Raw genomic sequence first — 112655 nt, 5'->3', positions numbered from 1 at the left:
CTGGAGCTCGTTCGCAAAATCAAGGACGCGATCCCGAATGTCTCGCTTTCTACCGATATTATTGTTGGCTTCCCAGGCGAAACCGATGAGCAGTTTGAAGATACTATTTCGATGGTGGAAGAGGTTAAGTATGAATTTGCGTATACCTTCATTTACTCCCCACGTGAAGGTACACCGGCTGCTGTCATGGAAGACAACGTTCCAATGGAAGTGAAAAAAGCGCGCTTATATCGACTCAATGAAGTGTTGGCTCGCATCGCACTGGAGCAGAACAAAAAACTGCAGGATCAGGTTGTCGAGGTACTGGTGGAAGGCGAATCGAGGACGAATGCGGAAGTACTCGCGGGTCGTACGCGTACGAACAAGTTGGTCCATTTTACCGGCGACAATTCCTTGATCGGACAGTATGTGCACATAAAAATTACAGATGCGAAAACGTGGACACTCCACGGAGAACTCGTATCCAAAGTTGAGGTGTAGGTCATTATGGAACAAACAAACGTGTATACCCAGAAAGAAATTCTTGATAAAGCTCGCGAACTTGCAGCTATGATCACGCGTACGAATGAAGTCGATTTCTTCAAACGTGCCGAATTGCAAATCAAGCACAATGAACGTGTGCAAGATTTGATTGATACCTTGAAGCAGAAGCAAAAGCAAATGGTGATGTTTGAATCCATCAACAAGCCGGAACTGGTGAAAAAAGTGGAAGGCGAGTACAACCAATTGCATGAGGAGCTGGATTCCATTCCAATTGTTACGGAATTCAAGCAATCGCAGGTCGATGTGAACGATCTTTTGCAAATGGTCACAAACGTGATCACGAACACCGTCTCGGAGCGTATTATTTTGGATACAGGCGGAAACCCATTGACTGGAGAGACGGGTGGCGGGCCTGAAAAGAAAAAATCTGGCGGCTGCTGCTCCTAATTCTTGATAGAAAGCCTTCCCGGCGCTGTATTGATGAGTACCCAACAACTTTCCCAAATATAAGGTGGTTGTTTGCACGCTAGTCGAATGCCCTGCATACAAATGTACAGAAACGTTGTATGGAGGAGGTAACGAAATGTCGGGTATAGACAAAGATCTACAGTGCCGGGAACTTATCGCGAAAGCAGTCTGCGGCAAAGGCCATAAATTTTCTACTACAACCCACACCATCATACCGTCGCAAACTCCTTCGACGATCCTCGGATGCTGGATTATAAACACGAACTTCCAAGCAGAGAAAGTCGGAGATGCCGTTGAAGTATCTGGTATGTATGACGTCAACCTGTGGTTTTCGTTTGCTAATAACACGCAAACCGAAGTCAAGCGGGAAACTGTTAAGTTCTCCGTACTCGTACCGCTTACGTTCTTCGACAAGAACTGCAGAGGCGATCTGGAAATCGTTGCACGCGCCGTGGAGCAACCGAAGTGCATAAAAGCGGAGTTAAGTGGTGGTGGCACAATCACAGTCAGAGTTGAAAGTGAATATGCAGTAGAGGTCATTGGAGAAACAAAGGTGTGCGTTGTTGTCTGCAATAGTTGTGATGACAAAGAGTTCCATCTGGTTGACGACTTTGAAGATAACAGTGACGAGTTTGATGACTTTGATTCCGCTACGCTACTCGACGAGCTCGACTAAAGAGGAGAAATTATCTCCTCTTTTTTCTTTTTTTCGGATGCGTACCATCCACACTTTTTTCTGGGCGCAGTCATAAGATAACGAGAGAATAGCGGGGGAGTGTGGAAGGCATGATTCTACGCACAAAGGCGAGTCAGCGAGCTAACAAGCAGGAAACGCCAGTAACACAACCGATGACGGCTAACGCTAAAGAAGTCGTAGCGTATTTGCATCGTCCAGAAATCGGGCGCTGGTTGCTCCGGCAAGGGAGAATACCTGTAACGACAGGAAAAGCAGCGCGACCGGGCTGGCGGACATATAGGATCTGCCTTTACCAAGACCATGTATTGGATATCGCCAGGAGCGAGGAGCAATCACAATGGCTGCTGCACCGGATGCAGGAACCTGAGTGGCAATCCGTTTCCCTGCCTTCCACCGAAACGGAGGTACAGGTGGTGCAAGGGCTGGCTGCGCGCAGTTTGTATGCCGCTGGAGCCGATGCGGGTCAAGTGACGATCATGGCGGCTTCTCCCCATCGGCTTAAGGTCATCGAGGTGGAACCAAATTGGCCAGCCAAGGATGCTGACGAATATATGCAGCGGGCTCGAGATTGGTGGGAAGGTCGGATGCGCAAACAGCTGCAAAAGCTGCAAAGCATGGGGGCTGATCCCGAGTTTGCTTTACGCAAGCCCACAGGAGAGATGGCACTTGCTTCTGACTTCCTGAGTATTAATGGCACGGTTGGATGTGATACGACACGCTATCGGGAAGAATTAGGTCTCCATCAGCACCCGGTTGCAGAATTGAGACCTGCGCCCTCAGAGGACCCTGATCAATTATTTATGCATATCTACGATAATCTGGCACTCGCATACAAGAAAATAGGGAATTCGTCTATCGAATGGCTCGCTGGCGGAATGCCGTTTCAAGGTTATCCAATCGGCGGGCATATTCATTTTGGCGGGCTTACCCCTACTTTTTCTCTTCGGCGAAAATTGGATGCGTACTTGGCTCTTCCCCTTGTTCTGATTGAGGATGCAGGCTGTATGAGCCGCAGAGAGCGATATGGATTTTTGGGGGATGTAAGGGAGAAGGAATATGGATTCGAATATCGTACACTCCCCAGTTGGCTCGTTGATCCCCTTGTCACTCGAGGTATTCTTCATTTGGCCCATTTGGTTGCAACCAATCACGAGAAGCTACAAGCGACGCCTCATCTAAAGCTCCCGCTCATCAAAGCGTACTACCAGGGCGAAAAAGAAAAGCTCCTGCCGTACGTTGCCCAAGTCTGGCAAGAATTAAAGGAGCTACCAGGCTATACACTGTCACGAATTCATTTAGATCGATACTTTTCTTTTTTAATCGAAAGCCAATCGTGGAGAACGGATGAAGACCTTCGCAAGACATGGAAGCTAGCATAAACAGATCTACCATTGGATGCAGGGTCAACATTACCGTACAATCATGATATAATAGCGACGAGAATTCGTAGGCTAGGAGAAGAAAATCATGGCTCAATATACCCCGATGATTCAACAGTATCTGGCTATCAAAAAAGATTATCCGGATACTTTCTTATTTTTTCGCTTAGGCGATTTTTATGAACTGTTTTTTGATGACGCCATTCTTGCGTCCCGTGAGCTGGAAATTACACTGACGGGACGTGAGGGTGGTGGTTCTGAGCGCATACCAATGTGTGGAGTTCCACATCATGCGGCAGATGGCTATATTGCAGAGCTACTGAAAAAAGGACATAAAGTAGCCGTTTGTGAGCAAGTCGAAGATCCAAAAGAAGCCAAAGGGGTCGTTCGCCGGGAAGTTACACGCGTCATTACTCCTGGAACGATGATGGAAGGCAAATGGCTGACGGATAAGGAAAACAATTATATGGCAGCGTTGGCCCAAGTAGAAGGGCGAACGGGTGTTGCTGCGTGTGATATGAGTACAGGCGAGATGTACGTTACCTCTTTGGTGGGACAAGCAGAGGCTTTTCTGGATGAAGCCTTGCAATATCGCCCCAAGGAGCTCGTTTTTTTTGGCCTCGCTATTTTGCCGAAGACAGCATTGCCATCTACAGTCGTGGATGCAAACCAATTGGACGCATTTGCGGTGGATAGTCAATATGCGGAGCAGGCAAAAGGGCTGGATATGTCCATGCGAGCGGCGGTCAATACTCTCTTGTTCTACATAGGGACGACGCAAAAACGCAGTCTTGCCCATATGCGCCTGTTAAAACAGTACGATGCAAAGCAGTATCTGCAAATGGACGGCTTTTCCAGACGCAATTTGGAATTGACAGAGACCATTCGCGATAAGACGAAAAAAGGCTCTCTGTTGTGGCTGTTAGATCGGACTCAAACCGCAATGGGTGGTCGTCTTTTGCGCAGATGGATTGAGCGCCCATTGCTCAGTCGCGATCAGTTGGAGGCACGTTTGAGCGCTGTGGAAGCCTTGAAGGGTGACATGCTGCTTCGCTCCGATTTGCGGACTTGCTTGGATCGTGTCTATGATTTGGAGCGTCTGGCGGGTCGTATTTCCTACGGGAATGCGAATGCACGAGATCTCATACAGCTACGGATGTCTTTGGAAGCTGTTCCAGAGCTGAAGCAGTATATGATCCAAACGAATACGCCGGTATTGATGGAGCTTGCGCAAGGGATGGATGAGTGTACGGATATCGTCAACTATTTGGCTCATGCGCTTGTGGATGATCCCCCGATATCGGTTCGTGAAGGCGGAATGATTCGGACGGGATACGATGAATACCTGGACAAGCTCCATACGGCAAGTCGTGAAGGGAAGACGTGGATTGCCCAACTGGAGCAGGGAGAACGAGAAGCGACAGGGATTCGTTCACTCAAAGTAGGCTTCAATAAGGTGTTCGGCTATTACATCGAAATATCGAAGTCTAATATCGCCAACGTTCCGGCGGGGCGGTATGAGCGCAAGCAAACTTTGGCTAATGCAGAGCGGTACATCACACCAGAGTTGAAGGAACGCGAAGCGCTCATTCTTGAAGCGGAAGAAAAGATGATTGAGTTGGAATATCAACTGTTCGTGACGGTAAGAAGTGAGGTCGCGAAGCATATACCAAGACTGCAGAATCTCGCTGAGCGCATCGCATCTGTGGATGTTCTTCAGGCATTTGCTACGGTAAGTGACGAGCGCGGTTTTATACGTCCTGAGCTTGTGGAAAGCGGCGATTACGTCATTACAGAAGGGCGTCATCCAGTAGTGGAAGCCGTTCTGGAGCGCGAAAAATACGTGGCAAATGACGTGGAGATGGATCAGACGAATCGCCAAGTTTTGCTCATTACGGGTCCAAATATGGCAGGTAAGAGTACGTACATGCGACAGATCGCCTTGATTACGGTGATGGCGCAGATCGGTTGCTTCGTTCCGGCTAAACAGGCCAAGCTGGCGATCGTTGATCAGATCTTTACTCGAATCGGGGCAGCCGACGATTTGGTAGGTGGTCACAGTACGTTTATGGTGGAAATGCTGGAGACCAGACACGCCCTGCAAAAAGCGACAGCGAGGAGCTTGATCCTGCTTGATGAAATTGGCCGCGGGACTTCGACGTACGATGGAATGGCGCTTGCACAAGCAGTCATTGAGTACATTTGCCAAAAAATCGGTGCCAAAACACTCTTCTCGACGCACTACCATGAGTTGACCGGTTTAGCAGAGACGTTGAGTGGTGTCGTGAATGTCAACGCTCGATGCGAAGAACGGGAAGGAAAGCTCTTGTTCCTTCACAAAATTGAAGAAGGTCGAGCAGATAAAAGTTATGGAATCCATGTGGCTGAATTGGCTGAAATGCCGACCTGGGTCATTGAACGGGCGCGCAGTATCTTAACTGGGCTTGAAGCGAATGGAAATGCAGGGAATGGAAATGCAGCGAGTGACGTGCAAATGTCGCTCGAAACGCTATGGACGGCACCAGTTGCTGCGGTGCGTGAAGAACCGATGCAGTTTACGTCAGCGGAGGAAGAAGCGATTATGGCTGAACTGCGCGAGCTGGATTTGAATTCAACGACGCCAATGGACGCCATGATGAAGCTATATGCATGGAAACAGCAATTGAAAAAGCGATAGGGTTCGTCCGGAGGGGAGGCACTCATGGGAACCATTCAAGTTTTAGATGAGCATCTCGCCAATATGATTGCTGCAGGGGAAGTAGTGGAAAGACCGGCTTCGGTTGTCAAAGAGCTAGTCGAAAATGCAATTGATGCCAGTGCAACGACAATCGAGATTCACGTAGAGGAAGGCGGTCTGGAGATGATTCGGATCGTTGACAATGGGAAAGGGATGGATCGGGAAGATTGCCAGCTGGCTTTTGAGCGCCATGCCACCAGTAAAATCAGCAACGCTCGTGATTTGTTCCGCATTCGTACGCTGGGCTTTCGTGGCGAGGCCCTGCCGAGTATTGCTGCAGTCTCGCGCATGGAGCTGACGAGCAGTACGTCCAGTAGTGAGGTAGGTACTCATCTCTTGATTGAAGGTGGGCAGCTCGGAACGATTTCCGATAAAGCCGCTGTAAAAGGGACGGAAGTATGTGTACGTAGCTTGTTTTTTAACACACCTGCGCGCTTGAAATACATGAAGTCGATCGCTACGGAAGTCGGACATATTTCCGATTATGTGAATCGGCTTGCACTCACGCATCCGTCGATCTCCTTCCTGCTGACTCATAACGGTAAGACACTCTTGCAAACGTCTGGCGATGGAAAGCTGCTGCACGTCATGGCGGCTATCTACGGTGTGCAAGTAGCGAAGCTGTTGCTACCAATTGCAGGGGAGACCCTCGACTATAAGTGGTCTGGTTTTCTTTCGAAGACGGAAGTGACAAGGGCGAATCGCTCTTACCTTTCGACACTGGTAAACGGTCGGTACGTGCGCAGCTATTCGATCAACAATGCGATTATGCGCGGTTATCATACATTGTTACCCATCGGCCGTTATCCGATTGTCGCTTTGCAGATCGAGATGGATCCGTCACTGGTCGATGTGAACGTACATCCTGCCAAACTTGAGGCGAGATTCAGTAAAGAAGATGAATTGTGCAGTGCTATAGAACAATCGGTAAAAGAGACATTGCGACAAGGCTTAGGAATTGTCAGACCCATGGCTACGCAACCAAAAGCGAAGGTCGTCACCCAGGTCGTACAACCGCAGTTTGACCTGCAAATCAGCAAGCCTGAAACACCACAATCGCCACTGTTAGCAGCGAGTCCCCGACTCCAGGAATGGATGGGCAAGCAGGAAACAACCAGTAAGCAAGTGGATGTAGTGCCTCATATCGCACCATCCTTTGAGAGTGGCACGGTGAAGGAGTCGGCAGCCAACTATGAAAAGCTGGAGTTTGCAAAAGTAGAGGCTATCCCGCATGAAATCGTGCAGGCAACTATGTTGGATCAAACGGACACGAGAGAATCTTTCCAGCCTTATGAGACTAAGATTCCGGTACAATTGGACATTGCCCAGGCTCCATCCCTTGCTCCTCATTCAACTAATGAAATCAGCAGCGAGGACAATTCAGCCATAGCAGGTACCGATCAATCACAGCCACTCTTGGAAGCGACCAATGAACATGAGACGGATTCGCCTGTTCCCGTTATGTACCCAGTTGGTCAAGTACACGGCACCTACATCGTCGCGCAAAATGACGAAGGCATGTATTTAATCGATCAACATGCCGCGCAGGAGCGGATTTTTTACGAGTATTTCATGGACAAGCTTGCAGAAGAGGGCATTTCCAGCCAGATCATGCTATTTCCACATACGGTGGAGTATACGGCTGCAGAGGCAAGCAAGCTGGAGAAGCGACTGTCGCTTTTGCAATCGTTTGGATTGGAGATCGAGGCGTTTGGGGGACGGACCTTTATCGTTCGTGCTCATCCACATTGGTTCCCTGAAGGAGCTGAGCTGGAGGTCATTGAGGAGCTCATTCAGTTTGTACTGGAAACGGGCGAAAACGCCCAAGCCAATGTCGTGCTGATGCGCGAAAAAGCTGCCATCATGATGTCCTGCAAAGCTTCGATTAAAGCGAACCGCTTCCTGACACATGCTGAAATGGAAAGCTTGCTGAACCAGCTGCGCAAGACAAGCAGTCCGTATACGTGCCCACACGGCAGGCCGATTGTGATTCATTTTACTGGTTATGACTTAGAAAAAATGTTTAAGCGTGTGATGTAACAGACACCCCCTTCCCTGGGGGTGTTTCTTTGGGGTGGGGTTATTCAGAAAATTTAAAAATCAAGATTGATTTTAGACAAACACTGACATATGATTACTTGCAAAAACGAGGTGAAACGAAATGAGTTCATCACGCCAAATCGGGATGTTTATTTATCCGTGGGACATAGCCGAGAGTGGTATCGAAGCTGTGATACAAACATTGCAAGGTGCCAAATGTAATACAGCGGTGGTCAATAGCAGCTATCATCAGGGGAGATTTTTTCACCCGCAAAGCAAAACGTTTCGCAGGCTGCCGTTTTCAGGGGTGTCGTTTACGCCTGAATGGTCGAAGTATAATCGTTTGCGCCCGACCGTACACGAGCAAATCGCACAAGCAGGCGTTCTTGCCAAAATGAAAGAAGCTTGTGAGCAGGCAGGAATGGGGTTTCATACATGGTGGGTTGGCCTTCACAATTCTACGCTAGGTTTGGCTCATCCAGATCTTTGTGTGCAAAACATTTGGGGGGATACATACACGTACGCGTTATGTCCTTCGCAGCCTGAGGTTCAGCATTACGCCAAGGCACTATTTGCAGATACGTTAGAGCAAGTCAAGCCAGATCGGATTTTGATCGAAGCGACCGCCTTTTTGCCGATGAAGCATGGCGAGCATCATGAAGTATGCCTCCTACCGTTAGGAGAATCACTGCAATGGTTACTCTCGTTCTGTTTTTGCGGGGCATGTACGGAACGTGCCGAAGCGAAACGAATCGATGTAGGAGCCGTCCAACAGCTTGTATCAAGGCTGGTCAATCAGATAGTGGAAGCGGATTCCATCTCGCAAGTATCCGCAGAAACGAGAGAAGTCGCCTTTTTGCTGCTGGAATACCCGGAATTGTATCACTATCAGCAAGCTCGTCTGGAAGTGGTAGATGGGCTATGGAGGAGCCTGAAGGAAATCGCGCTGAGTAAGGGGACTGCATTGGATGGCTTTCCGTCCTCGACACCGTTTTATGTGAATCAGTCCTATTGGGAAGGGGTTTCATTACGAAAAGCTGCGGCTACTCTCGATCGTGTCGTCCCTCTCGCCTATGGAGACAGTGTTAATGAGGTGGCGTATACGTTTCATGCGATGAAGCTTGTCGCCCCAGAAGCTGCGTTGGGGGCTGCTTTTTCCCTGCATCATAGCCAAATCCAGTCAGCGTTTGATCTGGCAGCGAGGGTGAAAACTGCGGTGGACGCAGGCGCTCAATCGATTACGTATTACAATCTCGGTTTGTTAAATAACCGCAGGCTGAACTGGATCAGACAGGCAAACCTTACCATAGAGGAGTAGAAATGCTCGCAACAAAAAAAGACCCACGGAACTTCACGGGTCTTTTTTACATGAGTGAAATTGATGGACTGGAAAATCATACTACAGTCCGACGTGCTTTCATAAAAAATGGTATGATTGTCATAGTAAAGAGGAAAGCAGTTTGGTTCAGATTCTATTTGACCGGCAAATTAATCCTGCTTACAATAATATGATCGTTACCGTTTATGTAAAAACCGTCTAGTCGTTTTTCTAGAACAGCAGTTCTTGTCAAAAAGGGCGAAGACGTAAGGAAGGGAACAAAGGCGTGATTGTTACGACAGGACTTGAGCCTGGTGAAGAAACCTTGCGTCACGCAGCTGAATTGGCTAGTACATTGGGGCTACAGGTTGTGAATCGACGCGATTATTCATTGGGTCAAATGCGCAAGCGATATGGGGTAGAAGAAGTATTGGTGGTTTCCGCTCTTGGAGCACGTCTGGAAGTGCCGGGGAAAAAACCATTCTTTTTTCATCCGAATACATCTGCTTTTCGTATAAAGCGGCTCATGCGCGGCGATACTGATACTATGCTTGTTGCTTGCCAAATTCATCCAGGGGATGAAGTGCTTGACGCAACCTTGGGTTTGGGTGCTGACGCTATTGTATTTTCTCACGCGACTGGCGCAAAGGGGAAAGTCGTTGGCATCGAATCTGAGCGATTGTTAGCCATCTTGGTAGAAGATGGACTACGGCACTGGTCATCCAATGCGGAAGAACTGGAGCAAGCCATGCGTCGTATTGAGGTGCGATGTGGCAACCATCTAGAAGTACTAAGAGGACTGCCTGCACGTTCCTTCGACGTCGTTTATTTCGATCCTATGTTCGAGATAACTGTACAAAGCTCGTCGGGGATCGCCGGAGTCCGGGAGCTCGCCAATCCAGATGCTCTTTCAGAGGAGGCTGTTTTGGAAGCGCAGCGAGTTGCGAGAAAACGTGTGGTAATGAAAGAAGGAAAAGAAGGTAGGTTGTACGAGCGCTTCGGTTTTACACCGTTTCGCTCCCGCGGCCAGCAGGTCGTGTACAGCTACAAAGAGATAGGTGGAGGGGAGTGACCTTGCAACAGAGAGAAAAGCTAGTCGTGATTATTGGGCCAACATCGGTCGGCAAGACCCAGCTAAGTTTGGAGCTGGCCGAACAGTTTGACGGTGAGATCATTTCCGGAGATTCCATGCAAGTATACCGTGGAATGGATATTGGCACCGCAAAAGCAGAACCAGAGGAGCTTGCGCGTATACCGCATCACCTCATTGATATTAAAAATCCAGACGAAGAATACTCTGTCGCGATGTTTCAGGAAAGTGCCGCAACGTTGATTACTGACATCAACCAACGTGGTAAACTCCCGTTTATCGTCGGCGGGACAGGTCTGTACATAGAATCGGTTACCCATCGATTTCAGTTTTCCACTACTTCTCAAGACCCTGAGTTCCGTGATCGTCTGCAAAGATTGGCTGACAGCGAAGGCGTGGAAGCACTGCACGCCAGACTGGCCGATGTCGATCCGATTACAGCCGAACGCTTGCATCCTAATGATGTAAAGCGGGTGATTCGCGCATTGGAGATTTATGAAAGCAGCGGGTACAAAATGTCCGACTTTCAACTGCGGGCGCAGCATTCCCCTTATGATTTGGTGATGATCGGCCTCACGATGGACCGCGCAAAGCTGTATGAACGAATCAACCACCGGGTCGAACTCATGATCGAAGCGGGACTAGTTGAGGAAGTGAGGGGGCTCTTGGATGCTGGCTACGACGCGTCGCTGGTCTCTATGCAAGGCTTGGGGTACAAGGAGCTCATTCCTTATCTGTATGGAGAAATCACGCTAGAAAAGGCAGTGAACGACATACAGCAGCGAACGCGGCATTTTGCCAAACGCCAGCTGTCTTGGTTCCGTCGCATGGCAGAAATTCAATGGTTTGACATGACTGATCCGGCGGAACAGAGGAATAACGTGGAAACTATCAAGCGAATATTGGCAGGAAAGTTTCAACAATTGCCGAATATATAACATACAAGTCCTTTTAGGGGGTAGTGTACATGAAACAGACGATCAACATTCAAGATACGTTCTTGAATCATTTGCGGAAAGAAAACATCGCGGTTACCATTTACCTTGTGAACGGATTTCAATTGCGCGGGTATATTAAAGCATTCGATAATTTCACGATTGTGATTGATAGCGAAGGCAAGCAACAATTAGTATACAAGCATGCGATCTCCACTTTCACTCCGCAACGCCCTGTATCGCTTATGTCTCAGGAGAACAACCAACAGTAAGCGATGCAACACCAACAGCCAGGATACATGTGATCCTGGTTTTTTTTATTATCTGGCGCGATTGATGGAAATACCTTAAGCGCAAAAAGCAATAAAGAAGCCCTGTCGCCATAGAAGCGAACAGGGCTTTCACATTACTCCATGCAATGATTATTCGTGTAAATTTGGAACGTGATGCCGAACTTGTCCTTCACATTGCCGTATGCTGGGCTGAAGAACGTTTCTTGCAGTGGCATAATCACTTGTCCGCCTTCTTGCAGGGCATCAAAAATCTTATGAGATTGTTCTTTATCATCGGTCGAGATGCAGATGGTCACTTGATCACCAAGTTGATGAGGTTGTCCTGGAAAGGTATCGGAAAACATCAATTCCGTTTCGCCGACGCGAATAGTAGCATGTCCGATACGATTCTTGGCTTCTGCAGGTAATGGGAACTCCGGATTTTCCGGCATTTCACCGAAGGTTTGCTTGAACAGCACTTCAGCACCTAGCGCACCCTCATAAAAGCTAATCGCTTCACCCGCAGTACCATTCAAAACGATGTAAGGAATCAAACGCAATGCCATGTGTCAACATCTCCCTTGGTTTTCATATGACCAACTTGTCAAACCCACTTACTATTCTTGCCCATACTGTAATTGTAATGCACAGAACGTATGTTTGCAATAGGGGAATTGATCAGGACGCTGATGAATTCCGACGAACCATAACAATGTAGCAGACAATGGCACCGATCGTAGAAAGAGCAATGATGATCCCCATTGGTACTGAGGTATATTCGCCGCTGATTCCCACAAGTGGAGCGACAATTCCGCCGCTAATGAAGGAGAGTAGCCCCTGGAGAGCAGATGCGCTTCCTGCTGCCTTGCTTTGATTTTGCATGGCGAGAGAAAATCCAGTTGCGCCCACAATCCCTACACTGGATACGACAAAGAAAAGGGGAACGAGCACAGCAATAAGACCAGCTTGTAGGAGAATCATCGTCAGAAGGAGGATTCCACCGACTCCCGCAATGATAATCCCAGCAATGAACAAGGAAGTTTCTTTCACTTTACCTGCAAGCTTACCTGTGATTTGACTCGCAATAATAATGCCTACACCATTAATCGCGAAAATGAGACTAAACGTTTGGGGAGACACTTCAAATATTTTTTGAAAAACAAAGGGAGAACCGGCGATGTACGCAAACATGGCAGCTGTCACCAGGCCCTGCGCGATGGCGTACCCCATGAAAACGCGATCCTTCAGCAAGGTACCAAAGGTCGTCAGTGTATTGCCGATTCCCGCCTTGGAGCGGCGCTCTTGTGGCAATGTTTCTGGAAGAGCAAGCAGCACGACGAGAAACATGATAGCACCAATCAGGCCCAGTACGACAAACACGCCGTGCCAGGTAGTAAATTGGAGGATTTGTCCCCCTACGATAGGTGCCGCGATCGGAGCGATTCCGTTAATGAGCATCAAGAGGGCGAAAAACTTCGTCAGCTCTGTCCCAGAGTACAAATCGCGAACCGTAGCGCGAGCGATAACAATTCCAGCAGAACCAGCAAGACCTTGTACGAAGCGAAGCAAGACGAACGTATAAATAGAGGGAGCTACCGCACACAAAAAGGAAGAGACCGCATACAAAATGAGCCCGATAATTAAAGGGATTCTTCGACCACGTACGTCACTGATCGGCCCCGCGAACAATTGACCAATGGACAGGCCGAGCATGCATGCTGTCAAACTGAGTTGGGTCATGGAGGTGCTCGTCTGCAAATCATCGGCAAGCATAGGAAGTGCAGGTAAATACATATCTAGGGACAGTGGACCAAAAGCAGAAAGCGATCCTAGAATCGCTGCCATCCACAGCCGGCGTGATTTATTGCCGGTTAGGGACGTGGAATCAAGTTGTTTTGCTAGATTATTCACGGCAAGTTGTCAAACCTTTCTCATTATTATTCCAGGAAAGAAGCTATTTACACCTCAGAAGTCGGTTGCGTATTTTGCAAGTAAAAAGCTTGGAGGTTGCTGTGCATACGATCGAGCAAGCCCCGCAAAACATCTTTTTCTTCCTCTGAGAATCCGATGAAGCAGTTTTCCTCAATGACGCGTAATACTTCTTTGACATGCTTGGTAGCCATCCGACCTTTGTCGGTAAGATAAACACGGGAGATACGTTGGTCCCGTTCATCTGCTCTGCGCTCGACAAGTCCCGATTTGGCCATTCGATTAATCATGACGGTAAGCGTAGCGGGCTTTACTCCGATTTTTCGGGCCAATTCTCTTTGAATCATTCCATCTTTTTCAATCAAGCGCATCAACAGAATGGGTTGACCCGGATAGACGTCGTATTTTTGAATCAGAAATTCTACATTTTGCCGATGCATTTTCATTACATGCGATGCAGAATGGGTTAATGCGGTTGCATAACTGAACTCCACCAAAGTACCCCCAATTAATTAGTTTGCTAATGAATATTCTGTGAATGACGTCCGTAAGTTCATGCCTTGTCCTATTATACAAAAACGATTGGTCTTCGTCATGAAAATGATTTGCATTTACGAGTTTTGGAAGGATACGCTGCATTCTTTGGAGAAGTAAAGATGTCTTTGAAAATCGAATGAACAGGTTAGGTGAGATTAAGATGATCCTGAATGAAAAAATAAAAGCGGCAGTCGTACAATTAACAGGGGTAAACGGGGAAGATCTCGGAATCATCTCCACAAAAGAAGCGCTTCAAATGGCAAAAGAACAAGGAGTGGACCTGGTATGTCTTTCGTTGGCTTCGAGTCCGCCGCCTTGTCAGTTAGTGAATCGAACGAATTATAAGGAACAGGTCATTAAGGAAAACGCTAAAAACCGGAAAGCTGAAAAAGGCGTAAAAGTAAAAGAAATTCGTTTAAGTGCTTACATCGAAGACCATGATTACGATACGAAAAAAAGACAGGCAGAACGAATTCTTTCAACCGGGGATGCCGTCCAGTTGATTGTAAAATTGGAGAAAAAGGAAAGTCAGGAAGCCAAGCGATTAATTGAGCAGCTCATCAAAGATCTGGCTCATTGCGGAAAACAGGATAAAGGGATTCAAGTAAGCGGCAAGCAGGTAGTTGCCAATCTATTGCCACTCTAATGACGAAAAGGGAGTAAGCGCATGCCTTTTACTTTTGCTCATCCGGCTATTGTACTGCCGTTACGAAAATGCAAGTGGTTTTCGTTCTCTGCCCTCGTTTTTGGCAGTATGGCACCCGATTTTGAGTATTTCTTCCGGATGCAGCCATTCAGCGTATACAGTCACACCATGCTCGGATTGTGGTTGGTTGATTTGCCCATCGCGATCCTATTAGCGTTTTTGTACCAGTACGTGGTCAAAAAGCCATTGCTTGCACGTTTGCCAGAGTGGATTGAACGAGGACTGGGCTACACAGACATTGGTAGCAGAATGCCAGCGTGGCGAGCGGTAATTGTGTTTATATACTCAGCGTTACTCGGCAGTTTGAGCCATATCGCATGGGATGCCTTTACCCATGATGGTGGACGTATGGTAGACCACTTCTTGTTCTTGCAACAAACGATCTCAATCGCCCATTATAAGGTGCCTGTTTACAAGCTGCTACAGCACGGCAGTACCCTTTTCGGCGGATTGGCCATTTTGTATGTCATTGCGCGAAGTGCGCGGAAAAACAGACAGATCGTTATGAGACAAGTACCTGTCTTGGAAAAATGGATGTTCTGGTTCGGGGTGGGGTTGTTTGGTATCGTGACGGTCTTTTTTCACGCATTCCTGGTAAAAGGAATTTCGCCCTTTGTCCATCCTTTGCAGCAAGTGGTCCCGTTTCTTTCGGGATCTCTGCTTGGAATCGTAGTGCTCTGCTTCGCTTTGGACAGGCTCAGATTGAAAAAGTAAAATCCCTCAATAATGAGGGATTTTATTGTTTCTAAATTGAAAAATCCTCGGACTTCAGATTCATTAAATCATCACGAGTTGGGTCAGGAATTTTGAGCAATCTAACAGCTTGCACACGTATTGCCTTTTCAATATTATTTCGCACATATCGTGCATTACTGAAATTTACATGAAACGGATCGCTCGTTACTGTAAGCAGTCTTCTTCTCAGTTTTTCACTTGCTTCAGCAGAGATTCTATACTCCTTGTTCTTTGCCATTACATTTGCAATATCCATCAACTCATCCACCTCATAATCAGCAAAGTTGATGTGGACGGGAAAGCGTGAAGGCAGTCCCGGATTTAAGTCAAGGAATGTATCCATTTCATCATTGTACCCTGCAATTATACAGACGAAATCATTGCCAAAGTCCTCAAGGCATTTGGTAAGACAGTCTACAGCCTCTTTTCCAAAATCTTTTTCACCGCCACGAGCTAATGAGTAGGCCTCATCGATAAACAGTATTCCTCCCATGGCTTTCTTAACAAGATCACGGGTTTTTTGTGCCGTGTGTCCAATAAATTCACCAACGAGATCTGCACGTTCCACTTCGGTTAGATGGCCCTTAGTTAAAACACCCATTTCCTTAAAGATCTTTCCGAAAAGGCGTGCAATTGTTGTTTTCCCAGTACCGGGATTTCCCTTAAAAACCATATGGAAAACTTGCTTCTCAATTTTAAGCCCGTGTCGTTCCCTTGCTTTATTCATTTTGATGAGCGCATAAATTTCATAAATCGTTTTCTTGGCTTCATGTAAACCAATCAGGCTTTCTAATTCTTCAAAAACAGTCGTTAAATTTGAACTCGACGTGGTACGAACTATTTCAGGTAAAGTATTTAGCTGCTTAACACTTACTGGTCGATTGAATACAACTTGAATTCGATTATTACTACTTGAAGATTCGAGCACCTCAGTTTGAGGAATGGCTCCTGCTTGCTTCACATGTTTCACCTGCCTTGACCATCATACAGAAAGTATACTCAGGAACATCGGAAAACCTGCCAATTTTTACGCAAGAGATTGAAGTGGATCATTGGGCGATAGAAATGTGTTTATTATTAAAATAAGAAAGGCACCTGATAAACAAGTGCCTTGGGAAACTACTACTTGATTGCGTCAAGAAGATCGTCTTCATTAATGGAAGGAAGTGCTTCAGATTCCGAAATGCTTTCAAATTGACTATCAACCAGTTTCTTCGAATTCAAACCTTTTGAGCTGGCGGATTTATAGAGTTGGTGAGGTGAATTTGGGATCAAGATATGCTTCTGAAGGTCTTCATCGTAACTACCATGTAAGAACAAGAGATATTCACCCTGCTCTAATTCTTGAAATTTAGGTGCTACGATGTCAGCCATTTCTTTACCACCGCCCGTGTCGAAACCAATAACACGATAAACTTCGACAGTATCACCTTCTGAAATCTTTTGGTCAGTCTTGTTGCTATATACTTTATCTACTTTAACCTCATATACATAAAATACGATTTCAGAAACTTGTTCTTTTCTGTACTCATTCGGTAATTTTGCTTTGATAATCACGTTCGAGTTTTCAACCAACTCGTCAGTTGATTTATAAATTTTAGCCAAAGCATTGCTATGAGAGTCAACGTGTGATGTTTCTTTGATTTCTTTAAAAGCGAGCGCTGAACCTACTCCAACAACTAAAGCTGCCGTTGAAATCATTGTGATTAATTTTTTCATTAACTACACGCCCTTTCAATATTAGTCGGTATAGAGCATCAATGTCCCAGTCAAAAACATCATGATTATCCATTATTGAATCTTCACTCGTATCAGATGTATGTACTAAACCAAGTAAATGCCCGAATTCATGTGCCATTGTATTAATCCTGTCGTCTTCGCCTAGGCTATCGCACATACTGGCAGAAATTATTACCTCGGCAGAATCGTAAGGAGAACGACCTTCTCTGCCAAATTCATCATAAGGTACACCTTAACCATATATGAGAGTGTATTTCGTGCAATCTTCTGATTTTTATGAAGAGTGTTTTAAACTAACATAGCCAGTATATATATTTCTACTAATCGTAATAGCCTATGTTTGTGCAATACCATACTACTCTCTTTAAGCGCCCAAAATGGTATACTCAAGTGTTGGATGAAGTGTTTGGGTAGGAACTATTTATGTTTGAGCGTCACAAGAAACAAAATTAATATGCTTGCTATGCTGAAGATGTATGTTCTGGTTAATCGAAGTGGTGGTCTTATGCGCTAAAACGGGCAGGCGTTGTTGCGATTTCCAATATATGTTATGTTTGGTGTATTTTTAAAAATGTCTATGGAGGCATATATTATGAAATTGAAATATGCTGTGCTGAATTTAATGGTGGTTGGTTCAATGTCTATTTTGCCACTTTCTAGTGCAATCATTGCTGAAGGGAAAGAAAAGGAGAATTAAGTGCGTTATGTTACTCCTTTTAATGAAGATGAGTTCTGGGATAGGATGGAGACTCAGAAACGCATACCTGACCTAATCAAGTATTTAGAAAAAGAGTTTGATGATAACTATGCGGGTCTATATGTTGATCAAGAAAACGGAGGAATAGTTCATATTGGCTTCCATTCCATCGCTCAAAAAGAAGAGTTGAATAAAGTTGAAGACATATTGGGGGAAGATGTAGAGGTTGAATATGACGAAGTGAAATATTCCAATGAAGACTTAGATAAAGTTGTTGAAGAGATTTCGTTAAGCATTGATAAATCAGAGGAAAACATAGTAAACATCTCCTCTAGCTTTAAAGATCAGTCTGTAATCGTAGGATATACTGAAGATGAAAGTGAAGCAAAAGATAGTGTAGAAAAAAGTTTGAACAAAAAATCAATTAGAAAAATGGATCTGGAGGAGTCATTAATTAAGTTTGAACAAACAGAAAAAATTGAGCCTAAGATAGATAGAGCGCAAATAAAGGTTAGACCCGTTCCGGGAGCAGCTCAAATGAATTTTTCAGGAAGCGGTTTTTGCACAAATGGCTTCTCGGCAAAAGATTCAAATAGCTCTACTTACTTTTTAGTTTCAGCAGGGCACTGCGCCGAAAGTACGGGGCAGCAAGTTTTCCAAAGCTACGATAAAGACAATTTAATCGGTACCGTTCATACAAAGATATTTCACTGGGGTAGCTCAGTAGATGTATCCTTGGTTAAAGTTAAATCTGGGTTGACTACTCACAACATCTTAACTTCATCTGGAAGTAAATATGATGAAGCAGGATATCAAATTATTGGAGAACAAATCAGTGATTGGGAAGGTATGGGAGTGTGTACATCATTAGGTCAATCTGATACTCAAATGTGTGGATTTGTACAAGGAACAAATGAAAGTGTATATGCGTTTGGCGGTCATTTAAAAAACCAGAAAAAGGTTGGGCTAAAAGTTGTAAATGGAGACAGCGGATCACCAGTTGGAGCGCCTGATTCTAAAAACACAAAAAAGTTATATTTGTATGGAATCGTTTCTGCTGCTAAATCTAATGAGAGTGTTGCATATTTAACTTATATTGGTAACATAAAAGCAGAAACAGGTATCAAAACAATAACGGGCAAATAGTTTCGAAATACTAACACACGCCCAGTTAGGATTCGTTTGTGGGCGTGTGTTAGCAAGGAGGTAAATCCTATGAAGAAAGTAATAACATACTTGATGATATACTTGCTCTCTGGGACTTTCTTGTTTTTCGGAAAAGTATTTGTTTATATGCTAGGTGATGAACATGCATTTGGAAATTCCGCGCCTTTTTATTTTAGCTATTTCATATATTACATTGTGGTGCTCTATATCATTTATCTTGGTGTCAAAAGGTTGGGGTTAAATAATCGAAGTAAGACAAATAAAGCACTGGATATTACAATATTTATTATTTATGTTACTCTAGTATATTTGATTGCAATTGCGTTTATCTCAAAATACGTTGTCTACTTTGTGTAGACAGAAACGTCTTGCTCGAGTTGCAAAAACACCTTTAAAACAAAGACTGAATGAAAAGGTGATTTTAGAAGAAGCACTCATGATCGAGTGTTTGAGGAAGACTGAGTTACATTCACAACACGTAATAACTGGAATGTATAACATTTTTAAAGATGGAAAAGTAAATGGTATCTGGAATGATAAACTACAATTTATCTCTGATCCCCTTGATGAACTAGAGCAGGTGTGAGGAGCCAAAGGACTGTGACTTCTTTGTAGTCTTGTTTAGCTAAAAAGGGAAGAGAGTACTTCCTTCAATTCTCCAATTACAAATCCAAGGCAAAAAGAAACCTCAGAAATTAGGCCGTGTGCAATCAGTGAGGCTAAAAGCGAGTCAATTAACCAAAAAAGAATTGATGAAACCAAAACCAGGAGATTTCATATAAAAATCAGCCTCAAAAGATAAACGACCATTACTCCGTAAGCAAAGAGTGATGGTCCTTCTGTTTTCTTCAACGATTCCCGTTCGGAATTCCATAATATGACATAATCTTCCAGAATAAAGATCTTTAACAAACATGTGGAGGCACAAGATGGAGCAAAAGAAATATACGGACGTTGTACGTCTCGGCCATCAAACGACAGAGGGTGTATTCAACGTAGGGGATTTCATTATCATTCAAGAAAAGCTTGACGGAGCGAATGCAAGCTTTCGATACGATGAGGAAACGAACAGCATCCGAGCATTCTCTCGAAATATGGAATTGCATGAGGATGAGAATCTGCACGGCTTTTTTCAATGGACACATCTGCTCCCAAAAGAGGAACTTGTGGCTGGCATGGGTTATTTCGGAGAGTGGTTGAATCCTCATAAAATTAAATATCCTCAGTATGAAAAACAATTCTTTTTATTTGATATGTACGATACCGTTGCCTGCGAATATGTGGATTTCTCTATCGTGGAAAGGGAAGCGCAGCGACTTGGTTTGCAACTCGTACCGGTCTTTTATCAGGGGGATTACCAAGGGGAAGAGCATCTCAGATCGTTTGTCGGCAAAACAGCTCTAGGTGGCAAGCTCCGGGATGAAGAAATCGGTGAGGGCATCGTCGTGAAAAATGCCGATTACCGGGATCGTTTTGGACGACAGTTATTTGTCAAAATCGTCACGGACGTATTTAGTGAAGTCAAACGTCAAAAGCCATCGAAAGACCCGAATCAACCGAAGTCGGAAGAAGTATTGTTTGTAGAGCAGTATGTGACGCTCGCACGTGTGGAGAAGTTTCTCTACAAACTGATTGATGAAGGTGTACTGGAAGAGACATTTGGCGTAAAAGACATGGGGATTATCCTGAAAAATCTGAATCTACGCATACATGAAGATCTTCTCAAGGAAGAGGCGGATGCCCTACCTGATGGATATGATGAGAAAGAACTCCGCAAAGTGATTAGCAAAGTGATTCCGCTTTTCGTGAAGGAGATTTTCTCAGAGAAAGCGGCAGGTAACCCATGACACAAGGATTTCAGTTGGCGTGCCCTGCTGCCGTAACGTTTTGGGCAAAATGTGGTATGATAGTGCATGAAGGGGCGTGAATCGGTGAACGATCTGATCAAAACGAAAGAAACAGCCATACTGATTGGTTGCTATTTAGATAACCGGAATGAAGAAAGAACCCGTCTTTCCATGGAAGAATTGCATGAGCTGGCCGCTACTGCTGGTGTAGAAGTACTGGACGTCATCACGCAAAATCGGGACCGGGTTGATTCTGCCTGGTATTTGGGGACAGGAAAAATTGATGAAATCGCGCAGAGGGCTGAAGAGCTGGATGTGGACGTCATCATTTTCAACGATGAGTTGTCTCCGAGTCAGACTCGTAATTTGGATAAAGTTTTTGATTGCAAAGTGATTGACCGTACGCAGCTCATTTTGGATATTTTCGCAGGGCGTGCACAGTCGCGTGAAGGGAAAATCCAGGTAGAGCTGGCGCAGTACAACTACCTGCTGCCTCGGCTTGCCGGGCAAGGAAAGCAACTGTCTCGTCTCGGGGGCGGAATCGGTACGCGTGGTCCGGGTGAAACCAAGCTGGAAAGCGACCGTCGTCATATTCGCAAGCGGATTAGTGAACTCAAGCAGCAATTAGAGGATACAGTTCGGACGAGACAATTGCATCGGGAGCGTCGGAAGAAAAACAATGTGTTCCAGATTGCGTTGGTCGGCTATACGAATGCTGGGAAGTCGACGATCCTCAACAAGCTTACGAATGCAGACACGTTGCAGGAAGACAAACTGTTTGCCACTTTGGACCCGACGACCAGGCAATTGGAGTTGCCGAGCGGACTGGATGTCCTATTGACGGATACGGTTGGTTTTATTCAAGACTTGCCTACGAGTCTGGTCGCTGCATTCCGTTCGACGCTAGAAGGTGTGAAGGAAGCGGACCTCATCCTGCATGTGGTGGATAGTCATCACCCTGATTTCCAAGTACACATGGAAGTCGTAGACAAGATTTTGCGCGAGCTAAAAGCAGAAGAAATTCCGCAGTTTGTCGTTTTCAACAAGGCAGATATGCTCACAGAGGGCTCTTACTTGCCGCGTGCAGACGAATCGATTCTGATTTCTGCCATGCGGGAAAATGACCTGAAGCAACTGCTCACCCGGATTGAGTCATTTGCCCTGCAATCTTTCAATGAGATGAAGCTGCGCGTTCCAGTTGAGCGCGGAGACATTCTTTCTTTATTGCATCGGGATGGGGTAGAGATGGAACAAGAATTTAATGAAGAGGAAGCGGCCTACTTGATCACCGTTCGTGTGAACAAGGATAATCCGATATACGGCAGGATTGTTCCTTTCCTCCTGGATAAACCAGAGACTGTTGAAGAGAGTTGGTAAGTAACAGATGTTTTCATATTTTTCCCATGGAGAAAAGCTTCGCCCCCTCGTAATGGAGGTGGAAGCGACAATCTCAGAGAGACATCGTCAAATTTCCGCTTTGGTGGATACGAATCAACTGAAAGTATTGCGTTCCTTCCAAAAGCATGAAGTCAATGAATTTCATTTTTCAACATCCACAGGCTATGGCTACGATGATTCTGGACGTGCAACGCTGGAATCGATTTACGCCGAAGTGTTTGGTGGCGAGGCGGCATTGGTGCGTAACCATATTATCTCGGGTACACATGCGATTGCGATTTCATTGTTTGGCATTCTTCGTCCAGGCGATGATCTTCTCTATATTACGGGCAAGCCATACGATACGCTTGAAGAAGTAGTAGGTGTGCGCGGCGAAGGGCAAGGCTCACTCAAGGATTACGGCATCGGTTATAGCTACGTGCCTTTAACGCCAGAAGGTGAAATTGATTTTGTGGCAGTCGCACAAGCGATTACACCACAGACGAAGGTCATTGGGATTCAGCGTTCGCGAGGCTATGCAGATCGACCTTCTTTTACCATTGTGAAAATCAAAGAAATGATACGGGTTGTAAAAGAAATCAAGCCTGATCTGATTGTATTTGTAGACAACTGCTACGGAGAGTTCACGGAGGAGCAAGAGCCATTGCACGTAGGTGCAGATATCATGGCAGGCTCTCTCATCAAAAACCCGGGTGGCGGCTTGGTCAAGACAGGCGGTTATATAGTAGGACGCGAGGATTTGGTTCAGCTCGCATCGTATCGGATGGCAGCACCGGGAATTGGCGCAGAGGGTGGTGCATCGCTCTACTCGCTTCTGGAGATGTTCCAAGGCTTTTTCTTGGCCCCACACGTAGTGGGAGAAGCTTTAAAAGGAGCCGTATTCTCTTCGGCAATGCTGGAGCGTCTGGGCTTCAAAACAAATCCACTGTGGCATGAGCCGAGGACCGACCTGATTCAATCCGTGGAATTCGGTAGTGCAGAACGACTGATTACGTTTTGCCAAGGGATCCAAAAAGCAGCACCAGTCGATTCACACGTCACTCCGTATCCAAGTGAAATGCCTGGGTACGCTGATCCTGTGATTATGGCAGCAGGTACGTTTATTCAAGGGGCGAGCATCGAATTCTCGGCAGATGGCCCAATTCGTCCACCTTACTTGGGCTTCGTTCAAGGCGGGTTGACGTACTCGCACGTAAAAGTGGGGATTTTGACGGCGTTGAACGGGATGCTGGAAAAAGGCTTACTCGAAATTCCGGGTGAATAGGATAAAAGCGCATGGAACGGACGGCATTCTCTTGATGATGGAGGATGTCGTTTTTTTATGTGAAAAAACTGTACATAACTTTCTGTGTAATATTATCTAACATCTATTGACAGGGATTTTGTTATAAAATAGAATAAGACTAAGAAATACGAAACAGGAGGGACAAGTCATGAGTGATGACCTTCGCCGGAATATGGCCCTCTTTCCCATTGGGATCGTCATGAAGCTGACGGATCTCACTGCGAGGCAAATCCGTTATTACGAACAAAACGACCTGATTCAGCCCGCCCGCACAGAAGGGAAGCAGAGGCTCTTTTCTTTCAACGACGTAGATCGCTTGTTGGAGATCAAGGCTCTGATTGAAAAAGGACTGAATATTGCAGGGATCAAGCAAGTCCTGCAAATGCAAGAGCCTGCTATGGAACAAACAGAGATTACCACGACGTCCGAAGAGAAACGCAAGGACATGTCCGACAAAGAGCTGCATCAGCTCCTAAGGCAACAGATTATGTATCGCGATGCCTCTCGCCATGGCGAGGGTGCATTGATACGTGGAGAGCTTTCCCGCTTCTTCCACTAGATAGAAAGCCGATATAGAGACAGGAGGAGAGAAATGTGAGCAAGTTTACAAGAGAAGACATCATGCGCATGGCCCAAGAAGAGGACGTAAGGTACATCCGACTGCAGTTTACCGACCTGATGGGGATCATTAAAAACGTAGAAATCCCGCTGTCCCAATTGCCAAAAGCACTCGATGGCAAAATGATGTTTGATGGTTCTTCCATCGAAGGCTTCGTTCGTATCGAGGAATCCGACATGTACCTGGTACCTGATCTGGATACATGGGTTGTATTCCCGTGGGGCAATGAGTTTGGCAAAATTGCACGTCTGATCTGTGATATCCACATGCCAGATGGCTCTCCATTCGAAGGAGATCCGCGCTACATCCTGAAGCGTGCCCTGAAAGAAGCCGAAGAAATGGGCTTCACAGCATTCAACGTAGGTCCAGAGCCTGAGTTTTTCCTGTTCAAGCTGGACGCAAAAGGTGAGCCTACGCTGGATCTGAACGACCAAGGTGGATACTTCGACTTTGCTCCACTCGACTCCGGTGAAAACTGCCGTCGTGATATCGTATTGACGTTGGAAAAAATGGGCTTTGAAGTGGAAGCATCTCACCACGAGGTAGCTCCAGGTCAACACGAAATCGACTTCAAGTATGCAAATGCACTTCAAGCAGCTGACCAAATTTTGACGTTCAAACTGGTTGTTAAAACCATCGCGCAAAAACACGGTCTGCATGCGACCTTCATGCCAAAACCGCTGTACGGTGTAGCTGGTTCCGGTATGCACGCGAACCAATCGCTGTTCCGTGGTAAAGAAAATGCTTTTTATGACGAGTCCGATGTAATGGGACTGAGCCAAACAGCGAAGCATTACTTGGCAGGTATTTTGCAACATGCTCGTAGCTTTACTGCGATCACGAATCCGCTCGTAAACTCTTACAAGCGTTTGGTTCCTGGTTACGAGGCTCCTTGCTACGTAGCTTGGTCTGCGAAAAACCGTTCTCCATTGATCCGTATCCCTGCTTCTAGAGGCTTGAGCACGCGTATTGAAGTACGCAGCCCAGACCCTGCAACGAACCCATACTTGGCGTTGGCAGTTATGCTGAAAGCTGGTTTGGACGGAATCAAAAACAAGCTTACGCCACCACCTGCCATTGATCGCAACATCTACGTGATGACCGAGCAAGACCGCGAAGCAAACGGAATCGAGAACTTGCCTGCTACTTTGAAAGAAGCAATCGAGTGCCTGAAAGCAGATCCGGTGATTTGCGAAGCATTGGGCGAGCATGCATTGGTACACTTTATTGAAGCGAAAGAAATTGAGTGGGATATGTTCCGCACACGCGTTCACGATTGGGAGCGCGAGCAATACATGACTGCTTACTAATAAGCGAAACCCCTTGTGCCTGTAGGTGCGAGGGGTTTTTCTATTTGGTGGGCAAATTTGATTTTTTAAGAGGTTTAACATTTTTGCCCACGATTTGCCCACTATTTTTTTCTGAGTACACACTTTCCATGTAGCTTTCAAACTTGTCCATGTTATCTAATTCAATTTTCTTTGAGATGTGAGCATACACATCTGAAGTGATCTGGATACTGCCGTGTCCTAATCGTTCTTGGATGTATTTCATATCAGTTCCAGTTTCCAATAGTAGCACTGCGTGAGTGTGCCTGAGAGAGTGAATAGGGATTGAGGGAATGTCTAATCTTTTGAGAGTACGGGAGAAAGCATTAAAGAGTGACGATTTTGGGACATAATTACCATCGTCTCTAGTTAAAACGAGATTTAGATCGTGGTGGTAAAGTTCGTTTAAAGCCAGTTTTTTCTGGTTTTGATACTTCATATGTTGCTTTAGATCATCAGCTAACGTTTTGCTCATTCGAATGACTCTAGTTGAGTTATAAGTTTTTGTATCGCCAAATAGCTCACTTTTGTCTTTTGCTTGAAAGTCCATAGTTTTGTTAATACTAATCGTCATATTCTTAAAATCTATGTCCGACCACTGTAGAGCTCCTGCTTCCCCTTTACGCATACCAGTTTCAATTAGCACTTTAAAATACAGCCAATAAATATAGCCGTAAAGGTGTACTGCTTGTAAAAAACGGGGAATGTTACTTGTTTCCATGAATTTTATACCGGTCTTATTTTCTTCGCGCCCCTTGATGGTAACACCGTTGCAGGGGTTCTTTTCGATCTTATTAAGTGTTAATGCTTTTTCCATTGCATTGTTTAGAGTTGAGTGGATCAATTCAATAGTTCGCTTACTGTAGTCTTTATTTTCTGTAAGGTGATTAATAAATTTTTGATACATAATCGGTTTTAAATCTTGTAACATGATTTTTTTAAAATATGGAACAATATGATTTGTAATGTTCCTGCTGTGCAATTTAAAGGTATTTTTACGCACAGTGTCTTTTTTATACTCATCTAACCAAATCATAAGAAAATCTTGGAGTGGTAGATCCTTTTGCTCGTATCCCTCCAATAAACTGTTTTCAAATTCGTTGGCCGCAAGTTGTGCTTCTTTCTTAGTTGAGAAACCCCCTTTTGTTTTTTCTTTGTATTCCTGAGTGAAAGGATCAGTGTATTTTAGTCGATACTCCCATTTTTTTCCTCGCTTTCTGAAACTAGCCATAACATTTTCTCCTTACATTTTGAATGTAAAAAAAGCGCATCCGATTGGGTGCGTCTTTTTATTGATGCCTTTTTTGAAGCAAAGTAACAATGTAATTACTTAAGCTCCTGTTTTCATTTTTCGCTTCTTGTTCCAGCTTCTTTTTTAATTCTACAGGCATTGTTATAAGTGCTTTAGTAGTTTCTGATGACATGTTATTCACCTCCTATACAAAGTATAAACATTTTAATATAGTATTGCAATGATTTGTATCTATGTATATACTTTAGATATCTAATAGATATATAGGAGATATCCAAATGAATAAGAGCATGCTTTTAGAAATGCAGCCTTTTAGTTATTTTGCTTCAAAATGGGATCTAAGACAGTCTATCAACGAACGGGTAAGGAAATTAAGAAACAAGCTTACCCGATCAACTTTGTGTGTGTTAGATGTATTAAGGTTACGATCGATGAAAGTTTTAGGAGTCGCATACCTAAAAATCGAAACAATCATGGCTTTAACAAAAGTAAGCCGGGCAAGTGTGGAAAGGGCGATTAGGAAGTTGGAGCAGGAAGGGATTATAAAACGTATTTCTACTTCTAGAAAAACGGGACTCCAAGGTGCGAACATTTACTATTTTCTACCCTCAAATGACGGGGTTGAGATGATGGGGTTGGACAAGCCTAAAGCGCCTGAAATATCAAAGGTTGAGGCTCCCAATCAGGAAGCTAATACTGGGGTTTTTAATACTCCAAAAAGACCAAAAGAAACTAAGAAAAATAACGTAAAAGGAACGCGCCTCGTGAAAGACAGCTCTGTAATTTCTTCTTACATCCCGAAAGAATTCTTCAAGCTGATCCAGCAGGGCTTTGAGTGCGGTCACGTGATTAAGCAATTCTGGAACAAGGTGGTCCTGTTTAAGCGGGTGACCGGGTGGACTCGGAACGAAAACGTGTTGCCAGTTGCCGCCGATGCATGGGAGTACACCAAGAACGAATACAAGAGGGATAAAAAAGAGTGGGGGATTGATCGATTCCTGAAATGTTTCTACGGGACGATGAAGCGGATCGAAGAGAAGAGAGTTGAGGAGCACGCAGCGATTTGGACGTGATCCTAGAAAAAAAGTTGTATAAGCAATAATTTTTTATTAAGAAAAATGTTATACTAGCTGGGTGAATTTTACTTTTGTTAACAAGCAATCTAAAAACTGGTAAAAGCAAAAAGCCAACGGGATGTATACGGTTCGAAACTGTATACACTCTTTACCACCAAGATCTAGTATTGGCGGCGGGCCGACAAGTGAATATAGGAAACCTGTTGCCATCATTAGGAATGGATCTTTTTGCTTCTCAACGGGGAGAAGTGATTTGAATGGCTGTTCGAAATCGGGTAATTGCAGAGAGAGTCCAAGAAGCAATCGATTGCAGTGGAATGAAAAAACAGCATATTGCTGCGAATATAGGTGCCAATTATAAAGACTTTTGTCGATGGGTGGCTGGAGGAAGGCCATTTGAGATACATGCTCTTGTAGATGTTTCAGAAATGCTAGGGTTGCCAAAGGATCACTTTCTAAAGGACTTTTTGCGTGACTGCTGGGATGCCCCAAGAGACAAGCCTCAGAGGATTAAGGAATTTCTAATCTATACCAAAGTAGCAAAACTTAATGAGTACACCACTGAGATGATTGATCTTTTGCTAGAGAGTGGTAAACAGTTAGACATCTTGGTTGCTGCTGGAGTGCAATTAGAGGGGCGCGGTCTTCCTAATGATGCTCTATACTTTTACGAGACGGTGATTGATAATGAGCGAAACCGCCTGGCAGAGTGCCTTGCATTAAGCTATTATCGGCGTTTTATGATTGTTCGGGACTGGGACATGGACTATGCTTTTGAGGCAGCAACAAAGCTAGGTGAACATGTTAGGTCATTGCCTGACGATTTATTATTTGAAGCCTACGTGAATATCACAGCTGTTTTTTATGTATTAGATAAATGGGATCATCTAATAAAATATGGTAATGAAGTTTGTGGAATACTTGAAATGACAAAGAAGGAAAATGTCCGTCTGTATGCCAAATTTATGGCTCACTTAGGCTTTGCGTATAGGAAAAAAGGGCTCTATTCTAAGGCTACAGAAACTGAAGAAAAGTGCAGAGAACTGGGGGATAGTCAAATAAGCAGATGGGCTGATATGAACGCATGCTTAACTGCAATAGAAGCAGGAGAATATGATAAAACATACGAATTGATTGAGTTTATGAAAAAATACAGGGAAGATGCACCTAATAATCTTGACCATGTCCTAAAGGCGTTTCACGATCAAAAAAACTATCGCGAGATGGAATGGATATTATCATTATTCCCTCAAGAATTTAAATGTTTATTTGAAAAAAAAGATCCATATCATTCCAAGAAATCAATTCGGGTTAAATGTTATATCGCAGAACTATACTTTCATGAAAATAAATATACAGTAGCCATGGATCTCCTTTTAGAGAGTCTAGCTACGGCTAAAAAATTGCGACTCACAAATCAAGTCAATGAGTGTGCCGATATTATTTTTAAAAACAGCAAAATATTTACAACATTTGTTGATTAGTTGTGTGAATTTAAAAGATAAAAAAAGAAGGCGAAAAGGTATCGATAACCTTTGCCTTCTTTTTTATTGATGCGGTAAATCTTTACCATCCGCCTCCATTATCGAGTGTATAAATAATTGGAGATTGTGGTTTCAAGTTGCCTTTTTTTGTACCATAATGTTCCTTCGGAGACCATCCACCTCCATTGTCCGCTGATGCCCCTGTTGCTACCGAAAGAATAGATAAAATCATAGCTAGTGTAAGGAATGTACGTTTCATTTTTCCACCTCTTTTAAGTCATTATATATTAATCATATAGTACCACAATAAGGTTTAAATGTCGATAATTGTCGTTTTTTAGATTAAATACCCAAAATTGTTAATAAATTACTAATGGGTATTTTATGTATGATAGACTTGTGCCACTATATTTGAACATGTCTGATGAGCATTAGGAATTACCATCAGGATGACTTTTCGGGGGATGAGATAATGGTAGAACTTAATTCATCAAAAGAAAATCAAGGAACAGTTCAAATACTGCCTGAAGTAATAGAACTGTTTCGTGAAATAGCAAGAGACTGTAGCCTCGTAGAGATCAGAGAAATAATAGATACATACAAAAAAAGCCGCCAGGTCACTTAGACCGAGCGGCTTTTATACCGTTCTTGATAAACATCATGTGCTTTACAAAGTCTTCGCGTTCTTGTGCAGACAAAGTACCGTAGAAGTCGATCAGCTCTTGTAGATTCTCGTCCTCTTCCTGAGCTTTCTCTGACTCATCAATACCCAGCAAGTAATCTGTAGTCACTTTAAGTATTTCCGACAGGGAAGTCAATGTCTCAGGATCAGGCTTCCTTTTTTCGTTTTCGTATCGAGTAATTGTAGTCTCATTTACGCCCAACTTTTCAGCAAGGTCCTTTCTACTCATCTCCATAGCCAAACGAGCTTCTTTTATGCGCTGACCATACATTTTTATATCCCTCCGTACGATACGTGCCACTATGGAACGTATTATAGCAAAACACTCTAATGAAGTAAAACAAAAAATGCCAAAATGGAATTTTATTGTTGATTAATGCCGTATTGGCATTTTATACTATAAACGCATTCCAATTTGGCATTAGGTGGTGATAGAAAGTGGGACTAGACGAACTAGATTTAGAGAAGATAAAGCAAATTAGGCTCGACAAAAAAATCTCTATAGAAGAGTTATCACTCGCACTCGGATATGAGACGAGATATGGATACCAGCACGTTGAGAAGGGGAGACGGAAGTTGCCAGCATTCAAGATGCCTACACTATCTCGACTGTTAGGGACACCGATAGACGACTTATATAAGAAAAACTCCGAACTGACTGATATGGATAAATCATTCATATAGGGTGCTGCGAATTTAGTCTCCATATCAAATGCTAGAGGGGGAGAGAGCCTAGTGAACAAACTTGTCACAGTAAATATTGACGAACAAGAAGTAATGAACATGTGCCGTGAACGGGTTAATGAACTGGTGAAAGAGGTTGATGCAGAAAAGGTTTTTTGGGACACTACAGAGCTAAAAAAACGTACGTGCATGTGTTGGAACACCATACAGGATAAGGTTTTCTATGATCCAAGGTTCCCAAAATTTAAGGTAGGAGGAAAGTGGTATTTCCCAGCCAGAGAGACAAGAGAATTTTTGATTAAGTGGCTGTATGAACAGCCAAGGCATTGATAGATGGATAAAAAATGAAAGGAGACGAGAGAGGATGAGAAAATTTACCCCAATTTTTACGGAGCTGGAAATGGCAGTCACCAAAATACTCAATGAGCGAACTGCAATGGGCTTACAGGCTTCAATTTTGAGCGACACGACCATGAGTGCATCGGGAGATGTTTATTCTCGCCATGTGGTGATTGGAGACTCAGTAAGCTTGCATACGGTCCATCAGTTCTGCCATCAATCACCAATCGGTAAGATCGACGGGTTTGGTCTTATCGTTCATTGCGTAGGTATTTCAGATGTTAGAAAGTATACGCGGTATTTGGATGGTGAGGGGGTATGAGATACGACTTTGATTCTGCGATTAACCGAATAGCAGAGCTTTGGAGAATCTATCGTTCACTGCGAAATCAGCCAGCTGACGGAACCTGGGACTGGTGGATTGTGAATGAAGTAAACGAGCTGGAAAAGGAAATGGCCACTGCTCGTAACAGTGACCAATTCAACACTCAAACAAATTTGAATAGCACTATCCTACCACAGTTTCTTGAGAGTGGACAAGCTTTATGACACGCGCTGCTGCAGCCAGCGTCATCGAAGCGGATGAGCTGTGGTACACGCAATGATCGTGAATCTAACTGAAAATACAGGAGGAATAAGGATATGAAAGCAACTGGGGTTGTAAGAAAAATCGATAATTTGGGGCGAGTTGTTTTGCCAAAAGAGCTGCGTAACACCTTCGATCTTCCAGAAGGAACCCCGATGGAAGTCTTCGTGAACAATAACCAAATCATTCTCCAGAAGTATGTGCCTGGTTGCGCATTGTGTGGGAGTGTTGAGAACGTTCAAACTCATAAGAGCGGAAAGTTGGTTTGCAGGGCTTGTCTGTGAAACGAGGGCCTCGGCCCTGCATGCAGCTGGTATGAAATTGTCAGTTGCACGGAGGTTCGAACCTCCGAGTAATACATAGCGAGGTCATCGGGATCAGTCAGAGGAGCTGTACGGCTGGCAGAGAGGTTGGGCTGTTGGCAGCCTCGTAGATCGATGCGGGGAAGGGAGGTGAGTGAGGATGGATGAACAGCAGATCATGCTGAACTTTCAAGAGATCATCGAAGGTTTCAAATTGCACATCGATAAAGTGGGTGTTTATGACAACGAAACTGTTAAGGAGGCTCTTTGTGAGGACTTACAGCAATTAACCTATGTGGTTGCCGAAATAAAAGCCCGCTTGGAATCAAACGGGCCATAAACTACTTCATCTGGTAATCGATTTTAAAGCTTTCGATTTCTCGGATATGTTGAATACCCAATTTATTGCAGCTTTATCTTCTACCTTAAATCCGCATTTAAGCATTGCACCTTTGAAAGCGCCGTTTCCAACGTAATAACCGCCTGCTTTCTCAAAAATGTGCTTCAAGCCATAAGAAGTATGACGGGTATTGAAAGACTCAATGGGGTCAAGGTTAGCTTTGATCCAATCTGTTAATTGAATTTGTTGACCGAGAGTCAAATAGTCAAAAGCTTCTGGTTGGTTGTAAAGCTCTTTACCCGTTTCACTGGACAATTTAATTCGCTCCCTTCTTTAAAAATTGGTATGTCTGGATAACTTCCAATTTCGACAACGGGATAGAAAATCCTACAAAAAGTAAAAGACCCAGCGCGGGAACGCTGAGTCCAAAACAAAACACATTTGATTGCCACCATTGTATATCGATGGAGGCCCAAAAACAAGGAGGTAAACATGAACGTAACCATCACTATCAATGCTCCCGAGCTGGTCAGCGCTATTCAGACCTTGGCTCAAGCTTTCACGGGAAATCAATTGACTGCTGCGACAGCACCACAAGCTGTTCCAACATTCACGCCGCAAGCTGTTGGCGTGCCGCAGGCACCTGTAACACCGCAACCCGTTCAAGATTATTACCAGCAACAACCGCAAATTGTACCTCCGACGTACCAACCGGAGCAAGCTGTGCCAGTAACACCGCCAGTAGCCCCACCGCCTATTGCTGCACCGCCAGTAGTGCCGGGGGCAGTACCTACCGAAGCACCGACCTACACGATTGATCAATTAGCAGTAGCAGCTACACAGCTTGTGGATGCTGGTCGTCGGGAAGAACTTGTCCAATTGCTTGCTGCTTTCGGTGTACAAGCCCTGACAGCTCTCCCTAAAGAGCAATTCGGCGCGTTTGCAACTTACCTCCGAGCCATGGGGGCGAAGATATGAGCACTGTAGGGCATGAGGAGCGTTCACACGCGCTCCTCTCCGCCAGCAGCTCGCACAGGTGGCTTCACTGCACACCAAGCGCTAGGATTGAGGAAACTCTGCCTGACACGACATCAAGATCCGCAACGGAGGGAACGCTGGCACACGAGATCGGCGAGCTAAAGTTGAGGAAGTATTTCATTGAACCCATGGGAGCAAGAACATTCAATTCACGCTTGAAAAAGCTAAAAGAGAAACAGTTCAACGATGATCTGGTGTACGAGGATGAAATGCTTAGGCATACGGATACCTACCTTGAGTACGTGCAGGGAATCGTCCACGGGTTTAGCAGTCCGCCGTACATCGCAATTGAAAAACGGATTAACTACAGCATGTATGCGCCCGAAGGCTTTGGAACTGGCGACTGCATAATAATCGGCGGAAACACGCTTTATATCGTGGACTTCAAGTACGGCAAGGGTGTCGAGGTATCCGCAGTTGATAACCCGCAAATGAAGCTCTATGCGTTGGGCGCTTTCATCGAATATAGCTTTCTGTATCCGATTGAGAATGTTCATCTTGCGATCGTGCAACCTCGCTTGAGCAGCATTTCTGAATATCAATTGTCGATCACAGACCTGCTGGCCTGGGGTGAGAGCATCAAGCCAGTGGCGCAAATGGCTTTCAAAGGCGAGGGATCGTTTGCAACTGGTGACCATTGCAAATTCTGCCGTGCCAAAGCGGTTTGTCGGGCAAGGGTAGACGATCACATGGAGCTTGAGGAATTCAAGATGATGAAGCCGCCACTGATTTCTATTGAGGAAGTAGGGGTCATCCTTGAGAGGGCACGGAACCTAGCTTCATGGGTGAAACAATTGGACGAATACGCCTTGGCTGAATGTTTAAAAGGGAACGACGTTCCAGGTTGGAAAGCGGTTAATGGCCGTGGAGGAAGGGAATACACCGACATCGATGCGGCATTCGCTCACCTCGAAGCCAGCGGGATTGACGGGGCTATGTTGTTTGAACGTAAGCCGCTGACAGTTGCTCAACTGGAGAAGGTTCTCAAAACTAAGCAGTACAAAGAGCTCTTATTGGAAGCAGGACATGTCAAGACCATTACAGGTAAACCGACACTCGTACCGTTAAGCGATAACCGAGAAGCGATTAAGCGAATAAGCGCAAGCGATGACTTTAAATCTGAGGAGGAACCGAAAAATGAGTAACCAAGACCCTAAACGCGTTGTAACCGGAAAAGTAAGACTGAGCTACGTTCACTTGTTCACGCCACGAGCTGGCCTGAATGGTGGCGAGCCGAAATTCAGTGTTACGCTACTGATTCCAAAAACCGATGTGGCGACGAGACAACGCATCGATGCTGCTATTGCTGCGGCTATTCAGGAAGCTACAGGGACTAGGTGGAATGGTGTACGTCCTCCAATGGTTGCAACACCGATTCATGACGGGGATGGAGTAAAAGCTGACGGTACTCCATTTGGTGAAGAATGCCGAGGGCATTGGGTTATGACCGCATCTACTCAAGCAGATCGAAAGCCGGATGTCGTCGATATCAATTTGAACCCGATCATTAACCAATCAGAAGTCTATTCCGGAATTTATGCGCGCGTATCGATTCGATTCTTTGGATATCTCAGCCAGGGCAAGAAAGGGATCGGTTGCGGACTTGGCAACGTCCAGAAGCTTGAAGACGGACAACCGCTTGGTGGAGGAGGAGCTTCCGCTGCATCGGATTTCGGCAGCTTTGCTGATCACGCGCCATCTGTGCCAGCGTATCAACCGCCAACATATCCGCTACAAGGGTACGGAGCTCCACAGCAACCGCCGGTCTATAACCAACCGCCTGCATACGGCCAGCCGCAAGGCTATCCACAGCAAGGTTATGTGCCGCCTGCTGCACCTGCACAACAACCACAAGGATATCCGCCAATGCAACAGGGCTACGGTCAGCAACCTCCGGCAGCTCCACTAGCACAGTTTGACCCGATTACAGGGAAGCCGTTTAGTGGCGGCATCATGGGGCTCTAAGCCATGCGGCATTTATCAATCGACATTGAGACGTTCTCAAGTGTCAACATCAAGAAGGCGGGGCTGTACAAATATGTGCAGTCCCCCGATTTTCAAATCCTCTTATTTGCTTACTCTTGGGACGGCAGTCCGGTCCAGATTGTAGACCTTGCTCAAGGTGAATCCTTACCGATGGAAGTCATACACGCCTTATATGACCCGCAGGTTATCAAGCACGCTTACAATGCACCGTTTGAGTGGTACTGCATTAATAGTGTAAAGCACTCTCCGCTGGAACAATGGCGCTGCACGCAGCTTCATGGGCTGTATTGCGGGTACACTGCTGGACTTGCCGCAACGGCAGTAGCGCTAGGACTCCCAGAGGACAAGCGTAAAATGGGCATCGGTAACGCCCTAATCAAGCTGTTTTGCACACCAACGAAGCCGTCAAAAGCAAACGGCCAACGAACGCGAACACTTCCACACCACGAGCCTGACAAGTGGCGATTGTTCAAAGATTATTGCATCCAGGACGTTGTTACCGAAATGGAAGTAGATCGACGCTTGTCGGCGTTTCCGGTCCCGGTTCAAGAGCAAAAGCTATGGGAACTTGATCAGCGAATCAATGCCCACGGCGTGGCGGTTGACATGGGTGTTGTAGAAGGAGCTCTCACTATTGATGGGATCGTGACAGTAGAACTCATGAACGAAGCAATTCAGTTGTCTGGGCTTGATAATCCAAAAAGCGTTAAGCAGCTCATGGCTTGGCTAACTGAAGAGATCGGGGAAGAAGTGGACAACCTCCAGAAGGAAACAGTTAGTAAGCTGATCGATACGATTGACGAGGGGGACGCAAAACGGGTACTGGAGATCCGGCAGGAGCTTTCAAAAACATCGGTCAAAAAGTACCAAGCTATGCGCGAAGCTGTTTGCGTAGACGGACGTGTCAGAGGACTCCTGCAATTCTACGGAGCAAACAGAACGGGTCGTTGGGCTGGCCGTTTAGTGCAAGTACAGAACCTCCCGCGTAACTATCTGGATACCTTGTCACATGCTCGGGAGTGCGTCAAAGTAAAGAAAATAGATGCCTTGAAACTAGTCTATGGCAACGTGCCGGACACACTTTCCCAACTGATCCGCACGGCGTTCATACCGTCAACGGGCAATGTTCTGCTGGTATCTGACTTCTCTGCGATTGAGGCACGCGTAATCGCTTGGTTGTCTGGCGAACAATGGCGGCTGGATGTGTTTTCTACTCACGGCAAGATATATGAAGCCTCTGCCTCTCAAATGTTCGGCGTCCCTATCGAGCTGATCAAGAAGGGGAATCCAGAGTACGAGCTGCGGCAGAAAGGGAAGGTCGCTGAGTTGGCACTTGGATATCAAGGAGGTTCTGGAGCTTTAATATCGATGGGAGCACTTAACATGGGGCTTACAGGAGAGGAGCTCCCGGATATCGTGAGGCGCTGGAGAGGATCGAACAAGCGAATTGTTGACCTGTGGTACGGCTTAGAAAACGCAGCGTTAGAAGTCATGAGAACGGGGCAATCGGTCGGAATCAGAGGGTTGATTCTGTCCCGAGAAATTGACTCCTTCAACCAGCAGGATTTTCTGCTTATCACGCTGCCAAGTGGACGGAGATTGTTTTACGCTAGACCGTTTCTATCGAAGAACGATTTCGGAAAAGAAGCCTTGTACTATCACGGGGTTAACCAGAAAACACGTAAGTGGGAAGTCGTGCCGACGTATGGGGGCAAGCTTGTGGAGAATGTCACACAGGCGATTGCGAGGGATTGTTTAGCAGAGAGCCTTACTCGTCTTGACGCGTGCGGCTATCAAACAGTAATGCACATCCACGACGAGGCCGTTCTGGATGTTCCCTTGGAAATTGCAGACATCGATACGATTACGACAATCATGGGCCAGCCGATCAGATGGGCGCCAGGCTTACCGCTTCGGGCAGATGGGTTCATGACTGATTTTTACATGAAGGATTAATAAAGAAACCAGGAACGTCTGCGGCAACAGCATTCCTGGTGATTCTCTGAAAATCTTGGGAGGTTTTTATCTATGTTATCAGATGCTATCTCAAAATTGAAGACCGAAATGGAGAGCGATAATGAGCATCCATACATCAAATTAGTCGGTGATTTTCTTATCCGTCACCTCGAATCAAATCCAGATGATGCAGAGAAGATCATAGCTGCTGACAAGACTATTGCAAAAGGTCTGGCTGCTATGAAAGCCGAGGCGAAGAAAAATCAGTATGACGGTATGGGCATGCTCACGGATACTGAGGGATTCGCAATTGTCTTGAAGTATTTCGGTATCAAGGGTGCCCCAGTCACTGTACAAGCTCCAACACCAGTTCTTGCCCCAGTCGTAACAGAAGCAGCGCCGCGTAATAAATTTAACGTCAAACTGGACGATTTTCTATAAGGGGTGAGTGAAATTATGTCTGATAAACATAAAGAATTTCTGGCTCACTTTCCAGAGAAAATGGATAAAGAGTTCTATGACTATGTGGAAAATACGGTTCTACTCTCGAGTAGATACTTATTCCTTCGGCGAAAAGGAAAAGACCAATTCGGCTACTGCACTCACTGCCGAACGGAATCAAAGACACCGAGTCTGTACGGACACAATGAAACTCAGCGCTGCAAGAAATGCTACTCGGTTGTAACAACAAAGCACGCTGGAAAAGGTCGTAGTCGTCTCATTGACGATGCATACATCGTTTGGTACGGAAAATCGCTGATTAATCCGAATGTGCTCACTGCCCGAGGTGTCTACGTCAGACGAGATTATTCCGGAGACTTCCGTGAAGTAAGAACCGGTTTCATGGTCCAATCAGAGTATCTTTTTGAATGCGGTAACCCACGTGGAAAAGGTAAGGAGCGATTTGGTAAAGGTCGCATGATGCGAAGAGGGTGGCCGGACAGATTCTATGAGCCGATGAGTATTTACACCGAAATGGAGCATTCAATGCAGAATAAGCCGTTGTACTTGAATGAGGAAAATATCGCAACAGCAGTAGACGGGACTCCATTTCAATACTGCCAGTGGAGAGAATATTTTGCGATCCGCACTGAGACAGAAGATATCTGGCGAGGTTTTAACCAAACGACGCGCAGAGCTGGAGAAGCGAAAAGCGATCTAGTCAAATTCTTTGAGCTAGCGGCAAAGTATCCATGCATTGAGTATGCCACAAAGCTAGGTCTTGCGGACATCGTAAAAACAAAAATCGATGGCGGGAGTACACTCAACGTGATCAATTGGCGCGGAGCAACCTTGGAGAAAGTGCTCCGTTTATCCAAGAATGAAATAGATTTGCTACGTAGATCAAATCTTAAAATGACTCCGCTTGCGTTGCACAGCTACCATTATCACAAAAAACAGGGATTACAGTTAACTTTTCAACAGGCATATGACGTCAGAGATTTGACCTTTGAACACAACGAAAAAACTTTAGAAGAAATTGAGATCCCTAAAACTCAAGCAATCAAATACATCTTGAAACAATTGCGACGTCCTGGTTCTGCCGAGAGGTATTCGTCAGCAGGATCGGTCGTCTCAACTTGGCGCGATTATTTAAGAGAGTGCCACGAGCTTGAAATAGATACATCGAAAGAATCTGTTCTGTTCCCGAATAATTTGGATGCTGCTCATAAGAAGACAATAGAGAAAGTGAAAATTAAAGCCGATGAGTCTTTAAACATTCTCATTGCTGCAAGATTGACGAAATTAAATAAACTCTCCTTTGAACATGGTGACTTCTTTATTCGACCAGCTAAAGATTCAATCGAACTGTTTTGGGAAGGTAAAACACTTAAACATTGCGTCGGTGGCTATGCAAAAGCATATGCCGAAGGCAAAAGTAATATTTTCGTGATTCGCAAGTTGAGTGAACCTGATACACCGTTTTTCACAATCGAGGTAAAAGACAATCGGATCACTCAGGCTCACGGTTTATCCCATCGTCTTCCCACACCTGATGTACAAGCCTTTATTAATCTGTTTGTTTCCAAGAAGCTCCTAACCAAGAAGCAGACACGCATTGAAGTAACTGCAATCAATCAAAACATGCAGGAGGTAGCCGTATGAGTGTACTGGTAAGAAGCGCGGAGGTCATCGCGGCGGAAATCCGAAGCATCGATGCCCAGACTCGTGAAATCGTCCTACGCAGTGCCATTGAGATCGGTAATCGTCTGAATGAGGCAAAGGAGCTCGTTGCCCATGGAGAATGGGGGCCGTGGCTTGAATCAAATGTTCAGTATAGCCAATCTACTGCAAACAACTTCATGCGTATTGCGGAAGAATACGGATCAAATTACCAAGCGATTGAGAATTTGACCTATACGAAGGCGCTGGCTCTGTTGGGTGTGCCTTCCGACGAACGGGAGCAGTTCGCGCAGGATAACGATGTAGATAAAATGTCAGCTCGTGAGCTACAACAGACGATCAAGGAGAAGAAGCAGCTTGAGAAGGAGCTCAAGAAGATCCAACAGGAGGCGGAGAAGGAGCGAAAAGAGCGCGAGGATTTGGCTGAACAGGTCGCAAAGCTACAGACGGAACTAGCTGACGCTAAAATCCTTGGTGACGCAGATGAGGCGCAAAAACTACAAGACGCGCTGTCCGAGGCACAAGCAAAAGTGAAGCAGCTTGAAAAGGATCTGAAAGCGAAGCCGATCGACGTACCTGCTGTTGTCGAGAAGATACCGCCAGACATTGAAATGGAACAGGCTGAGCTCCGGAAAATAGCAGCTCAGCCAGTTAACGAGACGTTAGTAAAATTCAAAGTCCAATTTGAAGGACTGGGGGCTGGCTTCTGGGACTTGCTGGCCACGCTGGAGGTAATCCAGGCGGCCGAGCCAGAGACGTACGAAAAGTACAAAGGCGCGATGCTAGGACTGATTGGAAAGATGTCCGAGAGCCTACAACAATCGCCTTAGTAAACCAAAACACCAAATTTACCGTCACGTCCAATGAAAAACTCTACGAACTATAGATATTAAATTATTTAGAAGATAACAAAAGGCGACAACACAAAGTACCCCTACTATTCGGCCATAAGTGAGAAACAAATCACCCATCGGGGAGCAGAATAGAAGAACTAGACTCATCATAATAAACATGACAAAAGAAATTAGAGTACCTCTTAAATCTTTCTTTATCCCTTCCATTTCGGGAAAGATATTTTGAATGCTTCCACTGAAAATTTTACGTTGCTCATTTATGAACAACAGATAGTATGTCGCGAAGGTTGCAACGAGGGCGGCTAGTCCAACAGCGGCAGTGATAAAGAAAATAGCAATATCATTCAAAAAATCTCCCATTTCGTCATTTTTAAAATCTGCTATCCATAGTACGGATATTGAAAGGATGATAATGAACCAACTGAATATTGGTATCAAATAGCGATCTGCAAATAGTATAAGGGATCTTTTAGTTGTGTTGAGCCAAGACAAGGTCATCACCGTCCAGATAATTAATAATAATGCAACTAGTATGAGAAACACCTCCTAAACTTTAACAGTAATTCGGCATAGTTCAACATTTTCCTTCATTTTTCGTAGAGTGTAGAACTTGCTGAGTACGTTACCGATCAGGCAAAAGTGAGATTAATTACGAAAGGATGGCCGCCTTGTACTACGACCGACAACTTACGATATCCTCCGCTGGCAGCCGCAAGGCGACGCACTGGCCGGCGCAACAAATTTACTGGTCGGAGCTGGTGGAGCGACTGCGAGTTGCGGTCCGCGGCACCGAAACGCTTGCCGAATATATGCAGCTGTCAAAGAGCAAACAGGATGACCTCAAAGACGTCGGCGGCTTTGTAGCTGGAACGCTTGCAGGTAATCGCCGTAAAGCAAACGCCGTCATCAGCAGGGACATTATCACACTTGACCTCGACAACATCCCTGCTGGGGGCACAGCCGAAACGCTGCGCCGTCTGGAAGCGTTGGGGTGTGCTTACTCAGTTTACTCAACACGCAAGCATGAGGAAGCCAGGCCGCGACTCCGTGTGCTGGCTCCCTTCAACCGGACAGTCTCGGCGGACGAGTATGAACCGCTTGCGCGTAGACTCGGGTCAATCATCGGAATTGAGCTGTGCGACCCGACTACTTTCCAGGCTGTTCGGCTCATGTATTGGCCGAGCTGTTCAGCAGATAGTCAGTTCATCTCACAGTATGCGGACAAGCCCTTTCTCGACGCTGACGGGCTACTCGCGACATATGCAGACTGGCGGAACGTGGCGGAGTGGCCGCAGGTGCCGGGAGCGCAGCAAGCGCACATTCGTCTTGCAGCCAAACAGGGCGAGCCGACCGAGAAGCAGGGTGTCGTTGGTGCTTCTGCCGACAATATGACATCTATCGCGCCATTGAAACCTTCTTGCCCGGGATGTACATAGAGACGGATGACGGATCAGGGCGCCTCACCTTTTCAGGCGGAAGCACGACAGGTGGGGCGATCATTTACGACGATGGGGCATTCTTATACAGCCACCACGCGACAGACCCGTCAGGTGGTCGACTTGTTAACGCGTTCGATTTGGTCCGTCTTCACAGGTTCGGTGAAATGGATGATGACTCGGCACCAGGCACGCCGACAAATCGGCTTCCATCTTTCACGGCCATGTGTGGATTTGCTTTACAAGACGCTGGCGTTGCTACGTTGCTCAATCAAGAGCGATATGAAAAAGCAGTACAAGAGTTTGGCAATCTCCCAGCAACCGAAGAAGAGACGGCCAACTGGATCAGCAAACTACAGGTAAGCGCAACGACAGGGATGCCGGCAAAGACAACAGACAATGTTCTCATCATCATGGAGCATGATCCACTGTTAAAGGGTAAACTTGCTTTCGATGAATTCGCCAATAGGGGAGCCGTGCTGGGGCCGTTACCGTGGAACAGCAGTACAGAGCGGCGCGGATGGTCTGACGTAGACGACGCCGGGCTGCGACATTACCTGGAGCGTACATACGGCATTTCCGGAAAAGAACGGATATTTGACGCGGTTGCTTTGTACGCACATAGGCACACATTTAATGAGGTTCGCGATTGGCTGGTGAGTCTGAATTGGGATGGCGTGAAACGGTTGGATACGCTGCTGAGCGACTATCTTGGAGCCGCAGACTCGATCTATACCCGAGCAGTATCGAGAAAATCGTTGGTGGCCGCCGTAGCTCGTGCAATGAATCCAGGATGTAAATACGATCAGATGCCGATTCTGGCGGGACCGCAGGGATTGGGGAAAAGTACGTTTCTGCGATTACTGGGCAGGCGCTGGTACTCCGATAGCCTCCAGACGTTTGAAGGAAAAGAGGCGTCCGAAATGATTCAGGGCATTTGGATTAACGAGATTGGCGAGCTGACGGGGATGTCTAAGTCTGAATCGAATGCCGTCAAGCAGTTCCTGAGTCGGACAGAGGACATTTATCGGGAGCCGTTTGGTCGTCGTACAAAGGCGTTTCCCCGACAGTGTGTGTTCTTCGGAACAACCAATGACAGCGAGTTTTTGAAGGATAAAACGGGCAATAGACGATTTTGGCCAGTGGATGTGGGAGTACAACCGGCGACAAAAAGTGTTTTCATCCATCTGGAAGATGAGGTGCCGCAGATATACGCAGAAGCCTTTGCATATTGGCAAATGGGAGAGGCGCTGTATCTCACAGGGCAGGCGGAATTAGAGGCAAAACAACAGCAGGAAGCCCATCAGGAGAGTAATGCAAAGGAAGGCGTCATACGCGAATTCGTGGATAGGCGGTTGCCGATTGGCTGGGATAAACGGTCATTGGGTGAACGTCGACTTTATTGGTCCGGGGAGTTTGGCCGGAGCGACGAGGGCACTGTGGAACGGGATCGGATATGCGCTGCTGAGGTCTGGAGCGAATGCCTGGGCGGCGATATAAAGTTTATGAGACGATCCGACACCATGGAAATCAACGGGATATTGGGAGCAATTCAGGGGTGGAAACGGCATAACAGTACGGCACGTTTCGGGCCATACGGAATCCAGAAAGGCTTTGTAAAGCTGTAAACTTTCTCTGTAAACTTACTCGATTTTGTAAACTTTCTCTGTAAACGTTGTAAACCTTTCAAAAATAGAAAGTTTACGAGAAAGTTTACAGCCCGGAACCGCGCCACTAAAGGGATTATCATTACTTGTAAACCTTGTAAACTTTCTAATCTATATAAATAAGAAATAGAGAGATTAGAGGGTATATGTATGTGCCTAAACCGCCTAACGCGCCTAATTATATAAATATAAGGGAAAAACGCGTCGAAAGTTTACAACGTGAATTTGAACGGAGGATTGAACATGAGAGAAAGTGCCATTGAGAAGTATTTACGCGAACAGGTGAAGGCGGCAGGTGGGCGGGCTTATAAATTCGTTTCACCGGGAAACGCGGGCGTGCCAGACCGACTGGTGCTTTTTCCAGAAGAGCGAGCCTATTTCGTAGAGTTGAAAGCGCCTGGTAGAAAACCGACCCCTTTGCAAACGGTGCAAGGAGATAAGCTGAGAAAACTAGGATTCACCGTTGAAGTGATCGACAGCAAAAAAGGAGTCAACGAGTTTATCCGAAAACACGGAGTGGGTGCCCCGTGAAATATATCCCGCACTCCTATCAGAGATATTGTATCAACCGACTTTTGACAGACGAAGCGCTGGGCCTACTGCTTGATATGGGACTCGGAAAGACAGTTATCACACTTACGGCGGTAAACGATTTGAAATATAACCGCTTTGCAGTAGGGAAAGTATTGGTAATCGCGCCGAAGAAAGTAGCAGAAGGAACATGGAGCAGGGAAGCCGATAAATGGGACCACCTGAAACTCTTGAGAGTTGTCCCTGTATTGGGTTCTTTGCAGAAAAGGGTCAGAGCACTGAATACGCCTGCCGATATTTACGTGATCAATCGTGAAAACGTGCAATGGCTGGTGGAGTATTATCGCAACGCTTGGCCGTTCGATATGGTTGTGGTGGACGAGTTCAGCAGCTTCAAGAACCCTAAAGCCAAGCGCTTCAAGTCGCTGACATGGGTACGGAATCACATCCGCCGCATAGTCGGATTGACCGGAACGCCAGCCCCGAACGGATTGCTTGATTTATGGTCGCAAATTTTTCTTCTGGACGAAGGAAAGAGACTCGGACTGGAATACAACGGCTACCGCGAACGTTATTTCGAGCCTGATCAGCGCGACCGAGATCGAATTCACAGTTATGCACCGAAACCAGGCGCAGATGAAATCATCAGACAGCAAATCAGCGATATTTGCGTGAGCATGAAAGCAGAGGATTACCTGGAGCTGCCTGACTGCATTATCAACATCGTACCAGTTATTTTGGACCCGAAAGCACAGGCCGCCTATAAAGAACTTGAGAAGAAAAAAATTCTCGAACTGCTTGAAAGCTTCGGAGGAGAAAAGAAGGTTATTGACGCTGGATCAGCAGCAGTCCTGACAAATAAACTTTTGCAATTGTGCAACGGGGCTATCTATGACGAAGATCGGAATGTTTTCGAAGTCCACAAATGCAAAATTGAAGCATTCATGGAATTGATCGAGGGGTTAAACGGGAAACCAGCTTTAGTGTTTTACAACTTTCAACACGACTTGGCGCGAATCAAGAAGGCGCTGACGGGTTCGGGTTTGAGAGTGCGAGAATTGAAAGGGCCAAACGACGAAAATGACTGGAACAATCGACAGATAGACATTCTTCTCGCACACCCAGCAAGCGCTGCATACGGCTTGAACCTGCAACAAGGCGGAAATCACGTTATCTGGTTCGGGTTGAATTGGTCACTGGAGCTTTACCAGCAAGCAAACAAGCGTCTTCACCGTCAAGGCCAGACAGAGAAAGTAATCATACATCACCTGACTGTCGAGGGTGGAGTTGACGAGGATGTCATAGCAGCTTTGCAGGACAAAGGGAGTACACAGGATAGGCTGATGGATGCCTTGAAAGCAAGGATTGATCTAGTAGGCGCTTAACAAAATTCCAAGCGCTTGGTAATATCAACAGAGAGGGTGAACAAGTATGGCAGAGAAACAAGCACTAAGCCCTGAAATGATCGAAGAGATTACTCGTGCAGCTGTTCATGCCGCAATGGAGTTTCAAGAGAAAGCAAAGCAAAAGCAGAGAACTAAACGGGATCGACGATTGCGCAACATCAAACTACTTTTGAAAAATTACAGGAATTTCAAAAAGCATTGCAAAACATTGACTGCAGAATTAGATAATATGGACGATGCTTGGATGCTTAAAGAATTGGGCGCGGAAGAGTTAGCCCTAGATTCCATCAAACGTAGTAAGGTTCGAACCAGGGCAATGGTGAAGTTTATTGACAGAATGATTGCCGTTTACCGGATCATGTGCGATCAATCCGGCAGGGAAGAGGATAAGCGAGTCTACCAGTCAGTCCAACTCTTGTATCTCGGCGAGGAGAGAAGCACAGCAAAAGAAATTGCGAAATGTCACAAAACAGATACTCGGACCGTTTACAGAGATGTGGATAAAGCCTGCGAAGCCTTGGCATCATTGATTTTTGGAATCGATAGCATTCGATTTGTAGAATAGAAGTCATGTCAAAAAGAGTTCGTTTACAGTGTCAATTCACCCGTTGTAAAATGATAGCATGGAAAATTATATCAAGAGAAATAGAGGGCTGCCTGAGTGATTAGGCAGCCATAAATATGAATTTTTACAAAATAGTTTGGATATAAGAGATGGCTAACGAGAGATACAGGTGAATTGGTTAAGTTGGAATCAAAGTAAATGTATGGTAGTATTTTTTGTAGAAACGATAAGGATGGGACTGGACAAAATGGTGGTAGGAAGCTTAAAAAAATTTTTTCACAAACCGAAATCTTTAAGTGACATTAAAGATACTGCTTACATTGTTGTAGACACAAATGTGCTATTGGCTGCTTATCAATGGAAGGAAGTTACTCTTAACGAGGTTCTTGATACATTAAATTCACTTTCGATGGCAAACAGATTAAAAATTCCTGCACAAGTTTTTGAGGAGTTTATAGATCAAAGACCAAAAAAGGTTGTAGAAATTATACAAAAAATTGATAAAGAAATGAATTCTAAGTTACAGAGACCTTCGAGTCTCCTTTCAACAGTTCCGCTAATTGAAATGCTAGATGACTCTAATGATTATTTGGAACTTGAAAAACAATATTTTGAGAAATATGACTTGTATCGGAAAAAACTTGGAACCCTGACAAAAAAACTAGGTGACTTTTTAAATAGTGATCCAGTGTTAGATGGAATGCAAGAATTGTTAACAAATAGTTATTTTAAGCTGGATCTTGATAAGGTTAAGGATATTGAACAAGAGGCTAAGCAGCGAGCACAACAAAAACTACCTCCTCTTAGTGGTGGAGACTCATCAAAAAAAGAAAATGCTTTCGGTGATTACTATATATGGAGACATATACTATCGTTGGATAACGATGTAATATTTGTTACAGCCGATAAAAAAGATGATTGGGTACTTAAAGATCATCACGGTAATATTCTCTCTCCTAGAAGGGAACTAGTCGAGGAATTTTTTGAGGTGAGTAATGGAAAAACCTTTACTATAGTGTCACCAAAGGAATTTGTGGCATTATATAAACCTGATATGGATTCAACCGTTTCTAAGGATTTATTAAAAGTAAATATGGAGATCACTGGTACGGTTATTTTCTTTAGAAACCTTTTCAATAAATATGATCCAGCAGGGGTGTATAGTTTAACACTCTTGGAGGATGAATATGATAGTGAAATTGCAGATCTACTTGAGATTCTTCCTAAAGTGGATTCAGTGGATATGCTGGTTATAAAGTTGTATGACATTATTGTAAGTTACTTTGATGAAGGAACGGCTGGTTCTATTGACGTTTACATTGATATGGCAAAAGAAATATGGAAATTTAGAAAAATTGTATTGGGTTATACTGATAAACAACTGTCGTTTCTGTCTTAGGAGCACTTTCATTGTGCTTCTTTCTTTTTTGGGGATAGAGTTCAACTGATTTCATTTTCGTTTCAAAAAGTGTTCATTTTCCATTCAGTGAACCCGTGTTACTATGATAACATCGAAAAATTATGAACAGCGAAAATGTGTAAACCATCCGGTCTATCGGGTGGCTTATTCATTCTAAAAAGAAATTGGGGAAATATGGTTGAAAATTGTAAGGTAATGAAAGAAAATGGAAGAGAGTGATTATGATGACGGGAGTTGGGTAATTTGAAGATTTTTCTTAGTTGGTCTGGAGAAGTAAGTAAAAGGGTTGCACTAACATTCAGAGAGTGGCTCCCGTCAGTTATACAAGCAGTTGTTCCATACGTATCATCCGAGGATATTGACAAAGGAACTCGTTGGAGTACTGATATAGCAAAAGAATTGGAGGAGGCATCCTTTGGTATGCTGTGTATAACTCCAGAGAATCTCAGCGCACCTTGGATACACTTTGAAGCAGGTGCACTATCAAAAGCCATTGACAAGTCTTTCGTCTGTCCTTTTCTGCTTGGAGTAAAAAGGTCCGAAGTAAATGGACCGATTCTTCAATTCCAGTCAACAATTTTTGATAAAGAAGATGTTAAAAAGTTGGTATTTAGTATCAATGCAGCTTGTTTAGAGGATGCGCTTGAAGATGCTAGGCTAAATAGGGCTTTTGATGTTTGGTGGCCAACATTGGAAGCGGAATTAAAAGCCTTGGAAGGCGAATTGCATGGCCAATCTGAAAGTACAGACCAACCAGAACAATTTCCTTTAAAACTAAACGAAGAGATTACTGGCATACTTGAAGAGATACTGGATTTGACAAGAACACAGCAGAAAATATTACGGTCTCCAGAAGATTTAATACCGATAGATTATATGAACAAATTGATAAATAGAAGTCGTATGGCTCAATTTGAACATCCAGTTTTCTATGAATTGGAAAAAGCCGGTTTTAAACTAATAGAGCTTTTCCACAGAAGTGTTGTTGATAAAACAGTTTCATCGGAAGATATGAAAGAAGCGATAATGCAATTTGAAAAGCACCTTGGGTTTATTTTAAGCCGATCAAATGATAGTAGATACATGAGAAAGGTTAGAGTAGTAAACGAATAACTTAGCATAATATAGCACCATTAGGTGCTATTTTTTAATATCAACAAAGCTTTTGTTTTAGTAATTGGGTCCTTCCAGCATACCAGTTACCGTGCGGGTGAAGCGAGCCCCGAAATCGCGCTAGTTTTATTTTTGAAAAATTACTTTCGCTTTTGCTTAACCCGATCCCAGAGAAGACATTTTCAAATTTTCGCTTCATCTAATGACCTGAAAATCGGTACCCCTACAATACGACGTTAAAACGAAAGTGAGGTGGAAAAATTGGCGAACCCAAAGGCGAAACCAGAGACGCTACAAGACAAAGAAATACTGACGTCAGAATTGGCGGCAATTGTAGGGAAGACTCCCCAATGGATACGTCAATTGACGAGAGATAAAGTGCTAAAACAGGTAAGCAGAGGCAAGTATAATCTTGGAGAAGCTGTTCAAGCGTACTGTGAGCATGTGTCCGGTGGAAAGGAAGAAGAGCAGAAGCCGCGTCTAATCGATTTTAAAACTCGGTATGAGAAGACCAAGGCTGAGAAAGCGGAGCTGGAGCTGGAGCGAATAAAAGGGAACCTCCATGCAGCGGCAGATGTAGAATGGCTACTGTCGGATATGATCTTAACAACCAAAACCCGCCTGATGGGGGTACCTAGCAGGGTTTCTACGGAGTGCGAGAACGAATCCGCTGATGTTGTAGAGTCTGTGGTGCGCAGAGAAATTGAAACGGCCCTGTCTGCCATGGCAAAATACACCTCGGATCAGATAGGGGGCGACGCTTATCATGGTGGCCCAGAAGACAGTTGAGCTATTTGCACAAGCAAGCAAACAATGGGAGACGCGACGAAGACTCACTGTATCAGAATGGGCAGATCAGCACCGTGTATTGACGACTGTAAGCAGTGCAGAAACTGGACCATGGCGGACATCGAGAGCTGAGTACCAGCGTGAGATTATGGATTCTATTGAGAAATGGGAAGAAGTCGCGATCATGGCGTCCGCCCAGGTAGGGAAAACGGAATTCCTCCTGAATGTGACAGGATCGTACATTGATCAAGAGCCTTGTCCGATTTTGCACGTCCTGCCTAATGAGGATTTAATCCAGTCGTACTCCAAAAAAAGGCTTACACCCATGATCATCAATAGTGAAGTGCTGCGTAACAAGATTGGGGTTGCAAAGTCCCGGGACAGCAGTAACACGATTGAAGAAAAATCGTTCCCAGGCGGGTATGTAGCGATTGTGGGGGCAAATGCTCCTGCCGGACTGTCATCCAGACCTGTACAAATTATCTTATGTGACGAAGTAGACAGGTTCCCCATATCGTCAGGTAAAGACGGCGACCCCATCTCTCTTGCCATTGCCCGTACCAAAACTTTCCGTCACAAACGCAGACATATTTTTGTCTCAACTCCGGTCGAAAAAGAAACCTCACGGATCAATCAACTTTATGAGGACAGCACAATGGAGCAGTGGTGTTTGCCTTGTCCTCACTGTGAGGAGCTGCAACCACTCCGGTTTAAGGACGGGATTGTCTACGAGCACTATATTTCAGAGAGTGGCGAGATTGTCGTCACAAAAGCCGAGCACCGTTGCGCGTACTGTGGCATGCTTGGCTCGGAGAAGGATTGGAAACGTGGCGAAGGTAAGTGGATAGCTCGGAAACAGCATTCAACCCGTCGCGGTTTTCATATCAATCAGCTTTCCAGCCCGTGGTCAGATTGGCGCGAGGTTGCGAAGGCTTTTTTGGTTGCAAAAAGAGAAGGCGTCGACAAGCTGAAAGTTTTTGTGAACACAGTATTGGGAGAGCCATGGGAAACCAAAGAGAAAGGCGTGAATGAAAAGACGCTGGCGGCTCGCCGGGAAACATATGCCTACGATGTCCCAGCCGAAGTGAAGGTAATCACAGCGGCAGTTGATACCCAAGACGACCGTTTTGAGATCGAAGTCAAGGGCTGGGGCGCTGGAAAAGAGTCATGGGGGATCGAATATCACCGCATTTACGGCAATTTGGATAAGCCGGAAATCTGGAAGCAACTTGACGAGTTCCTGTGTCGCTCATGGCTTGGTGAAAACGGAAGAGAATACCGAATTATCGGCGCTTGTATTGACTCTGGCGGTCATTTCACGAAAGAAGTGTATGAGTTCACCCGAGCGCGTAACTACAGGCACATATACGCCATCAAAGGGCAAGGTATTAGCCCGAAGTCAGCAAAACAAGTTCCGTATATCTACAAAAAAAGCAAAACACAACTCGAAGGAGCTGTGCTCTGGCTGCTTGGTGTGGATGACGGCAAGGTGAAAGTGTTTGATAGCCTAAACGTTCAGGAGCCCGGGCCACTTTACTGTCATTTCCCTGGCGAGGATAAGGGATATACAGAAGAGTATTTCCTAGGGCTAACTGCAGAAGCTCCCGTATATCAGACCATTGGCGGACGTAAGTACAAGACTTGGAAGAAAATTCGTGATAGAAACGAACCTTTTGACCTTGCCGTTTACAACCGGGCAGTCATTGAAATTTTGCGCCCGAATCTCTCTCTGCCAATTGAGCGCCAGCCAAACGGTCCAAAGGTGATGCCTGGTGGAGTTATGGCAGGGAAGAAACGTCGAAAACAAGGTGTTTCGAGCAGCATCTAACTCATTTGAAGGGAGGTGAAAGGATAATGCCGAGAATGACACTTGAAGAGGCAAAAGAAATGTACAAGTTGTGGTCAAATGCGGAAAAAGCACTGGCATCTGCGCAGTCCTATACGATTGCTGGTAGATCATTAACCAGAACGGATATGGGAACTGTGCTGGAGCGAAAAAAATACTATGGGCGAATCATAGACGAATTAGCAACAGGTCGACGACGTTCAAAAGTGAGAAGCATTACTCCATTTGATCTATGAACAAGCTGGATCGTGCTATCGGGTTTGTCTTTCCTTCATGGGCCGAGCGGAGAGCAGCTGCACGAGCAGAAGCAGCTCGGCATGAAGCAGTTCAAAACGTACTTTCCGGTTATGGAAAAGGTTATGGCAGGCACGGTGCTAGTCAAACAAAGAAATCCATGGTCATGTGGCAAACGGATGCAGGTGACGCGGATGTGGATATCCATGATAATCTTCAGCGCTTGCGTGCTCGTGCGCGAGACTTGCACATGGGATCAGACATCGTGGCTGCTGCGCATAAAGGACTGCGCACAAACATAGTCGGAACTGGACTGAGGCTCAAACCAGCATTTGACTCAAAGTTTCTGAAGCTGAGCAAAAAGGAAGAAGAAAGGCTGCGAGACAGTATTTACAGGGAGTGGTCCATGTGGGCCGAAACAACCAAATGTGATGCTGCGGGGCTCAATGATTTTTATGAGTTGCAGTCGCTGGCTTTTCTCTCAACGCTCATGAGTGGTGATGTTTTTGCTTTACTGCCTATGTTGCCACGTAAGCATTCGGTATACGACCTGCGAATCAACCTCATTGAAGCTGATCGATGCGACACACCAGAGACTAAAGTACTTCTAAACCCCGAGCGGATTCAGTCTGGGGTAGAGGTTGACGATGATGGGATGGTGGTAGCATATCATTTTTCCAATCGTCACCCAGGGAGCAACCGAGTCGCTGTATCTCCGCAAGAATGGGTGAGAGTTGAGAAATACGGGGAGCTCACCGGACGGCTTAACGTCATTCACTTGTTTGAGGCTGAAAGGCCAGGACAGCGCCGAGGTATTCCGATTATTTCACCAATCATTGAGGCTCTCAAGCAACTTGATCAGTATACCGAAGCGGAGTTGATGGCAGCCGTTATTTCAGCCATGTACACCGTTTTTGTAAAGTCCCCTGCCGAGGATGACGACTACATGCACGGCATGGAGGAGCCTGAAACTGACAACCAGTACCAGGAACCAATACCGGGAACGGGCGGGAACAACATCAAGATGGGGCGCGGGGCCATCGTTTACCTTGATCCGGGAGAGGACGTCCAGTTTGCGAATCCTACACGCCCGAATCCCGACTATGTTGGCTTTGTGAACGCGTTGCTGCGGCAAATTGCGGCGGCGCTTGAACTCCCGTTCGAGATTCTAACCAAGCAATTCACATCTTCGTATTCCGCAAGTCGCGGTGCGCTGCTTGAGGCTTGGAAAATGTACAAAATGCGCAGGTCTTGGCTCGCGAAGTCGTTTTGTCAGCCGATCTATGAGGAATGGTTTGTTGAAGCAGTCACAAAAGGACGCATTGACGCGCCGGGTATCTTTGACGATCCGGCTATTTTTCATGCCTACACACGTGCAGAGTGGCATGGACCAAGCCAAGGCTTGCTTGACCCGACGAAAGAGGTTGGTGCTGCGGTTACACGCATCGAAAACAATTTCTCAACGGCTGAGCGGGAGACGGCTGAGTTGACAGGAGGATCATGGGAACAAAACATCGAGCAGCGAGCGTATGAAAAAACGCGCTTGGCAGATTTAGGTCTTTCCAGTAATGCCAGTGTGAAGCCACAACAGCGGGATGACGGAAATTCGGAAGATGACTCAGAAGATGATTCGGAAGGGGGTGAACAAGAAAATGCCAAAAAAACTCAAGCTTAACGGAACTGTCGTAGGGGATAGCGAAGCATGGATTTATGAATGGTTTGGGATACCTACCATCAGTCCAGGAGCAGTCGCTAAAGCACTAGAAGAAGCTGGCGAAGAGGACATTGAAGTTTCGATTAACTCGGGTGGCGGATCAGTATTTGCGGGCTCTGAGATTTACACGATGATTAAAGACCACCCGGCTACTATCACCGTTAAGATTACAGCCCTCGCTGCAAGTGCTGCTTCATTTATCGCGATGGCTGGGGATAGAGTTTTGATTTCCCCGACAGCACAGATCATGATTCATAACGCAGCTACGAGTGCCTGGGGCGACAAGGAAGTAATGGACAGAGGTCGCAGGATGCTCAATAGCACTGATGAGGCTATTGCGAACGCTTATGCACTAAAAACAGGTATGAGCATCGATGATCTGTTGTCCATGATGGGAAAAGAAACATGGCTCAACGCTCAAGAGGCGAAAAGGCTCGGGTTTGCAGATGAAATTATGTTTAGTGAGAGCGAGCCTGTTGTGACCAATAACCTATCGATGGGAGCTGTACTTCCTCCTGAAGTCATCGACAAAATTAGAAATGAACTTTTAAGAAGCAATGGCGTTGAGGGGATGCCAGTCCATGAAAACTTCGGACTTAATATCATGAACACTTCCCCTAGCTCACAATCAACTATCAAAAACAAGGAGGATGATAAACCTATGAATTTTAAAGAATTGCAAGAGAATCACCCCGTCCTGGTCAATGAAATTATGACGCAGGCTATTTCTGCTGAGCGCAATCGAATTTCTGCACTCAATGAGTTGGCAGATGCTCCAGGAGCTGCACCGTTTATCCAAGATGCTATTGCTAACGGAGAAACTGCTGGTGATGTGGCAATGAAAATTATTAAGGCCTCAGCTGAACGTGTAAAGCAAGAAGGTGAAAACCGCCAAAAGGACGCTGAGAATAGCAAAGTAACTGATGTTGCCACACAGCCACCAGTAAATCAGGCGAAGAATGAAGCCGAAGAAGAAGCTGCTGCAGTTGAGATCATGGTCCAATACGCAACAGAATTGATCAATAAAAAAGGGGGGCGTCTTTAATGCCAGCATACGAAAGTGTTAAATTTGATGATTTGTTCGCTGGTGGGGTTAAGCCTCCAACAGCAATTGCAATCGTTGTCAAAGCTGGATCGGGGGTAGTTACTCGAGGTACAGTTCTAGGAAAGCTCTCCCAACTAGCTGAGTCTGACCTTTACGCAGGTACACCTGTCTTGACTCCTGTTAACTCTACCAAGACTGATGGCTCGGAAACGCCTTATGCAGTATTGGCTGACGTGGAAGTTGATGCAACCTCTAAGGATGTTCGCGCAGTGGCATACACCGATGGTGAATTCAATCGCGCAGCTCTTAAGTTTGGCGGCACTGACACCATTGCGACGCATGAAACAGCGCTACGTAAGATCGGAATTATTACAAAACGAGTTGTCAAATAAGGAGGACCTACACAATGGCAAGAGATATTTACTCGTTCCCCTACTTGTTCCGTGTGGTTGAGGCATTCCCAAAGCCAAGCACATACATCCTAGATCAATTCTTTGCTGAAGGGGAAATTTTCGAAAAAGAAGAAATCGAAATTCAAACCAAAAAGGGACACAAACCTATTGCTCCCTATGTAAACGAGCTATTGCCGGGTAAAGTCATTTTACGTACAGGATTTACTGCTAAGCAATACAAGCCAGCGCTGGTAAAACCGATGCGCATTATTACAACAAATGACCTGAAAGTACGCCAAGCTGGTGAAAGCTTGTACAACCCTGATTCTCCTGAAGTCCGAGCACAGAAACTACTGACGGAAGACTTGGTTCATCTGAATGACTCAATCGTACAACGTATGGTGGAGATGGGTGCCAGCCTGATGTTTACAGGTAGGGTCACTCAAGTAGGGGAAGGTATTAGTCAAGAACTGGACTACGATTTGGAAAACATGTACACCTTGTCCGGCACTGACCTTTTTTCAAATGATGCTGCGGATGTTTTGGACATTCTTGCTGGAATCAAACGAGATGTTATGCAAAAAAGCGGACGAACTCCGCGCAAAATTCTCACGACCTTTGAAGTTGGTAAGAGAATCATGACCCATCCAAAAGTGTTGGAACTTGCAAAAATCAATAACAACTCAGTTATTACGGCTGGTAATCTGAACCAAGAAATGCAGCCGGATGGTGTTACTTATCACGGGTACTTACAGCAAGTTGATCTGCATGTATACAGCTTGATTGCCAGCTATACAAACGAAAATGGAATCGAAACCGATGTAGTCCCGGCAGGAACTTTGGCGATGCTACCTGATGGAAAACCTTTCGAATTTGCGTACGGCGCAAATCTAATCATGGGTGACAATGGAGCTTTCCAGTATGTTAGGGCCCGTATCACACCACAGTCGTGGACCACAAAAGAACCAGCTGCACGATATCTTCAAATGCTCTCTCGACCGTTCCCGATCCCTACGGACGTAAATGGTTGGGCTGTCGCTAAAGTACTTTAAAAAGGAGGAATAAAGACATGTCAGTTATCGTTACGAAAGGTACAGTACGACATAACGGGAAGGACTACAGAGTGGGCGAAGAGTTGCCGACTCTTAAAAAAGAAGAGGCTGAACGGCTGCTTGATCTTAAAGTGGTAGAAGAAAAGGGCAAGTCTAAAGGTAAGCCGATCCCAAATGAGGAGACAGAATGAGTCTCAAAGATGTCATCTTAGCGGATCTTGACGTTTTTCTCAACACAGACGAATTCGCAGATGAACACATTCTTGAGGGAAAGAAAATACGGCTCATCATTGCAGCCGATACGTTGAATGGCACCCCCTTACCGCATGCGGAGGGGGTTTCTCTTTGGAGAAAGGTCATTCATGTATCGTGCACTGGCCTAGGCTATCGACCGAATGAAGGCGGACTGATGGATCTGGACGACCAGATGTATGAGGTTGTCAATGTGGATGAACAGGATGGTTTTTATGTGATCACCCTGGAGGCGAACGTGATGTGAGGATACCAGAGCTGAGAAATGCTATTCGTCAATTGCGCCGAGTGCAGAGTGATTCGTCAAAGGCGCTGTCATCTGCACTGAACAGAACAATCCACGGTGTTGGCACTGAGGCAACCAAGAAGACGAAAGAGCGGTTTTTCGTGAAGACTGCGGATGTCAAAGGCACGATACGTATTCGCAACGCCGCCCCTGAGAACCTGGAAGCTACGATGACAGCTAAATCTACAAACCTGCCACTTATGAGGTTTAAGACGAATCCCGGAAAGGTCCCGATGCGCCGGCCGACAGCTACCAAGTCGGCAGTAAGACGTGCAGGCTTAGCACCAGTACACGGGGCATTTATTGCACGAATGCGCAGCGGGCACGTTGGTGTGTTTAAACGGATGCGATCCTGGCGCCATAAAAAGGTCACAAGAAACGGACGCACGTACTGGTCCGGGCTACCGATCCGCGAGTTGTACGGACCATCTGTTCCAGGTATGGTTGGCAGCCTAAAAGTGGTCGATCACGTCGAACAGGAAGCAAAACGACGTATGGAGACACGCTTGGACCATGAAATAAACCGATTGTTGAGGTGATGATATGACACCAGTATTGCTTATGCGCAGCTTGCAGACATTTTTGGAGAAAGTCGCCACCAATGTTGAGCTGACCAGTCCAAAGGGTGCGTCTGCACGGCCTCAAGTATTTTTGGAGGCACTTCCACAGAGAAAAGCCGACAGCCAAGAAGAGGATTACCCGTTTATCATCGTTCGCGCAGCAGGTGGCGAAGATCAAGCGGACGGATCAACATTCAGCATCACGTTGCTTGTTGGCACGCATTCGAAAGACGATGACGGCTTTATCGATGTATTGAACATCATCGAGGACGTGCGTCAGGCACTGTTGAAAAAACGGGTTGTCGGCCAATCCTTTCGGATGGAATTGCCGTTCAGATGGAAACTGTTTGACGAGCAGCCGTATCCGGGGTGGATCGGGGAAATGAATACGCTGTGGACGATTCCACAGGTACAAAAGGAGGTAATTTTCTGATGGCGGTAAGAAAAGAGGAAGGACAAGAAGTAACAAATCCGACAGGAGTTCAGGTACCAGATAAACGGCAAGAGAAAAGGGGAGCCAAACAACAACAGGATCAATTGATCTATGTTGGCCCAAATATTCCTGGTGGTCGATTGATGCAGTACACGGTTTTTCGAGGTGGTGTTCCCGAGCATCTGATTGACCTCTTTGAAAAACAAACAGCAATCCGCCAGTTGATTGTACCAGTGAATGACCTTGCTGCTGTTCAAGAGCGGATGCGTAAGCCCGGAACGCTTGAACACACACTATTTCAACATGTAAAGGACGGTGGTAAATAATGCGACACGGAGTATATGTACGGGAGGTTCCGACCTCTGTTTTGCCACCAGCCACGGCGTCGGCATCTCTGCCGGTCGTATTTGGCACAGCACCGATTCATCTGTCAAAGCGAGACAAAGCCCCCGTAAACGAACCTATCCTTTGCTATAGCTATGCTGAGGCGGTGGAAGCCCTTGGTTATAACGAAGATTGGAAGGCATACACGCTTTGCGAAATGATGTACAGCCACTTCCAATTGTTTCAGCAGGGGCCAGTAGTGTTTATCAACGTGCTTGACCCAGCGAAGCACAAGAAAGAAGTGTCCGACAGCTCGGTGTCGCTTGTGAAAGGAGCAGCAACGATCAATCAGGCAGGCGTGCTACTGCCGTCACTGGTTGTCAAGCTCACATCAGCAGGTCAGCCACTCGTGAAAGGCACTGATTACGTTGCAGCCTTTGATAATGACGGTTCCATTGTGATTAACCGTATCGATGGAGGCGCGATTACGGAGTCACAGACGACATTGACGGTATCGTATACACAGTTGGACCCGACATCAGTAACGTCAGCAGATGTCATCGGCGGGGTGGACGCATCATCTGGAAGTTTGACTGGTCTAGAGTTGGTTCAGCAAGTTTTTCCACGTTTCCGCCTTCTGCCTGGGCTTCTGCTTGCCCCGGGATGGTCACAAGATCCGGTCGTTGGGGCTGTAATGAAAGCCAAATCGACCAACATAAATGGCCATTTCCGTTGCATGGCCTTGCTTGATATCCCAACTGATACGGTCAAGAAGTATACGGATGCGCCTGCGTGGAAGGAACAGAACAACTACACAGCAGAGACACAGGCTGTCTGCTATCCAAAGCTGAAACTTGGTGACTACGTTTTCCATCAGTCCACGCAGCTTGCTGGCGTGATCAGCACTGTAGACGAAAAAAACGAGGGTGTTCCGTATGAGTCACCATCGAATAAACCATATCAGGCAACTGGCGCTGTTCTTGATGATGGAGCAGAGGTACTGTTGGGCATCGACCAAGCTAATTACCTAAACGGTCAAGGGATTGTGGCACCATTAAATTTTGTAGGTGGATGGAAATGCTGGGGGAACAGAACAGCAGCATATCCGGCGGTTACTGATCCGGTGAAGAGCTTCATTCCTGTCCGACGAATGTTCGACTGGATCGGAAATTCGCTCATCCTCACCTTTTGGCAGAAGGTTGACGATCCGACCAATAAACGTCTGGTGCAAACCGTTGTGGATAGCGTCAATATCTGGCTAAACGGGTTGCAAGCAGCTGGTTATATCTTGGGTGGTAGAGTTGAGTTTTTGAAATCAGAAAACCCAACAACAGATTTAATGAATGGAACCTTGCGATTCCACGTCTTTGTGACACCACCGTCTCCAGCAGAGGAGATTCAGTTCCCTCTGGAATACGATCCATCATATTTGGGCGGCCTGTTTGCCGCATAGAAAGGAGATGAATCAAAATGCCAAAACAAGTTTCTGAAAAGCTGATCAGTTATCGGGTATATAAAGATGGTAAAGACTTTTTAGGTACGGCTGATGTGACGCTGCCAAGCTTGGAATATCTGACGGAGACAGTAAAGGGGGCAGGGATCGCTGGAGAAGTGGACAGCCCTACGATCGGCAACTTTGGATCGATGGGCCTAACCCTGAACTGGCGAACAATCGAAGCAGATGCCATCCGGTTGGCTGCTCCACAGGCACATGCTTTGGACTTTTGGGGCGCACAACAGGTATTCGATCAATCTTCCGGAAAATATGACAGCGTGGCCGTGAAAGTATCAGTCCGCGCTATCCCCAAAAAGTTCGATATCGGCAAGTTTGAACCTGGAGCGACTACTGACAGCTCATCTGAGTTTGAGGTCATCTATCTGAAGTTGTCCCATAACGACAGAGTGTTGTTGGAAATCGATAAATACAACTACATCTGCGTGATAGACGGCGTAGATTACTTGGCAAAAGTTCGTAGCCAGTTGGGCTACTAAGGGAGGAAACAAGAATGTTGGAAAAAGAGAATAGGCAAGAAGTCGTGGTCGATGAGAAGTTGTACAAACTCAGTCGACCTTTTTCATTTGACGGAAAAGAGTACACAGAGTTGGATCTTGATCTGGACAGTATCACAGGGGAAGATCTGATGTCGTGTGAGCGTCAGCTGAATGCATCTACAAAAGATTTGGTATTTGTTAAAGAACTATCGAAGCCTTACCTAGCGCTGGTAGCCGCCAGAGCGGCAAAAGTCCCGGTTGAGCTCATTCATAAGCTCCCAGCAAAAGATTTCAGTAAAGTGACAATGTTGGTGCAGAATTTTTTGCTCGGCTAGGGTTGGCTGAAAAGGATGGAAGGCAACTGCTACGTCAAGCGGTTGCCTCTTTTTCGATGTCAACCACTACACCTGTTCCATACTGGCTGAGCTTGCCGATCAAGGAATTGAAAAACTGGGTTGAAGCTATTAAAGAGTTGGAGCCCAAGAAAGGTGGGTGAGGCTAGTGTCAAAAGTCTACAAAATTGCATTTGAGCTCGCGGGTAAATTAGAATCAAGCTTTTCTAGTTCGTTTACACAGGCTCTTAGTGATATGAACCGACTTGAACAACGAGCGAGAGAAATCGGTAATATTCGAATTTCAGGCAGTACATTCGAGCAAATTCGGGACTCTGCACGTGAGGCAGCTAACGAACTGCGGGATGTAGAAAGGGCCCTACAGACCATACGGGGAATACGCCTCACCGACCAAATGGGCCCTTTACGCGATGATCTTCGACGATCATCCGAAGATGTCCAAGAGTTGCAGCGTCGGCTTCGGGAATTGGAACGGACACGCGGACCGACCCTCGACCCAATGCCTGACGAAACAATAGAGGCAAGCAGGGGTGTTGACGGCCTGATTGGTAAATTTGCCAAAATGGCAGGCGTTGTCACTGCCGTAGGCACTGCTGTTGTTGGAGTATTTTCAGCTTTGTCCACTAGTGATGAGTACACGAAAGCCATGAACAAAATGCAGATGGCGACTGGTTCGACGGTTGAGCAAATGGGCGAAATGAAAGAGGTTGCCACCAACCTCTACAATATGAATCTCGGTGAGAGCTGGGACGACCTTTCCAAAAGCTTATCTGCTGTAAAGTCGGTTACCAAGCTCGGAGGCGCTGAGCTTGAGAACACCACACGGAATGCGATTTTGATGCGTGATGTATTCGAGTTTGATGTGAAAGAGTCAGTGAAAGCCGCAGATACGATGATGAAAAACTTCGGAATCTCATCAGATGAAGCATACAGTTTGCTTGCACAGGGCGCTCAAAACGGATTAGACAAGTCTGGCGAATTACTGGATACCGCCAACGAGTACAGTGGCTACTTTAGCAAACTCGGGTTTTCCGCAAATGATATGTTCAACATCTTTAGCGCGGGGTTGGAAGCAGGGGCTTTCAATCTTGATAAGGTCGGTGACGGCATAAAAGAATTTGGTATCCGTACAAAAGATGGTTCCAAAACGTCACTAGATGCCTATAAAGCCATCGGATTGAATGGTGCTGAAATGACAAAACAGTTCGCCACTGGCGGTAAAGTGGCGCAAGAGGCATTTCTCAAAACAGTGAAAGCTATTAATGAGGTAAAAGACCCTGTTGAACGAAATGCCGCGTCTGTCGCACTGTTTGGAACACAGGCAGAAGACCTGGAAGAACGTGTCATCAAGGCGTATGGCAACATCAAGCAGACATTTGATATGACCAAAGGTTCCATGGATGAAATGAGCAAAATCAAGTACAACTCGCTTGGTGAATTCTTCTCTGGGCTCGGACGTCGTATCGAAACAGGTTTGATTACCCCGTTGTCCGGCAAGTTGCTGCCTATTTTGCAAGATGCATTGTGGTGGGCAGAAGACATGGCTCCGGTATGGAAAGCAAATTTCGACGCGGTGGGAAATGAGGTCGTGAGCTTTGTTCAAGGCCTGAACTTGAGTGAAGCTTTTGCACCAATCATGCAGATTGCAAAAGAAGTCGGCCCAAAATATCTCGGATTCATGAAGAGTATCTGGAGCGCGACAAAAGCCACGTTTCCCATTTTCGCTGGTCTGGCTGGCATAATTGGCAATACTGCAAAATCAGTCATCAAGTATGTGGCTCCAGTGGCCACCTATTTCGGAAATAAGCTCTATCCAATCTTGCAAAGCGGATTTCAGTTCCTTGCCGATGATGTATTTCCGGCCATTTCATCTGCGATCCAACGATTTTCGCCACAGATTCAGGCTGTCGTTAACGGGCTTGGAAGAGCGTTTACAGCCGTTTGGGGAATCGTCAAGCCTGTTTTGGACGGCTTGTTTACTGCTTTCCAGGCAGGCTTTCCAGTGATTCAGCAAGTGGTTATGACGTCGATAAACATTATATCCGGTGTAATCAGCGGACTTCTTACTACGCTAAGTGGCGTTATCGACTTTGTTACGGGCGTTTTTACAGGTGACTGGGGCCTTGCATGGACGGGTGTCAAAAATGTGTTCACAGGAATCTTTGACACATTAGGAGCTGCACTTGCAGCACCAATCAACGCAGGAATCGATATGATCAACACGGCGCTCAAAGGAATCAACTCGATGAAGATCGATGTTCCTGAGTGGGTTCCTGGTATGGGCGGCCAAACATTCAGTTTCAATATCGCGGAGATTCCAAATGTTGGCGGCTACGCAAAGGGTGGAATCGTCAGTCGACCAGAGCTGGCTTGGGTCGGAGAAGGCGGCGACAAAGAGGTCATTGTGCCGATCAACAATTCGCAGAGATCGCTTGACTTGTGGACATCAGCGGGCCGGATGCTGGGTGTTGGAGGCGGCGGGCAGCAATCAGCAGGTGGTGGGTCTGGTATTGTAATTAATTACAACCCTTCAATAGTTGTGCAAGGCGGTGGAGACGTAGGAGGTCAAGTAGAGCGCGCACTGGTACGTGGAAATGACGATCTGGAAAAACGCTTGCTTGCTATTTTTGCTCAAAAGGAGAGGGTGTCATTTGAATAATTATGTGACTCTTCTTGGTGATACTTGGGACGCGATTTCCTTCAAGATATACGGTACTGAAGCGCACATGTCACTGTTGATGAATGCCAATCCCGCCTACATTAAAACGGTGGTTTTTTCAGCCAATGTACGCCTGATAATCCCTACTATTCCTGATCAAATTCCATCTACGCTGCCGCCATGGAAGAGGGGGGGTTAACATGGAAGCTCGTCGCACTGAGTTGTCACTGTTTTACGAGGATGTTGAGGTATCCACTCAAATAGCTGATTACCTTATTGATTTCACATACGGAGACAATGCACCAGGAACTACAGACGATCTCCAGATAACAATAGAGGACAGGGAGCAGCTTTGGCAAGGCGAGTGGATTCCGCACCAAGGGGACCAAATCAGAGCTGCAATAAGGGTTATAAATTGGGATGGATCAGGAACAAGTGAAACCCTTCCTTGTGGGACATTCGATGTCGATTCGATTGATTTTTCTGGCCCACCAGATACATTGTCAATTAAAGCTGTTTCGGTACCGATCGGCTCCAACATCCGACGTGAAAAAAGAACCAAAGCTTGGGAGAAGATGACCTTAAAAGGTATCGCAAATGAAATAGCAGCAAAGGCTAAGCTGTCCTTATTGTATGAGGTGGGTGACAATCCAAAATTTGAGCGGATCGACCAAACAGAACAGTCTGATCTTGCATTTCTACAGGAAATGGTTAAAAAAGAAGGAGCCGCGATGAAGATCTCTGGCGGGAAAATTGTTCTGTTCGATGAAGCAAAGTACGAGCAGCAGGCGCCAGTGCTTGAGATTAGACGAGGTGACGGTAAAGTCCTGTCGTTCTCATTCAGCTGGAGTGCAAACAATGCCGCCTATCGAGCATGTGAGTTTAACTATTACGACGCAGAGAAGAAGAAAGCCTACAAATACACCTTTGTTCCACCCGGCGCACCAGAAGATGGCCCTGTCCTGAAAGTAAATGAACAGGTAAAGTCACAAGCGGAAGCGATGAAGTTGGCAAAAACACGCTTGAGGGAGAAAAACAAAGAATTTGGAAAAGGGAGCTTCTCATTAGTCGGTAATGTGAGGATAGCTGCAGGGATTACAATCATAGTTCGCGGTTGGCATGATTTCGACGGGAAATACATTGTTGTGAGCGCAAAGCACAGCATTGGCAGCGGCGGTTATCGTACAGATATAGAAGTTAGGAAGGTATTGGGGTGGTAACAATGGATGTGCGAAATTTATCCCGAGTTGGGTTGGTATCATCCGTGAACCAAGAAAAAGGGACGATGCGAGCTGTTTTCCCGGATAAAGATAATCAAGTCTCTGGCGATCTACCGATTCTCAACGGAGTCACACTCTCGGTTGGAGAATCGGTTCTTTGTTTATTTCTTGGAAACGGCATGCAGACTGGCTTTTGTCTTGGTTTCTTCAAAACGGACGGTGACGGTGGATGATTGGATCTCTTGGAGATGTCATTTTCGTCGCAACTGCTGAAACCATCCGTACACTTGACGAGTTTGTACGTAAGAGTGCGGGGCGTTGGGCAAAGCATGATGTGCTCGGACGAAAGCCGCTCAGCCAGTGGATCGGACCCGGATTGGATACGGTCTCTTTCACCATGAGGTTCGATGTTTTTTATGGTGTGAATCCACGTAATGAGATGAACAAGCTGCTTGAGCTGGAGCGGAGTGGTAAATCACTTGATCTGATCATAGGCGGCAAAGCAGTTGGTATGGATCAATGGGTAATTACCTCCCTCGAACAAAAGTGGGAACGAATTGACAGCAAGGGCAACGTACTGGCGGGTACAGCAAGCCTCTCTCTTGAGGAGTATATGAGGAGGTAGAAACAAGCATGGAACATACAGTAATGTTGGATCAGCAGCCAATCAATTTCGGAGCGAAAGGCATCGAGGAGATTAAACAAAATATGAGGACGATCTTCTCCACTACCCAAGGTAGTGTTCCTTTAGATCGAGCATTTGGGATAGATACTACCGAAGTAGATGGCCCTATTCCAGTTGTAGAAGCTAGATACACAGCAAAAATCATGGCAGCAATCCGTTTGTACGAACCACGTGTCACGGTTACAGCGGTTACTTATCATCAGAATCATGAAATAGGTAAACTTATTCCACAGGTGAAATTTCAGGTGAAAAGTGAAAAGTGAAAAGTGAGGTGCTGTCATGAGTCTATACAATTTACCTGATATAAAATTTGTTGATGATGACCCCAAAAAAACTGAAAATAATGTGATTCAGCTTTATGAGGCGCTAACGGATAGGAAGTTGTTTCCTGGAGATCCGGTTCGCCTCTTTTTATTATCTCTAGCCCAAATCATTGTACAGCAGCGGGTGCTGATTAATCAGACTGGAAGGCAGAATTCCCTGCGCTATGCAACCGGCGATTATCTGGATCACAAGGGCGCCGATTCCCGAACAGAAAGGCTGGAGGCTATTTCGGCAAAGACCACGGTAAGGTTCGAGCTTTCTGCTGTCAGGCCATCTGTAGTGGCGATTAACCAAGGGACAAGGGTTTGCCCTACTGACAAAAAAGTCTACTTTTCTACGGTTGAATACGCGGAGATCGCACCTGGTCAGACACACGTTGATATACTATGCAGCTGCTTGGAGCCAGGCATGTACGGTAATGGCTTTTTGCCTGGACAAATCGACACCATCGTTGACCCGATTGGTTTTATTCAAAAGGTGTCGAACATGACCGAGAGTACAGGAGGCGCTGATCGAGAGTCAGATGACGCATATCGCGAGCGGATCTACAACGCTCCTGAGGCTTTTTCTGTGGCAGGACCTGAAGGGGCTTATCAATATTGGGCGAAAACAGCGAGCCCTCTAATTACAGACGTGGCTGTCGATTCTCCAGCAGCTGGCGAGATTAAGATAATTCCACTCCTAACTGGAGGGGAGATCCCCACGGCAGACCTATTGAATGCGGTGGCTGACATATGCAATGCAAGAAATATCCGGCCACTTACGGATCATGTGACAGTTGTAACGCCTACAACCCAGGATTACATGGTTAATTTCACCTATTGGATCAGCAGGGATCGTGCAACCGAGGCTGCAGCCATCCAAGCAGCTGTTCAGCAGGCAACTGATCAGTATGTCTTATGGCAGAAATCCAAGCTTGGGCGTGATCGAAACCCTTCTGAGCTGATACGTCGAGTGATGGCAGCTGGAGCCTATCGAGTCGATGTTGCGAGTCCGTCTTTTGCGGCTGTAGCCTGGGAAGAAATCGCGGTGGCCTCTAACGTGACTATAACATTTGGGGGGCTTGTTGATGATTGATTTGACACAGGTGAAGCTCGCTGACATCATACCGCAGAACATCCGCAACGATCCGAACGTGGCAGCCATAGCTGCTGCGCTGGATCAGGAACTACAAGCTATTACGAGCGCGATTGAATTGCTGACACCCTATGTCCATATCGATCAACTCACATCGGAGCAGGTAGATGAACTGGCTTGGGAGTCGCATGTTGATTTTTATGATACGTCCTTGACCATAGAGCAGAAGCGTGGACTGGTAAGGGAGTCGTCCCAGTGGCACAGACGTAAGGGTACGCCATGGGCAGTGGAGCAAGTGGTTTCAATCATCTTCCCAGGAGCGAAGGTGGCGGAGTGGTACGAGTATGGTGGCGATCCGTACCACTTCCGTGTGGAGACAGAGCAGGCAATGACGGAAGAAACTGACCTGGATCGATTATTTCGTATTATTAATGCAACCAAACGTAAAAGTACCTGGCTTGAGAATGTAACGATAAAACGAAACATCGAGGCCAATCTCTATTTTGGCGGGATTATTTCTGAGTACAAGCGGATAGAAATTCACCCCGTAGCTTTCAAAATGGAGGATGTGAGCAGCACCATTTCAATGGGCGGCGTTACATCGATATTGGCAAATACAACAATTTACCCGGAGGTGAGATGACTTGTCACAGTTTACTGGAATGATACTGACGAAAAAAGGTCGAGAACTACAAGCAAAAGCAGAAGCTGGTGCTCTACTCAAGTTTACAAAGGCGAAGATCGGTGACGGTCAGATCGGATCAGGCCAGTCGCTTGAGGATCTAGCAGACCTGGTTCATCCGTTGAGGGTGCTTGATATTAGCAGTGTCCAAGCGGAGGGCGGGCTTTGCCGTATCCGATCAAGCATTACGAACAAGGGGATTACACAGGGTTTTTACGTGAAGGAGCTTGGGATGTTTGCGCAGGATCCTGATGTGGGAGAAATCCTCTATGCTATCACAACAGCATCAGCTGCTGATTATTTGCCGCCAGAGGGTGGGGCAACGACAATCAACAATCAATTCGACATTATCGTAATCATCGGGAATGCCAGTCAGATATCAGCTACGATTACGCCTGGCGGATTAGTGGATCAGGAACAATTGGCAAAGCTGCAGGGCCAGGTCGACAGCTTGGCAAAAAGCGTGATCGGGAGTGGCGTAGTCACAGGCTTATCCTTCACGCATAGCGGACTAACCGCCTCATATACAGCGGGATCTGCTTATGTGTCTGGTGTCAAATTTGATTTATCTGCTGGAACCATCCAGTTGAATGCGAATCAAGGCCAATATATCTACCTGGATATAGATGGGAAGGTGAAGAGCACGACAGATCAGGCAGCAGCACAAGCAAAATGCCTGCTGTGGTATTTCTCCACAAATGCGACCAATGTTATTGTTTCAACTGATCGGCGCACCGTCATAGATAGCACCCAGTTTGTTAAGCAATCGGAAGTATCAGCAGGTGGAGCAAGCAAAATCCCACGTCTTGATGCTCAAGGTAAAGGAGCTTTCAGCATTACGGGCGAGGCAGCAGGTACTCAAGCAAAGTTGGATGCACATACGTCATCAGCTGATCCGCACACGCAGTATGCAAAAAAATCAGGAGAAACATTCACTGGAGTCGTTAATATGGACGGCGGAGGGCAGTTATTTAACCTAAAGCCCGGCGAAGTAGACCATGTGTATATGGCGTTTTACTCTGACTCAAAAGCACCGACTAAGCGTTCTGGGTATTTTGGATACCCGAGCCAAGCAAACACCACCCTAACAATCGGCAACGAAATGGAGAATGGCGATGTATCTCTAGTGCCCAAAGGTTCCGGCAGAATACTTGCGAATGACAAGTCCATGGCAGGAGTAAAAGAACTTAATTTTACAAGTGGAACTAAAATTTCTGAAACAACCGGACAAAGAACGGCGATAAATGCCGAGTCAGATCGCCTTGACGTAATTTCGGAAGACGGGAATAGATTCATCCTTCGTGTCGAAGAAGGAATAGCGGCAATACAATTTATGAACTTCGACATGTTAGGAATCAACAAGACTGTTCGCAGCCTTAAAGACGCAAACGGGAAGTTTCGTCAGGTGGATCATTTTAGGATCGACGGAACAACGCTTTTCATGAGAACAACCCTAAACGGAACGCCGGACGCAAACGGAAACTACCCATCGATGACGATCAAGCGATACAAGAATGACGGAGTGACAGAGGCCCTTTCCGTGATAATGCCACTCGCTTACGATGGGGATGGGGATTACACATCATTCGGATAGGAAGGAGGATACGTAATGAATATTGCTAATTTACTAGCATCACACGGAATCGGTAGTGGTGGATTTCAAAAAAACAGCTTCATCCCTTTGGAAAGTGCAGGATTTGTGTCGGAAATGATCACCACTTTTTCTAGTGGCGCATCTTCTCTCGACGGCGGTTTGGCGATGGATAACGCAGGGAATATTTACACCATCGATCAACAGAGGACGTTGAGGAAGCACAACAAAACAGGCTCTATGATCACTTCTATTACGCTACCATCTGACATGAGCGTATCAACAGAGATTTACATGGAGTACGTACCGTCATTAGACAGAATCATTTGTTTCAATCGCACTAGGCTAATGGTTTTGGATACCTTGTTAAACATCCTTTACAACCATTTGTTTCCAGAACAACCTAATAGGCTTGGTTCGGGTATATTCGCAGTTCGAGGGAAGTATTTCTACCACATTATGTCGAACAACCAAGGCCCTGGGTGCAGGATGCAAAAGTTCAATTTAGAAACATTGGCTTTTGAGTTCGATAATTACAATCCCGTGAGCCTTCTGATGGCTGTGTATTCCACACTCGAAGTTGATAGCAACGATAATTTTTACGGAGTCGGAGGCAGCCAACTGCATAAGTATGACAAGTTAGGCAATAAAGTGTGGTCGACAGGTTTAGGTGACGCCATCCCGTACCTCTATTGTGATAAAACGGATGGAAAACTGTACATCCTCACGTCAAGAATGAGGGCTGGTACGGTCGACCTGACTACGGGAGTCATCACCTATCAAAACACAGAAAACAATGCATTCGTCAGTCAAGCATCGGGATTGAGGAGCGGAGGTAGTGCAGATAGCAACGGAACTAGATTGATAAAATACGCAGTAGGTTCTTATTTCCCTACGGTGTTTCCTGTAAACAAAAACGGCGGAATGTTAGCATCGACAAACGTAGCGCATCTCGCTAGTTTCAACCAAGCACAAAACTTACATTCTGTCGTATCGAGAAAAGGTATTGCAGCAGCCGTTTTTCAGAGTAGTAATCAAATCTATTTATACAGAACAGGAGTGAAGATACTATGATTTATGTACTGTACACGCAAGAAACAGGCAAAACAGTCGTGGACACTGACAGAATCGCTTACAACGACGATGTTTTCGCGGAAATGACTTATGATGGTGATTTTATCAAAGTCAGATCTATCCCCACGCCGGATGACATCCCGCAAAAGAACGCCGTCCTAAAGGTCGACACCCAAGCAAAAACACTTGTATACGAGTACGTAGACCGACCTATGACGCAGGACGAGAAAATCGCTCTACTTGAAGCCAAACTAAAAGCCACTCAGGATGCGCTTGACGCTATCTTACTTGCACAGTAGAACAAAACATGGAGGGGATATTTATGACAAGCAAACTGTACAACTATTGTCTGATGCGCTGGGAAGACGGAGCGTGGACAGCAGCTGAATTGACAATCGCTGTCACCAAGAAACACATCACGGAACCAGAAAAAACGGAGATCATGACACAACCACAAAAAAGCGCATAGAGCGCCTTTTCCAAAATGGAGAGGGCGTTTTTTCATGGGGAGCTGCTACAGCGGCTCCTTTTACTTTTGCCCCCAGGGGGTGAGGAGGGTGCAGGTATGGACTTTGCAACATGGACACCTTTCATTACAGCGATAGCCGCAATTAGCGGAATTCTGCTTGGGTGGGCAGGTCGTTCCAGATCAATCCGACAGGACGTTGAACGTCGAGCAAGTGCAGACGCTCAACAGCGTGCAGACGTTGAGTATATCAAGCGCGGGGTAGACGACATCCGATTCGAACAGAAAGCACAAGGGAAACGAATTGATGAGCTAAGCGATCGTGTAACTCGTGTAGAAGAATCCGCCAAGCAAGCTCACAAACGTCTTGATCGTATCGATGACGAGAACTAATTTTTGAAAGGTGGATGAACAGTATGAAAGAAACAGACCTGTTGGTATTAGCGAACCAGTACCTATTGGACGAAGCGTTGATTGTTGTAGTTGCGCTCCTGGTGATTGGAGCAACGCTCAAGAAAACGCCGCACATTGCTGACTGGCTAATTCCTTGGCTACTTACAGGAATCGGGGTTGGACTAGCCTGGGGCGTGATGGGAGTCATTAGCGTGCAAGCGACGATTCAGGGTATCTTGGCAGCCGGGATCGCAACGCTGGGGCATCAGCTTTGGAAGCAGACATTCCAAAAACGGGAAGGTGATCAGTAATGACCCAACTAGAATTTATTGCAAAGATTGCACCTGCAGCTGTGGCAGATATGAAAATGACTCGAGTACCAGCCTCGCTGACCATTGCACAGGCAATCCTGGAGAGCAATTGGGGAAAGAGCGGGTTGACACAAAAGGCAAACAATCTGTTCGGCATCAAAGGTACAGGAACAGCGGGACATGTAACAATGCCAACTAAAGAGTTTTTGGCTGGGAAATGGATTATGATCGAATCCAACTTTAGAGCCTACAACAGTTGGGCTGAATCCATCGCTGACCACTCCAGGTTGATCCTGAATGGCACAAGAGACAAGCCTAATCGTTATCATGGAGTCTTGGGTGCTGACTACAAATCCGCATGCTACGCTATTTGGAAAGGTGGCTATGCGACAGATCCTGACTACCCTGGAAAGCTGGTCAGCCTGATCGAGAAGTACGAGCTACACGAGTACGATGTTGATAAGTCTGACAACTCTGTGGATAAAGAACAGCCAGAATTAAAGCTGGAACAGTGGGAACGGGAAGCAGGCTTGAAGGCGATTGACAGTCTTGCGGCCAAGGGACTGCTGAATGAACCCGATAAATGGAAGCAACGATTGACTGACGATCCGGTGGGCGTGCTACACGAATTGCCCTGGCTCATGTTTACGATGCTGGATCGAGTAACAGAAAAAGCGACAAAGTAAAGCGAAAGCCCTCCTTCGGAATAACAATTCCGGGGGAGGGCTTTTTTTAATGTTTTTCAAATTCGTTAACTATCTTTTTGATGGCTTCCTTGGTAAATAATTCATCAATACAGTTAATGATTGAGTAAGGATCGAACTCATTAATGAACCTATCTGCGTTCGTTGTAACAGGAAGAGCCGGATCAAAAAACAGGTCGTCATATTCAGCTGTAATAAATCCTAGATCTGTTCTTTTTATGTATTGATCGACAAGATCAGAACGGATGTAATCATCCTTTGTAATTTCTAAATAGACTTTTCCATAAGTTTGATAAACTCTAACTGAACTAATTTCCGAAATAATCCAGTCGTTATATTTCTCTTTTAAATTCCCGAGTATTTCAACAGCTTCGTATGTCGTGTTTTTTTGAGAAGTGCTATTACTTGATAAATCTTGTAGTAACTTGATTACATCGTTTAATGGATAGCGAAAAAACTCTCGATTCTGACTAACTCTAAAATCAGATAGTTTTTCATGCAGCTCTCGTTCGAGTTTAACACAATCCTGCGCATATAAGTCGTAAGCCACTATAAAGGGCGCTGGAACACCGGTAGAATTTGATAATTGTTTTGCTCGTTCTTGAGAGCTGATCTGGGTACGCCCAATTTTGACCAGCCCGTGCATTGAATTATTAATAAGAATATAAACAAAACCAGCGCTCATAAGTTTTATCTCCTTCTATGCTATAGTGTGCCATTACATATTTTACTAAAAGGCCTAATGCCTTACGAGATCATAATTGCACGTGCGTATGTTGTTCACATATAATACAGAACAAACGTTCTTGTTTGAGGTGATTGAGCGATGGAAAAAATAAACACAGTAATTGATGTCCGACTCCAAGCTATTCCGGTTATGACCCAAAGCATCTCAAGGCAATAAGCAAAATCCATACTGGTGTTAGCCCCGGATGTGCCCCTGACATTCTCCGTGATTTGATAGAGGCTGGACTGGTACGGGAGGCGACAGATGAGTACGTTATCTGATCGTAGCTGCCAGAAGGCTATTACTCCGTTACCACCAGCTGATCCGGACGCGCTGGCTGGAATGCTTGTGGTAATCTATGACTCAGTGAGCCGAGATTTTGCGATTGTGGTCAGTTGGTTTCATAAGCGCATCCGTCGAGAATGGTGAGTAGTCAAAGACATCGACCGTGATGAGCACAAGATCAAGCTTGTTCGGGTTGATGGTGTATGGTGGGTACCCATTGAAAAAATGCTGCAGGTTGAGCGGGTGTATTAGACAATGATTCAACCTGACCAATGGCGAGAGATACTACACGAAACGATATTGTATGGCATGCTTTTTAAGGCGCTAGCGATGGATGCAGAAAGTCTTAATCAGGATCAGCTCAAAATGTCATACCGCCCAATGATGGATACCATTTCTATGTGGGCTGAGAGGCAGCACCATGAATACAGAAGCCAGTTCGGGCGGATTGGGGGCAAGATACACTCGCAACAGTCACCTGATGGTTTTTTATACCGTGTCATGGTGACCATTCGTGGTCGCCAGGAAGAGTGCGTCTACAATGTGGTACATCTAAAGGCCGAATGCCAGGTGAGGCTTAACGATTTTCTTTACAGTGCCAAGCAGCATGCGAACGGGCGTGCATAGTATGTACCGAGGGATACAGCAGCAAACCCCCCGCCTGGCGTAATATCTAGGCGGGGGTTTGTGCTACACTGACCGATGAAGATATTCAGTAGATTAACATGGATCACAAACGGCTGTAGGAGCGGATTGAGGATAGGCTTTATGCGAAGGGCACTACACCAAAAAGACCAACTAGGGCTGGATTTTGGGGAATCATCTCTAGGAAAAAATATGCCTTAGAATGCCGGTTGTGATATCTCCTTTATTCAACTGTCGCCCCCTTTTTAATATTTACTCTACTTGTGATTTAACAAATTGTTTCATACTTGTTATTAGATCTCTTCGAAATTGAACATGAGGAAAATCTTTGTTCAATTGATTCATATTATGTAATATCATTCCGTCAGTATATTTCACAGTCATAGGATATAAGACTTCTCCCCTAATCGGATCCATAAAACTAGCGACTAAATGAAAGATGATAAATGGGTTTCCAGATGGTCCTGTTTCATCAGTTCGAATTTCTACATCAAAGGTAAAATACGCCATTACTACAGCTCCTATTGTTTTTTTAAGATTATAGTAACATTGTATGCCATATTTAGCCTATAGGAGTTAAATTTAACAGGCCGATAGTTTAGCGTTTTGGACTGACGAATTAATTACCAAAAAGTTCATGACATTAGTACAGTTATAGGTGATGCTACTAGAATAGGTAGATAAGTCGTTATTGGATGCCAGGTATGTCTTCAAAGATTCTCCTGTTTTTTACAAAAGGATGATATTAAACTTAGATTAGGGCAAGTAGAGTAGAGTGAGGGAGAATAAAAGGGGCAGGTGTAATAAAGTATGCAACGAAAATTACCACAAGTACCTCATACAACTAAGATTGGATACTCTGCATCTGAGTTACTTATTAGTGTCCTTGGAATGTTCTCCAATGTCGTCCCTATCCCAACTGAAAAAGATCTTGGTATTGATATGCGAGCTGAACTTTTGAGTGGCTCTATTCCTGTGGGTATGCATTACAATATCCAGTGTAAGGGTACAGAGGATGTAATAATCGACGAGAAAAATATTGCAGTTATAATAAATGTTACGACAATAAACTACTGGTTACAACAAAAGGAACCCACATTCCTTGTTGTAGTTGATAGAATTACACAGAAATTCTACTGGACTTATCCTTTTCACCAAGTTGAATCTAGAATTGAGGATATTCAATCTCAAGAAACAGTAACTATTCATGTGTCTAAAACCTCGTTTTTTGAGTACAACATAAAAATGCTGCCACCCGAGATGATGGATATTATTCATCAGTATGAATATAAAATTCTGGAGAAACTTACTAAGGTACTCAGCAAGAATCCCATTGATTCACAAAAGCTTGGTGAATCATCTTATGAAGAAGCAATTAGTATAAATAATGTCATAAAAGAAAGAACTGTCGAAGATATTGATATCGACGATGATAAAAAGAAAATCATTACAGAGATATTCATGCTTGAAAATGAATATGGCCAGACTGATTTATTTAAACATCCCTCTGAAACTGATAATTTTGACCTATCAAAAACGAGGGTACTTATTAATGAGTTATTGGTAGATTTTTATGATATCAGTAGCGCATTAAGCAGAGCAGGTATTACAAGCTTCAAGGGATTTGGATTACCTTCCGACGAAACGGAACCTCCGACCAAATTAGTTCTTAGCTTTGGCATGGGAGTACAGATAAGATTACTACAAAAGATCATTCAAATCTTGTCAGATTACCAATTAGAATACATAGATTTTGTTGATTACAGGCAAGAAGACTACGATGAGTACCTTTTTACAGTAGCGATCGGTACAGACTCATATAATGATACAAATTTAAGTTTAATAAAAATTGATACTGAGCTATTAGAAAAGTTGCTAGATCCTCTGATATCGGCAAATAATTTCTATGCATTTTTAATCCAAGATGTCGAAGATCCATGTATAGATTGGTAGTCATAATACGTTTTTGATGACATAGAGCACGCCTAGAAAGGCGGGCTTTTTTGTGTTTTGTACATTTGTGTATGATTGTTTCATTTTTTGGAAAATAGGGAAATGAATATGCTGAAAGAACTGTTTTTGAAAGGGGACTTTACTTTTGGCACGAAGAAGGAAAAAGGGAGAAGACCCGATAAGCCAGTTAGTCGGATTACTTTCTTTAATTGCATTTGGCGGGGCATATTACTATACAAATTCAATTATCATCGGTGGAATTGCTTTTACTGCTGTAATGGGTGCTGCTCTTTGGATTGCTATTGCTCAAAGTGCAAAGAGAGAAGAGAGATTAAGGAAATCAGGAATACGTGAAATAGACAAATTGGATGGCCTGCAATTCGAGCAATACCTTGGGCTATTATTCAAGTCTCAAGGTTATAAAGCAGAAGTAACACGTGCCTCAGGAGACTTCGGAGCTGATCTGATATTGCAAAAGAATGGCACTAAAACAGTTGTCCAAGCCAAGCGCTACTCTAAAAACGTTGGGATCGATGCAGTTCAGCAAGTCGTAGGGGCAATGAAACACTACGGCGCATCGGGATCGTGGGTAGTAACTAATAAAGATTTCACAGATGCTGCTTATAAGCTGGCTGCCTCTAACGGGGTAAAATTGATCAATCGCGAAGCACTCATTGAAATGATAATCCAGATGAATCCTTCAGCAAAACCAGATCCCAAAAAAGTTATAACTCAGTTTCCAACTGAAAAAAGGCTTTGTGAAAAATGTGGTAGCCAAATGGTTTTAAGAAAAGGAACAAAAGGGGAATTTTACGGATGCAGTAGTTACCCAAAGTGCAGGAATACAAAAGCGGTTTAAGTCTGCATGAGGGTTAAGGCGGAACTAGACGAATAGCAGCATGCTGCGATCACCAATATTTGCTGATTTCATTCTGACTGCTTAGAGCTGGTATACCAAGTAGTCATTCGGCTATGATTGTTCTAAGAGGTGATAGTATGTGCGGACGCTTTACGCTAGTGACCAACCTTGAGTTATGGAATGCAAGGTTCCAAATTGAGGTTATACCTTTTGATATGCAGCCACGATACAATATCGCACCGGGTCAATTAATCCCTGCTATTATTTCCGATCAAGGTAAGCGTCGACTCGGACAGTTAAAATGGGGATTAGTTCCGTCTTGGGCCCAGGATGAGAAGAGCGGGTACAAGATGATAAATGCGCGGGCTGAGACGCTCACTGAAAAGCCAGCGTTTCGCCGGCTGTTTGAGAGAAAACGGTGCATTGTACCAGCAGATGGATTTTATGAGTGGCAGCAGCGCGAGTCAGGCAAACAACCGATGCGAATCATGATGAAAAACGGAGACCCTTTCTCGTTCGCGGGCTTGTTTGATACCTGGATGAATCCAGCAGGCGAGAAGTTGCATACCTGTACGATCATTACAACACGCCCAAACGAGATTGTAGGGCCAATTCATGACCGGATGCCTGTGATACTGAGACAGGAAGACGAGGGAATATGGTTAGATCGTGAGAAGTTTGATTCTGACTTGCTCCAAACATTGCTAGTACCATATGATTACGAAAAGATGAAAGCCTACCCTGTTCCAGCAATGGTTGGCAGTCCCAAAAACGACATGCCAGAATGTATTCAAGAAATAGCAAACCCGTCCCTATTTTGAGGAGACGGGTTTTGTCTATTCGTATGCGGAATTTGCGGGTACACGAAACAAATACTTTATTTGACCACGAGGTACAATTCGTAACCAGCTATTTGCTACTTCTGATTATCTTCAGGAAGTAGCGAATATTCTAAACCCATGAAACTAGCTACAGAGAGCTTTTCTTCGTTGCTGACCTGAAATCGGTAATTAGCAGGAGACAATAGCGCCTGTTCATCATCTTCCGTCAAATTTTCTTTTAGCTTTAGTTGTTGCGAAATCGTATACCGATTCTCTTTACTGTTGAACTCAATTTGAACGTGTGAAGGAGTCTCAGCAAGCAAATTTTTAATGGTCTCGTTGCCTGGCATATCTGCAAACGTAAAGTAAATGGGTTTTTCCGTATGCATCATTTTTTCTCTTAAATCGTCCGAAATTAAGATTCGTAACGTGAGTTCTGCCGAATTACCGTTTTTTGTTATTTGAAGCACGGATGTTTTTAGATTCTCCCCTGTAATTTCTTCGAAATAATCGTAGACAGTTACGTATGACTTCTCTTTAGGGACTGTTACTGCCTCGCTACAGCCACTAAGAAGAACTATGAACAGAAGGAGAAGTATATGGAGAGGTCGGATCATAGATCTTTTGATTTTTTACTAGAATACTCTTTGTACGAGTATTTGACGTTAACGTAGTTAGAATCTACTACTCTGCCTTGAAAATATTCGTTTAAGCTTCCAGTTGTTTTTACGGCTTTTGATCCGTATTCAACGGTTGTAATAGTACGCTTTGGTATGACCCAACTGTGAGTTGTTTCTACAATGTCTTCATCTCCAAATGAAACTTCTGCATTAATTCCTACTTTCCCCTCTATTATCCTCCAGTTGACTTTCGTTTCGGCTTCCACACCTATTTTTCCGGTTAGAAATGTTTTTCTTGTAACCTTCCTTGAAAAGGTATCGTTTTCGCTACTATCGTTCTCAATATCAGCTTCATAAGATTTTGATTTGTATAGGTCCTTCTTAGACATTTCATACACTTTGCCAGTCATATCATTGCCCATGGGAGCAATCTTAGATGAATCATTCTTTGTAAGGGCTGTTGTAAAATCATACTCTACTGGGTTTTCATATACACGTTCAACAATCTTCAGGTTACCTATTTTAATAGGCTCACTTTGAGATACTGCGAAGGCAGAACCAGCTCCAGATACTACTAAACTGCTAAGTAAGACAGTTGCGATAGAAAGCTTCTTAAAATTCATTTTTTTCCCTCCAGTATATTTAACGCAATTTTCAATGCGGAATTATTATAACATATATTTACAATTAACATATATAAATGGTAATTTTTATGCCGGAGAGCTGGACCCGACCATTAAAAATGGGATTGTTCATTTTTTCGCGAATGGGGGCTTGAATAATCTTTAGATCCCTTGTCTAAACTGCGGATAAGGTCAGTTAAATAATTTTAAAAGGTGAATATAATTGAACAAATCCGTAGATATTCTCGAAGTAATAGTTCAGCAACTATTAGAGGATGATAGGCTGGTAAAGATGTTGATACCGAGATTACTAGAAAGGATGGAGACGAGAGGCGAGCTTACGATTGAAAAGTGGTTAACTGTTAATGAAGCAGCCAAATACCTGAATATTTCTTCTTACACGATCTACATTATGGTACGTGAAGGTACATTACCAGCATCTCGACTCGGATCATTAAGTTCACGAAAACCAGCACTTCGGTTTCAACTCAGTAAATTAAATGATTGGATGGAAGCTGGAGGGGTTCGCGATCCTGTTTACAAACAAGCATGAAGGAAAGAAATTATTCCATATAGCAAAGCGCACCCAGGAGTTTGATGCCTCACGGGTGCGCTTTTTTTAAAAAGAATAGTTCTTTCGAATTTTGCCCACTTAGTTGCCCACTTTTTGCCCACGAAAATTTGAAAGGCTTTGATGTCATTTGAAACAACAGTAGGTGAAATTGTTGATTTTATGCGGTTTCTAGACGGTATTAAAACCGATTGAAAGCCAAGGATATGTTCCGCACACGCGTTCACGATTGGGAGCGCGAGCAATACATGACTGCTTACTAATAAGCAAACCCCTTGTGCCTGTAAGTGCGAGGGGTTTTTCTATCCATAAGCTTTTTTCAAATTCGCCACAAAATCAACTTCCTTATTCGAATTCAAAAAAAGCGCATCCGGTTGGGTGTGTTTTATTTGTTGTCAGGAACATGTTCGATGATGTCTTCAATACGGCAGTCTAGGTGATTACAGAGCTTGTCCAACACGTCTAGGGATACATACTCAAAAGTACTAGCGGAAGTATGGGAGCGGGACAAATGGGCGATGTATTGTGTGTGGGAAAGATTCGTTCCAGGTCTGGACATTGGAGGGACACCATATTGTGTTCCGAAGCCAAGGAGGTACTGGAGACTCATGGAATGTAGCCTTGGCGTGCGGGATCTGCTTCGACTGAACAAGTGCAAACGGAATAAAGCGTTCTGATAAGACCCTAACCAGTGCGTTTGCCTCACTCCAAGAAACGATGTAATAAAACGATCTCTCTATATGGCGACAACATTCCTTTTTCTAGGAGCGTATCGCGAGAGGTTGGGACAAAAAAGACGGGTACACAAGCTCAAATATGTTAAAGAGCCATCAATCGTTTCGTACAGTGAAAATAACCCAATCCACCCCAATAAAAGTTGGTTTTATGCAGATTCCGTCAAAATGCCAAATATCCTGTGCTCCGAGGCGTGGACCAGTTACGGACCAATTTCGACCAAGCTTACATGTTGTAAGCAATGCTTCTAAGACCACGTGAGCAAGGTCTGTCTGATTTAAGGGTGAAGTAAAAATGAGTGAATACTTGTACTCCCCTTGGTTCCGAGAGACATTTCAAGCTCTGAGAATACCTTCATTTGTTAAATGACTAAGAAGCCATAAGGGCAGTGTAATAATAAACAAACCATACAAGTATGACAGAACCAAGCAAAAGCCTAAGTTTATAATCTTCGCCTTTTACAATTTTCCTAATAATCGTTGTAAAGTTCACAAAAAAACAAATGGCAAAGAGTGAATTAACTAAAAGAATAAAAGCATCCATATTATCACCTCATTTAAATAATAAATTTGGGAGGATGTATTTACAAATTGTGTAAGGAGGAAGATTACTTTCGTCTTCGAGATTTATCGTTAAAACAGAAGGCTAGTAATTGAGGAGCAAGCCATAAGACAGCGGAAATAATTACGAGTCCCCTGACGCTAAATGGCTTAAAGAAATATTGATAATCAAGTAGTTTAGCTGAAGCTAGCCAATAGCTCCAAATAGTTGAAAGTAGATTTGAGACTAGTAAGGTGAGTAAGGAACGTTGGAGAAACGCTAGAATTGTGACAAAGGAAAGTACGAGAAAATAACCGTAGATGGTCTTAGTCTGCCAGTCCATAAGCATCCCCAGATATGTAAATGGAACTAGCGATATGGTTAAAAATATGATGATTTTCCTCATAAATACTCACCTCATTCACCATTTACAAGTATTAGATGCTATTTAATAAAAACAAGTAAGTACCAACATTTATTGGTACCGTTCTGTTGTCAGTTAATCAAATTAACATATTAGTTATTTGGTCAAGAGGGCGCAATAAAAAAAGCCTGTACAGCGTACAGGCAAGTTATTGGTTCAACAATGCGAAGATGAATAAAACGATTCCACCGATAGCCATACCGCCAAAAGCAACGTAGGCAAACCATCTTATTGGTGCTGGCATGCTAGTTAAATCGGCTTGTTTGCTTGGAAGGCCTTCAATATTGTTCATGTGACTAATTGCACTATTAAAAGCTTGATTATCGTTGGACGTAATCATGCTGTTCACCTCCAAACATAGTATAGCAAATGTAAAGTGCTTGCGGAAGAAAGGATACTTAACAAATCGGTAAAAATGAAAAGAAGCCCAAAAATATGGGCGACTATCGAGCAGTTATCATTAAATAAAGACCACTCAAGCAGATTACAATTGAAACTATTTTGTGCAAAGTTATTTTTTTCATAATACACACCTATATACAGTATTTTACAAAAAATGTATCACGAAATTTATTTATTTACAAATTGCTCAGGGAGATAAGGAGGGGCTTAATTTGATGAATGACTCAGATAAAGAGCTTTTTATATGCAGAATAAAAAGTCTAATGGATGATGACGCACTCATTAAAGAGACGAAGCAAACGAAAATTGGCAGAGAGTTATGGACTTATCAGAGGAGTTAAGCATTTTTAGGAAGAATGCGTGTTGCGATTTGGAAGTAGTTCAATTTAACAGGATGTGTAATAAGTAAGATCTCTTAATAGAAAAAGCTCTACACTTATGAAAAAGCGTAGAGCGAAAGTTACTATTATTGGGAGTAAACGCTGATTTGACCAGATACCCCAATTATATTACGATTCGGGTCTTTAGTGTCATTTTTAACGTACACGTAATACGAACCGGTGCTTGGAATATCTACAATCTCGTAAAGTCTTGGGGAAAAAGTAGATTGTGTCACATTTACTTTCCCTACAATTGTAATAGTACCATCGTTGTTTAATTTGCGAAGCTGGTATCTAACATCTGAGGAATAATTGTCATCATGTGCAACCTGGTTATCAACTAATAGATATGCTTTTCCTGCATTTAGATTAAAGACTGGGCTATAAACATAGTTTGCATTTGGAATAGAGTATGAAAAGTTAGAAAGGTTCGTAGCTGGAACATTCTGTTGGTTTAATACTGGAGCTTTCTCTGCTGATGCGGAAGCAGCCCCAGAGAGGATTAGTCCCATTGATAACAGAGGAACTGTAATGATTTTCCTGACTTTACCAAAATCCAATTTACAACACTCCCTATTCTTTATTTGAAATACAATTACCATTATACAGATTAATCATTGCTTTTTACAATATTTGGATAATAAAAGTGTTCAAACTGGTGAGCAGTAATTAGAGCCGATAGGCTTTGGTAATAACGGCAAGTCATTCATGTAGAGGACAAAGAAAAAACAACGTACGACTGGGAATAGTTTTATCACAATTAGTTAGGGAGGTTAGCGGAATGAAATGGACAGCCGGCAGAAGCGGACGAACAGCTCTAAACGTGTTTGGCGAAGATGACAGATGGATCGCAACAGTATACATGGATACACCGGACCAAACATTTCGAACTATCCTAAAGGCACCCGAAATGCTCGAGTTACTGAAAGTGTCAAATGATCCTGAGTCAAAGAAACTCGTGGAGTACATCCAGAGTGGCAGACTTTAACACATCGGTAAAAATGGAAAGAAACCCGTCCTTGATCGACGGGGAAAGTATAGGGTAGTTTCTTATACTTCCAAGCCTAATTTTTCTACGAGAAAGTCTCCATTTTCTATTGTCAGTACGCGTTTTTCATTCTTGTAATCCCAACCATTTTGTAGAGCATGCTTTACTATTTTAGCGCATGTACCTGGCGTACAAAAATTGGCATACCAACTTATCGCCCAAGAAAATGAGATTAAGACGTATGATGTTTTAGTTCTTGCTGGATAGATAGTAAATCTAATGTTATCGCGGTTAAATGTTTGGTCAATAACACAATGAAATAATGAACCATCAACTACCACCTTTTTTACTTCCTTTGTAAACGGCTTAATAGAGTATTCCCCCTCATAATCAGACAGTCTACCATTTGAGATATTTTACCATACGCGATGCTTCTGGGAATATGTTCTGAACTTAGTAAACACAACAAACGAATTGATAAATGAGGGGAGAGAGAGCGGTGAAAGTACCAAGGATTTTGCACTACCCCGTCAGCAAATGGAGCTTGGCCGACTGGATAATCGAGCATATGCCAGAACATACCACATATTTGGAACCATACTTTGGATCCGGAGCAATATTACTCAACAAAGAATCATCCGCACTTGAAACGATCAATTATCCGTGATCATCCCGATGATTTAGCAAACAAGGCTAAATGGACCCCCTATAGTCGTAAAGAATACTACAACTCCTACCACGTAGAGGAAGAGGTGGACGAGCTTGAAAGGGCAAGGATGTTTTTGGTTCGGTGCTGGATGGCGAGGGGTGGAAAAACATCTGACAGAACCGGATGGAAGCACAGCATCGACATATCAAAAGCACCCAACAACAGGATGCCTGATCAATGGAGTAAAGTACTGATCGGTATTGACGGTAACGGATAGATTGAAAAGGGTGCAAATAGAACAACAGCCAGCTTTGCAATTGATTGAACGTTATAAAAATACGTATATCCATCTAGCTTGGAGAGACTCTGCATTCAGGATTAGAATCCATCCAATAAAAAGGATCAATATGATTGTCATATGAGAGTGCTCCTTTCGATGGGAATTACGAAAAATGGGAATTTTTGGTTACTCAACACTCAATTTGTTAAATGGGATCAGTAGGCAAGCTTGAAAAAATGCCGGTATCCCGTACGCAATAGATACCGGCCTCCACTTCTATTCAAGTGTATAGTCGTAGCGAATGAAGCCTTTATGATGAGCAATTTTGTCATAAAGAGCACGAGCAGTGAAATTGTCCTGGCGGGTTTGCCAATACAGTGCAGAAGCTTTTTGTTCTCGAGCAGCTTGAGCGACCCGTTCTATAAGGGCGCGGGCCACCCCATGTCCGCGAGCAGTTTCGTCAACGAAGAGGTCTTGCAGGTAGCACACATCTTCTTTCCAGACCGTAGGCTGAAAAACGAAGTGGGTGATACCGATCAAGTTTCCATGAAGATGCGCACCGAAACCGAATATTCTATCGCCAATGAGCAGTCGGTTCCAGATCTCGTCGTATGTGGAATCTGGGAGCTCTGTCTCGTAAAATGCTTTGTAGCTTCGAGCCAATACGTCCCAACGCTTGCGATCCTCTGCTCTTAGCGGAGCGATGTCAAGCATGATACTCTTGTTCTTTTTTTCAGCCATTTGAAAATCAAACCTCCTGGTTGTCATCGTTAAAGATTTAATAAGCATATTATCACGAATCTTTCACTTAATAAGGATGCAGAAAATTGTTTCAAGACCAGGTCAGAGAAGGGTTAAGTCAAAATGTTGCTTCTGTAGTTGGAATACTACTGGGGATTGGGGATAAAGAGAGTTTTTAACAAAACATTACGTTTGAAAAAGCGGGGAAAAGATGACTGTTCAAACACCAGTAGTTGAATTTGATCTGTACACCATGCGGATACATGCAGAATTATTCAAGATCGCTAGTCCAGAAAAAAACCTGAATTGTTTGGATTGAGACTGCTTCCGAACGATTCTTCGCTCCCTGAGTTGTTTGTCTGGTGCTACTACTCCAAGTCTCAAAAAAGCTTCATCCATAGTCTCTCTGATGTCTGGAGTGGTTATAACATAGCTGAATTCAAAGAGTATGGCGACAGTATAGAGCTAGCTGAAACCGAGGACTGGACTTGACTATCCGCTTTATTGCTTGCCCATGAGTTTAACGGTAGGTTGCTAAAAACGATGGAGAAACGAAAAGAGTTACCGAAGTTGAATATATTGTCTAGTGAATTGACGCAATAGGAGGGAACGGGATGCCTGAATCAGACAAAATGCCAGATGTATGTAAGAGTTGCCCGGAAAACTACTATTGCAGCTTAAAACCGGATTTGTGGAAATGCGAAGCAGAGGAGGAGCAGAACGCAAGCAGGACGTGAGATTAAGTTCGAGGTATTCGATAAGACTATCCCAGGGAATGTAGAGGAAGCCGAAAACAACACGCCATCTGGAAGGCTAGTTCCATGGCATATCGTAAAGGATTCCGACTATCTGAGCATCGGCAACATCTACGAAAATCCTGAGTTGCTGGAGGTGGTCTAAGATGAGAGCAGGACGTGAGTTGGATAGGAAAGTGGCAGATGCACTAGGTTTAACCGGATATATGCCGTGCAATGCGGATGATTGCAAGGCGTGCGATCAAAGGTTTGCCCGGTTCTCTACCTCATAGGAAGGCATGGGCGTGCTGGTGGGGGAAGCTCGAAAGCAAGGAATTTATCTCGACATTTTGCCAAACGAAAAAGTTTACATTGCCGAGGCAATAAAAATATTGAATAAAACGATCGGCAGTTCAACAAAAAAAGAAGCTCCGCATGCTGGATGCTTGGCTTATCTGAATGCACACGGTATTGCGGTTTAACATAAGAGAAATTGTGATGAGGAGCGAAAAAATGTGACAAGAAGATTATCGAAAAATGGAAAGCCCCCAAGAGGAGGCTTACTCAAGCTAATTGGGAGTGGCACTGCAGCAACTGCCGCTACCACCGCCACCGCCAGGGATCGTAATGCCACCACCCTTAGGGTCACCGCCACCACCAGCAAAAGCAGCTGTAGAAATTGAAAGAATAGATACGGTCAGCAGAGCAACTACAACGAACTTTTTCATGGTTACCACCTCCTTGAAAGAGAATTATGTAAATATTGTAACATTATAGATAATATATGTAAATTGAACTTTTCTGAAAACAGGAAGAGTTAGGAGAGCAATTGTGATGAGGGAGGATTATTATGACAATCTCATATTTGCACTACAAATCAGATGTTGCGGGAAAATAGTACAACCAATTTCTGTGCGGATGGTCTGACCGCGTTAAAGAGAGACGATTTAGGGACGATAGTACCATCATCTCTGGTTAAAACGAGATTCAAATCGTGGTGATAAAGTTCGTTTAAAGCCAGCTTTTTTGGGTTCTGGTACTTCATGTGTTGCCCTAGATCATCAGCTATCGTTTTGCTCATCCGAATCATTCTAGTTGAGTTGTATGTTTTTGTATCGCAAAATAGCTCACTTTTGTCTTTTGCTTGAAAGTCTAAAGTCTTATTAATACGTATCGTCAGATTTTTAAAATCTATGTCCGACCACTGTAAAGCTCCTGCTTCTCCTTTACGCATACCAGTTTCAATACACTCCTTTTTTTAGGAGCGTAACGCTGGAGGATAGGACAAAACAAGCAGGGAACACAAGCTCAATTATGATAAACAATCAGCTCGATTAGATTAAAAGACATGAACGAAATAGACGAAAAAAAGACCACCCCTCTACCATTTTCATGGTCTTTGGGATAGCCTCTTTTGTAATATCTCACTTAGTCAGGACACATGCATTTAGTGTAGGGTGGAAACCAAAGGCAGGGAGGAGTACATCTAGCTTGGGGTTTACTACCTAACTTTTGAAGAAGTTTTTTAAACATTCCTAATCACCTCCTATTTATGGATGGATTTAACTTTCTATTAAATAGTAACACATGGAGAGGAGTATTTGTATACAGTCTTTTCTGAATTTTCAATGAGTATGCATAAGAAAAAGAAAGAATCAGGATAGTAATATTACCTCTTGCTCATTTTGATAAATGTGGGGACAGGCTGCTCGTGTCAGTGGGTGGAGTCGCTGGAGGTTAAACGCCCGAATATAGAGAGTAGTGTAAGTAATCAATAATATAATTATGTATCTGCAAAATCACCAAGCTTCTCTTTATTCTAGTTGGTTAATTAAGAACTCGCCCCTGTTTTGAGGAGATGAGTTATTCTATTAGAATCTGTCTACCTAATCAGAAGTATTGACCGTTTCATAATTTGCCAGAGAATAAATGCGAGTATTAAAACGGATTGAAAGCCAAGAACATGTTCCGTACACGCGTTCACGATTGGGAGCGCGAGCAATACATGACTGCTTATTAATAAGCGAAACCCCTTGTGCCTGTAGGTACGAGGGGTTTTTCTATTGTGGAAGCTCTGGTCCGCGCAAATCTACTAGAACATTGTGTCGGGGCTGGGAACGCTGCGGTATTCGAGAGATATAAAGAACAGCCGGCTGGATAGTTGGCGCTATCGATTGAACAAAATGCTCATTTTGATAAGGCTCCATATGGTTAACTCGAAATGGACTAGAGGCTCTCCATATTGGAACAAGCCTTATGAAGCTTTGCGAATCGTATAATGATTCACCCCGTTCGCACTTCGCCCATCTCTCTTCGCATACACCTGTAACGAATCCAAGATTGCCCGCAGACGGTCTGGAGACCATTTTACATCACAAACAGTTGGACTCGGCATCTCTTTATTTTCTCACGCTCTTCTTCCGGATATACCAGCCGCGTTTATGAAAGGAGATGGACCTGTAATTCTGGGCCAGTCTGATGATTCGTTTACGAGTAAGTGATGCTGGGTTTGAAGATAAGCTTTTGTTAAGGGAACTTCTTACAACCAGATGACCGGGGTAGTGAGCTTTCACGAAGTTACCGTAAGTTTCGAACTCAGAGAAGCCGGCATAACTCTGCTTATTGGTTTTCTTGATAATCGCCCAGTACCATCTAGTCTTATGCCTAGCCTCAATTTTAGACTTCAGCCGGGAGAGCTTCGATTTGTCGAACAGCATATAGTGGGCAACGAAAGAGCGCGAAGCGGTTGGCTTGGTTCCCATTAATTTCTTATAGGTGCGAAAATACTCGGGACGACTCCAGTTCCGGCAGTAAAAAACGGTTTTCCCGTTGACGAGAAAAACATGAGGGCGGATGAGAATGGTGTCGGCGTCAATCACAAGATAATACCTTTGCTTGGTCAAGTTTCCTCCTGACAACTTCAACAATTGTTGGAGCAGCCAGCCTGAGCGATTGGTGCGTTTGGTTTGGTAGTGAATGTCTTTTTTTGTAATCGGTAGGACGCGTCTTTCATTGATGAAGGTGCAGTTTTTACGCCGGCAAAGGGCTTGGATTCGTTTGCTTGGTGGCGATACAACCATGATCTTACCGACCGGATGCTTCACTTGCTTACGAATACTGTCAATGACATAGGGAAGAGTACCGAGGTCTTTCTCAATTGCTGGGATCAGGACATCGATTTTAATAGAGCTGTTGAAGGTGCTTTTCGCTGAACGTGTCAACTTCTCAACTCCTTTTCGCTAACCAGTTTCAAGCATATGTGTCTGAACAGGTTGGCCAGAGTGTCCGACTTTCCAGATAGGATATGATTTTCTTCCTTAAGGTGAATATGACAGATATGGAAATCCTGAGAAATGGATGTTTGTCTGAAACTCTCCTCACTTTGTCTCGTCGAAATCGTTGACCTACAACAATGGCAGCTCGACCCGATATCGATGGTACTGGCTGGATAAATACGTTTCTTTGAAGGTAGACCGGAACAGATGGAGCTGGCAGACAACCAGGAGTGCGGTGATGGCCGCGACGAAATCCGACGAAACCGGAAAAAGGCGTTTGTAGGAGGATAGATTGAAAGTCGCTTTCACATTTTAACATTCGGTATAAAAGGAATAACCCTGCAGCAGTTTCTCCACAGGGTTTCCATCGCAGAAGCTGAAAGAATCCAGCCGAGACATTTAAAAAGTTCTTCTAATCACTGGGATTCTACGTGCTCCATTACGAATAAGCCTTTGTGCTCGTTCACGGCTGATTCTAACAAGTACTGAAGTATCGGTTGAATTTTCAACGTCGAAAACTGAGAAAAACCGACCATTAGCGAACAGTACACCTTTAAACTCCACTTCAAATCCAGGCCTAGGCCGTGGACGTGTATTCTGAATAACCGTTCTCATGACACCTGCATTTCGGAGCCTTCGTGCTTGTTCGCGGGTTATGCGGACCGCAAATACTGGGTCAATTTCGACACCAGGTACTTTTGCCTCAACCTCAACAATTAGGAAAAAACGGTTTCCGATAGTTGCAATACTATTTGCTCCAATAAAAATTGGCGGGTTCATTGCCATTTTCTTATCACCTCCTTGTACCAAACTATGTTGGAGGTACAGTGGTGGACAAGGGCATCACCACAATTTTCGATTTTTGGTTTTTTGACCAGAAGTATAGACAGTCCGCAGATGATTTTTCGAGCACTACACCCTGTGCGATGAGGAGGGATCCGGATGACAGATCAGCAGATCATTGAAACACTTGCAACAAAGGTCATGGGGTGGCACAAGGACAAGCCATACTGGTCTGAAAAGCAAGTATGTGTTAAAAGTTCAACCCAATACGACTGGATCTAGAACTGGAACCCACTCCTAAACCTAGCCGATGCGTGGCAAGTGGTGGAGATGCTTCTGGAGATACTCCACAAGAAGTGATATGCACAGCAGCGGTGGAATTAGTTGCTTAACAAAACGGCAAAAATGAAAAGAAGCCCAAAAACAACGGGGTCTATCGTGCAACTTTTGTTTTAGCCTGTTGCTTCTTCTTAGCAGTTCGTTTGGCATCCCAATTAAATAACAGGATAGTAATAAGTAAATAAATCGCATTTGTAGTCCAGAAAAATCGGCTAGATATGCCAGATAGCGAGATTGGAAAAGTTTACTATGAACATGGGGATATGAGACGTTCTTGAAAGAAATTATTAATGAGATAAGAGTGCAGCTATGTGAAAGATGTGACACAACACACGATTTGTAAAGGAGGGTAAGTATGGGATTAAAAAAGCGAGTTGAATCGTATGGGAAAACCCTTAAATGCTCAATGAAGATTCGTTTCTTCGACCGCATAAGAAAAATTATGCGTGTAGCAAGTGGATGAAATGGCAATCGAAGCTGAAGAGAAAAACAGATTAATTACCTAATCGGGAGCGGGCAAAACGGTTTATCTGGACTAAAGAGACAAACACCTGCTACTCAATGGGGCAAGAAATCGATCTGTAGTGTCCACAACCTCCATATAACTTCGCGCACTGTGAATTTGCTACTATAATTAAAACAATTGATAATTTACCTTAATTTGGTATAATTCATTTTGTTCGCATCCAAATATTAGGAGGTCTTGCAATGAAAAAGAAGTTCATGTCTATTAGCCTTGCTACCTTATTAGTATCATCGTTTACATCTAATACGGTATTTGCTGCAAATCAGCAAGCAGAAGTTGTCGTTGAATACAGTAATGATACCAAGTGGACGAGCGCGGTAAGTGGGCAACATCAATATGGCCGAGTTACATTGATTTCGGAAGGTACTGGACTGGCTGGGGCTTTTGTATGGAAGAAATGTGCAGGAGACATTGACTATGTGGATACACAGATTCAACTTGGTACAGACTCTAGCTACAAACAAGATAGCACTAACGTATACATGCAAGGCGGATGCACGTACAAACTCGAAGTAAAAAACTATAGCACTAATAAGGCAAAAGGGTATATTCGAAACTGGGACTAATCCGTATCTCGTCAAAAAGGACCATGAGGTTGACACATCCAAATTGAGTCGATCTCATGGTCTTTATTATTGATTTACCGCGTTTCAGATTAGTAATTCACATCAAGCGGAAGAGAGCCAGCAAGTTGTACGGTGAAGTTCAGCTTGAGTTCGTATTCGTGGACTCACCTTTGTATATCGGCGCCATGGTTTGATTGATTGTACACAAGACAAAATGTTATTTGCCGGATTGTAAAACGTGCTTGGCAAGTATCGTCCAGGTCGTGCCATTTATTAAGTGGTCGGATATCTCCGGCTCGTCGTCCTTTTCGTGGTCACCATCAAAATCGCCGTAACCGCGTGGAGCTCGCCTGGAACCATAGTGAAAATAATGGACTGATCGTTCCCGAAATGTTATACTGCTTCTACAGTTAAGGAGGAATCATTATCGGACGTTCAAAAGAGTTTGACAAGGAACACGTACTTCATAAGGCAATGTTAGTTTTTTGGGAAAAAGGTTACGAAGCCACAAGCATACCGGATTTATTAAAAGCAATGGAATTAAGCAGATCAAGTTTGTACGAAACCTTTGTAGACAAAGAGACGCTTTATGTTGAAGCGATACAACATTACAAAAAAATAAGTCAGAAAAAAAGAGATCTGTTGGTATATGCGTCGTCTGCGAAAGCTGGAATCCGGCAGTATTTTGATCAGCATATCACTTCCGCATTTGATGAGGATTTGCCTAAAGGATGCATGATTACTAACGCAACGCTTGGCTTGGATTCACCAGATGAACAACTACGTAAATTGATACGAGACGGTTTCGAGGAATTGGAACATGCCTTTTATGAACTTCTAAGTAAAGGACAGCAGACGGAAGAAATTGACTCCAATAAAGATATAAAGGCTCTATCACACCTATTACTTAACCTAAATCATAGTATCAATGTAGTATCCAAGGTGAAAACTGACCAAAAAATTATTTATGACATGATGAACACTGTTATTGAGATGCTATAAACAAAATTTTTTTAATGTTACTGGAACGATCGTTCCAGTAATGATGACTACTTCCACAAAAAGGAGCGTTAACGATGAGTTCAATCGAAGGTGAAAAAATGGAAAAGCCTTTTTCGGCGTGGATGATATTTATTCTTGCTGCCGCATGCGGACTAATCGCTGCTAATCTCTATTATGCGCAGCCTTTAGTGGGTCCGATTAGTTCGGCAATTGGGTTATCTTCTGAGGCAGCTGGCTTAATCGTCACACTTACCCAAATTGGTTACGGAATTGGATTATTATTTATCGTACCCTTGGGAGATATACTTGAAAACCGAAAACTTGTTGTAGTGTCATTGTTCCTCACTGCAATAGCTTTGGCGCTTGCAGCAGTAGTCAAAAGCGCTGGCCTTTTTCTCACTGTTTCACTGTTTATCGGGTTGGGATCAGTTGCGGCTCAGGTACTTGTTCCGTACGCTGCTCACCTTTCGCCAGATGCTACACGCGGTCGCAATGTGGGGAATGTCATGAGTGGTTTGTTACTCGGAATCATGCTCGCTCGTCCCATTTCAAGTATGGTGGCGGAGTTTTTGGGCTGGCGAGCAGTCTACTATTTATCCGCCATAGCGATTCTTGTGTTGGCACTTTTATTGGCGAGGGTGCTTCCTGCAAGACAGCCGTTGAACACCACACGGTACCCGGCACTTCTGGGTTCTATGTTGCATTTACTCAAAACGACACCAATCCTGCAACGTAGAGCCATCTACCACGCATGTGTGTTCGCAACTTTCAGTTTGTTCTGGACTACGGTTCCGCTGTTATTGACCAGTCCGATTTTCCATTTTTCACAAAAGGAAGTTTCCCTGTTTGCATTGCTTGGAGTATCTGGGGCGGTAGCTGCACCAGTGGCAGGCCGTCTTGCCGATAGAGGCTGGGCTCGATCAGCCACAGGATTAGCGTTAGCTTTCGTTATTATTTCTGGAATTCTACCTCTTGTAATCCACGGCAGTTCAACTTCCGCATTAGTAACCTTGGTAATTTCGGCCATTCTATTGGACATGGGAGTTTCAGCAAATCTGGTTCTTGGCCAACGTGCCATTTTCTCATTGGGAGCAGAATTTCGAAGCCGGCTTAACGGTTTATACATGGCAATCTTTTTTGCTGGTGGTGCTATAGGCTCTGCGACAGGTGGATGGGCATATGCTATGGGTGGCTGGAAAGCAGCCTTGTTGATTGGAATAGCTTTACCGGTCATTGCGTTGATTTATTATACGACAGAGAAAAAGTAATTTAAGTCCGCACAGAACGACTGTCAGCGCCAGAAAAGGAGCCGTAAGATAAAACGATCAAGGTTTTGAAAAGTGGGGATTGGGTATGGCAACCCCTCCAGAAAGGAATGACCAAACAAGAGGCTTCGTCTGTTTGGGAAAGGGAGGTTCCCCAGACGAAATCGCGAGAGTAGACGAGTGGGAGCAATTGATCAAGCTCGCTTCTTAGCGTGGGGATTCTACCTTTTTTCCAGCGGCCCACGGGAGTTCGAAGTTAAAAAGCTTACAAAAGACATGAGGGAAATCACTTATTTGTTCACTCTGCTCTAACGTAAAAGCGAACATATTCTTCAATTCATGCATTCTGTGTGTCTTCCCATGAAGGATAATCTCATCAGTAAAGTGACCTGTCACTTCAATCAACATCTTATTATGACTTGAGTGCTAATCAATCGTTATAGCAACAAATGATAACTGTCATTTTACAACCATTTGAAGTTAACACAACGGTAATGGTGGAAAAAAGAGATGAATGAAGTCTCTATAGGGATTAGGTCCTTATTAGGGAGAAATATTGACGAGTTCTTGAACTCTAGCCTATGTGGTCAGGTTCAGACTCCTAAACTGCTTTAGGGAACCGGCTTGGTTCCGATTACGACGGTAGCATCCAACTCGTCAGACCTTGTCACCCGTGTAATCAGCCCGCAACGAGTGAAGATATCGACTGTCTGATGTGTCTGACGTTCGCTTGTCTCAACTAGTAAGTGTCCACCAGGAGCCAGCCAGAGTGGAGCTGCAGCCAATACTCGTCTCTGAACGTCAAGCCCATCCGTTCCCCCGTCGAGTGCTATTCTCGCCTCATGTATGCGAGCTTCAAGTGGAAGAAAACCAATGGCTTTGGTGGGGACGTAGGGAGCATTGGCAACGATGACGTTAACGTGTCCCCTAAGTATGATAGGAAGAGGCTCAAATAAGTCTCCTTCGTAAACGCGACCTCCTGCGGTAGTAACATTGCGACGGGTGCATTGCACCGAGGCTGGATCGATGTCAGTAGCATACAATTCGATCTGTTCCAAGTAAGCAAGAACCGCCCCAACTGCCCCTGATCCGCAACATAGGTCAAGCACTACCGACTTTTGACGGATGAGGTCGGCAGCCTGTCTAACGAGAAATGCTGTACGTTGTCTGGGAACGAAAACTCCCTTATCCACAATAATCCGCAGTCCACAAAACTCAGCCCAGCCGATAATATGTTCGAGAGGCATGCCAGTTGTTCGCAATTCTACCATGTCCGATAGTTCAGTCGTTGTCTCTGCTGAGGCGATTAGTAACCTGGCCTCATCTTCAACGAAAACACACCCAGCTGCTCGAAGTTTATTGACGATTATTGTAAAAATTCTATCGCCATGAATCTCATAATCATTCAAAAATTGAATTCACCCATTTCGGAATTGTTGGAATTTAGTGTGTGGTATTCGCATTTTACTCTATCTTAGGAGGCAACACAACAATCGTTGCATTGAGATTGCGTTCAATCGTGATAGAACAAGTATCATTTGACACGCCTGTCCCACCCAGAATTTTGGCTAAACGATTGTATAAACTTTTCGGTATCTTCAAGTTTGACCCTCCTTTCCTTGTTTTATAGAAATCTATGTAGACGAGTATAAGAGGTTCTGGGCAGACGTAAAAAAGGGTGCGTGAACAAGTGTAAATGGTTAGGACTGAGGTTATTAAACAAAACATTAGAGAAGGACGGTGCAATATGAATCCTCCTAAAGAGTAGCTACAAAAAGCAAATGGTTGAGGAAATGATCCGTCCCACTACTCCTTCTTCGGAAGCAACTTCACTTATTCCTACCTTAGTTGATCATTTGAACAAACTTCAGGAGAATCCAATAGAGGTCCACTCAAAATGCGGCAATTAGAATAATGTCGAAATTTGTCGGAATACATAGAAGGAAAGATAACTTATATGATGGGATAATAATTAGGTAATTAATCCTATTGAAAGGTGGTTCCAATGCTTAAATCGAATAAGTTAGTCATAGCGTTTCTTTTATTATTTTCAATGTTTGTAGTACAGGGATGTGGAACAGACCCAGTACAAGAAGATCTTATTAACTATTTAAACACCGAGTTGCCAAAAGTTACATCACTCGAAAGGAAGGCTACTGAAGAGTATTCTTCTATAACGGGCGCTAACTATACAAATGACTTAGTTATGTTTGAAGCGATGACAAAAAGTATAATTCCGACTTATTCACAGTTTCTAGAAGAGCTTGAAAAGATTAAACCGGCTACGCCAGAAGTACAAAAAATTCACGACCAATTTATTTTAGCAGCTACAACCCAACATAGTGGTTTTATAACGACGGTATCAGCTCTTGAGAAACAAGACTATGCTAAGATTGCTACAGCTAATAAGAAATTAGCAGAAGGAAGAAAGTTGATGCGGGATTATCAAGCGGCCATAATGGAACTTGCTGATTCTCATGAAGTAACCATCACTGAGACAAAATAAGTAACGAACCCATTGTTAGATGTAATAATTGCGATTGGATGATGCTTGCTCTACAAAAAGTCGTACAGCAGTGGCTAAGAAGTACATTACAGAACGAGAAAAAAAGAGATAGCACAACTAAAGCACAGCGCATAGAGCGCCTTTTCCAAAATGGAGAGGGCGTTTTTTTTTCAAGGGGAGCTGATAATGCGGCTCCCATTTATTGTGGAAGTAAGCGCATCATCGATTGGATCAGGTAAAAAGCAATCTAACCTGCCTTTGGCGATTGTCGTTATGGCAGTCGCTTTTCATTTGGCAAATGCATTCCTGTGTTGGAATTGATGCAATTTAGCAAGTCGTCGGCGCAAGGAAACACTTCGGTGCGTCGGGATCGCAGGAAGTAACTAATAAAGATTTCACAGAATGTTATATCGTGCTAGAAATAAAGAGGAGCTGGACAAAGCGGGGGATACTTCGCTGACCAGTCTTTGTTGATTTCATATTGTCCCGCGTAGTCCTGGTTAACCATATAAGCATTAGGCAATTATGGTGGTAAGAGGTGATCTTATGTGCGGACGATTTACGCTGGTGACTAACTTGGAGTTGTGGAATGCAAGGTTCCAAATCGAGGTTATCCCTTTTGAAATACAGCCACGATATAATATTGCACCGGGTCAATTAATCCCAGCAATTATTTCCGATCAAGGTAAGCGGCGGATCGGTCAGCTAAAATGGGGATTAGTTCCGTCGTGGGTGCAGGATGAGAAGAGCGGATATAAAATGATCAATGCAAGGTCTGAAACGTTAACCGAAAAGCCGGCATTCCGACGACTTTTCGAGCGAAAACGGTGCATCATCCCTGCAGACAGCTTCTACGAGTGGATGAAACTCGGAAAAGCCAAGCAGCCGATGAGGATTATGATGAAGAGTGGTGAACCGTTCGCTTTCGCTGGTCTGTTTGATACATGGGCAAGTCCGATAGGAGATAAACTGCACACTTGCACAATCGTTACGACCAAACCAAATGATGTTGTAGCTGATATTCATGACCGGATGCCTGTAATACTGAGACAGGAAGATGAGGGAATATGGTTAGATCGTGAGAAGTTTGATTCTGACTTGCTCCAATCATTGCTAGTACCATATGACTCGGATATGATGCGTGCATACCCTGTATCAACAATGGTTGGTAGCCCGAAAAACGATTTGCCAGAATGTATTCAAGAAATAGTGAACCCGTCCCTGTGTTAAGGAGACGGGTTCACTATTGCGAAATGTTTATTCATATCCGGATTTTGCGGGTACACGAAACAGAGACTTTATTTGACCACGATTTCAACCTTTGTCCCGTCTGGAAAATCCTCTAATTGGTTGGATATCCAAGATCCAGCGCCGCGATTATCTGATGGCTTTATGTATTTGATATCTGCCCCTGTGCCACCCTCTGCACACATTGCCATCGGCCATTCATCCCGATCAAACCCCTTTTTTGTAGGAATACCCTTGAGCGATTCTTCGCGATTTTTATTGGCTCCATCGCGGTCAATTGTGCATACAGCTGACTTCCCGGAAGCAACCGCATCTTTGATATGCTTGGCTGTCTCTGGGTATCGATCAGACGGAAAAACTATCGTATGGTCTACATTCCCATTGCTGACGGTTTTGTTCTCTATTGGCACAAGTCCAAAGAGATAGGCGGCGCCGATCAGTAGCACCACAATCAACATCAGTATTTTTCTCTGTGTCATGCTGTTGTCCTCCAAATATAAGTTCTTTTTCAAATAATAACACCGCCGAGAATTATGGCGAAGGGGTGTGATTGCCTATAACCTATTGTAAGCCTTTATCAGGGGCGGGAAAGTGTTATGGTTACCCGAGTTATCGAATGACGATCCAGAACGTATCGAAGAGATTCGTAATCTATGAAAAATACGAGGCACCTTCCTGTAATTATAGGAGGTACCTCGTCTCGTCGTGTTATTTGGTATATTCCATAACTTCAAACGATTGAACCTTGCTGAATGCTACATAATCTTTTCTAGAAGTAAATGGCCCCTTGTTAAAGTCCTTATCGAACATATATGTTTCTTTGCCACGTCCATCTGCACGGCCATTGTACCAGTCGATGAAGTCCTGTACTTCGGATGCGGTTAGCTCAAATTCCTTCTCGAGACCACTGATCATTTTAATAACAAGAAGTGCGTTATCTCCAGTTGGCTCTGGTTCAGGTTCTGGATTAGGATCGGGATTCGTCGGTGTGCCTATTTTCTCCATCATTTCTAATTCTTCAATAACTGTAAATGAGGAAAATCCATTGTTCGATGTTATATTAATACGGTATTGCTTATAGAAGTTGTCATTGTTAAATGTGTAATCTCTTTTGTAATTTGTTGCCCAGCCTGTCTGATTCGTTTGTGTATCTAATACGATCCATTCTTGACCATCGAATGCTTCAAATGTCCAATCCTTGGGGCTTTCACCTTTATAAACATCCCTTGATTTAACCGTGTATTTGGAAATTTTCTTTGGCTCTGGAAATTCATATTGTAACCAGCCTTTAATTGTACCGCCGGCTGTACCCCATCCATAAGTATCATCTTTGTCATCAAATGCCCGGTATGCTTTATGATTCGCACTCCATTCACTGCTTGCACCTGCTAGCCCACTTGGACTATCGTTACTTGTCATCGCAGGAATTAAATCTCCACTGTACTCATCTTCCGCAAAACCAACGTTTTGACCCGAAAATAAAATAAAAATGATAAGTCCAAAACTTAAGAGTTGCTTACCGTACTTCTTTACAAAAATCATAAAAGCCTCCTTATAACTGTTAAAAAAGGATAATTAGTATATGTGCACATAGAAATATAATACAGTTCCATAAATTGAGCAAAACATTAAAAGGAATAAATTACAAATTGAAGGTGCTCTAAGCAGCATTATATTGGGCATTTCTACATGTAACCTACAAACGCACCCACAAAATGATGAAATGATTTGAAGTCATTTGAAATGACAGTAGCTAAAACTGTTGATTTTATACGATTTCTAGGGAGTATAAAACCGATTGAAAGCCAAGACATGTTCCGCACACGCGTTCAAGATTGGGAGCGCGAGCAATACATGACTGCTTATTAATAGGCGAAACCCCTTTGCCTGCATGTGCGAGTGGGTTTTTATTTGGTGGGCAATTTTGATTTTTTCAGGGGCTCAAGAACGACAGGGGTTGTATCCAAGAAGTTAGGCCGAAAATACGTCTTGATCGAGATGGGAACATCTTACATTCTGATAGTGTACGAACGAAACAAGCGTGAAACGGCCAAGATGAACATTTTCGAGTTCGGTACCTAACACGATGTGTAGCGAATGAAATCAGCGATAAGATAATCATTATCTTCTTCACAACAAACACCCCCGGTGTAAGACGAGGGGGGAGTAAAAAAGTTACAAAATGTTAAGAACGATTGAGTTAATTTTACACGATAGTCCAGGCTTATACAGACTACTCAACACAACATTTCGGGAATAAAGAAAAACGTAATCCTCCCAGAAAGAAAAGATATCAATCCCATCACACCATTTTTTGTAATCGAAAAGCTCAGGGTTTTGAATGAGTTGAAACGATCGAGAAACCCATTGTTGGATGTAATAATTTCGATTGGATGATGCTTGCTCTACAAAAAGTCTGACTTCCTCAAGGTGGGTTCTATCTTTTCCTATTCCGACTGCATCACCTACTAAAAGGTATAGACAAGCTAGAAAGACTTTTCGTTTATCCTTTGCTACTTTCGGATTAATTGATAGTGATAATAGTAAAGGAGCGGTATTTATATCAGTAATAAAAAGGTCCCAATCTTGATGAGGAAACTGTGTATCTTTTGAGAAGGCCCAGTCATTGATGTCATAAATCATCGTATCAACCGCTTTCTATTAAAATAACCCTATTGTGGAAGATCCGGATAATTACTTCACCGAATAAATTATACTTTGCGTGCCCACCTATAAGGGAAAGCGAAGATGAGCGCACAAACGAAACTGTCATTTCTGGAATCGCAGATTGAGAGAAGTCAAAAAGATTGTTGTCGAAGCTTTATGTTTGAATAGGCTGGGAAACAACAAGATTGACTCCCAGCCCATGGTAAAAAACTAGCCAAAGTAAGTAATGATCTGTTCAATTATCCAAGCAATGAAGTATATAGCTTCTAATTCAGCAAGTAAAAAGCTCCCCAACAGGGGAGAAAATCCGACAGTTCACACGGTTTTCCTTACAAAAAAGACGTTCCGCAGTCCTGCCATGAGGAGAACTAAGCCAAACGAGGCAAGGAGTGCGTCGGAAGGCAAGGTACTTTCCCTTTCGAGCCTACAACTACTACCATTTTGAATGATGCTTTGACAATCCTTATCTAACAGTATTCCGCCCCTCATGTGAGTTGCGTTGTACGAAACACAAGTCAAGTCCAGGACGCTAAGGACGAATACGACCCAAACGACGGATAGGACGAACCCCTTCTATAGACCAATCACAAGTTGGCCTATTATACCAAGTGGCAGCATCACCGCGAGTATAGCGTCCAACATGAAGATTAGGTCCTGTCGAAACGCCTGAAAAGTCTACAGTGCCAAGGAATTGTCCACTTGGGATAAACATCCCTCTTTGTAAAGTGGTAGATGGTCTAACGTGAGCGTACTCAGTATAGAACTCATCCCGCCCTTGGACCAGGACCATATTCGCATATAGGGGACAGTGGTTTGGATCTGTGCAATGGGGGCTACTATTTCTGATATCTGCGACTGTTCCTTCCTCCATAGCATAAACAGGTGTGCCAGGGATGTATCTATACTGGGGGCGGTCACCAATAAACCGGGGGGCGAAGAAGGTATGTGCCCCAATCAATACCATTAAATACCAAGTCTTTCGAACCGGGATGATCAGATCCACAGTCTTTAGAGATCAAAACACTTGATGATGTATCAAAGGGATGCCTACTATACACTTTCAAATATTCATCACTCCTTCAATAAATTAAGGATACGAAGCTTTTGTGTTTTACAGTTTATTACAATTATTTGCGGGCTGTGACAGCTACCCTATATGAAGAAAAGGATTTCTTTTTGGACAAGAAGACTCAAGAGATTGAGAGTAGGGTCAAGAGATTGGAAAAAAACAAGTCAATCGACTACGGGTAGCAATTCGTATTGCAAAATGCAGCAAGGCAGCAAATGGTCGAGGTGCTAGGCGGCAAGTATGGATAAGACTATCAAAACAGCAGCTTGCGTGGAAAGGTCTTCTCGTCAATTTGGAGGGACTTCCAGGGATGCTTCAGCGTAGATACATACCGAAATAATCGGGTCCTCGACCTTCAAAATGCCAAATATCTTGCGCAACGCAGTAGGGACCATGTACAGTCCAACTTTGACCAGTCTTTCGTGATGTAAGCAATGTTTCTAGCACTGAACAGAAACACGATCTCCAAATCACAAAATCTTGAAAAAGAAATGCGGGCGGAAGCGATGTGATTTACCCAAAAAACTCCATCAGCAAGTGGAAATTTTTTTAGGCTTAGTTTCTGTATCCTGAATTTCAATGCAATCACTGCCGCCTTGATGTAATAGTAACCGCTTCAGTAGGAGATTTGAACGTTTTGGAGAATATGAACTATCAAACATTCGAATTGGGGGACATTAATGTGGGCTTGTTAGACGGTCTAATGGGTAACGCTTCGGAAGTTAACATTGCAGATGTTCAAAAAGAGTATGCTCAAATCTTAGCGAACAATGAGAGCATAGAAAAGGCGTATAAATTAATACGTGATATGTTCATCTTCACTAACAAGCGGTTAATACTGGTTGATAAGCAAGGCATTACTGGTAGAAAGATAGAGTACCATTCCATTCCTTACAAAAGCATTAGTCATTTTAGCATTGAAACAGCTGGAAATTTTGATTTGGATGCGGAATTAAAAATTTGGGTTTCTGGAAGTGCAGTACCGATCCAAAAACAATTTAACAAGAACTTGAATATTTACCAGATACAGAGCGTGTTGGCCGAGTACATTTTGGATTAGTCTCGCTTGATAAAAAGCCTTCCTTCAAATCGTAGTTATTACTGCCGTCCAATTGCTTATTAGCTGATTCCATCCTAAAATCATGACATGTTCTTATAAAATGTAAACAAACGTTCTTGTTATATAGATGAAAACGGAACAATACGGAAAATATCATTGATGGACATTATGAATGTTATCTACGAGTAAGAAAATATTACAACGATTTAGCGATATTTATACATGAAATAGCTACCCAATCAAACCGATAAAAGTAATGTAATATGAAATCTAGTGTAGATTCTCTTGGGGATAAGGCGTACGACTTAATCTGTGCAGATGAGTCTGCGCTATTTTTTTGTGGCAATAGAAGGTATGCATACCTATATATACTGGTAGTAAATGCTGAGCTGATATCCTACTATATTGATGACTACTTTTTTATTCACGTATTACTTCTTGTGTACCCCAATTTGCTTAAAGCAATTGGGGATTTTTTTGTATCGAGGTAACCACATGTTTATTTCTCCGATGCTGCTTGAACAGGTAGGGTGCTCAATAGCACCCCAATGATAGTTAATTCGATTTGCTAACGGAACTTGGAGCGGGACCAAAAACGGGAGCTAATCTTGACGGGTGCAGCTTGGAGCTAAGGCCAAAAAATTCACAGAAGTTCATAATCAGCGGGCTCCATTTCTCGGGATCGATGTAGTTCTTCTCGCCAGTCATTAGGATTTGTTCATCAACATGAACACGTATTATCTTTACTTCAATAGCTTTTAAAGAGCTGGGCAGTTCAAAATTATGGACTTGTTCTACCACTGCCTCTAATTGAACCGGGCATTCCGCAACGCGTGGAGGCCGAATCAGGTCCGAAACTTGGGGGGTGAACTTAGCCATTCCGAATTTATCCGGTTCAAATCGGTATCCTACATTAGCCTTGCGCTCCGGGACAGGATTTCGCCCAGTAAGTAGAGCTAGACGGTCAATCGCATGAGCAAGATCAGACGAAGGAAGATTCAAAACACATTCGCGCTCGCGCAACAAATTGGTAACGGTCTGAGATGAGCTACTCATGCCAAGCATGCATGATTGATTCAGCCACCATGCAGAAGACATAGGGGCAAGGTTAACAGAATTGTCCTCATTTAATGTGCTGATAAGTACAACTGGCGTCCCAAAGTAAAGAATTTTTGGTTCAACTACCCTGTGCATAGTCGCGTTCCCTCCACTATGATTCCATCGTCTCAAATAAGAGACCTATCTCAAATTATAATCGTGATTCTTTTCGTTATTTTGCTGTTTCATTCCGATAGAACTTTACAGACTATTACTTGTGAGAAGGGGAGGGAGTAATCAATAGCTTGGGTGATCTAGAACATTGAATCAGGAAGATACATCAAGCACAACGTCTAGTTCCCCAATCTGCAAGATGGGGCATGCTCTTTTTTTATATACACAAAAAATATAAAAATCATTGACATACACGCTCAAATATGTGATTATCTTCTCTGTCACTTATAATGATAATCATTATCAGGTAAACTTCGCACCAAACATCACGTGACAAGGAGAAATGAGCGTATGAAAAAAGGAACACGAATCGTACTGGCCTGCTTGCTTGCAGTAGTCACTGCTGTATCGGCGGGGTGCGGAAGCAGCCAAACGGCTTCGGAAGCACCCAAAAAGTCTGAGACACGCGTAGTCAAGCATCTGATGGGGGAAGTGACGATCCCAGCGGAACCAAAGCGGATTGCAGACGTATCGGGAGCAGCAGAGGAGCTTTTAATATTGGGACACAAGCCGGTTGCTACGGCCAATACATACAAGACGAAAATCATGTCCCACGTAGCTGATAAGCTGACAGATGTAAAACCGGTTGGCTGGATGTGGGATGACTCTATCAATCTGGAAGCTGTGGTAGAAACAAAGCCAGACCTGATTATTATGAATAATCGCCAGCAAAAGATGTACGAGCAACTATCCAAAATTGCGCCGACTGTTGTTCTGGAGACAGACATGGACAAATGGCGTGATAAGTTTAAAGAAATCGGTCGCCTGTTTGGACAAGAAGAGGACGTGAACAAATGGCTGGCTGGCTACGACGAGAAGACGAAGGGGATGCGAGAGCAACTCAAGCAAGCGTATGGCGACCAGACCTTTATGTTCCTGGCCGTAACGCCTAAATTGTTCCGCGTGTACGGAAACTATGGTTATGCAGATATCCTGTTCACTGATCTCGGACTGAAGCCAGCAGCCGGAACACCTGCCGATAAAACAATGGAAATGATCGAACTGGAAGGACTGACGAAGTTTCAGCCAGATCATATGTTCCTCGTCAATTTCGGCGGAAAAGCGGATGATGTTTACGCAGAACTGAAAAAAAGCCCAGTATGGAAAAGCAACAAGGCAGTTCAACAAGGCCATCTTTATGAAGTAACCAATGAAACGTTCAACATCAAAGCCTTTGGCCCAATTGGAAAGGAAATGCTCTTAGACGAGATTGATAGCATGTTGCTGAAAAAGCAATAATCATGCGATCGATACAAAAGATGGGGTTGCCCATTCTCCTAGTCACTTTCCTAAAAGCTAATCGAAACCAATAAAGAAGTCGAAGCTGGAGAGAAACGAGATGTTTTTCCCAGCTTCATTGCTTTTAGAACCACGGAACACATGAAAAAGCTGGAATCATCAGCGGGGAATCAATGGACATACATCTCACGGCTATAGTGGAAGCATTCGAACAGTTCCAGCCACGTCATCTAAATGAAAAGACAGGAAAAGAAAAAGCACCACGAAGGGTGCAATCTGTAACGATTATCTATGTATCTACCCCAAAAGTAAGTGTATGTCATTTCAGAGTACAACAAATATGAACAGTCTTATTTTAGAAGTGCAAAAGATTCATTTATTTTCAAATCACCATACAGTTGGTCAAACAACTTGCCGTCTTCAGATTGGGAATCAAATGGATTGGACTGTGGAGTTGTATAGACATACACCATGTCAGTTGATTCTGCAATGGATGTCCCTACAGGCGGCCCTTCTTCGCTAGAGAGGCGAGCCCAATCCGTTTTTGTAAAAACGGAGATCATCAGCAGCGTTTCAGAACCTTTTCCATCCTTCGTCGTATAATCGAATTGCACTACATGCTTGGCTGATGGCAGAATTTTGTTTGCATCTACACCTGCATATTGGTTCACCTTGTAATGTCCGTTCCAAGAAGTTGGCGGCTTAAAGCTGAAATTTGCTTGAGGGTTCGTATAAAGATCAGTTTTTCTGCTTTCCTGCGCAACAGGCTGTGCAGAGTGTCCTACGTTGCCATAGTTAACAGCGAATGTGATGCCGATCGCTACGACGGATGTCAGTATGGTGCCGACGATGATTTTTTTGAAATTCATGTTGATTTCCTCTCTCTTTGTGCAAGGTGTATTGTTGTTGTTTGCAAGGTCATTATAAACAAACAACATATGAAGAGCGTTACAGAAAAGTTACATTTTTCTATCCTATAAAATGTTTTTTCTGGCATGTAACAGAAGAGAGATTGAAGAATGATCGGTTTTTAGGTAAATCGGATGTAATAAGCAAAAGGCCCCTAACAAGGGGCACTAAAGGCTACTAATGGTAATAGTTTTATCACGGACCATTGGTATTGATTAAAAAATCGCTCCATCTACTGCCCCGAACAGCCTTGTGGAGATAAATTTGAGCCTAACTTAATACTCAATAGGGCACCTGACAAATGTGATCACAAATCCCGTGAGATCTCCAGCGACGGCAACGATCGTAACACTCATCATCTAATCGTACTCTTCTTGAGTCTAGATACGGGAGACATAACGTTTCACAATCTTCATGAGGCGGACTTACACGTCTACATTCGTTCATACATTCTTGAAAGCTTGGAAGAAATTCAACCAATTGACCATTCACTTTCTTGAATCGCTTAGACTTAGATTTTTTCTTTTTCAAGTGGTATCCCCTCCTGATGACGATCTAAGATAGCGTACGAACTCCATTATCCTTTTGATTGGCCAAATATCCCTATGTATCGAAAATGTATGTAGATCAGTATTCAGGAACATCACGGTAGTAGGTTGACATTGACATAATGAGTAGGGAAGTAAAAGCGATGCAAATTGTAATAAAGCCCGTCTTCACAATCAAGACGGGCTAAAATCTATACATGTTTTACTGAATCGTATAAGTAGCTACGATGACATTTTGATCCTCATAGGAATAGGGGGCTTGAAATTGTACGTAGCGATACCCGTCCGCATCAGCCTTAATGATGATTCCTGTCGTACCGCTCCAAATCTGTTTATTTTGAGCATTATACACTGTGTAATTCGCAAAGCTGCCTCTTGGACTAATACGGAGCTCCTGCCCTTTCTTTAGATAAATCGCTTCTTTTGGACTTAACTGCCCAGGTGTAAGGTAGTAATATTTGGTGAATTGTTGTTCTTGTTTTTGTTGCTCCATGGTGACTCTGCCTGCTTCATCTTGTACTTGAGCATGGGTAGAAGCGGAAGCATATACAGGTGCGCCAGAGAGGAGTAAAGCGAGCATCGAAATAGAGAGAAGCTGTTTTTTCATACCATGTACACTCCTTCATATCAATTCTGATCAAATTCTAAATACACGAACTAAAGGTAATTATACTCAAATGGAATGAATTGGTAAATATTTACACATAAAAAACAGAACGCTGCCCATTCATATCTCTTGACCACAATGACACGGATTATCTTGTAACTGGGGTATCTATCACGAAGGCATTGAAGAAGCTAAGTCCTATTTCGAAAGGCGCGGCGTTTCTCTTGTGCCAGTTGGTGCGAGTTTTTTTCATTTCGTAGATGTAGTGAAAACAATAAGAGGAAGGTTAGTATGTTGTCGAAATTGGATTGGTCGGGGACCTTCTCTATGTAGTTCCAAAGTAATCTTTCCGTTGTATGGATATTAAAAATTTCAAACTCCATCTGTTTAGACTCCCAAACAATTACTTGTTCAATATAGTTCTCAGATTCATGTCGAATCACGGTTGAAGGATCGAATACGAAAGAAAAATTCAGTAGCAATATTCATTGAATTAAGAGTATCTAGCACATGGAAGGTTTACCAAATGATAACCAAATAAACAATTAACTGATCGGATTTATCGAAATAGTTAGATAGATATGTCGCTTGCAAGAATCTTTTGATAACACCCGCTTATTTGAAAGTAATGTTTGCATATACCACAAAATTTAATACTCCGATTAGGAGCTGAATGCAAAATGAGACAGTAGCGATATATAAAGCTGTTCGACCGACACTTTTGAATTGCTGATTTTGATTAAACAAGGAGACAACCCATATTATCAGACCGATGGGAAAGAAAACAAAGCTAAAAAAATAAACAATCCCTTTTTCGAATTTGTTCATTGGATTACCACCATGTAGTTTTTTATTATTTTACAACATTTGGATATCGTTAACAAACCATTCGATTTGTAAAGAAGGTGAGTATATGAAAGGGATTACACTGCAATGCGCAAACTGCGGCAAGTGGTTGGTCAAGGATGGTGAGATCGGGGGACCTAGCGCGGTTAAAGTGGATGTAACGTAACACTGCTTGTGAGAAGCAGGGGATCGTTTTATGAAAAACGAACTGAGTGTAAAGGTTTTATGGAGGGGTAATAAATGAACTTTCATTTGATGACAATTACAGATGCAGAGCAAGTCGCAACTTGGAAATATCCGCAGGAATATTCTTTTTATGATTTTGAAGATAGTCCAGAAACATTTCAGGAGCTATTAGATGGTACCTATTATGCAGTTCGAGATAATCATGGTCAGCTTACGGGCTTCTTCTGTTTTGGGCACAATGCTCAAGTCCCAGAAGGTCGAAAGCAAAATCTTTACAAGGGCGAGAACGTGTTAGATATTGGGCTGGGATTGAAACCAGATTTGACAGGGAAGGGGATAGGCTTTTCGTTTTTAAAGGCTGGAATCGAATTTGCCAAACAGCAATTTGAACCAAAAAATCTGCGTTTAAGTGTTGCTAGCTTTAATAGTAGAGCAATCAAAGTTTATACAAGAACGAGATTTAAAGAAACGGCCTCATTCGTTAACAATGGAACCCCCTTTATCGTGATGACGATGGAAGTGGAGAATCCTGGATAGGCAGCGTACAGAGCATGCCATGTAACATAAGAGAAATTGTGATGAGGCTGTAGAATTTTCGGTTTTAAGGTACGGACGCGAAAGGCGTTAAGCCGCTCGGGGAAAGAACCGGGCGGCTCTTTTGGTGAAATCGTAGGTGATAGAACAGAGTGTCCAAATCTAACCTCTCCACATACTACACTCCTTCTACTAAAGCGTAACGTGAGAGGAGTGGACAAAAGATGGGCTCAAAGCTCAATGATGGCAAAGAGGGAGAAAGAGGGCAGCTTAGCCGCCCAAAACATTGGACAGAAATTAGCACTCATCACAGCTGCAAGCAACAATTGTTAATAAAACGAAAAGAACCAAAACTAAAGCAAAATTGTCGTCAAAGAATCCCATCGATATCACCCCTTCAAGTGTATGAGGAAGAACCTCAAACTCAAGCTATGCAAATTGAGGAGCTATGTAAGGGCGATATCACAGTAAGTGGAAAATTTGGGCATGTAACAAACAGTTACCTGTCATGTCCAACAGCTCAAAAATGTTAAATCAGCAGGGGGGATATACGACGAAAAAAGGCTATCCCATAGCCACATTCATGGCATTTGGGACAGCCTTCTTTGAACTTAGCTAACACTACCAAGGGCATAAGCATCTGCCATGATAAATAATGCATGAGTCTCCGCAAGACTCGATTGAAGATTTTGAACCTAACTTTTTCAGGAGCTTCTTCAGTATGATCATTCACCTCCTTGGTAGATCTGATTTCCATGTATTACCATCTTATCGTGGGTAAGTGATTATAAGAACATGAATTTTATTTATAAATTGTGTACGGTGTCAGAGTTTCAAGCAGGTTCGAAGGACTTGGAAATAATCTGATCTGATTTCCACACAACCCCGGCTAAACATGGATGTAGTAGTGGAGTATGTGCTCTATGTAAAATTCGGAGATTTACGCTGCATCAAAATCGAAAAGAACATGATCGCTCCAGAACCTAGTAAGCCAATAACACTCATCAGCGTATCATAGGGGTGATACTGAAGGGTAAAAACTTGAGCAGTAGAAAGACCCCACAAAAGTGTAGGAATAGACAAGAAGATATGTATTTTTCCGTTAGGCGTGAACCTGACATAGATAAGAGCTACAACCGTAGAAACGAGATAACTGAAAGAGAAAAGGATCGTGTCCCAGGTCGAGATGGTAATTGGAGTATCGCTTGAAAGAAGCGATTTACAGGCCCAAAGAATAAAGAACCAAAAAGAAAAGACCAAACCAATCATCACTTTCAAAAGACTTTTCATGCTTTCTTCTCCCTGCTAAATGCGTTTGTTTATAAAGACGAGGATCACAGAGAAAACGATTCAATAGAAAATGCAAATGAAGCAAGTTCTTTAACACGAATGAAAAAAGAAAAACATCATACCGATAGTTAAACAGTCGGTGATTGATGTTTGATTAAAATAAACGATGTAGAATTTACATGGTTTCTTTTACCTTACTCATTCATTTGGTGTTAAACGTTATAGGTCGGCCATCCGCAATACCCGTCAGCTTCACATGGTACACGTTGTTCTTTTGCGCTGCTTACTCCAGGAAATGATAGCGATAGAAATAAAGCAGCAGCAATACCAAACAGAGCAAATTTTTTCATAAATCTTCCCCCTCATATAGAGTCTTCCGCAATAAAAGACGAACGAAATTAGGATGATAGGTAGACGGAAAAAGACCATCCCTATGCCACGCACATAGCTGTAGGGACGGCCTTTTTAAGTACTATCTAACATTACGCGGGACACATGCAATGTTTTCCGGCTGGTATGCACTCACGAGGGCATGGGCGGATTGAGTTAGCACCTATTTTTTGAAGGAATTTCTTCAACATTGTTATTCACCTCCTGAATTGGAAAAATATAACTTACGATCTAATAATAACACACTCGCACTCTAGTTAACATATTAAACGCAAAAAATTCAGAAAATAAAAATCTGTACTACGAATTGTGATAACAGGTAGCGGAAATTGTTGAATGCTGACTGATAACATAGTCCCCATGTCTGCGACCAAATACAATATTCCTTCCAGAGATCGCAATGAAATTGAAGGAAGAAAGTTAGTAAAGGAAACAAGCTGATGTCGATGGAGTTTCGACGTCAGCTTGTTGTATGGACAACTTATTCTTCTTGTTTAGCCAATATACCTGATCAGGTTTCTTGTCCCTGTTGATTGAACCATGATCCAGCCAGGTGGAATAGGAGAGGCCAGCATCACCCAAATTTGTTCACCAAATGCAGCATTTTTGATTTTAGTGGTTTCGTGCTTAGCACCTATTGATTTTGAAGAAGGTTCTTTCCCTTTCCAGTCTTTTTGGGTAGTGTTTGCTGCGAAGGTGATCGGCTTCTCCTGTAAAGGGAGAGTAGCTCCTTGGGCGGTTGTGGCTAAACTTGGTATCGTGACAACAGAGCTTACTGCCATCATGATCAAGGCTTTTTTAAACATTTGCAACAACCTTTCTTGAGAGTGATCGATAAAAATTCAAATACATACCATTTTAACTAGTATTTGTTAATCTTGCTTTAGGAGATTTTGTCGAGAATCCGTATTACACGTCATTTGAAACCCAACACAAACTGACGTATAATCAGGTATTATTGATGAATCACTAAAAGGGAGGCGATCTTGCAATGACGTCAGTCAATCGTAAAACGGAAATCATTTCTGCAGCCATTGAAGTTTTTGCTGAAATCGGATATTTTCGGGCAACGACAGCGCAAGTTGCAGAGCGTGCAAAGATTTCTCAACCGTATATTTTCAAGTTTTTTTCATCGAAGGAAGCTTTGTTACAAGCAGCCTTGGAGGCATCGTGGGAGCGGATCATTAACTCTTTTCGTCTCGTTGTGGAGTCCGCATCCAAAGAGCAATTGGAAACAGATTTAATCAAGGCATATGAAAAGATCTTGGCTTCCCATCAAAATGAAATACTTCTTCAAATGCAGTCCCAGACGATTCAAGAGCCTTCGATTCGAGAGGCAATGCGCGAAGGATTTCGGGAGGTTCGACAGATCGTCCTAACAGCTTTTCGTGAAGCGGGCATCGCGAGTCCGGAAGAGAGAACGCTTATTTTCCTGGCAAGAGGAATGCTGTGTAATATTTCAGCAGCTTTAGACATGCCAGAATTGATGGAGGTGTAGCGGGGAAAAAATTGCGACAATTAGTTATTGACTAATCACTAACTAAAACGTTATAGTTCAAATTAGTTAGTGATTGATCAATCACAAATAAAGCGAGTGGAGATGATCCGAATGAAAAAAGCAATTGTAGTCGGGGCAACAGGCGGAACGGGAGCAGCAATTTTGGCGGAGCTCATCGAGCGAGGGATTGAAACGATTGCTTTTGGGCGTTCTCGACAAAAGCTAGCACAAATGGCGTCAGAGTTGGGTAATCCAGCACATTTGTCACTGGCCGTCGGGGATGCATTCCGGTTCCAAGACATCGTAGCAGCATCGGAGGGAGCGGATGTACTATTCCATTGTGCAAACGTTCCTTATCACGAGATGGTAAATAAGCTGATCCCACTTGGCGAAGCGATCATGGAAGCCGCCAACATGAGAGGTTTGAAGGTTGTTGCGGTAGATGGTATTTATCCATACGGGAAAAAGCAGATGGAACCAGTGACGGAGGAGCATCCAAAGCAACCGCATACGAAGAAAGGGAAAATCAGGTTGGCATTTGAACAGATGCTGTTTAGCAGCCGCTGGAATCATGTGCGAACGATGATTGTCAGATTACCGGATTATTACGGACCTACTGCTAATCAAGCATCGTATTTGGGTTCCACGCTTGAGGCAATTGCGGCTGGAAAACCGGGACTTTTCATTGGAAATATGCATGTTCCGCGCGAGTTTGTTTATTTACCGGATGCGGCAAAGATGATTGTAGAGTTGGCCAGCCGAGAGTTTGCTTATGGGCAAAACTGGCACATTCCAGGTGGAGGTATCATTTCCGGTCGAGACATCGTCCGAATCGCTCAAAAAGCAAGGGGCACCGTGAAACCTGTCATTCCTCTTGGGAAAATTGGGTTGTCTGTGTTAGGTATGTTCGTCCCCGTGATGAAGGAGGTTGTTGAGATGTTGTACTTAACAGAAAAACCGTTGATCCTTAGCGGAGAAAAATATAAACGGCTTATTGGACCAATCCCAGCGACGAAGTTCGAGGAGGGTATAACGGCAACGATCCAGCATTTGCAGAATCGAACTTCCATGAAATAAATGATAGCTGTTAGTTATTGATTAATCACTAACAAATAACCTACCGTAATTTCTTTAAATATTCCTTTACAGGAATATTCTCTTTGGTGTATATTTTACCTAACAAGATGATCACAATAACGCTGAAGGGGATGAGATGAACGTAGAATCCATCATGTAACGAGGTGAGTGACATGTCAGGGATGAATCCGGGCATGGACATGGCGACGCTAAGTGCTTTAGCTGAACCGAATCGTATAAAAATCGTCGAACTTTTGCGCGACGGTCCTCTAACTGTAGGGGAAATCGCCGAACAACTGGGGCTTCGCCAGCCCCAAGCCTCGAAGCATTTGAAGGTGCTTAGTGACAACGGGATCGTGGATATGAAGGCCGAAGCCAACCGCCGCATTTACAAACTCAGGCCAGAGCCCTTCCAAGCGCTGGATTCTTGGGTGAAGTCATTCCAGCGTGTTATGGAAGAAAGATTCGATAATCTGGAAGACTATTTGCGGGAACTGCAAAACAAGGAAAATACTTGAGATCCATTCAAATGAATGAGGAGGAATTGCTATGTCAAGAAACGCAATGGTTTCACGGGTAGAGAATGAGCGGGTGCTGGTACTGGAGCGTGTATTCGACGCGCCCAGAGATCTCGTGTTCAAGATGTTTAAGGAGCCTGAGCATCTCAAGCGTTGGTGGGGACCCAAAGGCTGGGAACTCCCGGTTTGTAATGTCGATTTCCGCCCAGGCGGTGTTTGGCATTACTGCATGAAATGCGCCGATAAGAATCAAGGTGATTTTTACGGCATGGAATCATGGGGTAAAGGCGTTTATAAGGAAATTGTTGAACCCGAGAAAATTATCTATACCGATTACTTTTCAGATGCAGAAGGCAACACAAATGATACCATGCCTTCGACAGAGGTTATGATGGAATTCATCGAAATGGATGGAAAGACGAAGCTGGTTAGTCGTTCTGAATATGTATCTGCGGAAGCCCTCAAAACTGTCATGGACATGGGCATGCTAGAGGGCATCACCCAAACGTGGGATCGTTTGGAAGAGAGTCTAAACGAGATCAAGTAAGGGACATATAGGAAAGGCCGCCTGGCATGGAGACCCGGCGGCTTTTTCATTTTCGTTGCAGATTTATTTCACCATCAGCGAGATAAAATCGTTTAACTTATCCAGCGAAATAATATTTTGATTGCACGTTGCACTGTCTTGGCAAATATAGTTTCCTTTTTTCAAATACGTTCCATCCCCAGAGCCTTTGGCTTCAAGGACGAACATGCCGATTTCCTCAAAGCGATTACAGAGCGCACAAACGCCTTTTTTGTTTACGTTTGTGAACTGTCCGTGAATGCCAATCAGTTTTCCTTCGTGGTAAGCGACAATATATTTCTTGTCCGTGGCAGTGTCTAGCCAGCTTACATAAGAGATTTCTGAAAAATCGATCTCAGCTAAATTCGAGACTTTAAGCTTCTTTACTTTTGGAAAGAGCTTCTTAATGGAAGACTCTGTGGGAGCAGGGAATGGAATCACATACGGTGAAAGCTGATGCAAAAACTGCTTTCCTTCTGCCTTTTCTTTAATCGAGTCAATCGGATGCAAAACTTCTTTTTGTTCTTCCGTCATGTTCGGGAACAACTGAAAGATTTCTTCATGGGCGATTTCTTTGCGAGCACGAATCACGTTGACATCTGTACTGGTTGCAAAGGCGTTCATGATTGCTTGAACGCGTGATTTAATGAAGTGATATTGATGCGTATGGATAAAAGGTTCCATATTGAGGTTCCTCCTGTTTCTGTCTTGTAAGTGGGTTCTTCTTTACTTTAGTGTGTTTGCAAGAGAGGAAAAAGGGAGAAGACATTTCGTAAAAAAACTCGCCATAAAAAAGCACTGACAACCTGAATGGAAAGGTCGTCAGTGCTTTATAAACGTCTATCTGGTATACACGATTTTTTTAATCGTCTCTGTAGACAAAAAGTATTCTTCCGCTAACTGCGAAATAGCCGTCCCGGCCTGAAAGCTGCTTTTAATAGCCGTATTCCGCTCATCCAGGAGTTTTCTCCCGCCAGTGCGCGTCCCCCATTTTTGATGGGTTACTTTTGTCTTCGGAATATAAATGGTTTCTCCTTGCACGTACTTTTGAATTTCTGCGAGTAACGATTCAGGAAGGATTAAATTTGCTTTCACACATTTCATTTCTGCTCGCTCCTTATTTATAGATAGGCAAATAAGGGGCAAAGCCAAGAAATAGGAAATGAGATACGCAAATGAAGGCGATG

At 44.1% G+C, this 112655-nt stretch carries 136 protein-coding genes and 2 pseudogenes (1 of these 138 only partly in view); 101 read left to right on the top strand and 37 right to left on the bottom strand.

Annotated features, from left to right (window positions below):
- The 10 genes from miaB to hfq all read left to right on the top strand — a co-directional run.
- On the top strand, positions 1 to 480 hold the final stretch of the coding sequence (miaB, locus tag HPY27_RS01880; protein WP_174224460.1) for a tRNA (N6-isopentenyl adenosine(37)-C2)-methylthiotransferase MiaB. It extends 1032 nt beyond the left edge of the window; only the last 480 of its 1512 coding nucleotides appear in the window; the start codon falls outside the window, past its left edge; the stop codon is at positions 478 to 480.
- A 6-nt stretch (positions 481 to 486) separates the two neighbouring features.
- Complete coding sequence (locus HPY27_RS01875) at positions 487 to 930, top strand: YlbF/YmcA family competence regulator (protein ID WP_017249245.1); 444 nt, start codon at positions 487 to 489, stop codon at positions 928 to 930.
- Positions 931 to 1066: 136 nt separating this feature from the next.
- On the top strand, positions 1067 to 1627 hold the full coding sequence (gene cotE / locus HPY27_RS01870) for an outer spore coat protein CotE (RefSeq protein WP_017249244.1): 561 nt from the start codon (positions 1067 to 1069) through the stop codon (positions 1625 to 1627).
- 110 nt (positions 1628 to 1737) lie between these two features.
- Positions 1738 to 3027: a putative amidoligase domain-containing protein gene (locus tag HPY27_RS01865; protein ID WP_174224275.1), complete on the top strand. Its 1290-nt coding sequence runs from the start codon at positions 1738 to 1740 to the stop codon at positions 3025 to 3027.
- 88 nt (positions 3028 to 3115) lie between these two features.
- Entirely contained in the window at positions 3116 to 5704 is a 2589-nt protein-coding gene (gene mutS, locus HPY27_RS01860) for a DNA mismatch repair protein MutS (protein ID WP_174224274.1), read from the top strand.
- A 24-nt stretch (positions 5705 to 5728) separates the two neighbouring features.
- Complete coding sequence (mutL, locus tag HPY27_RS01855; RefSeq protein ID WP_174224273.1) at positions 5729 to 7804, top strand: DNA mismatch repair endonuclease MutL; 2076 nt, start codon at positions 5729 to 5731, stop codon at positions 7802 to 7804.
- A 121-nt stretch (positions 7805 to 7925) separates the two neighbouring features.
- Positions 7926 to 9122: an alpha-amylase family protein gene (locus HPY27_RS01850; protein ID WP_174224272.1), complete on the top strand. Its 1197-nt coding sequence runs from the start codon at positions 7926 to 7928 to the stop codon at positions 9120 to 9122.
- Between the two features lie 286 nt (positions 9123 to 9408).
- A complete protein-coding gene (locus HPY27_RS01845; RefSeq protein ID WP_173621982.1) occupies positions 9409 to 10194 on the top strand; it encodes a class I SAM-dependent methyltransferase in 786 nt (261 codons plus the stop codon).
- Entirely contained in the window at positions 10191 to 11150 is a 960-nt protein-coding gene (gene miaA, locus HPY27_RS01840) for a tRNA (adenosine(37)-N6)-dimethylallyltransferase MiaA (protein ID WP_017249236.1), read from the top strand. The genes HPY27_RS01845 and miaA overlap by 4 nt, the downstream gene beginning before the upstream one ends.
- Positions 11151 to 11179: 29 nt before the next feature.
- Complete coding sequence (gene hfq, locus HPY27_RS01835) at positions 11180 to 11419, top strand: RNA chaperone Hfq (RefSeq protein ID WP_007719110.1); 240 nt, start codon at positions 11180 to 11182, stop codon at positions 11417 to 11419.
- 134 nt (positions 11420 to 11553) lie between these two features.
- Here hfq and HPY27_RS01830 read toward each other — a convergent pair whose 3' ends face one another.
- From HPY27_RS01830 to HPY27_RS01820, 3 genes are all read right to left on the bottom strand, one after another.
- The gene (locus HPY27_RS01830) at positions 11554 to 11985 is read right to left on the bottom strand and encodes a VOC family protein (RefSeq protein WP_069844678.1); all 432 of its coding nucleotides are present in this window, start codon (positions 11983 to 11985) and stop codon (positions 11554 to 11556) included.
- 112 nt (positions 11986 to 12097) lie between these two features.
- Positions 12098 to 13330, bottom strand: coding sequence for a multidrug effflux MFS transporter (locus HPY27_RS01825; protein ID WP_174224271.1), 1233 nt, complete (start codon positions 13328 to 13330; stop codon positions 12098 to 12100).
- Positions 13331 to 13377: 47 nt separating this feature from the next.
- Complete coding sequence (locus tag HPY27_RS01820) at positions 13378 to 13845, bottom strand: MarR family winged helix-turn-helix transcriptional regulator (protein WP_017249233.1); 468 nt, start codon at positions 13843 to 13845, stop codon at positions 13378 to 13380.
- 200 nt (positions 13846 to 14045) lie between these two features.
- Between HPY27_RS01820 and infC the strand changes: the two genes are divergently transcribed.
- Positions 14046 to 14531, top strand: coding sequence for a translation initiation factor IF-3 (infC, locus tag HPY27_RS01815; protein ID WP_017249232.1), 486 nt, complete (start codon positions 14046 to 14048; stop codon positions 14529 to 14531).
- Positions 14532 to 14552: 21 nt separating this feature from the next.
- Complete coding sequence (locus HPY27_RS01810; protein ID WP_173621980.1) at positions 14553 to 15305, top strand: DUF4184 family protein; 753 nt, start codon at positions 14553 to 14555, stop codon at positions 15303 to 15305.
- Between the two features lie 31 nt (positions 15306 to 15336).
- Here HPY27_RS01810 and HPY27_RS01805 read toward each other — a convergent pair whose 3' ends face one another.
- Both HPY27_RS01805 and HPY27_RS01800 read right to left on the bottom strand, forming a co-directional pair.
- On the bottom strand, positions 15337 to 16287 hold the full coding sequence (locus HPY27_RS01805; protein WP_069844681.1) for an AAA family ATPase: 951 nt from the start codon (positions 16285 to 16287) through the stop codon (positions 15337 to 15339).
- 161 nt (positions 16288 to 16448) lie between these two features.
- On the bottom strand, positions 16449 to 17045 hold the full coding sequence (locus tag HPY27_RS01800) for a hypothetical protein (RefSeq protein ID WP_017249229.1): 597 nt from the start codon (positions 17043 to 17045) through the stop codon (positions 16449 to 16451).
- Positions 17046 to 17763: 718 nt separating this feature from the next.
- On the opposite strand from HPY27_RS01800, the gene HPY27_RS01795 reads away from it, so the two are divergent.
- From HPY27_RS01795 to glnA, 7 genes are all read left to right on the top strand, one after another.
- A complete protein-coding gene (locus tag HPY27_RS01795) occupies positions 17764 to 18909 on the top strand; it encodes a chymotrypsin family serine protease (protein WP_174224270.1) in 1146 nt (381 codons plus the stop codon).
- 69 nt (positions 18910 to 18978) lie between these two features.
- On the top strand, positions 18979 to 19287 hold the full coding sequence (locus HPY27_RS01790) for a hypothetical protein (protein ID WP_017249226.1): 309 nt from the start codon (positions 18979 to 18981) through the stop codon (positions 19285 to 19287).
- 572 nt (positions 19288 to 19859) lie between these two features.
- On the top strand, positions 19860 to 20777 hold the full coding sequence (locus HPY27_RS01785; RefSeq protein ID WP_174224269.1) for an RNA ligase family protein: 918 nt from the start codon (positions 19860 to 19862) through the stop codon (positions 20775 to 20777).
- Between the two features lie 84 nt (positions 20778 to 20861).
- Complete coding sequence (hflX, locus tag HPY27_RS01780) at positions 20862 to 22154, top strand: GTPase HflX (protein ID WP_174224268.1); 1293 nt, start codon at positions 20862 to 20864, stop codon at positions 22152 to 22154.
- Between the two features lie 7 nt (positions 22155 to 22161).
- Positions 22162 to 23439 carry a methionine gamma-lyase family protein gene (locus HPY27_RS01775; RefSeq protein WP_017249222.1) on the top strand — a complete coding sequence of 426 codons (1278 nt, stop codon included), beginning with the start codon at positions 22162 to 22164 and terminating at the stop codon, positions 23437 to 23439.
- Positions 23440 to 23608: 169 nt separating this feature from the next.
- Positions 23609 to 24019 carry a MerR family transcriptional regulator gene (locus tag HPY27_RS01770; RefSeq protein ID WP_017249221.1) on the top strand — a complete coding sequence of 137 codons (411 nt, stop codon included), beginning with the start codon at positions 23609 to 23611 and terminating at the stop codon, positions 24017 to 24019.
- Between the two features lie 35 nt (positions 24020 to 24054).
- On the top strand, positions 24055 to 25389 hold the full coding sequence (gene glnA, locus HPY27_RS01765; protein WP_007719084.1) for a type I glutamate--ammonia ligase: 1335 nt from the start codon (positions 24055 to 24057) through the stop codon (positions 25387 to 25389).
- Positions 25390 to 25429: 40 nt separating this feature from the next.
- On the opposite strand, the gene HPY27_RS01760 is transcribed toward glnA, so the two are convergent.
- The gene (locus HPY27_RS01760) at positions 25430 to 26638 is read right to left on the bottom strand and encodes a site-specific integrase (protein ID WP_174224267.1); all 1209 of its coding nucleotides are present in this window, start codon (positions 26636 to 26638) and stop codon (positions 25430 to 25432) included.
- A 58-nt stretch (positions 26639 to 26696) separates the two neighbouring features.
- Positions 26697 to 26831: a ribbon-helix-helix domain-containing protein gene (locus HPY27_RS01755; RefSeq protein WP_174224266.1), complete on the bottom strand. Its 135-nt coding sequence runs from the start codon at positions 26829 to 26831 to the stop codon at positions 26697 to 26699.
- Between the two features lie 106 nt (positions 26832 to 26937).
- Between HPY27_RS01755 and HPY27_RS01750 the strand changes: the two genes are divergently transcribed.
- Positions 26938 to 27732 carry a Fic family protein gene (locus tag HPY27_RS01750; RefSeq protein ID WP_174224265.1) on the top strand — a complete coding sequence of 265 codons (795 nt, stop codon included), beginning with the start codon at positions 26938 to 26940 and terminating at the stop codon, positions 27730 to 27732.
- Positions 27733 to 27992: 260 nt separating this feature from the next.
- Entirely contained in the window at positions 27993 to 29219 is a 1227-nt protein-coding gene (locus HPY27_RS01745; RefSeq protein WP_174224264.1) for a transcriptional regulator, read from the top strand.
- Between the two features lie 617 nt (positions 29220 to 29836).
- Here HPY27_RS01745 and HPY27_RS01740 read toward each other — a convergent pair.
- Positions 29837 to 30172: a helix-turn-helix domain-containing protein gene (locus tag HPY27_RS01740; RefSeq protein ID WP_174224263.1), complete on the bottom strand. Its 336-nt coding sequence runs from the start codon at positions 30170 to 30172 to the stop codon at positions 29837 to 29839.
- Positions 30173 to 30339: 167 nt separating this feature from the next.
- On the opposite strand from HPY27_RS01740, the gene HPY27_RS30525 reads away from it, so the two are divergent.
- The 6 genes from HPY27_RS30525 to HPY27_RS01710 all read left to right on the top strand — a co-directional run bounded on the left by HPY27_RS30525 (position 30340) and on the right by HPY27_RS01710 (position 32152).
- On the top strand, positions 30340 to 30585 hold the full coding sequence (locus tag HPY27_RS30525) for a helix-turn-helix domain-containing protein (RefSeq protein WP_174224262.1): 246 nt from the start codon (positions 30340 to 30342) through the stop codon (positions 30583 to 30585).
- 93 nt (positions 30586 to 30678) lie between these two features.
- A complete protein-coding gene (locus HPY27_RS01730) occupies positions 30679 to 30915 on the top strand; it encodes a group-specific protein (protein WP_174224459.1) in 237 nt (78 codons plus the stop codon).
- A gap of 34 nt (positions 30916 to 30949) precedes the next feature.
- The gene (locus tag HPY27_RS01725) at positions 30950 to 31246 is read left to right on the top strand and encodes a hypothetical protein (protein ID WP_174224261.1); all 297 of its coding nucleotides are present in this window, start codon (positions 30950 to 30952) and stop codon (positions 31244 to 31246) included.
- Positions 31243 to 31473, top strand: coding sequence for a hypothetical protein (locus HPY27_RS01720; RefSeq protein ID WP_174224260.1), 231 nt, complete (start codon positions 31243 to 31245; stop codon positions 31471 to 31473). The genes HPY27_RS01725 and HPY27_RS01720 overlap by 4 nt, the downstream gene beginning before the upstream one ends.
- Positions 31474 to 31566: 93 nt before the next feature.
- On the top strand, positions 31567 to 31794 hold the full coding sequence (locus tag HPY27_RS01715) for an AbrB/MazE/SpoVT family DNA-binding domain-containing protein (RefSeq protein WP_174224259.1): 228 nt from the start codon (positions 31567 to 31569) through the stop codon (positions 31792 to 31794).
- A 178-nt stretch (positions 31795 to 31972) separates the two neighbouring features.
- Positions 31973 to 32152, top strand: coding sequence for a hypothetical protein (locus HPY27_RS01710; RefSeq protein ID WP_174224258.1), 180 nt, complete (start codon positions 31973 to 31975; stop codon positions 32150 to 32152).
- 6 nt (positions 32153 to 32158) lie between these two features.
- On the opposite strand, the gene HPY27_RS01705 is transcribed toward HPY27_RS01710, so the two are convergent.
- Positions 32159 to 32467: a hypothetical protein gene (locus tag HPY27_RS01705; protein ID WP_174224257.1), complete on the bottom strand. Its 309-nt coding sequence runs from the start codon at positions 32465 to 32467 to the stop codon at positions 32159 to 32161.
- A gap of 177 nt (positions 32468 to 32644) precedes the next feature.
- Between HPY27_RS01705 and HPY27_RS01700 the strand changes: the two genes are divergently transcribed.
- From HPY27_RS01700 to HPY27_RS01490, 44 genes are all read left to right on the top strand, one after another.
- Positions 32645 to 33130 (top strand): hypothetical protein, encoded by a 486-nt coding sequence (locus HPY27_RS01700; RefSeq protein WP_174224256.1) that lies wholly within the window; start codon positions 32645 to 32647, stop codon positions 33128 to 33130.
- On the top strand, positions 33127 to 34335 hold the full coding sequence (locus tag HPY27_RS01695) for a DUF2800 domain-containing protein (protein WP_174224255.1): 1209 nt from the start codon (positions 33127 to 33129) through the stop codon (positions 34333 to 34335). Before HPY27_RS01700 ends, HPY27_RS01695 begins: the two co-directional genes overlap by 4 nt.
- Positions 34328 to 35155, top strand: coding sequence for a DUF2815 family protein (locus tag HPY27_RS01690; protein ID WP_174224254.1), 828 nt, complete (start codon positions 34328 to 34330; stop codon positions 35153 to 35155). Before HPY27_RS01695 ends, HPY27_RS01690 begins: the two co-directional genes overlap by 8 nt.
- Before the next feature lie 3 nt (positions 35156 to 35158).
- Positions 35159 to 37132: a DNA polymerase gene (locus HPY27_RS01685; RefSeq protein WP_174224253.1), complete on the top strand. Its 1974-nt coding sequence runs from the start codon at positions 35159 to 35161 to the stop codon at positions 37130 to 37132.
- A gap of 72 nt (positions 37133 to 37204) precedes the next feature.
- Positions 37205 to 37573: a hypothetical protein gene (locus tag HPY27_RS01680; protein ID WP_174224252.1), complete on the top strand. Its 369-nt coding sequence runs from the start codon at positions 37205 to 37207 to the stop codon at positions 37571 to 37573.
- A gap of 15 nt (positions 37574 to 37588) precedes the next feature.
- The gene (locus tag HPY27_RS01675; protein WP_174224251.1) at positions 37589 to 39238 is read left to right on the top strand and encodes a PcfJ domain-containing protein; all 1650 of its coding nucleotides are present in this window, start codon (positions 37589 to 37591) and stop codon (positions 39236 to 39238) included.
- Positions 39235 to 40086 carry a DUF3102 domain-containing protein gene (locus HPY27_RS01670; protein ID WP_174224250.1) on the top strand — a complete coding sequence of 284 codons (852 nt, stop codon included), beginning with the start codon at positions 39235 to 39237 and terminating at the stop codon, positions 40084 to 40086. Before HPY27_RS01675 ends, HPY27_RS01670 begins: the two co-directional genes overlap by 4 nt.
- Positions 40087 to 40868: 782 nt before the next feature.
- The gene (locus tag HPY27_RS29935) at positions 40869 to 41546 is read left to right on the top strand and encodes a hypothetical protein (protein ID WP_217437848.1); all 678 of its coding nucleotides are present in this window, start codon (positions 40869 to 40871) and stop codon (positions 41544 to 41546) included.
- On the top strand, positions 41537 to 43174 hold the full coding sequence (locus HPY27_RS01665) for a virulence-associated E family protein (protein ID WP_254612815.1): 1638 nt from the start codon (positions 41537 to 41539) through the stop codon (positions 43172 to 43174). The genes HPY27_RS29935 and HPY27_RS01665 overlap by 10 nt, the downstream gene beginning before the upstream one ends.
- A gap of 282 nt (positions 43175 to 43456) precedes the next feature.
- On the top strand, positions 43457 to 43744 hold the full coding sequence (locus tag HPY27_RS01660) for a PDDEXK family nuclease (protein WP_174224249.1): 288 nt from the start codon (positions 43457 to 43459) through the stop codon (positions 43742 to 43744).
- Complete coding sequence (locus tag HPY27_RS01655) at positions 43741 to 45129, top strand: SNF2-related protein (RefSeq protein ID WP_174224248.1); 1389 nt, start codon at positions 43741 to 43743, stop codon at positions 45127 to 45129. The genes HPY27_RS01660 and HPY27_RS01655 overlap by 4 nt, the downstream gene beginning before the upstream one ends.
- 46 nt (positions 45130 to 45175) lie before the next feature.
- Entirely contained in the window at positions 45176 to 45715 is a 540-nt protein-coding gene (locus HPY27_RS01650; protein WP_174224247.1) for a hypothetical protein, read from the top strand.
- Positions 45716 to 45884: 169 nt separating this feature from the next.
- Positions 45885 to 47114 carry a PIN-like domain-containing protein gene (locus tag HPY27_RS01645; RefSeq protein WP_174224246.1) on the top strand — a complete coding sequence of 410 codons (1230 nt, stop codon included), beginning with the start codon at positions 45885 to 45887 and terminating at the stop codon, positions 47112 to 47114.
- Between the two features lie 264 nt (positions 47115 to 47378).
- Positions 47379 to 48248, top strand: a complete 870-nt coding sequence (locus HPY27_RS01640) for a toll/interleukin-1 receptor domain-containing protein (RefSeq protein WP_174224245.1) — start codon at positions 47379 to 47381, stop codon at positions 48246 to 48248.
- Between the two features lie 261 nt (positions 48249 to 48509).
- On the top strand, positions 48510 to 49037 hold the full coding sequence (locus HPY27_RS01635; RefSeq protein ID WP_174224244.1) for a hypothetical protein: 528 nt from the start codon (positions 48510 to 48512) through the stop codon (positions 49035 to 49037).
- Positions 49015 to 50865 carry a phage terminase large subunit family protein gene (locus tag HPY27_RS01630; protein WP_174224243.1) on the top strand — a complete coding sequence of 617 codons (1851 nt, stop codon included), beginning with the start codon at positions 49015 to 49017 and terminating at the stop codon, positions 50863 to 50865. The genes HPY27_RS01635 and HPY27_RS01630 overlap by 23 nt, the downstream gene beginning before the upstream one ends.
- Positions 50866 to 50891: 26 nt before the next feature.
- The gene (locus tag HPY27_RS01625) at positions 50892 to 51119 is read left to right on the top strand and encodes a DUF6148 family protein (RefSeq protein WP_174224242.1); all 228 of its coding nucleotides are present in this window, start codon (positions 50892 to 50894) and stop codon (positions 51117 to 51119) included.
- Positions 51116 to 52792 (top strand): phage portal protein, encoded by a 1677-nt coding sequence (locus HPY27_RS01620; protein WP_174224241.1) that lies wholly within the window; start codon positions 51116 to 51118, stop codon positions 52790 to 52792. Before HPY27_RS01625 ends, HPY27_RS01620 begins: the two co-directional genes overlap by 4 nt.
- Entirely contained in the window at positions 52770 to 53876 is a 1107-nt protein-coding gene (locus tag HPY27_RS01615) for a head maturation protease, ClpP-related (protein ID WP_174224240.1), read from the top strand. The genes HPY27_RS01620 and HPY27_RS01615 overlap by 23 nt, the downstream gene beginning before the upstream one ends.
- Positions 53876 to 54268, top strand: a complete 393-nt coding sequence (locus HPY27_RS01610) for a head decoration protein (RefSeq protein WP_174224239.1) — start codon at positions 53876 to 53878, stop codon at positions 54266 to 54268. The genes HPY27_RS01615 and HPY27_RS01610 overlap by 1 nt, the downstream gene beginning before the upstream one ends.
- A 14-nt stretch (positions 54269 to 54282) precedes the next feature.
- Complete coding sequence (locus HPY27_RS01605) at positions 54283 to 55320, top strand: major capsid protein (protein WP_174224238.1); 1038 nt, start codon at positions 54283 to 54285, stop codon at positions 55318 to 55320.
- A 17-nt stretch (positions 55321 to 55337) separates the two neighbouring features.
- On the top strand, positions 55338 to 55511 hold the full coding sequence (locus HPY27_RS01600; RefSeq protein ID WP_174224237.1) for a DUF7210 family protein: 174 nt from the start codon (positions 55338 to 55340) through the stop codon (positions 55509 to 55511).
- Positions 55508 to 55819: a hypothetical protein gene (locus tag HPY27_RS01595; RefSeq protein ID WP_174224236.1), complete on the top strand. Its 312-nt coding sequence runs from the start codon at positions 55508 to 55510 to the stop codon at positions 55817 to 55819. The genes HPY27_RS01600 and HPY27_RS01595 overlap by 4 nt, the downstream gene beginning before the upstream one ends.
- Positions 55816 to 56397: a phage tail protein gene (locus HPY27_RS01590; protein WP_174224235.1), complete on the top strand. Its 582-nt coding sequence runs from the start codon at positions 55816 to 55818 to the stop codon at positions 56395 to 56397. Before HPY27_RS01595 ends, HPY27_RS01590 begins: the two co-directional genes overlap by 4 nt.
- 4 nt (positions 56398 to 56401) lie before the next feature.
- On the top strand, positions 56402 to 56851 hold the full coding sequence (locus HPY27_RS01585; protein WP_174224234.1) for a hypothetical protein: 450 nt from the start codon (positions 56402 to 56404) through the stop codon (positions 56849 to 56851).
- On the top strand, positions 56851 to 57177 hold the full coding sequence (locus HPY27_RS01580) for a hypothetical protein (RefSeq protein ID WP_174224233.1): 327 nt from the start codon (positions 56851 to 56853) through the stop codon (positions 57175 to 57177). Before HPY27_RS01585 ends, HPY27_RS01580 begins: the two co-directional genes overlap by 1 nt.
- On the top strand, positions 57177 to 58628 hold the full coding sequence (locus tag HPY27_RS01575) for a phage tail sheath family protein (protein WP_174224232.1): 1452 nt from the start codon (positions 57177 to 57179) through the stop codon (positions 58626 to 58628). The genes HPY27_RS01580 and HPY27_RS01575 overlap by 1 nt, the downstream gene beginning before the upstream one ends.
- Positions 58629 to 58645: 17 nt before the next feature.
- Positions 58646 to 59167: a phage major tail tube protein gene (locus HPY27_RS01570; protein ID WP_174224231.1), complete on the top strand. Its 522-nt coding sequence runs from the start codon at positions 58646 to 58648 to the stop codon at positions 59165 to 59167.
- A 14-nt stretch (positions 59168 to 59181) separates the two neighbouring features.
- A complete protein-coding gene (locus HPY27_RS01565) occupies positions 59182 to 59502 on the top strand; it encodes a phage tail assembly protein (RefSeq protein WP_174224230.1) in 321 nt (106 codons plus the stop codon).
- Between the two features lie 166 nt (positions 59503 to 59668).
- A complete protein-coding gene (locus HPY27_RS01560) occupies positions 59669 to 62179 on the top strand; it encodes a phage tail tape measure protein (RefSeq protein WP_174224229.1) in 2511 nt (836 codons plus the stop codon).
- Positions 62172 to 62378: a tail protein X gene (locus HPY27_RS01555; protein ID WP_174224228.1), complete on the top strand. Its 207-nt coding sequence runs from the start codon at positions 62172 to 62174 to the stop codon at positions 62376 to 62378. The genes HPY27_RS01560 and HPY27_RS01555 overlap by 8 nt, the downstream gene beginning before the upstream one ends.
- Position 62379: 1 nt before the next feature.
- Complete coding sequence (locus tag HPY27_RS01550) at positions 62380 to 63399, top strand: phage late control D family protein (RefSeq protein ID WP_174224227.1); 1020 nt, start codon at positions 62380 to 62382, stop codon at positions 63397 to 63399.
- Between the two features lie 44 nt (positions 63400 to 63443).
- Positions 63444 to 63632, top strand: a complete 189-nt coding sequence (locus tag HPY27_RS01545; protein ID WP_174224226.1) for a hypothetical protein — start codon at positions 63444 to 63446, stop codon at positions 63630 to 63632.
- Positions 63629 to 64024 (top strand): phage tail protein, encoded by a 396-nt coding sequence (locus HPY27_RS01540; protein ID WP_174224225.1) that lies wholly within the window; start codon positions 63629 to 63631, stop codon positions 64022 to 64024. Before HPY27_RS01545 ends, HPY27_RS01540 begins: the two co-directional genes overlap by 4 nt.
- 8 nt (positions 64025 to 64032) lie before the next feature.
- A complete protein-coding gene (locus HPY27_RS01535; protein WP_174224224.1) occupies positions 64033 to 64347 on the top strand; it encodes a GPW/gp25 family protein in 315 nt (104 codons plus the stop codon).
- An 82-nt stretch (positions 64348 to 64429) separates the two neighbouring features.
- A complete protein-coding gene (locus HPY27_RS01530) occupies positions 64430 to 65485 on the top strand; it encodes a baseplate assembly protein (protein ID WP_371814299.1) in 1056 nt (351 codons plus the stop codon).
- Positions 65478 to 66128 (top strand): phage tail protein, encoded by a 651-nt coding sequence (locus HPY27_RS01525; protein ID WP_174224222.1) that lies wholly within the window; start codon positions 65478 to 65480, stop codon positions 66126 to 66128. The genes HPY27_RS01530 and HPY27_RS01525 overlap by 8 nt, the downstream gene beginning before the upstream one ends.
- A gap of 1 nt (position 66129) precedes the next feature.
- Positions 66130 to 67761 carry a hypothetical protein gene (locus HPY27_RS01520; RefSeq protein WP_174224221.1) on the top strand — a complete coding sequence of 544 codons (1632 nt, stop codon included), beginning with the start codon at positions 66130 to 66132 and terminating at the stop codon, positions 67759 to 67761.
- Positions 67762 to 67776: 15 nt separating this feature from the next.
- On the top strand, positions 67777 to 68832 hold the full coding sequence (locus HPY27_RS01515) for a hypothetical protein (RefSeq protein ID WP_174224220.1): 1056 nt from the start codon (positions 67777 to 67779) through the stop codon (positions 68830 to 68832).
- The gene (locus HPY27_RS01510) at positions 68829 to 69131 is read left to right on the top strand and encodes a hypothetical protein (protein ID WP_174224219.1); all 303 of its coding nucleotides are present in this window, start codon (positions 68829 to 68831) and stop codon (positions 69129 to 69131) included. The genes HPY27_RS01515 and HPY27_RS01510 overlap by 4 nt, the downstream gene beginning before the upstream one ends.
- A 23-nt stretch (positions 69132 to 69154) precedes the next feature.
- On the top strand, positions 69155 to 69301 hold the full coding sequence (locus HPY27_RS01505) for a hypothetical protein (protein ID WP_174224218.1): 147 nt from the start codon (positions 69155 to 69157) through the stop codon (positions 69299 to 69301).
- A 96-nt stretch (positions 69302 to 69397) separates the two neighbouring features.
- Complete coding sequence (locus tag HPY27_RS01500) at positions 69398 to 69691, top strand: hypothetical protein (protein WP_174224217.1); 294 nt, start codon at positions 69398 to 69400, stop codon at positions 69689 to 69691.
- 23 nt (positions 69692 to 69714) lie between these two features.
- Complete coding sequence (locus HPY27_RS01495; protein ID WP_174224216.1) at positions 69715 to 70002, top strand: phage holin family protein; 288 nt, start codon at positions 69715 to 69717, stop codon at positions 70000 to 70002.
- Positions 70002 to 70688, top strand: a complete 687-nt coding sequence (locus HPY27_RS01490; protein WP_174224215.1) for a glycoside hydrolase family 73 protein — start codon at positions 70002 to 70004, stop codon at positions 70686 to 70688. The genes HPY27_RS01495 and HPY27_RS01490 overlap by 1 nt, the downstream gene beginning before the upstream one ends.
- A 46-nt stretch (positions 70689 to 70734) precedes the next feature.
- Here the strand turns inward: HPY27_RS01490 and HPY27_RS01485 are convergent, their stop codons facing one another.
- Positions 70735 to 71391, bottom strand: a complete 657-nt coding sequence (locus HPY27_RS01485) for a GIY-YIG nuclease family protein (protein WP_174224214.1) — start codon at positions 71389 to 71391, stop codon at positions 70735 to 70737.
- 306 nt (positions 71392 to 71697) lie between these two features.
- Between HPY27_RS01485 and HPY27_RS30000 the strand changes: the two genes are divergently transcribed.
- A complete protein-coding gene (locus HPY27_RS30000; protein ID WP_254612803.1) occupies positions 71698 to 71862 on the top strand; it encodes a hypothetical protein in 165 nt (54 codons plus the stop codon).
- A gap of 111 nt (positions 71863 to 71973) precedes the next feature.
- Positions 71974 to 72345, top strand: a complete 372-nt coding sequence (locus tag HPY27_RS01475) for a YhjD family protein (RefSeq protein ID WP_483296509.1) — start codon at positions 71974 to 71976, stop codon at positions 72343 to 72345.
- A 270-nt stretch (positions 72346 to 72615) separates the two neighbouring features.
- Here HPY27_RS01475 and HPY27_RS01470 read toward each other — a convergent pair whose 3' ends face one another.
- On the bottom strand, positions 72616 to 72873 hold the full coding sequence (locus HPY27_RS01470) for a hypothetical protein (protein WP_174224212.1): 258 nt from the start codon (positions 72871 to 72873) through the stop codon (positions 72616 to 72618).
- A gap of 300 nt (positions 72874 to 73173) precedes the next feature.
- Between HPY27_RS01470 and HPY27_RS01465 the strand changes: the two genes are divergently transcribed.
- The 3 genes from HPY27_RS01465 (at position 73174) to HPY27_RS01455 (ending at position 75996) form a co-directional block, all read left to right on the top strand.
- A complete protein-coding gene (locus tag HPY27_RS01465; RefSeq protein ID WP_174224211.1) occupies positions 73174 to 74316 on the top strand; it encodes a DUF4365 domain-containing protein in 1143 nt (380 codons plus the stop codon).
- A 145-nt stretch (positions 74317 to 74461) separates the two neighbouring features.
- Entirely contained in the window at positions 74462 to 75175 is a 714-nt protein-coding gene (locus HPY27_RS01460) for a restriction endonuclease (protein WP_174224210.1), read from the top strand.
- Positions 75176 to 75312: 137 nt separating this feature from the next.
- Positions 75313 to 75996, top strand: a complete 684-nt coding sequence (locus tag HPY27_RS01455) for an SOS response-associated peptidase (protein ID WP_174224209.1) — start codon at positions 75313 to 75315, stop codon at positions 75994 to 75996.
- Between the two features lie 95 nt (positions 75997 to 76091).
- Here the strand turns inward: HPY27_RS01455 and HPY27_RS01450 are convergent, their stop codons facing one another.
- Together HPY27_RS01450 and HPY27_RS01445 are read right to left on the bottom strand one after the other, a co-directional pair.
- On the bottom strand, positions 76092 to 76466 hold the full coding sequence (locus tag HPY27_RS01450; RefSeq protein WP_238543318.1) for a hypothetical protein: 375 nt from the start codon (positions 76464 to 76466) through the stop codon (positions 76092 to 76094).
- A 143-nt stretch (positions 76467 to 76609) separates the two neighbouring features.
- The gene (locus HPY27_RS01445; protein WP_174224208.1) at positions 76610 to 77239 is read right to left on the bottom strand and encodes a hypothetical protein; all 630 of its coding nucleotides are present in this window, start codon (positions 77237 to 77239) and stop codon (positions 76610 to 76612) included.
- Between the two features lie 292 nt (positions 77240 to 77531).
- Here HPY27_RS01445 and HPY27_RS01440 point away from each other — a divergent pair, with 292 nt between their 5' ends.
- Positions 77532 to 77792 (top strand): helix-turn-helix domain-containing protein, encoded by a 261-nt coding sequence (locus HPY27_RS01440; protein WP_145958335.1) that lies wholly within the window; start codon positions 77532 to 77534, stop codon positions 77790 to 77792.
- A gap of 403 nt (positions 77793 to 78195) precedes the next feature.
- Here the strand turns inward: HPY27_RS01440 and HPY27_RS01435 are convergent, their stop codons facing one another.
- Positions 78196 to 78369: a helix-turn-helix domain-containing protein gene (locus HPY27_RS01435; protein WP_082192269.1), complete on the bottom strand. Its 174-nt coding sequence runs from the start codon at positions 78367 to 78369 to the stop codon at positions 78196 to 78198.
- On the opposite strand from HPY27_RS01435, the gene HPY27_RS01430 reads away from it, so the two are divergent.
- Entirely contained in the window at positions 78336 to 78458 is a 123-nt protein-coding gene (locus HPY27_RS01430; RefSeq protein ID WP_371814298.1) for an HNH endonuclease, read from the top strand. The genes HPY27_RS01435 and HPY27_RS01430 overlap by 34 nt on opposite strands.
- 1199 nt (positions 78459 to 79657) lie before the next feature.
- Here HPY27_RS01430 and HPY27_RS01425 read toward each other — a convergent pair.
- Positions 79658 to 79849, bottom strand: coding sequence for a hypothetical protein (locus HPY27_RS01425; RefSeq protein ID WP_174224207.1), 192 nt, complete (start codon positions 79847 to 79849; stop codon positions 79658 to 79660).
- Positions 79850 to 80377: 528 nt separating this feature from the next.
- Entirely contained in the window at positions 80378 to 80851 is a 474-nt protein-coding gene (locus HPY27_RS01420) for a hypothetical protein (RefSeq protein ID WP_174224206.1), read from the bottom strand.
- A 221-nt stretch (positions 80852 to 81072) separates the two neighbouring features.
- On the opposite strand from HPY27_RS01420, the gene HPY27_RS01415 reads away from it, so the two are divergent.
- A complete protein-coding gene (locus HPY27_RS01415; RefSeq protein WP_174224205.1) occupies positions 81073 to 81279 on the top strand; it encodes a hypothetical protein in 207 nt (68 codons plus the stop codon).
- Between the two features lie 62 nt (positions 81280 to 81341).
- Here the strand turns inward: HPY27_RS01415 and HPY27_RS01410 are convergent, their stop codons facing one another.
- Positions 81342 to 81620 carry a hypothetical protein gene (locus HPY27_RS01410; RefSeq protein ID WP_017249215.1) on the bottom strand — a complete coding sequence of 93 codons (279 nt, stop codon included), beginning with the start codon at positions 81618 to 81620 and terminating at the stop codon, positions 81342 to 81344.
- 140 nt (positions 81621 to 81760) lie between these two features.
- Here HPY27_RS01410 and HPY27_RS30520 point away from each other — a divergent pair, with 140 nt between their 5' ends.
- Positions 81761 to 81946, top strand: a complete 186-nt coding sequence (locus HPY27_RS30520; protein WP_371814297.1) for a DNA adenine methylase — start codon at positions 81761 to 81763, stop codon at positions 81944 to 81946.
- Entirely contained in the window at positions 81924 to 82205 is a 282-nt protein-coding gene (locus tag HPY27_RS30515) for a hypothetical protein (RefSeq protein WP_371736769.1), read from the top strand. Before HPY27_RS30520 ends, HPY27_RS30515 begins: the two co-directional genes overlap by 23 nt.
- A gap of 279 nt (positions 82206 to 82484) precedes the next feature.
- Here the strand turns inward: HPY27_RS30515 and HPY27_RS01400 are convergent, their stop codons facing one another.
- Positions 82485 to 82949: a GNAT family N-acetyltransferase gene (locus HPY27_RS01400; RefSeq protein WP_017249214.1), complete on the bottom strand. Its 465-nt coding sequence runs from the start codon at positions 82947 to 82949 to the stop codon at positions 82485 to 82487.
- A gap of 614 nt (positions 82950 to 83563) precedes the next feature.
- Between HPY27_RS01400 and HPY27_RS30305 the strand changes: the two genes are divergently transcribed.
- The 3 genes from HPY27_RS30305 to HPY27_RS01390 all read left to right on the top strand — a co-directional run bounded on the left by HPY27_RS30305 (position 83564) and on the right by HPY27_RS01390 (position 84165).
- Positions 83564 to 83686 (top strand): hypothetical protein, encoded by a 123-nt coding sequence (locus HPY27_RS30305; RefSeq protein WP_017249213.1) that lies wholly within the window; start codon positions 83564 to 83566, stop codon positions 83684 to 83686.
- A gap of 164 nt (positions 83687 to 83850) precedes the next feature.
- Entirely contained in the window at positions 83851 to 83976 is a 126-nt protein-coding gene (locus HPY27_RS30300; RefSeq protein WP_256436605.1) for a hypothetical protein, read from the top strand.
- Positions 83977 to 83988: 12 nt separating this feature from the next.
- Positions 83989 to 84165, top strand: a complete 177-nt coding sequence (locus tag HPY27_RS01390) for a hypothetical protein (protein WP_174224204.1) — start codon at positions 83989 to 83991, stop codon at positions 84163 to 84165.
- 87 nt (positions 84166 to 84252) lie between these two features.
- Here HPY27_RS01390 and HPY27_RS01385 read toward each other — a convergent pair whose 3' ends face one another.
- From HPY27_RS01385 to HPY27_RS01370, 4 genes and pseudogenes are all read right to left on the bottom strand, one after another.
- Complete coding sequence (locus HPY27_RS01385) at positions 84253 to 84411, bottom strand: hypothetical protein (RefSeq protein ID WP_017249211.1); 159 nt, start codon at positions 84409 to 84411, stop codon at positions 84253 to 84255.
- 200 nt (positions 84412 to 84611) lie between these two features.
- Positions 84612 to 84929 (bottom strand): annotated as a pseudogene (locus HPY27_RS01380) (site-specific integrase); the annotation flags it as partial.
- Positions 84930 to 86082: 1153 nt separating this feature from the next.
- The gene (locus HPY27_RS01375; protein WP_174224202.1) at positions 86083 to 86904 is read right to left on the bottom strand and encodes a DUF6492 family protein; all 822 of its coding nucleotides are present in this window, start codon (positions 86902 to 86904) and stop codon (positions 86083 to 86085) included.
- A 453-nt stretch (positions 86905 to 87357) separates the two neighbouring features.
- On the bottom strand, positions 87358 to 87744 hold the full coding sequence (locus HPY27_RS01370; protein ID WP_017249208.1) for a hypothetical protein: 387 nt from the start codon (positions 87742 to 87744) through the stop codon (positions 87358 to 87360).
- Between the two features lie 156 nt (positions 87745 to 87900).
- Here HPY27_RS01370 and HPY27_RS30295 point away from each other — a divergent pair, with 156 nt between their 5' ends.
- The 4 genes from HPY27_RS30295 to HPY27_RS01355 all read left to right on the top strand — a co-directional run bounded on the left by HPY27_RS30295 (position 87901) and on the right by HPY27_RS01355 (position 91442).
- Positions 87901 to 88023 carry a hypothetical protein gene (locus HPY27_RS30295; RefSeq protein WP_256436604.1) on the top strand — a complete coding sequence of 41 codons (123 nt, stop codon included), beginning with the start codon at positions 87901 to 87903 and terminating at the stop codon, positions 88021 to 88023.
- 765 nt (positions 88024 to 88788) lie between these two features.
- Entirely contained in the window at positions 88789 to 89172 is a 384-nt protein-coding gene (locus tag HPY27_RS01365) for a hypothetical protein (RefSeq protein ID WP_017249206.1), read from the top strand.
- A 474-nt stretch (positions 89173 to 89646) separates the two neighbouring features.
- Entirely contained in the window at positions 89647 to 90174 is a 528-nt protein-coding gene (locus HPY27_RS01360; protein ID WP_174224201.1) for a TetR/AcrR family transcriptional regulator, read from the top strand.
- A gap of 74 nt (positions 90175 to 90248) precedes the next feature.
- Complete coding sequence (locus HPY27_RS01355; protein WP_174224200.1) at positions 90249 to 91442, top strand: MFS transporter; 1194 nt, start codon at positions 90249 to 90251, stop codon at positions 91440 to 91442.
- Between the two features lie 608 nt (positions 91443 to 92050).
- On the opposite strand, the gene HPY27_RS01350 is transcribed toward HPY27_RS01355, so the two are convergent.
- Positions 92051 to 92848, bottom strand: a complete 798-nt coding sequence (locus HPY27_RS01350; RefSeq protein WP_174224199.1) for a putative protein N(5)-glutamine methyltransferase — start codon at positions 92846 to 92848, stop codon at positions 92051 to 92053.
- Positions 92849 to 92903: 55 nt separating this feature from the next.
- Complete coding sequence (locus HPY27_RS01345) at positions 92904 to 93041, bottom strand: hypothetical protein (protein WP_017249200.1); 138 nt, start codon at positions 93039 to 93041, stop codon at positions 92904 to 92906.
- A 403-nt stretch (positions 93042 to 93444) separates the two neighbouring features.
- Here HPY27_RS01345 and HPY27_RS01340 point away from each other — a divergent pair, with 403 nt between their 5' ends.
- The 3 genes from HPY27_RS01340 to HPY27_RS01335 all read left to right on the top strand — a co-directional run bounded on the left by HPY27_RS01340 (position 93445) and on the right by HPY27_RS01335 (position 95175).
- Complete coding sequence (locus HPY27_RS01340; RefSeq protein ID WP_017249199.1) at positions 93445 to 93945, top strand: hypothetical protein; 501 nt, start codon at positions 93445 to 93447, stop codon at positions 93943 to 93945.
- A gap of 186 nt (positions 93946 to 94131) precedes the next feature.
- Entirely contained in the window at positions 94132 to 94266 is a 135-nt protein-coding gene (locus HPY27_RS30290; RefSeq protein WP_017249198.1) for a hypothetical protein, read from the top strand.
- Between the two features lie 225 nt (positions 94267 to 94491).
- Entirely contained in the window at positions 94492 to 95175 is a 684-nt protein-coding gene (locus HPY27_RS01335) for an SOS response-associated peptidase (RefSeq protein WP_017249197.1), read from the top strand.
- Between the two features lie 68 nt (positions 95176 to 95243).
- On the opposite strand, the gene HPY27_RS01330 is transcribed toward HPY27_RS01335, so the two are convergent.
- Positions 95244 to 95672: a NucA/NucB deoxyribonuclease domain-containing protein gene (locus HPY27_RS01330; protein ID WP_017249196.1), complete on the bottom strand. Its 429-nt coding sequence runs from the start codon at positions 95670 to 95672 to the stop codon at positions 95244 to 95246.
- Positions 95673 to 95901: 229 nt separating this feature from the next.
- Positions 95902 to 96735 carry a discoidin domain-containing protein gene (locus HPY27_RS01325; protein WP_174224198.1) on the bottom strand — a complete coding sequence of 278 codons (834 nt, stop codon included), beginning with the start codon at positions 96733 to 96735 and terminating at the stop codon, positions 95902 to 95904.
- Between the two features lie 351 nt (positions 96736 to 97086).
- On the opposite strand from HPY27_RS01325, the gene HPY27_RS30510 reads away from it, so the two are divergent.
- A complete protein-coding gene (locus HPY27_RS30510; RefSeq protein WP_371736768.1) occupies positions 97087 to 97275 on the top strand; it encodes a DNA methyltransferase in 189 nt (62 codons plus the stop codon).
- Positions 97276 to 97368: 93 nt separating this feature from the next.
- Here HPY27_RS30510 and HPY27_RS01315 read toward each other — a convergent pair whose 3' ends face one another.
- The gene (locus HPY27_RS01315; RefSeq protein WP_174224197.1) at positions 97369 to 97836 is read right to left on the bottom strand and encodes a hypothetical protein; all 468 of its coding nucleotides are present in this window, start codon (positions 97834 to 97836) and stop codon (positions 97369 to 97371) included.
- Positions 97837 to 98389: 553 nt separating this feature from the next.
- Entirely contained in the window at positions 98390 to 98731 is a 342-nt protein-coding gene (locus HPY27_RS30505; protein ID WP_254476291.1) for a M23 family metallopeptidase, read from the bottom strand.
- 461 nt (positions 98732 to 99192) lie between these two features.
- On the opposite strand from HPY27_RS30505, the pseudogene HPY27_RS30500 reads away from it, so the two are divergent.
- Both HPY27_RS30500 and HPY27_RS01300 read left to right on the top strand, forming a co-directional pair.
- A pseudogene (locus HPY27_RS30500) lies at positions 99193 to 99360 on the top strand (ORF6C domain-containing protein); the annotation flags it as partial.
- Positions 99361 to 99611: 251 nt separating this feature from the next.
- Complete coding sequence (locus HPY27_RS01300; protein WP_069845458.1) at positions 99612 to 99989, top strand: PH domain-containing protein; 378 nt, start codon at positions 99612 to 99614, stop codon at positions 99987 to 99989.
- 555 nt (positions 99990 to 100544) lie between these two features.
- On the opposite strand, the gene HPY27_RS01295 is transcribed toward HPY27_RS01300, so the two are convergent.
- Complete coding sequence (locus HPY27_RS01295; RefSeq protein WP_017249189.1) at positions 100545 to 101183, bottom strand: flavin reductase family protein; 639 nt, start codon at positions 101181 to 101183, stop codon at positions 100545 to 100547.
- Between the two features lie 369 nt (positions 101184 to 101552).
- Here HPY27_RS01295 and HPY27_RS01290 point away from each other — a divergent pair, with 369 nt between their 5' ends.
- Positions 101553 to 102500 (top strand): ABC transporter substrate-binding protein, encoded by a 948-nt coding sequence (locus tag HPY27_RS01290; RefSeq protein WP_017249188.1) that lies wholly within the window; start codon positions 101553 to 101555, stop codon positions 102498 to 102500.
- 350 nt (positions 102501 to 102850) lie between these two features.
- Here the strand turns inward: HPY27_RS01290 and HPY27_RS01285 are convergent, their stop codons facing one another.
- The 3 genes from HPY27_RS01285 to HPY27_RS30710 form a co-directional block, all read right to left on the bottom strand.
- Entirely contained in the window at positions 102851 to 103369 is a 519-nt protein-coding gene (locus HPY27_RS01285; protein ID WP_017249187.1) for a hypothetical protein, read from the bottom strand.
- Positions 103370 to 104159: 790 nt separating this feature from the next.
- On the bottom strand, positions 104160 to 104564 hold the full coding sequence (locus HPY27_RS01280) for a hypothetical protein (RefSeq protein ID WP_173623631.1): 405 nt from the start codon (positions 104562 to 104564) through the stop codon (positions 104160 to 104162).
- Positions 104565 to 104755: 191 nt separating this feature from the next.
- Positions 104756 to 105007, bottom strand: coding sequence for a hypothetical protein (locus tag HPY27_RS30710; RefSeq protein ID WP_483296508.1), 252 nt, complete (start codon positions 105005 to 105007; stop codon positions 104756 to 104758).
- A 643-nt stretch (positions 105008 to 105650) separates the two neighbouring features.
- Here HPY27_RS30710 and HPY27_RS01275 point away from each other — a divergent pair.
- Both HPY27_RS01275 and HPY27_RS30705 read left to right on the top strand, forming a co-directional pair.
- A complete protein-coding gene (locus tag HPY27_RS01275; RefSeq protein WP_017249182.1) occupies positions 105651 to 106133 on the top strand; it encodes a GNAT family N-acetyltransferase in 483 nt (160 codons plus the stop codon).
- A gap of 221 nt (positions 106134 to 106354) precedes the next feature.
- Positions 106355 to 106663, top strand: coding sequence for a hypothetical protein (locus tag HPY27_RS30705; RefSeq protein ID WP_483296507.1), 309 nt, complete (start codon positions 106355 to 106357; stop codon positions 106661 to 106663).
- A gap of 388 nt (positions 106664 to 107051) precedes the next feature.
- On the opposite strand, the gene HPY27_RS01265 is transcribed toward HPY27_RS30705, so the two are convergent.
- The 3 genes from HPY27_RS01265 to HPY27_RS01255 all read right to left on the bottom strand — a co-directional run bounded on the left by HPY27_RS01265 (position 107052) and on the right by HPY27_RS01255 (position 108616).
- On the bottom strand, positions 107052 to 107420 hold the full coding sequence (locus tag HPY27_RS01265) for a hypothetical protein (protein ID WP_173623629.1): 369 nt from the start codon (positions 107418 to 107420) through the stop codon (positions 107052 to 107054).
- A gap of 212 nt (positions 107421 to 107632) precedes the next feature.
- On the bottom strand, positions 107633 to 107770 hold the full coding sequence (locus tag HPY27_RS01260; RefSeq protein ID WP_017249180.1) for a hypothetical protein: 138 nt from the start codon (positions 107768 to 107770) through the stop codon (positions 107633 to 107635).
- A gap of 534 nt (positions 107771 to 108304) precedes the next feature.
- Positions 108305 to 108616 (bottom strand): hypothetical protein, encoded by a 312-nt coding sequence (locus HPY27_RS01255; protein ID WP_173623628.1) that lies wholly within the window; start codon positions 108614 to 108616, stop codon positions 108305 to 108307.
- 185 nt (positions 108617 to 108801) lie between these two features.
- Between HPY27_RS01255 and HPY27_RS01250 the strand changes: the two genes are divergently transcribed.
- From HPY27_RS01250 to HPY27_RS01235, 4 genes are all read left to right on the top strand, one after another.
- Positions 108802 to 109308, top strand: a complete 507-nt coding sequence (locus tag HPY27_RS01250) for a TetR/AcrR family transcriptional regulator (protein ID WP_017249178.1) — start codon at positions 108802 to 108804, stop codon at positions 109306 to 109308.
- A gap of 111 nt (positions 109309 to 109419) precedes the next feature.
- Positions 109420 to 110385 (top strand): SDR family NAD(P)-dependent oxidoreductase, encoded by a 966-nt coding sequence (locus HPY27_RS01245; protein WP_173623627.1) that lies wholly within the window; start codon positions 109420 to 109422, stop codon positions 110383 to 110385.
- 173 nt (positions 110386 to 110558) lie between these two features.
- Positions 110559 to 110903 carry an ArsR/SmtB family transcription factor gene (locus HPY27_RS01240; RefSeq protein ID WP_017249176.1) on the top strand — a complete coding sequence of 115 codons (345 nt, stop codon included), beginning with the start codon at positions 110559 to 110561 and terminating at the stop codon, positions 110901 to 110903.
- A gap of 31 nt (positions 110904 to 110934) precedes the next feature.
- A complete protein-coding gene (locus tag HPY27_RS01235) occupies positions 110935 to 111450 on the top strand; it encodes an SRPBCC domain-containing protein (protein ID WP_017249175.1) in 516 nt (171 codons plus the stop codon).
- 63 nt (positions 111451 to 111513) lie between these two features.
- On the opposite strand, the gene HPY27_RS01230 is transcribed toward HPY27_RS01235, so the two are convergent.
- Both HPY27_RS01230 and HPY27_RS01225 read right to left on the bottom strand, forming a co-directional pair.
- Positions 111514 to 112152, bottom strand: a complete 639-nt coding sequence (locus HPY27_RS01230; protein WP_017249174.1) for a FusB/FusC family EF-G-binding protein — start codon at positions 112150 to 112152, stop codon at positions 111514 to 111516.
- Between the two features lie 156 nt (positions 112153 to 112308).
- Positions 112309 to 112572 (bottom strand): CD3324 family protein, encoded by a 264-nt coding sequence (locus HPY27_RS01225; RefSeq protein ID WP_017249173.1) that lies wholly within the window; start codon positions 112570 to 112572, stop codon positions 112309 to 112311.
- Between the last annotated feature and the right edge of the window lie 83 nt (positions 112573 to 112655).

The sequence above is a fragment of the Brevibacillus sp. HB1.1 genome, from assembly GCF_013332445.1.
Classification (GTDB): Bacteria; Bacillota; Bacilli; order Brevibacillales; family Brevibacillaceae; genus Brevibacillus; species Brevibacillus porteri.
The sequence above is the reverse complement of the archived record's forward strand: the minus strand, read 5'-3'. Positions and strand labels throughout refer to the sequence as shown.

Excerpts from the sequence above, each read along its gene's own strand:
- HPY27_RS01875 (WP_017249245.1), top strand. The coding sequence starts at position 487 with ATGGAACAAACAAACGTGTATACCCAGAAAGAAATTCTTGATAAAGCT.
- cotE (WP_017249244.1), top strand. The coding sequence starts at position 1,067 with ATGTCGGGTATAGACAAAGATCTACAGTGCCGGGAACTTATCGCGAAA.
- HPY27_RS01865 (WP_174224275.1), top strand. The coding sequence starts at position 1,738 with ATGATTCTACGCACAAAGGCGAGTCAGCGAGCTAACAAGCAGGAAACG.
- mutS (WP_174224274.1), top strand. The coding sequence starts at position 3,116 with ATGGCTCAATATACCCCGATGATTCAACAGTATCTGGCTATCAAAAAA.
- mutL (WP_174224273.1), top strand. The coding sequence starts at position 5,729 with ATGGGAACCATTCAAGTTTTAGATGAGCATCTCGCCAATATGATTGCT.
- HPY27_RS01850 (WP_174224272.1), top strand. The coding sequence starts at position 7,926 with ATGAGTTCATCACGCCAAATCGGGATGTTTATTTATCCGTGGGACATA.
- hfq (WP_007719110.1), top strand. The coding sequence starts at position 11,180 with ATGAAACAGACGATCAACATTCAAGATACGTTCTTGAATCATTTGCGG.
- HPY27_RS01830 (WP_069844678.1), bottom strand. The coding sequence starts at position 11,985 with ATGGCATTGCGTTTGATTCCTTACATCGTTTTGAATGGTACTGCGGGT.
- infC (WP_017249232.1), top strand. The coding sequence starts at position 14,046 with ATGATCCTGAATGAAAAAATAAAAGCGGCAGTCGTACAATTAACAGGG.
- HPY27_RS01810 (WP_173621980.1), top strand. The coding sequence starts at position 14,553 with ATGCCTTTTACTTTTGCTCATCCGGCTATTGTACTGCCGTTACGAAAA.
- HPY27_RS01800 (WP_017249229.1), bottom strand. The coding sequence starts at position 17,045 with ATGAAAAAATTAATCACAATGATTTCAACGGCAGCTTTAGTTGTTGGA.
- HPY27_RS01790 (WP_017249226.1), top strand. The coding sequence starts at position 18,979 with ATGAAGAAAGTAATAACATACTTGATGATATACTTGCTCTCTGGGACT.
- HPY27_RS01785 (WP_174224269.1), top strand. The coding sequence starts at position 19,860 with ATGGAGCAAAAGAAATATACGGACGTTGTACGTCTCGGCCATCAAACG.
- HPY27_RS01775 (WP_017249222.1), top strand. The coding sequence starts at position 22,162 with ATGTTTTCATATTTTTCCCATGGAGAAAAGCTTCGCCCCCTCGTAATG.
- HPY27_RS01770 (WP_017249221.1), top strand. The coding sequence starts at position 23,609 with ATGAGTGATGACCTTCGCCGGAATATGGCCCTCTTTCCCATTGGGATC.
- HPY27_RS01760 (WP_174224267.1), bottom strand. The coding sequence starts at position 26,638 with ATGGCTAGTTTCAGAAAGCGAGGAAAAAAATGGGAGTATCGACTAAAA.
- HPY27_RS01755 (WP_174224266.1), bottom strand. The coding sequence starts at position 26,831 with ATGTCATCAGAAACTACTAAAGCACTTATAACAATGCCTGTAGAATTA.
- HPY27_RS01750 (WP_174224265.1), top strand. The coding sequence starts at position 26,938 with ATGAATAAGAGCATGCTTTTAGAAATGCAGCCTTTTAGTTATTTTGCT.
- HPY27_RS01745 (WP_174224264.1), top strand. The coding sequence starts at position 27,993 with ATGGCTGTTCGAAATCGGGTAATTGCAGAGAGAGTCCAAGAAGCAATC.
- HPY27_RS01740 (WP_174224263.1), bottom strand. The coding sequence starts at position 30,172 with ATGTATGGTCAGCGCATAAAAGAAGCTCGTTTGGCTATGGAGATGAGT.
- HPY27_RS01730 (WP_174224459.1), top strand. The coding sequence starts at position 30,679 with ATGAACATGTGCCGTGAACGGGTTAATGAACTGGTGAAAGAGGTTGAT.
- HPY27_RS01725 (WP_174224261.1), top strand. The coding sequence starts at position 30,950 with ATGAGAAAATTTACCCCAATTTTTACGGAGCTGGAAATGGCAGTCACC.
- HPY27_RS01720 (WP_174224260.1), top strand. The coding sequence starts at position 31,243 with ATGAGATACGACTTTGATTCTGCGATTAACCGAATAGCAGAGCTTTGG.
- HPY27_RS01715 (WP_174224259.1), top strand. The coding sequence starts at position 31,567 with ATGAAAGCAACTGGGGTTGTAAGAAAAATCGATAATTTGGGGCGAGTT.
- HPY27_RS01710 (WP_174224258.1), top strand. The coding sequence starts at position 31,973 with ATGGATGAACAGCAGATCATGCTGAACTTTCAAGAGATCATCGAAGGT.
- HPY27_RS01700 (WP_174224256.1), top strand. The coding sequence starts at position 32,645 with ATGAACGTAACCATCACTATCAATGCTCCCGAGCTGGTCAGCGCTATT.
- HPY27_RS01695 (WP_174224255.1), top strand. The coding sequence starts at position 33,127 with ATGAGCACTGTAGGGCATGAGGAGCGTTCACACGCGCTCCTCTCCGCC.
- HPY27_RS01690 (WP_174224254.1), top strand. The coding sequence starts at position 34,328 with ATGAGTAACCAAGACCCTAAACGCGTTGTAACCGGAAAAGTAAGACTG.
- HPY27_RS01685 (WP_174224253.1), top strand. The coding sequence starts at position 35,159 with ATGCGGCATTTATCAATCGACATTGAGACGTTCTCAAGTGTCAACATC.
- HPY27_RS01680 (WP_174224252.1), top strand. The coding sequence starts at position 37,205 with ATGTTATCAGATGCTATCTCAAAATTGAAGACCGAAATGGAGAGCGAT.
- HPY27_RS01675 (WP_174224251.1), top strand. The coding sequence starts at position 37,589 with ATGTCTGATAAACATAAAGAATTTCTGGCTCACTTTCCAGAGAAAATG.
- HPY27_RS01670 (WP_174224250.1), top strand. The coding sequence starts at position 39,235 with ATGAGTGTACTGGTAAGAAGCGCGGAGGTCATCGCGGCGGAAATCCGA.
- HPY27_RS01665 (WP_254612815.1), top strand. The coding sequence starts at position 41,537 with ATGTACATAGAGACGGATGACGGATCAGGGCGCCTCACCTTTTCAGGC.
- HPY27_RS01660 (WP_174224249.1), top strand. The coding sequence starts at position 43,457 with ATGAGAGAAAGTGCCATTGAGAAGTATTTACGCGAACAGGTGAAGGCG.
- HPY27_RS01650 (WP_174224247.1), top strand. The coding sequence starts at position 45,176 with ATGGCAGAGAAACAAGCACTAAGCCCTGAAATGATCGAAGAGATTACT.
- HPY27_RS01630 (WP_174224243.1), top strand. The coding sequence starts at position 49,015 with ATGGTGGCCCAGAAGACAGTTGAGCTATTTGCACAAGCAAGCAAACAA.
- HPY27_RS01625 (WP_174224242.1), top strand. The coding sequence starts at position 50,892 with ATGCCGAGAATGACACTTGAAGAGGCAAAAGAAATGTACAAGTTGTGG.
- HPY27_RS01620 (WP_174224241.1), top strand. The coding sequence starts at position 51,116 with ATGAACAAGCTGGATCGTGCTATCGGGTTTGTCTTTCCTTCATGGGCC.
- HPY27_RS01615 (WP_174224240.1), top strand. The coding sequence starts at position 52,770 with ATGCCAAAAAAACTCAAGCTTAACGGAACTGTCGTAGGGGATAGCGAA.
- HPY27_RS01610 (WP_174224239.1), top strand. The coding sequence starts at position 53,876 with ATGCCAGCATACGAAAGTGTTAAATTTGATGATTTGTTCGCTGGTGGG.
- HPY27_RS01605 (WP_174224238.1), top strand. The coding sequence starts at position 54,283 with ATGGCAAGAGATATTTACTCGTTCCCCTACTTGTTCCGTGTGGTTGAG.
- HPY27_RS01600 (WP_174224237.1), top strand. The coding sequence starts at position 55,338 with ATGTCAGTTATCGTTACGAAAGGTACAGTACGACATAACGGGAAGGAC.
- HPY27_RS01595 (WP_174224236.1), top strand. The coding sequence starts at position 55,508 with ATGAGTCTCAAAGATGTCATCTTAGCGGATCTTGACGTTTTTCTCAAC.
- HPY27_RS01585 (WP_174224234.1), top strand. The coding sequence starts at position 56,402 with ATGACACCAGTATTGCTTATGCGCAGCTTGCAGACATTTTTGGAGAAA.
- HPY27_RS01580 (WP_174224233.1), top strand. The coding sequence starts at position 56,851 with ATGGCGGTAAGAAAAGAGGAAGGACAAGAAGTAACAAATCCGACAGGA.
- HPY27_RS01575 (WP_174224232.1), top strand. The coding sequence starts at position 57,177 with ATGCGACACGGAGTATATGTACGGGAGGTTCCGACCTCTGTTTTGCCA.
- HPY27_RS01570 (WP_174224231.1), top strand. The coding sequence starts at position 58,646 with ATGCCAAAACAAGTTTCTGAAAAGCTGATCAGTTATCGGGTATATAAA.
- HPY27_RS01565 (WP_174224230.1), top strand. The coding sequence starts at position 59,182 with ATGTTGGAAAAAGAGAATAGGCAAGAAGTCGTGGTCGATGAGAAGTTG.
- HPY27_RS01550 (WP_174224227.1), top strand. The coding sequence starts at position 62,380 with ATGGAAGCTCGTCGCACTGAGTTGTCACTGTTTTACGAGGATGTTGAG.
- HPY27_RS01540 (WP_174224225.1), top strand. The coding sequence starts at position 63,629 with ATGATTGGATCTCTTGGAGATGTCATTTTCGTCGCAACTGCTGAAACC.
- HPY27_RS01535 (WP_174224224.1), top strand. The coding sequence starts at position 64,033 with ATGGAACATACAGTAATGTTGGATCAGCAGCCAATCAATTTCGGAGCG.
- HPY27_RS01525 (WP_174224222.1), top strand. The coding sequence starts at position 65,478 with ATGATTGATTTGACACAGGTGAAGCTCGCTGACATCATACCGCAGAAC.
- HPY27_RS01515 (WP_174224220.1), top strand. The coding sequence starts at position 67,777 with ATGAATATTGCTAATTTACTAGCATCACACGGAATCGGTAGTGGTGGA.
- HPY27_RS01510 (WP_174224219.1), top strand. The coding sequence starts at position 68,829 with ATGATTTATGTACTGTACACGCAAGAAACAGGCAAAACAGTCGTGGAC.
- HPY27_RS01505 (WP_174224218.1), top strand. The coding sequence starts at position 69,155 with ATGACAAGCAAACTGTACAACTATTGTCTGATGCGCTGGGAAGACGGA.
- HPY27_RS01500 (WP_174224217.1), top strand. The coding sequence starts at position 69,398 with ATGGACTTTGCAACATGGACACCTTTCATTACAGCGATAGCCGCAATT.
- HPY27_RS01495 (WP_174224216.1), top strand. The coding sequence starts at position 69,715 with ATGAAAGAAACAGACCTGTTGGTATTAGCGAACCAGTACCTATTGGAC.
- HPY27_RS01490 (WP_174224215.1), top strand. The coding sequence starts at position 70,002 with ATGACCCAACTAGAATTTATTGCAAAGATTGCACCTGCAGCTGTGGCA.
- HPY27_RS01485 (WP_174224214.1), bottom strand. The coding sequence starts at position 71,391 with ATGAGCGCTGGTTTTGTTTATATTCTTATTAATAATTCAATGCACGGG.
- HPY27_RS30000 (WP_254612803.1), top strand. The coding sequence starts at position 71,698 with ATGAGTACGTTATCTGATCGTAGCTGCCAGAAGGCTATTACTCCGTTA.
- HPY27_RS01475 (WP_483296509.1), top strand. The coding sequence starts at position 71,974 with ATGATTCAACCTGACCAATGGCGAGAGATACTACACGAAACGATATTG.
- HPY27_RS01470 (WP_174224212.1), bottom strand. The coding sequence starts at position 72,873 with ATGGCGTATTTTACCTTTGATGTAGAAATTCGAACTGATGAAACAGGA.
- HPY27_RS01465 (WP_174224211.1), top strand. The coding sequence starts at position 73,174 with ATGCAACGAAAATTACCACAAGTACCTCATACAACTAAGATTGGATAC.
- HPY27_RS01455 (WP_174224209.1), top strand. The coding sequence starts at position 75,313 with ATGTGCGGACGCTTTACGCTAGTGACCAACCTTGAGTTATGGAATGCA.
- HPY27_RS01445 (WP_174224208.1), bottom strand. The coding sequence starts at position 77,239 with ATGAATTTTAAGAAGCTTTCTATCGCAACTGTCTTACTTAGCAGTTTA.
- HPY27_RS01440 (WP_145958335.1), top strand. The coding sequence starts at position 77,532 with ATGTTGATACCGAGATTACTAGAAAGGATGGAGACGAGAGGCGAGCTT.
- HPY27_RS01435 (WP_082192269.1), bottom strand. The coding sequence starts at position 78,369 with ATGTCCAGACCTGGAACGAATCTTTCCCACACACAATACATCGCCCAT.
- HPY27_RS01425 (WP_174224207.1), bottom strand. The coding sequence starts at position 79,849 with ATGATTACGTCCAACGATAATCAAGCTTTTAATAGTGCAATTAGTCAC.
- HPY27_RS01415 (WP_174224205.1), top strand. The coding sequence starts at position 81,073 with ATGAAATGGACAGCCGGCAGAAGCGGACGAACAGCTCTAAACGTGTTT.
- HPY27_RS30520 (WP_371814297.1), top strand. The coding sequence starts at position 81,761 with ATGAGGGGAGAGAGAGCGGTGAAAGTACCAAGGATTTTGCACTACCCC.
- HPY27_RS01400 (WP_017249214.1), bottom strand. The coding sequence starts at position 82,949 with ATGGCTGAAAAAAAGAACAAGAGTATCATGCTTGACATCGCTCCGCTA.
- HPY27_RS30305 (WP_017249213.1), top strand. The coding sequence starts at position 83,564 with ATGCCTGAATCAGACAAAATGCCAGATGTATGTAAGAGTTGCCCGGAA.
- HPY27_RS30300 (WP_256436605.1), top strand. The coding sequence starts at position 83,851 with ATGAGAGCAGGACGTGAGTTGGATAGGAAAGTGGCAGATGCACTAGGT.
- HPY27_RS01385 (WP_017249211.1), bottom strand. The coding sequence starts at position 84,411 with ATGAAAAAGTTCGTTGTAGTTGCTCTGCTGACCGTATCTATTCTTTCA.
- HPY27_RS01370 (WP_017249208.1), bottom strand. The coding sequence starts at position 87,744 with ATGGCAATGAACCCGCCAATTTTTATTGGAGCAAATAGTATTGCAACT.
- HPY27_RS30295 (WP_256436604.1), top strand. The coding sequence starts at position 87,901 with ATGACAGATCAGCAGATCATTGAAACACTTGCAACAAAGGTCATGGGG.
- HPY27_RS01365 (WP_017249206.1), top strand. The coding sequence starts at position 88,789 with ATGAAAAAGAAGTTCATGTCTATTAGCCTTGCTACCTTATTAGTATCA.
- HPY27_RS01360 (WP_174224201.1), top strand. The coding sequence starts at position 89,647 with ATGTTAGTTTTTTGGGAAAAAGGTTACGAAGCCACAAGCATACCGGAT.
- HPY27_RS01355 (WP_174224200.1), top strand. The coding sequence starts at position 90,249 with ATGAGTTCAATCGAAGGTGAAAAAATGGAAAAGCCTTTTTCGGCGTGG.
- HPY27_RS01340 (WP_017249199.1), top strand. The coding sequence starts at position 93,445 with ATGCTTAAATCGAATAAGTTAGTCATAGCGTTTCTTTTATTATTTTCA.
- HPY27_RS30290 (WP_017249198.1), top strand. The coding sequence starts at position 94,132 with ATGCGGCTCCCATTTATTGTGGAAGTAAGCGCATCATCGATTGGATCA.
- HPY27_RS01335 (WP_017249197.1), top strand. The coding sequence starts at position 94,492 with ATGTGCGGACGATTTACGCTGGTGACTAACTTGGAGTTGTGGAATGCA.
- HPY27_RS01330 (WP_017249196.1), bottom strand. The coding sequence starts at position 95,672 with ATGACACAGAGAAAAATACTGATGTTGATTGTGGTGCTACTGATCGGC.
- HPY27_RS01325 (WP_174224198.1), bottom strand. The coding sequence starts at position 96,735 with ATGATTTTTGTAAAGAAGTACGGTAAGCAACTCTTAAGTTTTGGACTT.
- HPY27_RS01315 (WP_174224197.1), bottom strand. The coding sequence starts at position 97,836 with ATGATTTATGACATCAATGACTGGGCCTTCTCAAAAGATACACAGTTT.
- HPY27_RS30505 (WP_254476291.1), bottom strand. The coding sequence starts at position 98,731 with ATGGAGGAAGGAACAGTCGCAGATATCAGAAATAGTAGCCCCCATTGC.
- HPY27_RS01295 (WP_017249189.1), bottom strand. The coding sequence starts at position 101,183 with ATGCACAGGGTAGTTGAACCAAAAATTCTTTACTTTGGGACGCCAGTT.
- HPY27_RS01290 (WP_017249188.1), top strand. The coding sequence starts at position 101,553 with ATGAAAAAAGGAACACGAATCGTACTGGCCTGCTTGCTTGCAGTAGTC.
- HPY27_RS01285 (WP_017249187.1), bottom strand. The coding sequence starts at position 103,369 with ATGAATTTCAAAAAAATCATCGTCGGCACCATACTGACATCCGTCGTA.
- HPY27_RS01280 (WP_173623631.1), bottom strand. The coding sequence starts at position 104,564 with ATGAAAAAACAGCTTCTCTCTATTTCGATGCTCGCTTTACTCCTCTCT.
- HPY27_RS01275 (WP_017249182.1), top strand. The coding sequence starts at position 105,651 with ATGAACTTTCATTTGATGACAATTACAGATGCAGAGCAAGTCGCAACT.
- HPY27_RS30705 (WP_483296507.1), top strand. The coding sequence starts at position 106,355 with ATGGGCTCAAAGCTCAATGATGGCAAAGAGGGAGAAAGAGGGCAGCTT.
- HPY27_RS01265 (WP_173623629.1), bottom strand. The coding sequence starts at position 107,420 with ATGAAAAGTCTTTTGAAAGTGATGATTGGTTTGGTCTTTTCTTTTTGG.
- HPY27_RS01260 (WP_017249180.1), bottom strand. The coding sequence starts at position 107,770 with ATGAAAAAATTTGCTCTGTTTGGTATTGCTGCTGCTTTATTTCTATCG.
- HPY27_RS01255 (WP_173623628.1), bottom strand. The coding sequence starts at position 108,616 with ATGTTTAAAAAAGCCTTGATCATGATGGCAGTAAGCTCTGTTGTCACG.
- HPY27_RS01250 (WP_017249178.1), top strand. The coding sequence starts at position 108,802 with ATGACGTCAGTCAATCGTAAAACGGAAATCATTTCTGCAGCCATTGAA.
- HPY27_RS01245 (WP_173623627.1), top strand. The coding sequence starts at position 109,420 with ATGAAAAAAGCAATTGTAGTCGGGGCAACAGGCGGAACGGGAGCAGCA.
- HPY27_RS01240 (WP_017249176.1), top strand. The coding sequence starts at position 110,559 with ATGTCAGGGATGAATCCGGGCATGGACATGGCGACGCTAAGTGCTTTA.
- HPY27_RS01235 (WP_017249175.1), top strand. The coding sequence starts at position 110,935 with ATGTCAAGAAACGCAATGGTTTCACGGGTAGAGAATGAGCGGGTGCTG.
- HPY27_RS01230 (WP_017249174.1), bottom strand. The coding sequence starts at position 112,152 with ATGGAACCTTTTATCCATACGCATCAATATCACTTCATTAAATCACGC.
- HPY27_RS01225 (WP_017249173.1), bottom strand. The coding sequence starts at position 112,572 with ATGAAATGTGTGAAAGCAAATTTAATCCTTCCTGAATCGTTACTCGCA.